The 115,343-nt window shown below is 51.8% G+C and carries 95 protein-coding genes and 2 tRNA genes (1 of these 97 running past the window's edge); 45 read left to right on the forward strand and 52 right to left on the reverse strand.

The window, feature by feature from the left end; translation table 11 throughout:
* Positions 1-148 precede the first annotated feature (148 nt).
* Entirely contained in the window at positions 149-1,222 is a 1,074-nt protein-coding gene (locus ACS5NO_RS30855) for a mannose-1-phosphate guanylyltransferase (protein WP_138995071.1), read from the reverse strand.
* 427 nt (positions 1,223-1,649) lie between these two features.
* Here ACS5NO_RS30855 and ACS5NO_RS30860 point away from each other — a divergent pair, with 427 nt between their 5' ends.
* The gene (locus ACS5NO_RS30860; RefSeq protein WP_439418687.1) at positions 1,650-4,670 is read left to right on the forward strand and encodes a TonB-dependent receptor; all 3,021 of its coding nucleotides are present in this window, start codon (positions 1,650-1,652) and stop codon (positions 4,668-4,670) included.
* Between the two features lie 37 nt (positions 4,671-4,707).
* Here the strand turns inward: ACS5NO_RS30860 and ACS5NO_RS30865 are convergent, their stop codons facing one another.
* The 9 genes from ACS5NO_RS30865 to ACS5NO_RS30905 form a co-directional block, all read right to left on the reverse strand.
* Positions 4,708-5,586, reverse strand: coding sequence for a MerR family transcriptional regulator (locus tag ACS5NO_RS30865; RefSeq protein ID WP_439418688.1), 879 nt, complete (start codon positions 5,584-5,586; stop codon positions 4,708-4,710).
* A gap of 222 nt (positions 5,587-5,808) precedes the next feature.
* Positions 5,809-6,456, reverse strand: coding sequence for a carotenoid biosynthesis protein (locus ACS5NO_RS30870; protein ID WP_439418689.1), 648 nt, complete (start codon positions 6,454-6,456; stop codon positions 5,809-5,811).
* 81 nt (positions 6,457-6,537) lie between these two features.
* Positions 6,538-6,613, reverse strand: a tRNA-His gene (locus tag ACS5NO_RS30875).
* A gap of 104 nt (positions 6,614-6,717) precedes the next feature.
* Positions 6,718-7,326: a superoxide dismutase gene (locus ACS5NO_RS30880; protein WP_138995067.1), complete on the reverse strand. Its 609-nt coding sequence runs from the start codon at positions 7,324-7,326 to the stop codon at positions 6,718-6,720.
* A 67-nt stretch (positions 7,327-7,393) separates the two neighbouring features.
* Complete coding sequence (locus tag ACS5NO_RS30885) at positions 7,394-7,831, reverse strand: nucleoside deaminase (RefSeq protein ID WP_150878510.1); 438 nt, start codon at positions 7,829-7,831, stop codon at positions 7,394-7,396.
* Positions 7,832-7,878: 47 nt separating this feature from the next.
* Complete coding sequence (locus ACS5NO_RS30890; RefSeq protein WP_439418690.1) at positions 7,879-12,273, reverse strand: Ig-like domain-containing protein; 4,395 nt, start codon at positions 12,271-12,273, stop codon at positions 7,879-7,881.
* Between the two features lie 72 nt (positions 12,274-12,345).
* The gene (locus ACS5NO_RS30895) at positions 12,346-15,426 is read right to left on the reverse strand and encodes a serine hydrolase domain-containing protein (RefSeq protein ID WP_439418691.1); all 3,081 of its coding nucleotides are present in this window, start codon (positions 15,424-15,426) and stop codon (positions 12,346-12,348) included.
* A gap of 379 nt (positions 15,427-15,805) precedes the next feature.
* A complete protein-coding gene (locus ACS5NO_RS30900) occupies positions 15,806-16,132 on the reverse strand; it encodes a hypothetical protein (RefSeq protein ID WP_439418692.1) in 327 nt (108 codons plus the stop codon).
* Positions 16,133-16,273: 141 nt separating this feature from the next.
* Positions 16,274-17,146: a T9SS type A sorting domain-containing protein gene (locus ACS5NO_RS30905; protein ID WP_439418693.1), complete on the reverse strand. Its 873-nt coding sequence runs from the start codon at positions 17,144-17,146 to the stop codon at positions 16,274-16,276.
* A 189-nt stretch (positions 17,147-17,335) separates the two neighbouring features.
* On the opposite strand from ACS5NO_RS30905, the gene ACS5NO_RS30910 reads away from it, so the two are divergent.
* The 4 genes from ACS5NO_RS30910 to ACS5NO_RS30925 all read left to right on the forward strand — a co-directional run bounded on the left by ACS5NO_RS30910 (position 17,336) and on the right by ACS5NO_RS30925 (position 22,399).
* Positions 17,336-19,252 carry a sensor histidine kinase gene (locus tag ACS5NO_RS30910; RefSeq protein ID WP_439418694.1) on the forward strand — a complete coding sequence of 639 codons (1,917 nt, stop codon included), beginning with the start codon at positions 17,336-17,338 and terminating at the stop codon, positions 19,250-19,252.
* 107 nt (positions 19,253-19,359) lie between these two features.
* The gene (locus tag ACS5NO_RS30915; RefSeq protein ID WP_138995060.1) at positions 19,360-20,040 is read left to right on the forward strand and encodes a response regulator transcription factor; all 681 of its coding nucleotides are present in this window, start codon (positions 19,360-19,362) and stop codon (positions 20,038-20,040) included.
* Positions 20,041-20,081: 41 nt separating this feature from the next.
* Positions 20,082-21,068, forward strand: a complete 987-nt coding sequence (gene hemB, locus ACS5NO_RS30920; protein ID WP_439418695.1) for a porphobilinogen synthase — start codon at positions 20,082-20,084, stop codon at positions 21,066-21,068.
* Entirely contained in the window at positions 21,065-22,399 is a 1,335-nt protein-coding gene (locus ACS5NO_RS30925; protein ID WP_439418696.1) for a dihydroorotase, read from the forward strand. Before hemB ends, ACS5NO_RS30925 begins: the two co-directional genes overlap by 4 nt.
* Positions 22,400-22,451: 52 nt before the next feature.
* Here the strand turns inward: ACS5NO_RS30925 and ACS5NO_RS30930 are convergent, their stop codons facing one another.
* The gene (locus tag ACS5NO_RS30930) at positions 22,452-22,655 is read right to left on the reverse strand and encodes a hypothetical protein (RefSeq protein WP_114404339.1); all 204 of its coding nucleotides are present in this window, start codon (positions 22,653-22,655) and stop codon (positions 22,452-22,454) included.
* 196 nt (positions 22,656-22,851) lie between these two features.
* Between ACS5NO_RS30930 and ACS5NO_RS30935 the strand changes: the two genes are divergently transcribed.
* From ACS5NO_RS30935 to ACS5NO_RS30945, 3 genes are all read left to right on the forward strand, one after another.
* The gene (locus ACS5NO_RS30935; protein ID WP_439418697.1) at positions 22,852-24,204 is read left to right on the forward strand and encodes a BatD family protein; all 1,353 of its coding nucleotides are present in this window, start codon (positions 22,852-22,854) and stop codon (positions 24,202-24,204) included.
* 96 nt (positions 24,205-24,300) lie between these two features.
* The gene (gene aroC, locus ACS5NO_RS30940; protein ID WP_439418698.1) at positions 24,301-25,389 is read left to right on the forward strand and encodes a chorismate synthase; all 1,089 of its coding nucleotides are present in this window, start codon (positions 24,301-24,303) and stop codon (positions 25,387-25,389) included.
* The gene (locus tag ACS5NO_RS30945) at positions 25,386-26,393 is read left to right on the forward strand and encodes an FAD:protein FMN transferase (RefSeq protein WP_439418699.1); all 1,008 of its coding nucleotides are present in this window, start codon (positions 25,386-25,388) and stop codon (positions 26,391-26,393) included. The genes aroC and ACS5NO_RS30945 overlap by 4 nt, the downstream gene beginning before the upstream one ends.
* Here ACS5NO_RS30945 and ACS5NO_RS30950 read toward each other — a convergent pair.
* From ACS5NO_RS30950 to ACS5NO_RS30960, 3 genes are all read right to left on the reverse strand, one after another.
* The gene (locus ACS5NO_RS30950) at positions 26,365-26,757 is read right to left on the reverse strand and encodes an ExbD/TolR family protein (RefSeq protein ID WP_114404336.1); all 393 of its coding nucleotides are present in this window, start codon (positions 26,755-26,757) and stop codon (positions 26,365-26,367) included. The genes ACS5NO_RS30945 and ACS5NO_RS30950 overlap by 29 nt on opposite strands.
* A gap of 100 nt (positions 26,758-26,857) precedes the next feature.
* Positions 26,858-27,559 (reverse strand): MotA/TolQ/ExbB proton channel family protein, encoded by a 702-nt coding sequence (locus tag ACS5NO_RS30955; RefSeq protein WP_114404335.1) that lies wholly within the window; start codon positions 27,557-27,559, stop codon positions 26,858-26,860.
* Between the two features lie 156 nt (positions 27,560-27,715).
* On the reverse strand, positions 27,716-28,687 hold the full coding sequence (locus ACS5NO_RS30960) for a zinc-dependent alcohol dehydrogenase family protein (protein WP_439418700.1): 972 nt from the start codon (positions 28,685-28,687) through the stop codon (positions 27,716-27,718).
* Positions 28,688-28,852: 165 nt separating this feature from the next.
* On the opposite strand from ACS5NO_RS30960, the gene ACS5NO_RS30965 reads away from it, so the two are divergent.
* From ACS5NO_RS30965 to ACS5NO_RS30975, 3 genes are all read left to right on the forward strand, one after another.
* Entirely contained in the window at positions 28,853-29,452 is a 600-nt protein-coding gene (locus tag ACS5NO_RS30965) for a HupE/UreJ family protein (RefSeq protein ID WP_439418701.1), read from the forward strand.
* 197 nt (positions 29,453-29,649) lie between these two features.
* Complete coding sequence (locus ACS5NO_RS30970) at positions 29,650-32,052, forward strand: M1 family metallopeptidase (protein ID WP_439418702.1); 2,403 nt, start codon at positions 29,650-29,652, stop codon at positions 32,050-32,052.
* Between the two features lie 110 nt (positions 32,053-32,162).
* A tRNA-Pro gene (locus ACS5NO_RS30975) sits at positions 32,163-32,236 on the forward strand.
* A gap of 79 nt (positions 32,237-32,315) precedes the next feature.
* On the opposite strand, the gene ACS5NO_RS30980 is transcribed toward ACS5NO_RS30975, so the two are convergent.
* The 10 genes from ACS5NO_RS30980 to ACS5NO_RS31025 form a co-directional block, all read right to left on the reverse strand.
* Positions 32,316-33,230, reverse strand: a complete 915-nt coding sequence (locus ACS5NO_RS30980) for a metallophosphoesterase (protein ID WP_439418703.1) — start codon at positions 33,228-33,230, stop codon at positions 32,316-32,318.
* A 163-nt stretch (positions 33,231-33,393) separates the two neighbouring features.
* Positions 33,394-33,930 (reverse strand): DUF4199 domain-containing protein, encoded by a 537-nt coding sequence (locus tag ACS5NO_RS30985; RefSeq protein ID WP_439418704.1) that lies wholly within the window; start codon positions 33,928-33,930, stop codon positions 33,394-33,396.
* Between the two features lie 118 nt (positions 33,931-34,048).
* A complete protein-coding gene (locus tag ACS5NO_RS30990) occupies positions 34,049-34,516 on the reverse strand; it encodes a response regulator transcription factor (RefSeq protein ID WP_439418705.1) in 468 nt (155 codons plus the stop codon).
* Positions 34,517-34,557: 41 nt separating this feature from the next.
* Positions 34,558-35,862, reverse strand: a complete 1,305-nt coding sequence (locus ACS5NO_RS30995) for an enolase C-terminal domain-like protein (RefSeq protein WP_439418758.1) — start codon at positions 35,860-35,862, stop codon at positions 34,558-34,560.
* 139 nt (positions 35,863-36,001) lie between these two features.
* The gene (locus tag ACS5NO_RS31000; protein WP_439418706.1) at positions 36,002-36,874 is read right to left on the reverse strand and encodes a sugar phosphate isomerase/epimerase family protein; all 873 of its coding nucleotides are present in this window, start codon (positions 36,872-36,874) and stop codon (positions 36,002-36,004) included.
* A gap of 87 nt (positions 36,875-36,961) precedes the next feature.
* A complete protein-coding gene (locus tag ACS5NO_RS31005; protein WP_439418707.1) occupies positions 36,962-37,744 on the reverse strand; it encodes an SDR family NAD(P)-dependent oxidoreductase in 783 nt (260 codons plus the stop codon).
* 24 nt (positions 37,745-37,768) lie between these two features.
* Positions 37,769-39,862: an alpha-glucuronidase family glycosyl hydrolase gene (locus ACS5NO_RS31010; RefSeq protein WP_439418708.1), complete on the reverse strand. Its 2,094-nt coding sequence runs from the start codon at positions 39,860-39,862 to the stop codon at positions 37,769-37,771.
* 85 nt (positions 39,863-39,947) lie between these two features.
* The gene (uxuA, locus tag ACS5NO_RS31015; RefSeq protein WP_439418709.1) at positions 39,948-41,171 is read right to left on the reverse strand and encodes a mannonate dehydratase; all 1,224 of its coding nucleotides are present in this window, start codon (positions 41,169-41,171) and stop codon (positions 39,948-39,950) included.
* A gap of 99 nt (positions 41,172-41,270) precedes the next feature.
* Entirely contained in the window at positions 41,271-42,539 is a 1,269-nt protein-coding gene (locus ACS5NO_RS31020) for a mandelate racemase/muconate lactonizing enzyme family protein (protein ID WP_421828595.1), read from the reverse strand.
* 115 nt (positions 42,540-42,654) lie between these two features.
* Positions 42,655-43,605, reverse strand: coding sequence for an RraA family protein (locus tag ACS5NO_RS31025; RefSeq protein WP_439418710.1), 951 nt, complete (start codon positions 43,603-43,605; stop codon positions 42,655-42,657).
* A gap of 306 nt (positions 43,606-43,911) precedes the next feature.
* Between ACS5NO_RS31025 and ACS5NO_RS31030 the strand changes: the two genes are divergently transcribed.
* The 26 genes from ACS5NO_RS31030 (at position 43,912) to ACS5NO_RS31155 (ending at position 70,915) form a co-directional block, all read left to right on the forward strand.
* Positions 43,912-44,289, forward strand: coding sequence for a hypothetical protein (locus tag ACS5NO_RS31030; protein WP_138994959.1), 378 nt, complete (start codon positions 43,912-43,914; stop codon positions 44,287-44,289).
* A gap of 111 nt (positions 44,290-44,400) precedes the next feature.
* On the forward strand, positions 44,401-45,576 hold the full coding sequence (locus ACS5NO_RS31035) for an MFS transporter (RefSeq protein ID WP_439418711.1): 1,176 nt from the start codon (positions 44,401-44,403) through the stop codon (positions 45,574-45,576).
* A gap of 547 nt (positions 45,577-46,123) precedes the next feature.
* The gene (locus ACS5NO_RS31040; RefSeq protein WP_439418712.1) at positions 46,124-46,957 is read left to right on the forward strand and encodes a MotA/TolQ/ExbB proton channel family protein; all 834 of its coding nucleotides are present in this window, start codon (positions 46,124-46,126) and stop codon (positions 46,955-46,957) included.
* Between the two features lie 43 nt (positions 46,958-47,000).
* Positions 47,001-47,627 carry an ExbD/TolR family protein gene (locus ACS5NO_RS31045; RefSeq protein WP_138994956.1) on the forward strand — a complete coding sequence of 209 codons (627 nt, stop codon included), beginning with the start codon at positions 47,001-47,003 and terminating at the stop codon, positions 47,625-47,627.
* 48 nt (positions 47,628-47,675) lie between these two features.
* On the forward strand, positions 47,676-48,206 hold the full coding sequence (locus ACS5NO_RS31050; RefSeq protein WP_114404320.1) for an ExbD/TolR family protein: 531 nt from the start codon (positions 47,676-47,678) through the stop codon (positions 48,204-48,206).
* Positions 48,207-48,247: 41 nt separating this feature from the next.
* On the forward strand, positions 48,248-49,075 hold the full coding sequence (locus ACS5NO_RS31055) for an energy transducer TonB (protein WP_138994955.1): 828 nt from the start codon (positions 48,248-48,250) through the stop codon (positions 49,073-49,075).
* A 217-nt stretch (positions 49,076-49,292) separates the two neighbouring features.
* The gene (locus ACS5NO_RS31060; protein WP_439418713.1) at positions 49,293-50,225 is read left to right on the forward strand and encodes a PstS family phosphate ABC transporter substrate-binding protein; all 933 of its coding nucleotides are present in this window, start codon (positions 49,293-49,295) and stop codon (positions 50,223-50,225) included.
* A 95-nt stretch (positions 50,226-50,320) separates the two neighbouring features.
* Entirely contained in the window at positions 50,321-52,084 is a 1,764-nt protein-coding gene (locus ACS5NO_RS31065) for a tetratricopeptide repeat protein (RefSeq protein ID WP_439418714.1), read from the forward strand.
* Between the two features lie 159 nt (positions 52,085-52,243).
* A complete protein-coding gene (locus ACS5NO_RS31070) occupies positions 52,244-52,834 on the forward strand; it encodes an adenylate kinase (RefSeq protein ID WP_114404316.1) in 591 nt (196 codons plus the stop codon).
* A gap of 29 nt (positions 52,835-52,863) precedes the next feature.
* Positions 52,864-53,865: a GTPase ObgE gene (gene obgE, locus ACS5NO_RS31075; protein WP_439418715.1), complete on the forward strand. Its 1,002-nt coding sequence runs from the start codon at positions 52,864-52,866 to the stop codon at positions 53,863-53,865.
* 102 nt (positions 53,866-53,967) lie between these two features.
* Positions 53,968-56,646 carry a sialate O-acetylesterase gene (locus tag ACS5NO_RS31080; RefSeq protein ID WP_439418716.1) on the forward strand — a complete coding sequence of 893 codons (2,679 nt, stop codon included), beginning with the start codon at positions 53,968-53,970 and terminating at the stop codon, positions 56,644-56,646.
* 195 nt (positions 56,647-56,841) lie between these two features.
* Positions 56,842-58,980, forward strand: coding sequence for a T9SS type A sorting domain-containing protein (locus ACS5NO_RS31085; protein ID WP_439418717.1), 2,139 nt, complete (start codon positions 56,842-56,844; stop codon positions 58,978-58,980).
* A gap of 142 nt (positions 58,981-59,122) precedes the next feature.
* Positions 59,123-59,494, forward strand: a complete 372-nt coding sequence (locus tag ACS5NO_RS31090) for an NADH-quinone oxidoreductase subunit A (protein ID WP_114404312.1) — start codon at positions 59,123-59,125, stop codon at positions 59,492-59,494.
* 56 nt (positions 59,495-59,550) lie between these two features.
* Positions 59,551-60,096: an NADH-quinone oxidoreductase subunit B gene (locus ACS5NO_RS31095; RefSeq protein ID WP_114404311.1), complete on the forward strand. Its 546-nt coding sequence runs from the start codon at positions 59,551-59,553 to the stop codon at positions 60,094-60,096.
* Between the two features lie 120 nt (positions 60,097-60,216).
* The gene (locus ACS5NO_RS31100) at positions 60,217-60,720 is read left to right on the forward strand and encodes an NADH-quinone oxidoreductase subunit C (protein ID WP_439418718.1); all 504 of its coding nucleotides are present in this window, start codon (positions 60,217-60,219) and stop codon (positions 60,718-60,720) included.
* Positions 60,721-60,830: 110 nt separating this feature from the next.
* Entirely contained in the window at positions 60,831-62,078 is a 1,248-nt protein-coding gene (gene nuoD / locus ACS5NO_RS31105) for an NADH dehydrogenase (quinone) subunit D (protein WP_439418719.1), read from the forward strand.
* 28 nt (positions 62,079-62,106) lie between these two features.
* On the forward strand, positions 62,107-62,547 hold the full coding sequence (locus tag ACS5NO_RS31110; protein WP_439418720.1) for a DUF29 domain-containing protein: 441 nt from the start codon (positions 62,107-62,109) through the stop codon (positions 62,545-62,547).
* Between the two features lie 6 nt (positions 62,548-62,553).
* Complete coding sequence (locus ACS5NO_RS31115) at positions 62,554-63,051, forward strand: NADH-quinone oxidoreductase subunit NuoE family protein (RefSeq protein WP_439418721.1); 498 nt, start codon at positions 62,554-62,556, stop codon at positions 63,049-63,051.
* A gap of 49 nt (positions 63,052-63,100) precedes the next feature.
* The gene (locus ACS5NO_RS31120; RefSeq protein WP_150878589.1) at positions 63,101-64,132 is read left to right on the forward strand and encodes a phytanoyl-CoA dioxygenase family protein; all 1,032 of its coding nucleotides are present in this window, start codon (positions 63,101-63,103) and stop codon (positions 64,130-64,132) included.
* Between the two features lie 49 nt (positions 64,133-64,181).
* Positions 64,182-65,522, forward strand: a complete 1,341-nt coding sequence (gene nuoF, locus ACS5NO_RS31125; RefSeq protein WP_439418722.1) for an NADH-quinone oxidoreductase subunit NuoF — start codon at positions 64,182-64,184, stop codon at positions 65,520-65,522.
* A gap of 29 nt (positions 65,523-65,551) precedes the next feature.
* Entirely contained in the window at positions 65,552-65,992 is a 441-nt protein-coding gene (locus ACS5NO_RS31130) for a DUF29 family protein (RefSeq protein ID WP_439418723.1), read from the forward strand.
* Positions 65,993-67,078 (forward strand): NADH-quinone oxidoreductase subunit G, encoded by a 1,086-nt coding sequence (locus tag ACS5NO_RS31135; RefSeq protein WP_439418724.1) that lies wholly within the window; start codon positions 65,993-65,995, stop codon positions 67,076-67,078.
* Positions 67,079-67,158: 80 nt separating this feature from the next.
* Positions 67,159-68,310 (forward strand): NADH-quinone oxidoreductase subunit NuoH, encoded by a 1,152-nt coding sequence (nuoH, locus tag ACS5NO_RS31140; protein WP_114404302.1) that lies wholly within the window; start codon positions 67,159-67,161, stop codon positions 68,308-68,310.
* 16 nt (positions 68,311-68,326) lie between these two features.
* On the forward strand, positions 68,327-68,890 hold the full coding sequence (locus tag ACS5NO_RS31145) for a NuoI/complex I 23 kDa subunit family protein (protein ID WP_439418725.1): 564 nt from the start codon (positions 68,327-68,329) through the stop codon (positions 68,888-68,890).
* 90 nt (positions 68,891-68,980) lie between these two features.
* Positions 68,981-69,499: an NADH-quinone oxidoreductase subunit J family protein gene (locus ACS5NO_RS31150; RefSeq protein ID WP_114404300.1), complete on the forward strand. Its 519-nt coding sequence runs from the start codon at positions 68,981-68,983 to the stop codon at positions 69,497-69,499.
* A gap of 120 nt (positions 69,500-69,619) precedes the next feature.
* Entirely contained in the window at positions 69,620-70,915 is a 1,296-nt protein-coding gene (locus tag ACS5NO_RS31155; protein WP_439418726.1) for an MFS transporter, read from the forward strand.
* Between the two features lie 16 nt (positions 70,916-70,931).
* On the opposite strand, the gene ACS5NO_RS31160 is transcribed toward ACS5NO_RS31155, so the two are convergent.
* From ACS5NO_RS31160 to ACS5NO_RS31195, 8 genes are all read right to left on the reverse strand, one after another.
* Positions 70,932-72,419: a capsule assembly Wzi family protein gene (locus ACS5NO_RS31160; protein ID WP_439418727.1), complete on the reverse strand. Its 1,488-nt coding sequence runs from the start codon at positions 72,417-72,419 to the stop codon at positions 70,932-70,934.
* A gap of 26 nt (positions 72,420-72,445) precedes the next feature.
* Positions 72,446-73,783 carry a sugar transferase gene (locus tag ACS5NO_RS31165; protein WP_439418728.1) on the reverse strand — a complete coding sequence of 446 codons (1,338 nt, stop codon included), beginning with the start codon at positions 73,781-73,783 and terminating at the stop codon, positions 72,446-72,448.
* A 289-nt stretch (positions 73,784-74,072) separates the two neighbouring features.
* On the reverse strand, positions 74,073-75,218 hold the full coding sequence (locus ACS5NO_RS31170) for a glycosyltransferase family 4 protein (protein WP_439418729.1): 1,146 nt from the start codon (positions 75,216-75,218) through the stop codon (positions 74,073-74,075).
* Between the two features lie 72 nt (positions 75,219-75,290).
* Positions 75,291-76,370: a glycosyltransferase family 4 protein gene (locus ACS5NO_RS31175; RefSeq protein ID WP_439418730.1), complete on the reverse strand. Its 1,080-nt coding sequence runs from the start codon at positions 76,368-76,370 to the stop codon at positions 75,291-75,293.
* Positions 76,371-76,397: 27 nt separating this feature from the next.
* Positions 76,398-77,693: an O-antigen ligase family protein gene (locus ACS5NO_RS31180; protein ID WP_439418731.1), complete on the reverse strand. Its 1,296-nt coding sequence runs from the start codon at positions 77,691-77,693 to the stop codon at positions 76,398-76,400.
* Complete coding sequence (locus ACS5NO_RS31185; protein WP_439418732.1) at positions 77,690-78,430, reverse strand: glycosyltransferase family 2 protein; 741 nt, start codon at positions 78,428-78,430, stop codon at positions 77,690-77,692. Before ACS5NO_RS31185 ends, ACS5NO_RS31180 begins: the two co-directional genes overlap by 4 nt.
* Positions 78,431-78,481: 51 nt before the next feature.
* Complete coding sequence (locus tag ACS5NO_RS31190; protein ID WP_439418733.1) at positions 78,482-79,384, reverse strand: hypothetical protein; 903 nt, start codon at positions 79,382-79,384, stop codon at positions 78,482-78,484.
* A gap of 158 nt (positions 79,385-79,542) precedes the next feature.
* Entirely contained in the window at positions 79,543-80,574 is a 1,032-nt protein-coding gene (locus tag ACS5NO_RS31195; RefSeq protein ID WP_439418759.1) for a glycosyltransferase family 4 protein, read from the reverse strand.
* On the opposite strand from ACS5NO_RS31195, the gene ACS5NO_RS31200 reads away from it, so the two are divergent.
* Positions 80,530-80,703 carry a hypothetical protein gene (locus tag ACS5NO_RS31200; RefSeq protein ID WP_439418761.1) on the forward strand — a complete coding sequence of 58 codons (174 nt, stop codon included), beginning with the start codon at positions 80,530-80,532 and terminating at the stop codon, positions 80,701-80,703. The two genes, ACS5NO_RS31195 and ACS5NO_RS31200, sit on opposite strands and share 45 nt — an antisense overlap.
* On the opposite strand, the gene ACS5NO_RS31205 is transcribed toward ACS5NO_RS31200, so the two are convergent.
* From ACS5NO_RS31205 to ACS5NO_RS31230, 6 genes are all read right to left on the reverse strand, one after another.
* Positions 80,659-81,645, reverse strand: a complete 987-nt coding sequence (locus tag ACS5NO_RS31205; RefSeq protein ID WP_439418734.1) for a nucleotide-diphospho-sugar transferase — start codon at positions 81,643-81,645, stop codon at positions 80,659-80,661. The genes ACS5NO_RS31200 and ACS5NO_RS31205 overlap by 45 nt on opposite strands.
* A gap of 168 nt (positions 81,646-81,813) precedes the next feature.
* Positions 81,814-82,731, reverse strand: a complete 918-nt coding sequence (locus tag ACS5NO_RS31210) for a nucleotide-diphospho-sugar transferase (protein WP_439418735.1) — start codon at positions 82,729-82,731, stop codon at positions 81,814-81,816.
* Positions 82,732-82,962: 231 nt separating this feature from the next.
* The gene (locus ACS5NO_RS31215) at positions 82,963-84,306 is read right to left on the reverse strand and encodes a flippase (RefSeq protein WP_439418736.1); all 1,344 of its coding nucleotides are present in this window, start codon (positions 84,304-84,306) and stop codon (positions 82,963-82,965) included.
* A 13-nt stretch (positions 84,307-84,319) separates the two neighbouring features.
* Positions 84,320-85,297, reverse strand: coding sequence for a GDP-mannose 4,6-dehydratase (locus ACS5NO_RS31220; protein ID WP_114404289.1), 978 nt, complete (start codon positions 85,295-85,297; stop codon positions 84,320-84,322).
* Between the two features lie 101 nt (positions 85,298-85,398).
* The gene (locus tag ACS5NO_RS31225) at positions 85,399-86,511 is read right to left on the reverse strand and encodes a lipopolysaccharide biosynthesis protein (RefSeq protein ID WP_439418737.1); all 1,113 of its coding nucleotides are present in this window, start codon (positions 86,509-86,511) and stop codon (positions 85,399-85,401) included.
* Between the two features lie 33 nt (positions 86,512-86,544).
* A complete protein-coding gene (locus ACS5NO_RS31230) occupies positions 86,545-88,890 on the reverse strand; it encodes an SLBB domain-containing protein (protein ID WP_439418738.1) in 2,346 nt (781 codons plus the stop codon).
* 231 nt (positions 88,891-89,121) lie between these two features.
* Here ACS5NO_RS31230 and ACS5NO_RS31235 point away from each other — a divergent pair, with 231 nt between their 5' ends.
* A complete protein-coding gene (locus ACS5NO_RS31235; protein WP_439418739.1) occupies positions 89,122-89,631 on the forward strand; it encodes a gamma carbonic anhydrase family protein in 510 nt (169 codons plus the stop codon).
* 247 nt (positions 89,632-89,878) lie between these two features.
* The gene (locus tag ACS5NO_RS31240; RefSeq protein ID WP_439418740.1) at positions 89,879-90,379 is read left to right on the forward strand and encodes a Fur family transcriptional regulator; all 501 of its coding nucleotides are present in this window, start codon (positions 89,879-89,881) and stop codon (positions 90,377-90,379) included.
* Between the two features lie 18 nt (positions 90,380-90,397).
* Here ACS5NO_RS31240 and ACS5NO_RS31245 read toward each other — a convergent pair whose 3' ends face one another.
* Together ACS5NO_RS31245 and ACS5NO_RS31250 are read right to left on the reverse strand one after the other, a co-directional pair.
* Entirely contained in the window at positions 90,398-91,051 is a 654-nt protein-coding gene (locus ACS5NO_RS31245; protein ID WP_439418760.1) for a DedA family protein, read from the reverse strand.
* Between the two features lie 115 nt (positions 91,052-91,166).
* Entirely contained in the window at positions 91,167-93,050 is a 1,884-nt protein-coding gene (locus ACS5NO_RS31250) for an ABC-F family ATP-binding cassette domain-containing protein (RefSeq protein WP_439418741.1), read from the reverse strand.
* A gap of 255 nt (positions 93,051-93,305) precedes the next feature.
* Between ACS5NO_RS31250 and ACS5NO_RS31255 the strand changes: the two genes are divergently transcribed.
* From ACS5NO_RS31255 to ACS5NO_RS31265, 3 genes are all read left to right on the forward strand, one after another.
* A complete protein-coding gene (locus tag ACS5NO_RS31255) occupies positions 93,306-94,301 on the forward strand; it encodes a formylglycine-generating enzyme family protein (RefSeq protein ID WP_150878634.1) in 996 nt (331 codons plus the stop codon).
* A 65-nt stretch (positions 94,302-94,366) separates the two neighbouring features.
* Positions 94,367-95,692: a Gfo/Idh/MocA family protein gene (locus tag ACS5NO_RS31260; RefSeq protein ID WP_439418742.1), complete on the forward strand. Its 1,326-nt coding sequence runs from the start codon at positions 94,367-94,369 to the stop codon at positions 95,690-95,692.
* Between the two features lie 100 nt (positions 95,693-95,792).
* Complete coding sequence (locus ACS5NO_RS31265; protein ID WP_439418743.1) at positions 95,793-96,779, forward strand: FAD:protein FMN transferase; 987 nt, start codon at positions 95,793-95,795, stop codon at positions 96,777-96,779.
* A gap of 9 nt (positions 96,780-96,788) precedes the next feature.
* Here the strand turns inward: ACS5NO_RS31265 and ACS5NO_RS31270 are convergent, their stop codons facing one another.
* The 12 genes from ACS5NO_RS31270 to ACS5NO_RS31325 form a co-directional block, all read right to left on the reverse strand.
* Positions 96,789-98,357 carry a S41 family peptidase gene (locus ACS5NO_RS31270; RefSeq protein WP_439418744.1) on the reverse strand — a complete coding sequence of 523 codons (1,569 nt, stop codon included), beginning with the start codon at positions 98,355-98,357 and terminating at the stop codon, positions 96,789-96,791.
* A gap of 123 nt (positions 98,358-98,480) precedes the next feature.
* Positions 98,481-100,643 (reverse strand): PepSY domain-containing protein, encoded by a 2,163-nt coding sequence (locus ACS5NO_RS31275; protein ID WP_439418745.1) that lies wholly within the window; start codon positions 100,641-100,643, stop codon positions 98,481-98,483.
* A 50-nt stretch (positions 100,644-100,693) separates the two neighbouring features.
* The gene (locus ACS5NO_RS31280; protein WP_439418746.1) at positions 100,694-101,194 is read right to left on the reverse strand and encodes a DUF2271 domain-containing protein; all 501 of its coding nucleotides are present in this window, start codon (positions 101,192-101,194) and stop codon (positions 100,694-100,696) included.
* A 4-nt stretch (positions 101,195-101,198) separates the two neighbouring features.
* Positions 101,199-102,668, reverse strand: coding sequence for an ankyrin repeat domain-containing protein (locus tag ACS5NO_RS31285; protein ID WP_439418747.1), 1,470 nt, complete (start codon positions 102,666-102,668; stop codon positions 101,199-101,201).
* Positions 102,669-102,858: 190 nt separating this feature from the next.
* On the reverse strand, positions 102,859-103,968 hold the full coding sequence (locus tag ACS5NO_RS31290) for a mechanosensitive ion channel family protein (protein WP_439418748.1): 1,110 nt from the start codon (positions 103,966-103,968) through the stop codon (positions 102,859-102,861).
* 89 nt (positions 103,969-104,057) lie between these two features.
* A complete protein-coding gene (locus tag ACS5NO_RS31295) occupies positions 104,058-104,651 on the reverse strand; it encodes a GNAT family N-acetyltransferase (protein ID WP_439418749.1) in 594 nt (197 codons plus the stop codon).
* 12 nt (positions 104,652-104,663) lie between these two features.
* Positions 104,664-105,065 carry a nuclear transport factor 2 family protein gene (locus ACS5NO_RS31300; protein WP_439418750.1) on the reverse strand — a complete coding sequence of 134 codons (402 nt, stop codon included), beginning with the start codon at positions 105,063-105,065 and terminating at the stop codon, positions 104,664-104,666.
* Positions 105,066-105,104: 39 nt separating this feature from the next.
* Positions 105,105-106,553, reverse strand: a complete 1,449-nt coding sequence (locus ACS5NO_RS31305) for a DUF1501 domain-containing protein (protein WP_439418751.1) — start codon at positions 106,551-106,553, stop codon at positions 105,105-105,107.
* Positions 106,554-106,662: 109 nt separating this feature from the next.
* Positions 106,663-110,124: a DUF1553 domain-containing protein gene (locus ACS5NO_RS31310; protein ID WP_439418752.1), complete on the reverse strand. Its 3,462-nt coding sequence runs from the start codon at positions 110,122-110,124 to the stop codon at positions 106,663-106,665.
* 134 nt (positions 110,125-110,258) lie between these two features.
* Complete coding sequence (locus ACS5NO_RS31315) at positions 110,259-111,785, reverse strand: c-type cytochrome domain-containing protein (protein WP_439418753.1); 1,527 nt, start codon at positions 111,783-111,785, stop codon at positions 110,259-110,261.
* Positions 111,786-111,960: 175 nt separating this feature from the next.
* Positions 111,961-113,028: an NHL repeat-containing protein gene (locus ACS5NO_RS31320; protein ID WP_150878665.1), complete on the reverse strand. Its 1,068-nt coding sequence runs from the start codon at positions 113,026-113,028 to the stop codon at positions 111,961-111,963.
* 40 nt (positions 113,029-113,068) lie between these two features.
* Positions 113,069-113,476, reverse strand: a complete 408-nt coding sequence (locus tag ACS5NO_RS31325; RefSeq protein WP_138994911.1) for a contact-dependent growth inhibition system immunity protein — start codon at positions 113,474-113,476, stop codon at positions 113,069-113,071.
* A 199-nt stretch (positions 113,477-113,675) separates the two neighbouring features.
* Here ACS5NO_RS31325 and ACS5NO_RS31330 point away from each other — a divergent pair, with 199 nt between their 5' ends.
* Both ACS5NO_RS31330 and ACS5NO_RS31335 read left to right on the forward strand, forming a co-directional pair.
* Entirely contained in the window at positions 113,676-114,347 is a 672-nt protein-coding gene (locus ACS5NO_RS31330) for a sigma-70 family RNA polymerase sigma factor (RefSeq protein ID WP_439418754.1), read from the forward strand.
* A 57-nt stretch (positions 114,348-114,404) separates the two neighbouring features.
* On the forward strand, positions 114,405-115,343 hold the 5' portion of the coding sequence (locus tag ACS5NO_RS31335; protein ID WP_439418755.1) for a FecR family protein. The gene runs 63 nt beyond the window's last position; 939 of the gene's 1,002 nt are visible here — the first part of the coding sequence; the start codon lies at positions 114,405-114,407; the stop codon falls past the right edge of the window.

The following is a 115,343-nucleotide window of genomic DNA, read 5'->3' on the forward strand; positions in this document are numbered from 1 at the left end:
AGAACTACAAGCCAACGTCATTCTGGAAGTGCTCGACTTACCCAACGGTGTTGAGCTACTCAGAAAATACTTAGCACACCAAGCCCGAAGGAGTTAAAACAATCCTTCGTACAGTACTGATTCAGTATTCGATATTTATTCATTTCAACTACACAAAGTGTATTCCATGATTCTTGGCATCGGCCACGAACTCTTTCACTTTTTGTTCTTCATCTTTGGGGCAGATCATCAGAACACCGTCGAATTCAGCGACGATGTAGCCTTCCAGGCCGCTGATCACGACCAGCTTGCCCTTCGGTGTTTTGATGATGCTGTTGTTGGTATTGTAGAGCATGTGGGTACCGTCCGTGACGTTTTCATTCTCGTCTTTTTCGGATACTTCATACAGCGACTTCCACGTTCCCAAATCCGACCAGCCAAAATCACTCAGCACGACATAAACGTTGCCGGCTTTTTCCATAATCCCGTTGTCGATGGAGATGTTTTTGCATAGCGAATAGGCTTTGTTGATAAACGAATGCTCCTTTTCGGTGAAATACCACTCGTCGCCCTCGGCAAAAATCTCCGCCGTTTCGGGCATGTAGCTCTCGAAGGCTTTGCGAACGGCCTGTACGTTCCAGACAAAAATACCGGCATTCCAGACAAATTCTCCACTTTCCACAAACTGTTTGGCCAGTTCCAGGTGCGGTTTTTCGGTGAACGTCTTCACCTTTTTACTGCCTTGATTGTCCGAGTCCGGGATATACTGGATGTAGCCATAACCGGTATCGGGGCGGCTGGGCTGGATGCCGAGCGTAACCAGAATATCCTGGGTGGCTGTGGCTGCCAGCGCAATCCGGATCGTGTCTCTGAACTCCTCTTCTTTCAAAATAATATGGTCGGCCGGCGCAACGACCATGTTGGCTTCGGGATCCTGCTGGGCAATTTTGTAGGCTGCGTAGGCAATGCAGGGAGCGGTATTCCGGCGGACGGGTTCACACAGAATCTGATCGTCGCTGAGATACGGGAGTTGTTCTTTCACTAGTTGCTGGTACTCGGCACTGGTCACAATATAAATATGCTCTTTCGGGCAGATTCCCTCGAAGCGGTCGGCGGTTTGCTGGAGGAGCGACTTTCCGGTTCCAAGAACGTCGTGAAATTGCTTGGGGTTGTTGGTACGACTAAACGGCCAGAAGCGGGTTCCGACTCCGCCAGCCATGATAACGACATAGGTATGGTTCATAGTGAAGAATTCTGTGTATGGGATTAACCCTCTAAATTGAAGAAGGGGTTCCTAAACTACAAGGAATGCGTTAAAAAGTTAGTTAAGAGGGGACTTTCTTATTGAAACACCAAATCGAATTATCGGACAAATATACGCAATCGCAAAATTAATGCGGTCGGAGGGAGGTCTTGATTTCGTTAAATGAACACTGCAGGGTGGGCAATGGATAAAAACCAGTGAAGAACGTATATGGATCAGCCTGGTATTCAGGGGCAATACGGCTTGTCTACATAAAAACTTAATTTGTTAATCTATTGATATTCAATTGCTTGAATAATAATTTAACAATTTAATCACGGGTTTGTGCTAATTTTTGGCATTTATTGTAATTTTCTCCCGTTCCCCTTTCCGGAACGTATGAACCGTTGTTTAACTGGCCGTGATTATGAAAAAAAGCAGTACTCAGCTTGCCTTTGCCGTTGTATTCAATTTCTTGGTTACCATAAGTTGTTTTGCACAAACAAAAGTTTCAGGAACGGTAACTGAAAGCAACACCAAAATTCCCCTGATCGGGGTGAGTATAACCATAAAGGGAACGGTGGCCGGTACAATTACCGATGCCAAAGGGCAATTTGCCTTAACGACCTCAGCTTCGGGGCCGTTGACCGTGGTGGTTTCATCGGTGGGTTTTCAAACCCGGGAGATCGCCGTTGGCAACCAGTCGGACTTGAAAATCGAACTCAGCGAGCAGGTGATGCTGGGGCAGGAAGTGATTGTGTCGGCGTCACGGGTGGAAGAAAGTGTGATGCAATCGCCGGTTTCGGTCGAGAAAATGGACATCCGGGCCATTCAGTCGGCACCAGCCGCCACCTTCTACGATGCCCTGCTTAACCTGAAAGGCGTCGACATGAGCACCCAGAGTTTGATGTTCCGTTCAGTGAACGTGCGGGGGTTTAGTGCCAACGGCAACACGCGGGTGGTGCAGTTGGTCGACGGCATGGACAACCAGGCGCCGGGGCTGAACTTTTCGGTTGGCAACATTGCTGGTATGTCAGAACTGGACGTCGAAAGCGTCGAACTGTTGCCCGGCGCGGCTTCGGCACTCTATGGTCCGAACGCGATCAACGGGTTGCTGCTGATGACGAGCAAAAATCCGTTTCAGTACCAGGGCTTGAGCGCGTATGCCAAAACCGGTATTATGTCGGCCAGCAACCGCAGTACGGCCACCACGCCTTTCTACGATGCGGGCATTCGCTACGCCAAAGCATTCAACAACCGGCTGGCTTTCAAGCTCAGTGCTTCCTACATCAGCGCAACCGACTGGCAGGCAACCGACACCCGCGACCAGAGTTTTGCGAACGGATTTTCGTTGGGGAATGGCAACCGCCAGAGCAATCCGGGGTACGATGGCATCAACATTTATGGTGATGCCAGTGCCAATCTGAACGCTTTTCAAAGCACAGTGGCGCAGCTTTTGCCGCTTCCCGTCGCTCAGATCGCCCTGATTTCGCCGGACCTGGCCCGCATCATCGGGGGCGTCAACCAACTTTCGGCGGCCACCAACATTCCGGCTACGCAGATCGTCAACGATGTGCTGTTGCCCAACGTAACGGTTTCCCGAACGGGCTACCACGAAGGCGATCTGATCAATTACAAAGTCAGTAGTCTGAAGCTAAACGGCGCGCTCCATTACCGCATCAACGACAATCTGGAGGCTATTTTGCAAGGCAACTGGGGAAGCGGGACAACTGCCTATACCGGTCAGGACCGCTATTATATTAAAGGTTTCAGCATTGGTCAGTATAAAGCCGAATTACGCGGGTCCAACTTTTTCATCCGGGGCTACACCACCCAGGAACGTTCCGGCGATTCGTTTGCCATCGGGATTTTGGGGCAGGGCATCAACGAAGCCTGGAAGCCCAGCCTGGACCAGAGCAATTTAGTGGGGTCGTGGTTCCCGCAGTATGCGTTTGCCTACGCCGGTGGCGCTTTGCAAACCTTCAGCACGGCGCTCCAGCAGGCGCTGGCCACCAATCCGGCCACAGCCTATCAAACCGCGCTCAACGCCGTGAATGCGGTTTCCGGCACCTTGCACACTACCGCCCGCACCACCGCCGATCAGGGGCGGTTTTTGCCGGGAACGGAACCATTCAACCAGGCTTTGACGACGGTGACGGGGCGGCCGCTGCCCGGTTCATTGCCCAACCTCGGGGCGAAATTTATGGACAAAACGAACCTCTACCACGGGGAGTTTATGTACAACTTCACCAGGCTGATCGATCCGAAAACGGTCGAAATTCTGGTGGGTGGAAATTACCGCCAGTACGCCCTGAATTCCAGCGGAACCATTTTTGCGCTCGACGAAAACAATAACGAGTATCGAATCAATGAGTTTGGCGGCTACGCGCAGGCTTCCAAAACCGTGGCCGAAATCCTGAAGCTGACGGGTTCGGTTCGGTACGATAAAAACAGCAATTTTAAGGGGCAGTTTAGTCCCCGGTTGTCGGCGGTTTTGACGCTGGCGAAGTCCCACAACATCCGGGCGTCGTTTCAGCGTGGTTTCCGGATTCCGACAACGCAGTCTCAGTACATCGACCTGAACACGCCCACGAGCCACTTGATTGGCGGGTTGAAGCAGTTCAGAGACAAGTACAATTTTGGAACCAATCCGGCCTATACGCTGGAGTCGGTTCGGGCCTTTGGCGATGCGCTGCAAAAAGGAACTGCGTTGCCACAGGCGTCTCAACTGCTGCAACGCTACCAGGACGCCCAGTGGGATCCGGAGCGGGTGGAAACCTACGAGATTGGTTATAAGGCGCTTGTCAAGAATAAGTTATTCATTGATGCCTATTATTATTACAACCGCTTCCTGAATTTTGAAGGGATTCAGGCTACCGTTCAGGGTACCCAACCGGCCACAGTCGACAACCCGGCTTCGCTGCTTCAGCTTCTGAGCAGCACCACGCGAACCACCTACGGTTTTTATGTCAATGCGCCGGTGCAGGTGAAAAACCACGGCTGGGCCGTCAGTGCCGATTATTTGCTGCCCGGTAATTTCGTTGTTGGAGGCAATGTGGCCTACAATGCGCTGGCGGATCGTGACAAACTGCCGACCGGTTTTGTAACCTTCTTTAATTCGCCCAAATACCGGTACAATCTATCGGTGAGTAACCGCAACATTCGCAACAGCGGTATTGGGTTTAACGTTGTTTTCCGGCACCAGGATTCGTTTTTGTGGGAATCGAGTTTTGCCAATCCTGAAGCGACACTGCTCCGGCAAACCGTTATTCCGGCCTTCGGTTCCCTCGACGCACAGGTGAGCAAACGCATTCCGGGGATCAAGTCGGTTTTGAAAGTGGGCGGTACGAATGTGCTGGGCAAATTGTATACCCAGGCGTGGGGTAATCCAGGCGTAGGCGGGATGTATTACGTTTCGCTGACGTTCGATGAGCTGATGAACCGGTAAAAGTCCGGCCGACGGCCCTGTTAGGGCTGTCGGCTTTTCAGGTGCTGGCGATCCGAATCAAATCTTCCGCGTTGTTGACGATCGTGGTGTTGGACGGGGTGCGAATATCCTGACCAACCACCTGATACCCCGTAAACAGCAGATGAGCGTCCGGGAAAGCGTTGGCTAATTTATCGACATACGGCTGCACCTCGTGGTTGCTGGGCGACGACGTAATGGACGCGAAGATACAGTCCGGTTTATGCAATTTGTAGGCAAATTCCAACTCCCTGAACGGCAGACTCTGGCCCAGGTAAATCACTTTGTTGTTCCGCGCCCGGATCACATAATTGGCAAACAGCAACCCGATTTCGTGCAACTCGCCTTCCGGTAAAAAAAGCAGGTATTTTTTAGACAAGGGGTGTTGTTTGTTCACCTGACCGTCGATGGCAACGATGATTTTCTGGCGAATCAGATTCGACATGAAATGCTCCTGCGCCGGGCCGATAGAACCCGTTACCCAGAGCGTACCGATCCGGCTGAGGAAAGGATAGATGATGTGGATCATCGTGTTTTCGAAGCCAAACTGTAGAATGTTGGTACTGATTATTTTCTCAAACCGATCTTCATCCAGATCGATCATCGAAATGGTCAGGGCATGAATCTGATCCGGGTAATTGAGCTTCCGATCCGAAATCGTCATCACCTCGCTGGTCATTTCGCTCAGCGACATTTTAGAAATCTCGGAGATTTTAAAACCGTGGTCTTTCAGGAGCGAAATATTGAGGACCAGTTTCAAATCCAGGTCATCGTAAGTGCGAATGTTGGTGTCAGTCCGCTTAGGCGAAATGATATTATAGCGTTGTTCCCAGATCCGAAGCGTGTGGGCTTTGATTCCGGATAGCTGCTCCAGATCCTTGATCGAGTAATTACTCATGGGAATTGTACAAATTATAGTTGACCTAAGCCATTTGATTTGAAAAACAAGCGACGTATAAGCGTCATTATGTGCAATTCAATCAAATTAGACCCTATAAAACCAGGGACAAGATACCAAAGATTGTTAATATATTACAATGTCAGGTGGTTAAAAATTGTAATAATCGGATATTGAATAAACGCCAATCAATCATATATAACCGTCTGGGACTAAAAATGTTTATGGTTTAGTCAGGAAGAATACCAGATTCATAGCGGCAAAAAACAGAAACTGGAGAATTAGCAAGGGTAACGCCAGGCGGTTTTGCTTGCGAAAAGGCAAACCGTACCAGATGCCGAGTATGATCAGTGACACGATCCACCAGCCCAGGTAATTTCGGATCGGGACATCGGCTTCGAACCAGTTCCAGAAATCGAGACGGATGGCAACCGGCTCAATCAGGAGATCGAGCAATACCATCAGTGAGGCCGCCACCATTGTTTTTAGATACACCCGGAGCGGCAAGGCATCGCAAATGACCCCACAGCAATAGGTCAGCATCAGCCAGTTAATGCCAATCACAACGGGAACGTCCCAGAGTTTCCAGCCGAGGGTTTCGCCGTAGACGTAATTACCAAACACAAAACCGGTATGCACGCCCAGGACTTCAATCAGAAAACCCCACAAAATGGCCAGAATGCAGTAAAACCGGAAAGACGGTTTCCAGTCGGTATGAAACGCCAGCAACAGCAGGAGAGAGCCCAACAGGTTATACGGCACGAGGCTGCGGAAGAGCGGAGCCAGCGAGGGCGTTTGCAACCCGATGACGCCTGCGGTATAGGCCAGGATGAGGAGCGTCAGCACGGGGCGGTAAAATCGATCGGGCATGACGGAGTGGTTGGGTGAAAGGATCAAAAAACGAAGCGAAAAGACGTAAAAAAGGCCCTGTCAAAAACAGGGCCATCAGGAGGGAGAAAGACGGGTCTCGAACCCGCGACCTCCAGAACCACAATCTGGCGCTCTAACCAACTGAGCTACATCCTCCGTATTATGACGCAAAAGTAATAAAAAATGATGAATGATGAATGATGGACGATGAAAATTTATTCGCTAGTTCCATTCATCATCCATCATTCATCGTTGGGTTTCTTAAACCGCTTTCGTATACCGGTCGTCGGCGCCTTTCCAGTCGACAAGGTTCCACCAGGCGGCAATGTAGTCGGGGCGTTTGTTCTGGTATTTCAGGTAATAGGCGTGTTCCCAAACGTCCAGACCGAGGATGGGCGTGCCTTTTACTTCGGCGATGTCCATCAGCGGGTTATCCTGATTCGGGGTTGAGGTCACGGCCAGTTCACCGTCGGCCGTAACGATCAGCCACGCCCAGCCTGAACCGAAACGCGTGGTTGCGGCTTTGGTAAATTCTTCTTTGAACGCATCGAATGAACCGAATTTCTGCGTAATGGCTTCGGCCAGTTTGCCGGTGGGCTCACCACCGCCGTCGGGCGACAGAATGCCCCAGAAAAACGTATGATTCCAATGGCCTCCACCATTATTCCGAACTGCCACCGGATATTTGCTGATGTCGGCGACCAGCTCTTCGATCGACTTGCCTTCCAATTCGGTGCCTTTCACCGCATTGTTGAGGTTGGTCACATACGCATTGTGGTGCTTGCCGTGGTGAATTTCCATCGTCTGTTGGTCGATGTTGGGTTCCAGCGCATTGCTCGGATAAGGCAGGGGAGCTAATTCAAAAGCCATATTATGATTTGTTATAAGGTTAGACATACATGAAAGTTGTCAAACGCGATAACAGCGACTTTTTCATTTATGTTCGTAAGCCTCGAAAAAAGTTACTCAGCAAGTGCATACTTTCGTCGGCCAAAATGCCCGTTGTGAGCCGGGTTTTGGGATGAAGCAGCGACGGTTTTACATTGGAATACCCCCTTTTAGGATCGGGAGCGCCAATAACGATGCGCCCGATTTGCGCCCAGAACAACGCACCCGCACACATTGGACACGGTTCCAGGGTTACATACAAGATGCAATCGGTCAGGTATTTAGAACCCAGAAATTGTTCGGCCGACGTCAGGGCGAGCAGTTCGGCGTGGGCCGTTACGTCGGTTAGCCGCTCGGTCTGGTTATACCCTTTGGCAATAACCCGGTTTCGGCATACGACGACGGCCCCGACCGGAATTTCGCCTTCTTCAAACGCATATTCCGCCTGTTGCAGGGCCATTCCCATGAAGTACTCGTCGTTGAACATCCGCCGGAACGTTTCTGGTCAGGCTACGGAGGTAGCCTGATCAAAAGTTACTGTTTCATGATTTTCCGAACCGTGGTCCGGTTGCCAATCTGGATTTGCAGGAAATAGGTGCCGGCCGCCTGCTGGCTCAAATCCAGTTTGGTTTGGCGTTGCCGGGTCGTCAGTTGTTTGGAAATGCGGCCGGTTTCATCGGACAACTGAAGTTTCGCAGGGTCTTTTTGCAGGGGAAGGTCGATGTCGATGGTCAGGATGGTTTCGGTCGGAACCGGGAACACCTTGACGGCGGTGATGAGCGGGTCCGGCTCCAGACCCAGCACGGGCAGTACCCGCACAATGGCCGTTCCCGTTGCCGTACCATTGCCACAACCGTTCGATACCGAAACCGCTTTGTAGGTCGTCGATTTAACCGGCGTTACCGTAATCAGATGCGGGTTGGTGCTGGTTGTGATTTGGGTCGTTTTCAGGCTGTCTGAATACGCAAACGTCCAGGGACCGTCGCCCGTCAGGGCAAAGGAAAGCGGAGTGCCTTCGTTGTCATAAATGTCTTTCGAACCCGTCAGCGTAACCGTCGGCAGCGCGCGGATATTCAGAATGGTTGGACTGCTGCTGCCCGGCACCGGCACCTGCGGGTTGGTGGCCGTAACCCGTATCCGGTACAGCCCCTGCGCCAGTGTGGTCGGAATGGGGGCCGTAATCGGGCTTTGCAGGGCACCGGTCAGAATCTCCGTTTTATTGATAAAAGCTGTGTCCGAAACGGGGGCCATCTCGACCCGGAATGTATTCCCATTGGTAAATTGCCCGACAGCGGTGAAAGGAACCTGAATTTGCGTACCGACACAAATGGTGGTGACCGACAACGGGCTGGTCGTAACGGTCGGGACAACGGCATTGACCGTAAACGTTCCGACGGGCGTTCCGGCCCCGCAGGAATTGGTGATGTTGGTCACCCGGTAGATGGTGGTTTTGCTCGTTGGCAATAGATTGATTACCTGTTGATTGGTCTCGGATTTTCCGCTGGTGCCGTCCGACAGCGTATAGCTAAACGGCGGAACGCTGGTGAATGAGATCGTCACCGGAACCGTATTGCCCAGGTTGACCGTCGTCGTGCCTTCAATTTTCGCCGTGGGCGGTGCGTTGACAATCAGTTTGATTTCGGACTTCCGGCTTTCGCAGCCATTGGCACCGGTTTGTGTCACAAAATAGGAGTCTCCTTCGGGTTTGGTCGAAATATTGGTGGTCGGTGGCGTCGGCGTTGCGGATGATGTAGTGCTATAGGGATTGGTCCACTTCAGATTCGTTCCCGTAGCCTCGAGCGGTTTGGCGGTGGCATTCTGGCAGTAAATAACCGGCGTAACGACCGTTGGCTTGGGGGTAACGTTGACAGTGTAGGTTACCGGTGCTTTCTGACTTTCACAACCGTTGCTGGTTTGTGTGACGCTATACGTAAAGACGCGTTGTTCTTCAACGTTGGTGGTGGGTCGCGGGGCTTCTCCCAATCCGTTTCCGTTGGCATCAAACCACTTGAGGGCTTCGCCGGTGGCTGCCAGGGTTTGTTCCGGCGCATCCTGGCAAACGGTTTTATTTTCTACACCCGGCAGGGCCGGCTGCGGTTTAACGACGACTTTAGCCGGGGTCCGGGGGCTTTCGCAGAGATCGACCGTCTGTGTGACGTAAAATGTAAACGTTCCGGGGGTATTGGTTGTTTGGACCGGAGCTGCGCCCGTGGCGGAACCGCCGGTTTGAGCCGTATACCACTTTAAATTCTGGCCGTTAGCCGCTAACGTGACGGATGCCGTGTTCTGGCAAACTTCAGGAAGCGTGGGGACGCCGGGAACGGCGGGAGTCGGGAAAATCTTGACTTTGATCGGACCCCGGTCGCTTTCACAACCGTTTGCCCCGTTTTGACTCACATAAAAGGTGAAATCCGCCGGAGATTGTGTGTTGGGAGTCGGAGCGGCTGTCAATGAAGATGGCCCCGACGCCGTTCCATACCATTTTAGCGAGCCACCGGCTTCAGGCACGGCTGTTAACGGAACCGAAGGTTCGCTTTGGCAATACCGGATGTCCTGCGTGGTTGGAACCGCCGGTTTTGCTTTGACGGTAACGACTACGTTAGCCCGCTCGCTTTCGCATCCGGCCAGGGTCTGGCTAAAGTAGTAGGTAAAAGATCCTTCCGTATTCGTCGATGGCGTAGGTGCATTCAACGAAGCCGTACCGCCCGTGGCACTGGTTCCGTACCAGTTTGCGATGCTGCCCGTGCTGAAAGAAGCCGACAGCGGAACCGACGGTGACCCCTGGCAATAGCTGAGACTCGCACCCGCCGTAGGAGCTGCCGGTTGTGGTTTTACCGTTACGGCCAATGCCGCCCGCGGCCCTTCGCACCCATTAATGGTCTGGCTGACGTAGTACGTGGTTGTTCCGGTTGCACTCGTGGGTGGTGTTGGTCCGGTGTCTGATGCGGTTCCGCCGGTAGCCGCAGTACCATACCATTTTAAGGCACCCACCCCGGTTACGGTTGCCGTCAGGGCCGTTGCCGGCTGATTTTGACAAACCGATAGGGGCGCTACACCGGGAGCGGTAGGGGTGGCATAAACCGTTATGGCAATGCTGGCCCGGTTACTTTCGCAGCCACCCACGGTTTGACTGACGTAATACATCGTTGTTCCGGGCGTCGTTGTGGCCGGAATCGGTGCCACCGCATTGGCAGTTCCTCCGGTCGCGTTCGTGCCATACCAGTTTATGGTTCCTCCGCTGCTGACCACCGCCGATAGCTGTGTGGCCACGATTCCCTGGCAATAGCTAAAGGAAGTCGCAACGGCTGGCGCAGCGGGTTTGGGGGTAACGGTTACGGCAATGGCGGCTCGCGGCCCTTCGCAGCCGTTGACGGTTTGACTGACGTAATAATTGGTGGTACCGGCCGTAGTGGTCGTCGGTACGCTGGCAACGCCCGAAGCCGTACCGCCGGTTTGATTGGTTCCGTACCAGTTTAAGGTGCCACCGGAACTGGGTGTCGCAACCAAACCAGCAGCCGTAATATCCTGGCAATAAGCGGGTGGCGTAGTGGTTCCGGGGGCGGCTGGGATGCTTTTTACCGTCACAACCAGGGCGGCTCGGGGGCCTTCACAGCCGCTGACGGTTTGGCTAACGTAATACGTTGTAGTGCCTGTGGCACTTGTGGGTGGGGTTGGTGCGGTGTCGGATGCGGTTCCGCCGGTTTGGCTGGTGCCATACCAATTGAGCGTTCCCCCGCTGGATGGGGTTGCCGTTAACGCCGATGAGGAAACGTTCTGGCAAAAGCTGAGGGCACTGACACCGGGAGCGGCTGGTGCGGCTTTAATCGTGACGGCAATTACCGCACGGTCGCTTTCGCAACCACCAGCGGTTTTCTGGCTAACATAATAATTGGTGGTACCGGCGGCTGTGGTTAAAGGCGTTGGAACCGTAGTTGAACCAACTCCTCCGGTTGCATTGGTTCCATACCAACTCAGCGTGTTACTGCCACTTGGGGTGGCGGATAGAGCAGGAACCGGCGTACCCAGGCAAACTGAAACCGGCGTGACGACGGTCGGAGGTGCCGGTTTGGCCGTAACGGTGACCACAATGCCGGTTCGGGGGCCTTCGCAGGTTCCGATGGACTGGCTGACGTAATATGTAACGGTGCCAACGGCATCCGTCGACGGTGTCGGAGCAATGGAAGAAGCGGTTCCGCCGGTTTGACTGGTGCCGTACCAATTCAGCGTGGCACCGCCGGTTGCCGTCGCACTTAGTGGAGACGCGGGGGAACTCTGACAATAAACCGGTGCGGCTCCGGTGGTCGGAGCGGCTGGAACACCACTAACCGTAACGGTAATATCTCCCCTCGGTCCCTCACAACCGTTGATCGTTTGGCTCACATAATAGGTGGTAGTTCCAGCGGCAGCCGCAGAAGGCGTGGGTGCCGTTGGTGCAGAACTTCCTCCGGAGGCACTGGTTCCCCACCATCTCAGGGTTGCGCCTGCGCTGGCCGTAGCAGTCAGGGAGGCCGGTGTTGCGCCCACGCAATAGGCCAGGTCGGCAGTTCCCGGTGCCGCTGGTATAGCCGTAATGGTTAAGGGGGTGGCACTGACGCTTCCATTGACCGCCGGGTTGGTCGATACCACCCGAACGCGGTAACCGGTCCCGTTAAGTCCGTTTGGAATAGTGCCGGTCAGCGGGCTGGTAGCGCCGGTTCCGATGTCGGTATAGGTGTTTCCTGTTGCCGGAGCAAGCTGGAGTTTAAATTGATTCCCGGCCGCAAATGTTCCCGAAGCGGTTGAGGTCGTAAACGGAACAGAAATGGTTCCTCCGGCGCAGACCGCAGACACCGACACGGCTCCTGTTGTAATCGTCTGGGCTGATGCCCTCCCAAAAATCCCTAAAACCACAACCAGCAAAAGCCAATACAAACGTAATGATTTATTCATACGGAACCAGATTAAGAAGAGGAGAAGCCTTTTAACTTCGTATTATTCAGAATATTTGCCCAAAAATACAAATTACATCGACTGATAAATAATCTCGTGAATTTGTCGGCGAATTTTTTGGGTATTGATCAGGGTATTGCCTGCGCTGGGATTGACGCGATTGGATAGAAAAATGAAGACAAGGTCATAGTCCGGATCTACCCAGACCACATTTCCGGTAAAGCCCGTATGGCCAAACGAGCGGGGTGACACCTGCGTGGCATGATATACACTGTTGCCGTCGACTTCGGGTTTATCCCACCCCAGCACGCGGTGGCTGCGGTCGCTTTGCGTTTTGACAAAAAGCGGTACGGTGCCGGGCATTAAAAACCGCTTTCCGCCGTAATTACCCCTTTGCAGGTTCATTTGCAGGATTTTGGCAATATCGTTGGCATCGCCAAAAAGCCCGGCATGGCCCGACAAACCGCCCTGCAAAGCCGCGAGCTGGTCGTGAACCGTGCCTTGCAGCAGGGAGTTGCGGAAATACGTATCCTGCTCGGTGGGCGCAATCCGGCAATTCGGGTGGCACTGGAGCGGATTGAAACAGAGCGTTGAAATGCCCAGGGGTTTGTACAGGTTTAAATCCAGAAAACCATCCAGCGGTTGTTGGGCCACCCGCTCGACGAGTTTTTGCAGGATCACAAAACTTAAATCGCTGTAAACGTAATTGTAACGCCCGCTTTCATCGACGCGGTTGGTCAATGGTGTCCGGACAATCCATTGCCAGATCGAATCGCGCAGGGCCGGGGGCGCAAACAGGTTCGGACCTACCTGTAGTGAATAAAGCGTGTCGCGGGTAGAGCGGAAACTCGACATGCCCGGCGCCTTCGACCGTTCGATGGCCCGCGACAAACCCGCCGGCAAACCGGTCTGGTGCAGCAACACGTCGCTGACGGTCATGTTGCGTTTGCTGTTGTTCTGAAATTCGGGCAGATAATACGCCACTTTCTGGTTTAGGTCGATGGCTCCGCGTTCATTCAGCAGCATCACCGCCTGGAGAGTCGCCAGCACTTTCGTGAGCGAAGCCAGATCATATAATGTTTCGTCGGTTACGCGCTCGGCATTGTTGTAGGCCAGCGTACCGAAGCTTTTGTCAAAAACCACTTTGCCTTTGCGTGCCACCAGCACCTGACAGCCGGGGAAGGCCCGGTCGCGGATGGCTTTCTGAACGACGGTTTCAATGTGCCGCAACTGCCCGGAGCGCATTCCGACGCTTTCGGGCAGGCTGTAGGCCAGCCGTTGACTGGGTGCGGTCAGCAACCCGTTGCCGATGCGCCATTCGCCGATGGTGACCGGCATCACGCCTTTGGCCGGAACCGCCCCAAAAATAATCTGGGGAACCACGCGCTGCATTTCTTCACCGTCTTCGTACGCACACAAAACCGCATCGGCTTCTGTACCGATGAACGGACGAAGGGCATAGGCCGGCCCAAAGGCACATACCACCACCCGAACGCCTTTCTGCTTCAACCGGCTGATCAGATTCAGGGATGCGTTGGTGACGCCGTAGTTCCACTTGGCCGACGGACTCATCCGGTGGAAACTGACTACCACCAGATTGGCATCGCCCACCTGGGTCAGCATTTCCTCGACGTTGTGATCGCCCGACGGTTTTTCGCCGTAGGTAACCTGCTTGAAGGGGGCATACCGTCCCAACATTTTCTGGAACGCGTTGCCATAATCGGTACCGATTGAAATCGACGCCATCCGCAGCGTATCGAGCGAATGAACCGGCAGGACGTTGTTCGTATTTTTAACCAGCGTAACGGCCTGTTCGCACAGCTCCTGTTTGAGCAACTGGGCTTCCGACGAATTCAGGTCGCGGCTGAGGTTTTCGAGCTGGATGGGCTGGTATTTGTTCAAACCCGTCCAGTATTTGGCGCGTAGAATTTTCTTAACTTTTTCGTCAATCAATTCCTGCGAAATCCGCCCTTTTTCAACGGCTTCGGCAATGCGGTGAACGGCGTCGGGAACATTTTCGGGGTAGAGTAACACGTCATTTCCCGCCATCAACGCCCGCAGATTGATTTCTTCGGCAGGTAGTTTACCAATACCGCCCATGTTGAGCGCGTCCGTGAAGACCAGACCCCGGAATCCTAACTCTTTCTTTAAGAGGTCGGTAACAATTTTTTCGGATAAGGTAGCCGCCAGCCGGGGGGTGTTATCGACTACCGGAACGTGCAGGTGGCCCGTCACAACGCCCATCAGACTATCCGCGATCAGTTTGCGGAACGGATACAGATCGATGTCATTTAATTGCGTAACGGAGCGGTTAATGGTCGGAAGTGTCAGGTGGGAGTCGCTGCTGGCGTCGCCGTGGCCGGGGAAATGCTTGGCGGTGGCAATCACGCGGGTATGTTGCAACCCTTTCATATACGCCGATGCTTTCAAAGCGACGTTTTCCCTCGATTCGCCGAACGAGCGGTTGCCAATAACCGGATTGGAGGGGTTGCTGTTGATGTCGGAAACGGGAGCAAAGTTGATGTGAATGCCCAGCCGCTTGCACTGGCGGCCAATTTCGGCGCCCATGCGGTAGATCACCGACGTGTCATAGATCGCCCCCAGCGTCATTTGCTTCGGGAAATCCATGGTGCTGTCGAGCCGCATGCCGAGGCCCCATTCGCCGTCGATACCGATGAGAAGCGGAATGTTGGCGGCTGACTGATAGCGGTTGGTCAAAACCGCCTGGCGGTGGGGACCGCCCTGAAAGAAAATCAGCCCGCCAATGTTATAATGACGGACCAGCGTTTCGATGTATTGATAATGGGCTTCGTCCCGGTTCGAGAACGTCGCCACCATGAAGAACTGCCCGATTTTCTGCTCCTGGGTCATGTTCCGGAACACACTGTCGACCCACCGCGACTGCTGCGGGGCGGAACCCCACACCTCCACCGGATGCGCATGAATTTTATGACGCCATACCTCGGCTTTCGCTGCGCGTACCGGGGCTTTCTTTGAAAAAGAAGCCAGCAGATCCGTGGATGAGAAGGCATACCGCCAGCCTGATCCGTGCCACACAGGCCGGGTCGATCCGGAACGGTCCCATCCAAAAGCTGTCAAAAAACCGGCCAACAACAAAGCCAACACTACCCGAGAGACAACTTTAGTACGCATTTTGGTTAAGAAATACAGTTACGTCAGGTTGTACAGTTTATTCCATTCAAACGATAAAGTTAAGTAATTAACGAAAAGATGCCTAATAAAAACGCGTAACCCCTCGCCTATTTATTCATAAAACGACGGTTTTTATGAAAATATTTTTGCCGGAAATGGTGCGATTCCCGGGCGACAGGAGCGATTTTGGCTGTTAACGACTGCTGTGTATCCGGCAATTCCTGTGCCACAAAAAAAGCGGTGCCACGACCCGAAGTCGTGGCACCGCTACCCTTGAGGAAGGTAAACTATGCTGGCCTAAAGAAATTTCTTGCGTATCGTAACCCACGTTTGTAGAACCGAAGGGGCAGCTACCTTGACGCAATTTGTGAAGGTACGCTTATCGGTAACCGTTGTCGTTTTGCAGACAACCGGCTTGTACTGCTTCGCCTTGCGGTGAGCAGAGAACAGGTTGTGCGGATGACCCATGGCTGAAGCATTCAGGCTGGCACCAATCAACAGGAAAAAAATTACCAAAGTTTTCATACTCTTCACGGGCTTGCCCCTTGTTAAGTTCTTTACAAAGATATGGGTTTTCTATTGTACCTTGCAATACATAGTACCTTGTTTTTCTAAAATAATTCGTAAACGGTACTATTTCTTGATGAACGGTATTGACTTGCCAAACCTCCTGCAACCAATTTACTTTGAGACGTGTGTTCTCCAAAAAGGTAACGCGAAGGTAGCTGGTCTTTTCCCATCTTTCCAGTAAAAATAGGTGAACTGCTCAAAACAACCGATCAACCACCTGAAAGAAAGGACGAAATTTCGTCAGCGTCCGACAAATCAACTGATCCGTACGACGAAATTAGGGAATGACAATCCGCTTCACCGCTCCGTCATCGTTTTGGGTGACATTGACAAAGAAAACGCCCTTGGCTTTTTTGTCAACATCGATCTGGCCGGAGTAGCTTCCCGAGAAGTCTTTCACGTCTTTCTTCGCCACTTCTTTGCCATCGGCCGTTGTCACCCGGATTCGGATGTCACCCTTTGACGGGGCCGTAAAACGAACGTTCAACTGGTTGGTTTCCGGATTGTTGGGAAACACCTGCAAATTGCGGATGGTGGGAGCTTTCACATCGTCGTCGAGCGACCAGCTCCAACTGCGGAACGAGTCTTCCATGCGTTCCGCGAAATTTTCCGGCCACCGGAATTCAAACCGCTTCAGCCGGTCGACCAGCGAGTCGGAATCGAAGCGGTACCGGTTTTGCAGTTTTCCATCTTTATAATACCGGAATTCACTCGGTCCGTGGGACGAATTCGGGCTGGTGACGCGATTGGGCCGACGGGCCGTAAGATCACGTTCGCGTTGCGCCCGGTTCGTAATCCGGTCGGAATTGCGGTTTTGACGATGCTGTGAATCGCTGTTAGTGTTGCTATTGCTGCTGTCGTCAATCACAATTGTGATCTGTCCTTTGTTGTTTCCCCGTTTGGTTCGGATCGAATCGACCAGCCGGTTGACCAGCGCATCCCGCTCATCGTCTTTCATACCGTCCAGGCGGTAGGTGCGTTCCAGTTCGCGGACTTCTCCGGCATTGGTACGCTCGATAATTTTTACGTTGACGCTGTTTTTATCAGCATCCGTTTTCGGGTCGGATTGGGCCAACACCGTGGCCGAACAGCCACAGATCAGCAAAGCAGCCAGGATGGAGCGGTAGCGGATAACAGATGGAATATACATAGTACGTTATTCGTTTTTACAGTCAGAAAACACGGCAAACCTAGGTCAAATCGAATTGTTTCGCTGTTAAAGTTTGTTAAAACAACAGGGCCGGTTTCGCCGGTGGCCCGTGGGTTTCGTAATTTTAGCTGGGTTAACCAATCAATAGATGCGAGGGTAACCGAAAATGTTGCACAGGAGGAATAAAAAATGACAAAACAACGCATCCGCTGGATTGCCGTGTTGATGACGGTAGGTTTGCTGGGCCTGATTTCGCTGCAACTCTACTGGATCGACAATGCGCTGTCGTTGCAGAAAGAACAATTTGATTATAAAGTGACCGACGGGTTGCAGGAAGTGGTGCGGACATTGGAACGGAAGGAAATTCTGTATCTGGCCCGCCAGCGCATGAACCAGCAGCAGCAGCAACGGCAGCTCATCGCCATCTCCCGGCCTACAGTTGCGGCACAATCCTTGAACAACCGCGACCAACTGGCCAAAGCTGCCAGCCGGTTTTCCAAAAGAAACCGCCCGGAATCGTATGCGGTCAACCAGCCAACCGAAACCAAACCGGTGGTTTCTGAACCGGAAAGCACAAATGGCACGGTTCCGGTTAAAGTCTGGCAGCAAACGCAGGTTTCGCCATCGGACGCCTTTCAATCGGATGTTCAGAAGTTATCGGAAGTTCAGCAACGGCATTTTGAGGACCTGGTTCGGCAGCAGGATGCCTTGGGCCCCGACGAACTCTGGGATTTGCAACTGCAACAGCAACGGCATTTCAATACGCTGGTCGATCAGGTATTTGAACGCCAGTTGCGGTTGATGTATGCCCAGCCCGACAGTGTGCTGGTGGTGCAAAAACCGCTAAAAAAAGAACAGATTGTCCGCAAATTACGTCCCAAACGGAAGGTTCCGGTGCCACCGGCTCCGACCGTGGCGGCTTCCGGTTCTACAGTGGGCTTGCAGAAAGTGGAACAACAATCGGAGATGGTTAAGGGTGTGGTGCGGGATTTGCTGTTTGCCAATCGTCCCATCGAGAGCCGCATCAACCGAACCTTGCTGGATTCGCTGTTGAAAGAGTCCATTGCCGAGCGGGGTATCACCATTCCGTTTGAATATGGCGTGCGTACGAACGTGGGCATGGGACTGGCCAAACCGCAACTGCTGTTTGCGTCGCATTCGGACAACCAGATGCAAGGGAAAAAGAAGATCTACAAAGCCGTGTTGTTCCCCAACAATTTTCTGGAAAAGGGGAATTATGTCTATGTGTACTTTCCTGATCAGCAGCAGTTTATTCTGCGAAAAATGAGCGCAATTCTGGCGGGTTCGGCGGTGCTGGTGCTGGTTATTATGGCTTGTTTTTACATTGCCATCAACACCATCATGCGTCAGAAAAAACTCGCCGACATCAAAAATGATTTTATCAATAACATGACTCACGAGTTCAAAACGCCGATTTCGACCATCTCGCTGGCGGTGGAAATGGCGCAGGAACAACTCAGCCACGGGATCGAGACGTCGGAAGAACCGGCCACGCGCCTGACCCGCTACATGGGCATCATCCGCGACGAAACCCGGCGGTTGGGGACACATGTGGAGAAAGTACTGCAAATGGCCCTGCTCGACCGGGCTACGGCCGGAAAAGGAGCGGTAAAATTGAAACTTTCGTCGGTCAATATTCACGATACCATCGGCAATGTTCTGAACACGATCGGGTTACAGATCGAGCAAAAAGAAGGGGAAGTTCACCTGGATTTTGAAGCCGCTGAGGAGATTGTGGAAGCCGATGAACTCCACCTGAGCAATATTCTGTATAACCTGCTCGACAATGCCATTAAATATTCGCCCGAAAAACCGGATATTACCATTCGGACGCGGAATGTGGAAAATGGCGTGAGCATTACCGTCGCCGATCACGGCATTGGCATGACGAAAGACCAGGTCAGCCGGATTTTCGAGAAGTTTTACCGCGTTCCGACGGGGAACCTGCACGATGTCAAAGGTTTCGGGCTGGGGCTGAGTTACGTCAAGAAAATGGTTGAAGAACACCACGGTTCCATTCGGGTCGACAGCCAGTTGGGAAAAGGAAGTTCTTTTGAGTTAGTTTTGCCATACCAACACACCTAAATTCTCTGATAACCTCTGATTTCCTCTGATCAACTCTGTGTAACAATTTAAAGCTATTACACAGAGTTGATCAGGGGAAATCAGAGGTTATCAGGGGGAAATATACAATGCCTAAGCTCTTACTGGTTGAAGATGACCCGAATCTGGGAATGTTGCTGCAGGAATACCTGAGCTCGAAAGGATACGATACCGATCTGGCTATCGATGGCAATCAGGGCTGGCAGCGGTTTGTAGACAACGCCTACGATCTGTGTCTCTTTGATGTGATGCTCCCGAAAAAAGACGGTTTTTCACTGGCGAAAGAAGTCCGGATGTCGGGCCGGGATGTGCCCATTATTTTCCTGACCGCCAAGTCGATGAAGGAAGATACCATCCAGGGATTCCGGATCGGGGCCGACGACTACATGACAAAACCGTTCAGCATGGAAGAGTTGCTGCTGCGGATTCAGGCCATTCTCCGGCGGTATCACAAAACCGACGAGATGCAGCAGCCGGCCACCTACCAGATTGGCTCTTTTTCGTTCGATTTTGCCCACCAGCTCCTGACCCGCAACGGAACCGACGTCAAACTGACCAGCAAAGAATCCGCCCTGCTCAAATTGTTCGCCCAGAATAAAAACCAGCCGCTCAGCCGGAGTTTTGCCCTCAAACTCATCTGGGGTGACGATTCGTATTTCAACGCCCGCAGCATGGACGTTTACATCACCAAGCTCCGAAAATACCTGAAGGAGGATGAGTCGGTGCAGATCGTCAACCTGCACGGCGAAGGATTTAAACTCATGGCGTAAGTTTCGGTGTGTTATCTTTGCAGTCAGAAACCAATTGCGTTATGCTACGAAGACCCCGCAGAAATAGAAAATCGCCCGTTATCCGGGAACTGGTCCAGGAAAACTTTCTTTCGTTGTCCGACCTGATTTATCCCATGTTTGTGATGGAAGGCCAGGGCGTCCGCTCCGAAATTACGTCGATGCCGGGGGTTGCCCGGTTTTCGCTCGACCTGTTGCTCGAAGAAATGCAGGAATGCGTCGATCTGGGTTTGCGAACTTTTGCCCTGTTTCCCAATTTGCCCGAAAGCAAAAAAGATAAATATGCGACGGAGAGTCACAATCCCGCAGGCTTGTATCTGCAAGCCGTAAAAGCCATCAAGACCCGGTTTCCAGATATTGCCCTGATGACCGATGTCGCGATGGACCCGTACAGTTCCGATGGCCACGACGGGATTGTAGAGGAAAGCGCGAACGGTTTTGAAGTGGTGAACGACGAAACGCTGGTGGTGCTGGCCAAAATGGCGGTGGCGCAGGCCCGCGCCGGTGCCGACATCATCGGGCCATCGGACATGATGGACGGACGTATCGGTTACATCCGCGAAGCGCTTGACAAAGAGGGATTTACCAACGTGTCCATCATGGCCTATACCGCCAAATATGCCGGCGCTTTCTATGGCCCGTTTCGCGATGCGCTCGACTCCGCCCCGCGTTTTGGCGACAAGAAAACGTACCAGATGAATCCCGCCAACAGCCGCGAAGCCCTCATCGAAGCCGAACTGGACTACGCCGAAGGGGCTGATTTCCTGATGGTAAAACCGGCGATGGTGTATCTGGATATCATCAAATTATTAAGCGATAACTTCGACCTGCCGATTGCTGCCTACAACGTCAGCGGGGAATACGCGATGGTGAAAGCCGCGGCCGCCAATGGCTGGCTCGACGGTGAACGCGCCATGCTCGAAATTCTGACGGCCATGAAACGGGCGGGAGCCAAAATTATTCTCACGTATTTCGCGAAGGAAGTCGCCCAACTCCGGAAAAAGGCATGAGCACGATTTTAATACGAAATGCCCGGCTGGTAAACGAAGGTGCCATTCGCGAAACCGATGTGTATTGCAAAGACGGTTTTATCGAGCAACTTGGTTCGGGTCTGAGCCAGTCGGCGGATACCGTCATCGATGCGGACGGTAATTACCTGTTGCCGGGTGTCATCGACGATCAGGTGCATTTTCGCGAACCTGGTTTGACCCACAAAGCCACCATCCATTCCGAAGCGCGGGCCGCAGTGGCCGGGGGGGTTACGAGTTTCATGGAAATGCCCAATACGGTTCCGAATGTGTTGACGCAGGAGTTGCTGGCGCAGAAATACGAGATTGCCGCGCGGACATCGCTCGCCAATTACTCGTTTTTTATGGGCGGCTCGAACGACAACCTGGCGGAAGTTCTGAAAACCGACCCGACCACCGTCTGCGGGATCAAGATTTTCATGGGTTCCTCGACTGGCAACATGCTGGTCGATAACGTGACGGTCTTGGAAGAGGTGTTCCGGCAAAGCCCGATGCTAATTGCGACGCACTGCGAAGACGAAGCCACCATCCGCGCCAACACCGCCCGGTACAAAGAGCAGTATGGCGATGCCGCCACGGCCGAAATTCATCCGCTGGTGCGAAACGAGGAAGCCTGTCTGAAATCGTCGTCACTGGCGGTGGAACTGGCCAAAAAACACAACACCCGACTACACATCCTGCACATTTCGACCGCCGACGAACTGGCCCTGTTTGACAACACGGTTCCGCTAAAAGAAAAGCGGATTACGGCCGAAGTCTGCGTCCACCACCTGTGGTTCGATGCCGACGATTACGCGCAACTGGGCAACCTGATCAAGTGCAACCCGGCCATCAAAGCCCCCCATCACAAACCGCAACTCTGGCAGGCGTTGCTCGATAACCGGCTGGACATCATTGCCACCGACCACGCCCCCCACACCTGGGACGAAAAACAGCAACCCTACTGGCAGGCACCCTCCGGTTTGCCGCTGGTGCAGCACCCCTTGCTGATCATGCTGGAAGCCGTTCAGCAGGGAAAACTGTCGCTGGAAAAAGTGGTGGAGAAAATGTGCCACGCACCCGCCGATTGTTTTCAGATCGACCGGCGCGGGTATGTTCGGGAAGGCTACTGGGCCGATCTGGTGCTGGTGGACCCGAAACTAAAAACGGAAGTGACCAAAGAGAACATCCAGTACCAGTGTGGTTGGTCGCCCTTGGAAGGAACGACGTTCGGGACGGCCGTCACCCATACGATTGTCTCGGGGCATCTGGCCTATGCTCATGGATTGTTTAACGATACGGTAATGGGGAAACGGTTGCATTTTGTCCGGTAATAAAAAAGGCCGACTTTCCGGCCGGCCTTTTTTTACTATGTATTTCGCCTGTTTACGCTAACCTTCGTCGGTAAAAACATCGGTTGAGAATAGACAGGTATAGATTACTAAACTTCTCGTAACACCACGATTTTAACTGTTTTACCTCCTCGGGGATGAGGAGACCGATCGCTTTTTTTAATTCCTTCTCAAACAATTTCTTGTCAAAGCTAACTTTTTGAAGGATAGTCTTAATGTACTCCAGCATTGTTGCCATACCACATACTACGGTTTTTTGGTTAGAGTTTTGAGGAGCTACTCCACATTCAAAAGATGGTCAACTGAATCGGAAATGATCCGTCGGCATCTCTAAAATTGTAACGCATTCTACGTATTTTTGTTGCTCAAATTTAGAGATGAAATTTTTAAAATTCCAATTTTTAGTTGCATTATTTTTTTACGGCCTGCTGAGCATGAAAGCGTTAGCCCAGGAGCCGTCGATTTCCATTGATTTAGGTGAAACGGACATTTCGATCGAACGGCCCTTTACCATTTCAGTTGTCATCAAAAACAGTGATTCCAGGCCTGTCGTTAACTTTCCTCCCATAAAAGGCTTCATTAAAAAAGGAACGGTTACCAGTGTTTCACCCGCCGAAATGAATGGGAAAACCGTTGTTTCACAAGTGATTACCCAATCATATGCCGCTATACGTCCCGGCCAGTTCCGCTTGCCTCCGTTTGAACTAATCGTGGGCGAAACGACGATCCAATCCGAAGAGGTCATTATTACCGTTAAACCGCAACCCACTCCCGGCGATACCGTCAGGGCGGTGGCTGCTCCTCCGGAGACCATCGCCAAAAATGACGTTTTTCTCTCGCTGAGTACCTCAAAAAGCTCAGTTTATACCGGTGAGGGATTTTCGCTAAAATTGTCTTTTTTTGTGGCCGAATCCTATCCATTCGAATTAACGTTTTATGAACTTGATCAGCAGTTACAACAACTTCTGAAAACAGTGCGCCCGGCCAATTGCTGGGAAGAAAATGAAGGAATTACCGACCTGTCGCGGCATACGGTTTTCTTCAACGGCAAACGTTACGCCGAATACCGCATCTATCAGGCTACCTTTTTTCCGCTCAACAAGCAATCCATTCAGATTCCGTCGGTTCGGTTAAATTTGTTGCAATACCGTCCGGCGGCTAAACCAGGGGTCGAGCGCAGGAAAGAGGTTGTCGCCTACACGACTCGCCCCCTTTCGGTGAGTGTTATGCCCCTGCCGCCCCACCCGCTCCGCGATCAGGTGGCTGTCGGACAATACCGGCTGATTGAAACGAGCCTGCGGAAAAACCCCGCCGTTGGGCAGAGCGTCCAGTATAATTTCCGAATTACAGGCGAAGGAAATATCGCATCCCTGCCCGCTCCGGTGGTGCCTGACTCTACGGCGTTCGATATTTTTCCACCCGGTGAAAAGACCGTCATCAACCGGAGTGGTGGTGTCGTTTCGGGCTACAAAACGTTTTCCTATGCCCTCATTCCCCGCCAGAACGGCAATTTCCCGCTGGCGTCGTTTTTTCAGTGGATTTATTTTGACTTAAAACGACAGCGGTATGACACCCTGCAATCGGCCATTACGTTACGGGTTGGCGGAACGGCCTTGCCCGAAGGGGATACCGTTCGGGTGAGTTTGCCGGGTTCGATTTATACCGGAATTGAGCAAACAGACAGCTCGCAACAGCCGGTTAATCTCCAGGAAATGCTTCGATTGCTGGTAAATATCCTGCTGGTCGGCATGATTGTGGGAATGATGTATTTATTTTGGAGAAAATAGGCGTAGACAAGAGAAATGAGACAAGAGAATAAAGAAAGGTCAGCAACGGTTTTTTAATCTCACGTCTCTTGTCTATCCTCTCACATCTAGAAAGAAATGAGCAGTACATACGGAACGATTTTTAAAATAGCCACATTTGGCGAATCGCACGGCGCAGCGATCGGGGTCATTATCGACGGTTGCCCAGCCGGGTTGGAAGTAGATACGGCTTTCATTCAGTCGGAGCTGGATCGCCGGAAACCGGGCCAGTCGCGCATTACGACGCAACGGCGCGAAAAGGACGAATTTCAGGTGCTTTCCGGCATCTTTGAAGGCAAGACCGAAGGAACGCCCATCAGTCTCGTCATCTGGAACGAAGACCAGCGCAGTAAAGATTATTCGCACATCTCCCAGCAGTTCCGTCCTTCGCACGCTGATTATACGTACCAAGAAAAGTACGGTGTGCGCGATTACCGGGGCGGTGGGCGCAGTTCCGCCCGCGAAACAGCCGCCCGCGTGGCTGCCGGGGCCCTGGCCAAATTGCTGTTGAAACAGCAGGGTGTCAGCATTCAGGCATATGTGTCGCAGGTCGGGAAACTGAAGCTCGAAACGCCGTATCAGCAACTCGAACTGGCAAAAGCCGAGGAGAATGCGGTGCGGTGCCCGGACCCGGAACTGGCGCAGCAAATGTTTGATTACATCGACGAAACCCGCAAGCAGGGCGATTCCATCGGAGGCATCGTGTCGTGCGTCATCACGGGCGCTCCGGTGGGCTGGGGTGAGCCGGTTTTTGATAAACTGCACGCCGAACTGGGCAAAGCGATGTTGAGCATCAATGCCGTAAAAGGCTTCGAATACGGCAGCGGTTTTGCCGGCGTCGAATTGCATGGCTCGGAACACAACGATGAATTCTACATCGAACCGGGCGACGAAACCGGTCGCGTTCGGACCAAAACGAACCATTCCGGCGGGATTCAGGGTGGGATTTCCAACGGCGAGGATATTTATTTTCGGGTCGCGTTCAAACCCGTAGCCACCATCATGCAGGACCAGGACAGCGTGGATGTCAACGGCGATCCGGTGGTGGTTTCGGGCAAAGGACGGCACGACCCGTGTGTGGTTCCGCGCGCCGTTCCGATTGTAGAAGCCATGGCCGCGCTGGTGCTGGCCGATTTTTATTTGCGGAACAAAGGCGCGAAAGTGTGAAGTTGTCTAATTTGGGTCGCTGTGCGGTATTCTTTATCCTTTTTACATTAACCAGTTGGGCAACCATCGCCCAATCTCTCCAGCGGTACACGTTCGACCGGGGGCTGTTCGGAACCGAATTTCGGCAGATTTTCTACGCGCCAAACGACAGCGTTGCGCAGCAGGTTCGCCGGGTGGTCGATGCCCGGATGGATTCGCTCAATGTGGTCATGAGTGATTACCTGGATGGCAGCGAAATCAACCGGCTGTCGGCCACGGCGGGTTCGGGTCAGTGGGTGGCGGTTTCCCCGGATTTGTTCGATATCCTCAGCCGGGCAGTTGCCATTGCCAAAGCCTCCGACGGATTGTTCGATCCCACCGTTGGGCCGCTGTCGCAGCTCTGGCGTCGGGCCGTTCGACGCAAAATCTTTCCCACAAAACCCGAACTCCGAAAGGCCCACCAACAGGTCGATTACCGGTTGATCGAATTGAAAAAACCGGGTTTTGTACGGTTGAAAAAACCGGGTATGCGGCTGGATGTGGGTGGGATTGGACAAGGTTATGCCAATGACGAAGGGCTGAAAGTGCTTCAGCAGTTGGGCATCAAATCGGCTTTGCTGGATATTGGGGGCGATATTCTGGTAAGTGAACCACCACCGGGCGAACGCGGCTGGCGGATTCTGATCGGGACTGCTGCCGACACGACGACCTTGCTTCTCCGCCATGTAGGCATCACGACTTCAGGTGCCACACACCGGTATCTCGAACACAACGGCAAGCGGTATTCGCATCTGCTGAATCCGCGGACGGGTATCGGCCTGCTTCACCACGCCCAGACGACGGTTTTAGCCCCCGACGGCACACAGGCCGATGCGCTCACCAAAGTCTTCAGTGTGGCAGGAATTCGGAAAAGTAAGCGGCTGATAAAGCGGTTTCCGGGCGTAACCGTCTGGATGACGGAAGAACGAAAAGGAAAGTTAAAAAAATGGAGTTCGGTTACTTCGAGGTCGCCATCACCATTTTGATGTTCAGCTTGGCACCGGTTTGCAGCACATCGACCAGATCCTGAACGGCCAGCGTTTTATCAACCCGCACCACAATCGTTGGTTCTGCAACATCCTTCAAGACCGATTTCAGCTCCATCTCCAGGTTTTCGGGAGCAATCGGCGTTTTATCGATGAAATACTGCTTCTGACCATCGACCGACAACGTCACCTGTTTTTTGCTCAATTGCTGCGAAGAGGCCGCTTTAGGAAGCAACAGCTTGATTACATTGGGGTTCGCTACCGTCGAAATGATCAAAAAGAACAACAGCAGGAAAAACATGATGTCGTTCAGGGAGGAGGTAGCCACCTCGGCGGCAAACTTATGTTTTCTTCGGAATTTCATGGAAGAAGATTCTAGAGAAAAGACAAGAGAAGAAAGACAGATAAATAGCGGTATGCGCAGTCTTTAATCTCTTGTCTGTCGTCTCTGGTCTAAATAAAATTTATCGTACCCGCGCGGCTTCAGTCGGTTTTTGCAACACTTCCATAAATTCGAACGAGTTGATTTCCAGCTTCAGCGTGAATTTTTCAATGAACATGTTCAGCAGGTGGTAGCCGGTGTAGGCTATGACCCCAACGATCAAACCGGCACCGGAGGTGATCATTTTTTCGTACAGACCACCGGCGATGATACCGACACTGATGTTGTCAGACAGCGAAATATCGTAGAAAATCCGGATGATCCCCGAAATGGTTCCGATGAAACCCAGCATCGGCGCAATACCGGCAATAATTCCCAAGTACCCCAGATTCTTTTCCAGCCGCGACAACTCGATTTGTCCGACGGTTTCCAGTGTTCCTTCAATTTCCCGGATCGGCGAACCGATGCGGCCAACGGCTTTTTCAAAAATCCGCCCGATGGAATTCCGCTGGTTTTTGCAGAATGATTCGGCCGATTTGATGTTGCCCTGCAAAACCATGTCTTTCACGTTGTCGATAAAATTATCGTCGACCTTCGTGTTGCTGCGAATGAACAGCCAGCGTTCGATAATCATGTACAAGGCGAAAAAAAACAGGAGAGAGATCGGAATCATGACCCAACCACCTTTGGCGACCAGATCGAACAACTGCATGCTTTGGGCCGGGGCTACTGCCGTGGAATCGACGGCCGGAGCACCAGCCGTTGGAACTTGTAATAGAATCATGTGCTATGAATCAGATAAATCGGTTTTACTGGTTGGAATGGAACCGGAGCCGGGCAAACGTCTTCGTTCTCAACGTCCTCCCCGCCGGATTTATTGTTAACGACGGTTGTTCAAATATAACGAAACAATAAGCAGAATAGTCAGAAAAGTTACTGACTAGACCTTAATCAAAATCTTGCCGTGTCGGCCAGCCTGTTCGCTGTGTTCAACGGCTTTTTTGATTTCCGAAAGCGGATACGTCGCTTCAACCGGCAACTGAATCTGACCACCAACGAGCAGCGTAATCACGTTGCGGGCCACGGTCTGCCGTGTCTGGCTGTCGACCCGGCGCATCCAGTCGGTGAGCCAGAAGCCTTTGATGGTCAGCTCCCGGAAAATCATCAAGCCCACATTGAAAGACGGATTTTGCATGCTCAGCACGCCGTAGAGGATCATGGTGCCCCCTTTCGCCAGACATTTCAGCGCGTCGGATGCCGTGTTGCCACCTACGGCTTCCAGCACGCAGGTCACGCCCTTGCCTTCCGTGAGGGCTTTCACCCGGCTGGTCAGTTTTTCTTTTTCCGTATTGACGATGGCCGTGATGCCCAGGGCTTTCAGCTCGTCGTCAAGTTCATTGTGCCGAACCGTACCGATGGTTTGAATGCCTTTGAGTTTACACAATTGAATCACGAGCTTGCTAAACGACGATCCGGCGGCTGTCAGGAGCACCCACTGCCCCGGTTGAAGACCCGACTCTTCGAGCATGGCGTAGGCCGAAAACGGATTGACAAACAACTGGGCGGCCACCTCATCCGAGAGCGCGTCCGGCACCGGAATCAAACTGCGCTGATTGGCCAGCACGTACGTTGACCAGGCCCCGATGGCCGTGAAACTCACCCGAATCCCGGTGCGCATCGAAACGCCCTCCCCCAGCGCATCGACAATGCCAACGCCTTCGAAACCCGCGCCCGAGGGCAATTCGGGCTGAATACCGTACAGATTCTGTACGAACATCAGATCCGAGGGGTTGATCGGGCTGGCGATGACTTTGATCCTGACTTCACCGGGACCGGGTTCGGGCAGGAAGGTATCGATAACCTGAAGCGTGTCGGCAGGTTTTCCGATGGTTGCGAAGTTGACCGTCTGCATGGATACGACAAAAGCAATGGCGTGCGAAATATCACTTATTCGACAAAAGTACAATGCATTCGGTAGTTACTGACTGGAGAATAGGTCAGAATGAACAAACTTTCTATTTTTGCGGCACAATACCACCCGGTTCCCACCGGCAACTAACCAACCGAAACCGATCTTATGAGTGAATTCTGGGCTTATCTCCAATTGGGCTTTGCGCACATTACCGATCCGGGTGGTTACGACCACATTTTGTTTGTCGTGGCTTTGTGTGCGATTTACAGCCTGAACCAGTGGAAACAAGCCCTGATTCTCGTGACGGCTTTTACCGTTGGCCATTCCCTCACGCTGGCACTGGCTACCCTGCAACTCATCAACTACAGCACGGAGTTGATCGAACTGCTGATTCCGGTGACAATCCTGATTACGGCCATCAGTAACTTTTTCTTCAAAGTCCCCAAAAGCCGGTTTAACGAACAGCCCAAACAACCCCGGGGGCGTTATGTGCTGGCGCTGCTGTTCGGGCTGATTCACGGCATGGGTTTTTCCAATTACCTCAGAAGTTTGCTGGGGCAGCAGTCCAGCATCGTAAAACCCTTGTTTGCGTTTAATCTCGGGCTGGAATTTGGCCAGATTTTTATTGTATTTGGCGTGTTGACCATTGCCTTTATCCTGATCGAAATCCTCAAAGTCCGCCGGCACGACTGGAATCTGATTGTTTCCGGCACCGTCGCCGGGATGGCACTCTCCCTGATCATCAACAACCCGTATTTTTCCTGACGGCACTGCGACCGTCAACTCAGCCAGATGTTGGTTTCCAAGCCTTTTTACACGAACAGGAACTAGGAAAATAACAGGGATAAATAGAAACTTTGTCAGCATTGCGGTTCCCGGCAACCGTTCAATAGATATTGTTTGGCGGTTTTTAGTAACTTCATAGCCATATTCATCTACAAATTATATTCTGATACCTAACTATGAAGTTGAGATTCTCCCTGTTGGTTGCGGGATTGACTGCAATAGTATTTGGTGCGGGGGCCCAGGCACCACCTTCGCCCACTTACAAGGCCAACGATCGTTTTGAACAAATGGGCTCGATGTTACCCACGCCCAATACCTTCCGCACGGCTTCAGGCTCACCGGGCCGTGATTTCTTCCAGAACCGTGCCGACTACGATATCAAAGTTGAACTCGATGATGCCAATCAGAAGATCATCGGATCGGAAGTGGTGACGTATTTCAACCACTCGCCCGACGAACTGAAATACATCTGGCTGCAACTGGAGCAGAATCTATTCGAAAAAGGCTCGATCGGCGGCATTTCCCGGACGGGCAGTGTGAACGAAACGGGTATGTCGGCCGCTTCGCTGGGTGCGCTGACCGCAACGGCGGGCCGGGGCCGCGGACCAACCGCCGACCGGGATTTTGGCTATAAAATTACCGCCGTGAAAGACAAAGCCGGTAAGCCCCTGAAATACACCATCAACCAGACGATGATGCGGATCGACTTGCCAGCTCCGCTGAAACCGGGTCAGAATTTCGTGTTTGCCGTCGACTGGAATTACCTCATTACCGAATATTACGGCCGGAGCGGGTACGAATATTTTCCGAAAGACGGCAATTATAATTACTTCATCGCCCACTGGTTTCCGCGCCTGGCAGCTTACGACGATGTCAACGGCTGGCAACACAAGCAGTTTCTGGGTCAGGGCGAGTTCACGCTGATTTTTGGCAATTACAAAGTGGCCATCACCGTTCCGAACGACCACGTTGTGGCAGCTTCGGGTGAGTGCCAGAACTACAAACAGGTGCTGACGCCCACGCAAAGCCAGCGGCTGCAAAAAGCATCGACCTCCAAAACACCCGTTGTGATTGTGACGCAGGCCGAAGCCGTAGCCGCTGAAAAGGCGAAACCGACCGGCAAGAAAACCTGGATTTACAAAGCCGACAACGTCCGGGATTTTGCCTTTGCCTCGTCACGCAAATTCATCTGGGATGCCATGCAAACCGACGTCTACGGCGATGGGAAAAAGATCTGGAGCATGTCGTTTTACCCCAAGGAAGGCAATCCGCTCTGGGAGCAGTATTCGACGCGGGCCGTGGAGCATACCTTGAAATCATACGGAAACCGCACCTTCAAATACCCGTATCCGGTCGCCATTTCGTGCCACGGAACTGCCGGAGGTGGCATGGAATACCCGATGATCAGCTTCAACGGCGGTCGGCCCGAACCCGATGGAACGTATTCCGAAGCAGTAAAAGCCGGGATGATCGGGGTGATTATTCATGAAGTGGGTCACAACTTTTTCCCGATGATCGTCAACTCCGACGAACGGCAGTGGGCGTGGATGGACGAAGGGTTAAACACGTTCTGTCAGTATCTGGCCGAAAAAGAATGGGATTACAAATTTCCGACCCGGCGCGGTGAACCCCAGCAGATTGTCGATTATATGAAATCCGACAAATCGGTGCTGTCGCCCATCATGACCTCGTCAGAAAACGTGATCAGTCTGGGGCCTAATGCCTACGCCAAACCGGCTACGGCCCTGAACATTCTGCGCGAAACCGTTATGGGCCGCGAACTGTTCGACTACGCCTTCAAGGAATATGCCAACCGCTGGGCCTTCAAAAACCCCACCCCGGCCGATTTCTTCCGCACCATGGAAGACGCTTCCGGCGTCGATCTGGACTGGTTCTGGAAAGGCTGGTTCTACGGCGTCGAACCCGTCGATCAGGATCTGGTCGAAGTCGACTGGTTTACGCTCAACACCCAGAATCCAGAGATCGAAAAAGCTCTGGCCCGCACCGAAGCCGAAGCGAAAGCCAAAACCATGAGCAAGATTCGCGACGCGGCTACGAAAGACCAGACCGTCGTAGCCAAAGACTCGACGATGCGCGATTTTTACAACAGCTACGACCCGTTTGCGGTGACGGATGCCGACAAAAAGAGATACCAGGATTACCTGGCGTCGCTCAACGATGAAGAACGCAAAACACTCGAATCGAAGAACAACTTTTATACGCTAACGCTGAAAAACAAGGGCGGTTTGCCGATGCCGGTGATCATTCGGATGCAGTTCGAGGACGGCACGGATTCGGTGGCACGGTTTCCGGCGGAGATCTGGCGGTTCAACGATGCGCAGATCAACAAGGTGATTGCAACCAGCAAGAAAGTGACGCAGTGGACGCTCGATCCGTTCCAGGAAATCGCCGACATCGATGGCGAGAATAACTCATTTCCGAGGGTTTCGAAGCCGACGCGTTTCCAGCTTTACAAGCAGCAACGGAGTCCATTCGCGCCACAGGGCCCGAATCCGATGCAGCAACAGCAGCAGACGACGCAACCACCAGCGCGGCAGGGAGGAGCGAATAAGAATTAAAAACAATCATGAACAATGAATTTGCTCCAAAGTAATTTGGGGATAAATCGAGATTCTTTCGGGGCGATTCATTGTTCATTATTCATTATTCATTAAGTTTGCACCCGATTCGGGATGTAGCACAGCCAGGTAGTGTACTTGCATGGGGTGCAAGGGGTCGTGGGTTCGAATCCCGCCATCCCGACTGTTGGGCCAAAAGGCAGTTAGAGCAATCTAACTGCCTTTTTTTTGGGTTGACAATACGGTTTTCGGCCTTTTCTTAGCTACACCCAGACGAGATGCTCATTTGTCAATTCCGTTTCACCCCGCCATTGATAGGCGGCCAACACGCCCCCTTTGGCGATGCTGAAATCGACACAGGCCGCCCTCGGCGAATCCAGACAGGGCAATCCCTGAAGCCAGTAGTGTCCGAAGAATAGTGGTTTACTCATCTCATCTAATGTCACTCCGGTCTGATAGAGCATGTAATCAACGGGCAGCGAAGCAATGGCAGCCGGAGCATCAAAAAAGTAATCGGCATACGTCGTCGTCTCGGAATGGTTCGTCCACCACCGGATGCGGCTGTCCTGACGAATGATGCCGTCTTTGTCCCGAAAAGTTTGATTATGTGGTAAACGGGCTTCTTTCCCTTTTAATGTTTCTTCAACCGCTTTCCAGAAAGGGGTATTTTTGATGGCTGCTTTTTGCACCAGGCTGGGGGTAAGTCTACCATTCGGCAGCAACTGGTCTAATAACGCTATATGGCTGTCATCCCAACTGGCATGAGCGACCCGGATTGCCGGTAAATTTAAATAAAGGGGAATGGTCAGAAACCAGGAAACATAGTCCTGCCATTCATCAGCAGCATCTTTAAACTGGTAAAGGGTTTGATAGTGCTGATGAATATTTTTAATAATATGTGGCCTTATATGCCCTCCCATTGGATTTTCAAGGTGGAAAGCAATGGCGTTATACTCGTGATTGCCCATAACCGCCAGCGCATGGCTCCCGTCAATCATAGCCCGAACCAGTGACAGGGTTTCCCGGACTTGAGGTCCACGATCAATCCAGTCGCCCACAAAAATTACTTTTCGCGAAGGATGTGAATAAACCCCCTGCTTTTGCTGATAGCCTATTTGCTCAAGCAGTTGGTGCAGCTTATCGGCGTAGCCGTGTACATCACCGACAATGTCATACATACTTTCTTCTAGTATATGGTTGCTTCTAAATGAATATACCGACCGACCGGGCAATAAGGTTCCGTCTCATTTGCTTTTCTACACCCGTCAGGTTTTCAAAACCTGACGGGTATGGTATGGAGAAGCTGAATCAAGTGGAAAATAAATCGTTAAACCTGCCGCATCAAGTGGTTTGAACCTGTTTGGACGTGTTTCGTTTCAGGAATAATGCACAGAGCAGAGAGACGACCAAACCAACCGGAATCACTTCTGAATAGGTCAGTAAAATAACCATAACCGGGTTTTTATACATATCCTTATAGGATTGCATTTCGTCAGCCTGCTTCGCTAATTCCGCCGATGTGGCACCTTCAATCCGGGCTTCTTTTAAAACATGAGCGGTGTAGCGATCCATGAAATCCGGCATGAAAACATAGTAGTCAATTAGCCACACCACAACATAGATTGTCGAGGCAATCAGAGTAATATATAAGCCAATTTTAAAGCCTTTTCCAAACGAAATAACACCACCATTATACTGATCCCGAAAGTTTTTAACACCAACAAAAATAAGGGAAAATGCCAGGAGCATAGAGGCATACCCCAATACCATGTTGCTTTCAAAAGCCTCTGTGTGGTAGCATACGGCTGTGGTCGTTACCATCATGGCGGTAATGATCAAACCGGCGATTAATCCGCAGACCAGAATGATTTTTTTCATAGCGATTACGTTCAGTGTTGTCCGGTGCAAAATTGGACAAGTCTACCCGTTCAAGGCTCATCCTTTCGGGTGATTTTCTGGAAAAAGCAACGAAATTCATACGAAAGGAGGAGGTCGGTCAGGGAATCAGGCTGAGTCGTTTCGCTTTTTCAATCGCCTGCGTCCGGCGTTTAACTTCCAGCTTTTCAAGTACTTTCGCAGAGTGGGTTTTAACGGTATTCAGGGAAACAAACAGGCGCGATGCAATTTCCTGGTTACTCAGTCCCTCGGCGATCAATTGCAGCACTTCCAGTTCGCGTTTACTCAAACCAACTTTCATCAGCTCAGCTTCATTTATACTAAACCCGGAAGTTTGAACATAAACGGCTTTTTCGATAACGACGGTTTCTATTTTAGGATTAATTAATTTCAACGCCAGCCAGATTCCCAGGCCTGTAAATAAAATAGCAATCGCACCAATATAAATTTCAAACGTATGGTTAATAATTAACAATCGCATTTCGAGCCATTTTAAGAAAAACAGCAGCAAAGCCAGCGAAATGCCATAGAACAGGATGAGTTTATTTTCCTTTATGAAATTCACCATGAACCAAAAGAAAGTAGATCGTCTCTTTTATTTGCAGGACTTTATTTATCGGCAAAAACCGCTTCATAATGTGCCGAAGGATCGAAAATGCCCGCGCTTTGTTCGTAAAACGAAGCATCGGTGAGGTAAATACCTTTTTGGGTCTGGGTCCAGGACGCTGCGGCTTTGGGGTGATACCCCATCATGGTGTTCCAGTTTTTGTAATACTGGTGGCCGTTGGTTTCCTGCAAACCGACCGTCATGCCGGGAAAAGGCGGTAGCCGGGCCGCCACGGATTTGTTCCAGTCGACCAGAATCGGATTAACAGTCAGGTCAGCACAAAAGCAGGGAATCTTCTTTTCATACGCCAACTGCGTGATTTTCATCGTCATACTGAGCGTTTTGGCAATGGCTTTCACGGCAATGGCCGAATAACCCTGCTCAATCCGGCGGGCGGCATCTTCTACCGTGTGCGCACTTTCGTCGGCGGCAACCCGTACGCCCAGATCGCCGACAAACACGTCATTATTCTCCTCAAACGGCTCTTCAATCACCGCAATCTGATCGAAAGCACCGATTTTTTTGGCGTGATCCAGAAACCGGAGCAGCGTTTCCTTCTTTTCGTAGCGTCCGTTGGCGTCGAAATAATACGGTATTTTACCGGTTTTGGTGTAGGGTGTTTCGTAATGCCCGATGGCTTTGTGAACCGCAGTCAGAAAGGCAATGTCCTTCTCGATCATTTCCGACTGCGTGCCGGCCGAACCAGTTTTCAGCTTCATAATAAAATAACCTTCGTCGGCGGCTGTTTTGATCCGTTCGGCGGTGGTGCCCACGCTGAACGACGGAATGCTGGCCACTTTCGTATGCCGGTGTGACAAACCCGGTTTGTAGGCCGCCGGAATCATGTCGTCGAAGCGGGCCATTTTGTTCTCCTGCGCATACAACAGCCAGGCGGCATTGTCGACACTGACCAGGGCGTTCAGGGCGAAGGTTTTGCGCAAATCAGGGTTGCGGGTGATCTGTTTGCCATAGGCCAGGACTTCGGGCAGAACGGTATCCAGCAAGTCGACTGGCGTGGTGAACGAAGTGCCTTTGATGAGTTGCAAAGCCCGTTCGGTCATCGCATACATCAGGGCGTTACCGGCACTTTCGGAGTGGGCCGCAAACACGCTGGAATCCGACCAGAGCACGCCCTGCGTTCCGAGACCGATTTTGCGAATACCGGAATCCGATTCCAGCAGCGAGATCGCCTGCCAGCTATCCGTAATGGCGCTTCCCTTGAACCGGTACGGATTCAGCGGTTCCCGCTCAAAATTAGAATTGACGTTCCGGATGCGAATCTTCGCCAGTGGTTTTTGGTCAGCCATCATGTCAGTAAGTTTCCTCGAAAAACCGGTCGTACCCACCGCCAGAAGCGATCCCGTATGACCCACAAATTCACGGCGATTCATATTTTCTGTGTATGATTTTTGATGGGCATCCGTTCAATCCGCGTTCCCTTCAAGATTAGGCTGTCATTTTCTCAAAAAGCTGCCGCTGCTCAATCAGCGACGCTACCTTATCCGCCGGATTGGTGTGGCATTCGAGCAGAATCCAGCCTTTGTAATTCATTTTGGCGAACCAATCCAGCAATTGCTGATACGGATACGTCGGATCGTTGAACTCGCGGACGTGGACCGTATCGCCGAATCGGTCTTTTACCAGATTGAAGTTGTATTCCAGGCCTTTCCCGTTGAAATCCTGCTTGTTACTGTTCCAGCAAACCGTGGCGTTGCGGTTGGGCGCGTGGTCCATGATGGTTTTGATGTTTGGTAGTTCCTGGGTTTCGTTGCCGTGGACTTCCAGCCGGAGTTGTTGCCCGAAGTCAGCCGCATACTTCGCCAGTTCGTTCAGCGACTGACCAATCTGAGCCAGTGTTTTTTCGGTCGGAACGTCTTTGTGCAGCGCGTTGGGTTTTACTTTGACACCCGAACCGCCCACATCGGCACTGAGTCGAATGAACTCCTTCGTCCGCTCGATGGATTGTTTCAACTGGTTCTGATCCGGATAGTCGTATTGCTGGTTTGTCCCTAAACCCACGATCTGAACCGGGCTGTCGGCAAACTTCTTTTTCACGTCCAGCCGCTCAGCCGCCGACAGGTTCGGCATCACGCCGTGGGCGTGTTCCACCCGCAATTCGGCCCCGGTAATGCCCGCCGTTGTGCAATTTTTGATCAGGGTCGGAACATCCCAGTCTTTCCCCCACAAATAGGTGACCATCCCGAGTTTCATCTTCGATTTTTTCCAGTCGGGCGAAGCGAAAGCGGTTCCCGGCAGCAGGGCGACGCCAGCAAACAGCGAAAGATCCTCTATAAAGGTTTTTCGGGTTATTTTTTTCATGGGAAAAGTAGTTTAGTATTTACCCCCAACCTCCTAAAGGGGACTTTCAACGCGGGATCAAAAAGCCCCCTTTAGGGGGTTGGGGCATTAAAACCCAATCGAATTGCCGCCATCGACGGGCAATGAGGCACCGGTAATGTACCGGGCGGCTTCGGATGACAGAAAGACGGCGGCATGACCGATGTCTTCCGGTTTGCCAAAATGCCCCATTGGCGTCCGGCGCATGGCGCGGTCGCGACGCTCGGGATCACCGCCCATCGCTTTTTTGCTCATTTCGGTTTCAATAAAACCCGGCGCAATGGCATTGACCCGAACGTTGTGCGGTGAAAATTCCGACGCCAGCACTTTCACCATGCCCTCGACCCCTGATTTGGAAGCCGCATAAGCCACCACGCGGTCGATGCCATAATAGGCCGCCATGGACGAAATCATCAGAATGGACCCGCTGCGTCGGGGCACCATTCGCCGGGCGCAGGCTCGGGTGAGCGCAAAAACCGCGTTCAGGTTGGTTTGAATGATGCGGTTAAAATCTTCATCCGTCACTTCCAACGCCGGTTTTTTTAGATTGATGCCCGCATTGTTCACCAGAATATCGATGGGCGCGAGCGTGGTTTCAATCTGTTCGACCAACGCATCCAACGCGGCCAATTCGGATACGTCATTGATGAAATAATGAGCGGTTTTGCCCAGTTTCTCAACGGCTTCCCGCAGCGGTTCTTCCCGCCGTCCGGTGATGACAACCGTGGCTCCGGCCTGCACCATGCAGCGGGCAATGTCAAAACCGATGCCGGTTCCTCCGCCCGTAATCAGGGCCAGTTTTCCTGCTAACGAAAATACACTTTGATTAGGTTGATTTTCTGTTGTTTGCACGTGATTATTCGTAGTTAAATGGCGTCACCGCAATTGATAAATCTCCACCAATTCTTTGACTTCTTTTAAAGATCGCTCCGGTTTTTTGAATGGAGCCGGAATGGGTTGTTTCGCAAATTCCTGGAGATACAACACCCAGGCATCGCGCCACCAGATGGCTTCTTTCTGCTGGGTCGCCAGCCGCCCCGAAACACTGGCAAACGTCTCGGGATCGATGTCTTTTTTGACCGATGCCCACTGTTTTTGCAGCCAGCCGACGGAATCTGCGCCGGTATAAAACCGGCTGCAAAGTTCATCCCAGAGCGTCCGGCCGGTGCTTAATTTTTTTGTCCACGAAATGTGGTGAAACCAGAGCAGATAGGGGAGTGGGCAGGTTTCCGGATTATTCCACTGGCGTTGCACTTCGGGGCGGTATTGGGCCAAAGCGTTGCTGCCGGTTGCTGTCCGGTCAAAGCCCAGCCCAACCGAATCGGCGCGGTGGTAATAAACCGCCGTCCAGTCGGGGCGCGAACTGCGGTTTTGCCAGGGTTCCGGCGCAAAGTGAACGCCCGTCCAGGGACGCGAAAGACCCAGTGGCGTGTTGTAATTGACGTAAATCTCCCGCGACTTAAGCAGCAGATCCGTGACGGTTTTTACGGATGTCGGTTCAGTCGTCAATGTCATGGTAACCCATTCATTCGCAAGAGCTTCTGCGGAAAGCGTGTGGTCCCAGGCCAGTCTTCCAAAGGCATACCAGTTGGCCTGCGCCAGCGGATGCCCCGTCCAGTTTCGGTCGGAGCCGGTATTAGCCACCCCGGCAATGGCGGTCATCTTATAATCGTGAAGACTGCCATCGATAACCTTCGCAACGGTTGAGCCTTTTCCGCTCACGTACGTATCCGAATCCAGACACTCCTTGAAAATCGGGGCTTCGTAGACCAGATGCGTCGCAAAACCGAGGTATTCCTGCGTAAGCTGAAATTCCATGCCTAGTGGTGTTTTGGGCATCATGCCAAAAATGGGAGAAAACGGCTCGCGGGGCTGGAAATCAATCGGGCCGTTTTTGACCTGAACAATCACGTTTTTCTCAAACTGGCCGTCCAGCGGTTTGAACTCGTCGTAAGCCGCTTTGAAACGGTCGGCCTTTCCGTCGGCTTTGTAGACAAATGCCCGCCAGATTACAATGCCCTTGTGCGGAGCCAGGGCCTTGGCGAGCATGTTGGCCCCATCGGCGTGGTTGCGACCGTAATCCTGCGGGCCGGGTTGCCCTTCTGAGTTTGCCTTAACCAGAAAACCGCCAAAATCCGGGATGGATTTATAAATTTCATTCGCTTTATCGGCCCACCATTGGTTCACTTCGGGATCGAGCGGGTCGGCAGTTTTTAAGCCCCCGATGGTTTTTGGGGCCGGGAAATAAACGGAGAGGTAAATCTTGATACCGTAGGGGCGAAAGACATTGGCCAGCGCGGCCACTTTCTGCAAATATTCGGCGGTCAGAAACCGGGAACTGGCATTGACGTTGTTGACGACGGTTCCATTGATGCCAATCGAAGCATTGGCGCGGGCATATTCCCTGTAGCGGGGGTCGATGCGTTCGGGCAGTTCATACCATTTCCAGAGCGACTCCCCGGCGTAGCCCCGTTCGATGGAAGCATCCGTATTGTCCCAGTGATTCAGCATCCGGTGCTGGATTTTCGGACTGCTGGTCAACGACAGTTGGGCGATGGACTGCCGGGTTTGCAAATGACGCAGCAAGGCAAAAACGCCGTACAAAACCCCGGAGTCGGTTTTTCCGGTAATGGTGATGGTATTCTGGCGGTTTAGAATCTGATACCCTTCTTCGTTAAGTTGCGGCTGCTTTGGGTTGACTGTCAGGACAATACTGCCGGTTTTGCCTCCGGCACTGGCGACAGTTGGTACGGTTTTTCCCAGTAATCCCTGCAAACCGGTTTGCAATTCTTCGGCGGCTGTTTTCAAAACCGGGCTGGTGCTGTTCAGAACGATCAACTGCGTGGAACGGGCATAAGCTGCTCGTTGCCCGGCGTCTTTAATCGGGTCGTATTTCAGCCACAACCGGTAACCATCGTCGGCTCTGCAAAGCGTGGAGAATAGAAACAGGAATACTATTTTGTAATTCATGCTTTTTAGAAAAAGTTGTTTCGCAGAGTTGAGCGGAGTTAAAAAGAGTTAAGCGGAGTCTCTGATAAACTCTTTTTAACTCCGCTCAACTCTGCGAAATAATTTGATCTTCCAACGACCGCACAATTCCCAACTCAAGACCCCGCAATTCAGCCAATCCGCGCAGTCGGCCAATGGCGGAATACCCCGGATAGGTTTTTTTATGCAGGTCGTCGAGCATCTGGTGGCCGTGGTCCGGACGCATCGGAATCTGGGTTACGCCCACTTCGGTTTTTGCCCGCCGTTGCTGCTCCAGCACAATTTCTTTCACGACGGCATACATATCCACGTCGCCCGCCAGATGGTCGGCTTCGTGAAAATTGCGTGGGTTGTCTTCGCGTTTGGTCGTTCGGAGGTGAATAAAATGAATCCGGTTGCCAAACCGCCGGATCATGCCCGGCAGGTCGTTGTCCGGGCGAATTCCCAGCGAACCGGTGCAGAACGTAATGCCGTTAGCGGTCACATCGGAAGCCGCCATCAATTCCGCCAGATCGGCTTCGGTGCTCACAACGCGCGGCAATCCCAGCAACGGTCTCGGCGGATCGTCGGGGTGAATGCACAGATTGATGCCGACCGATTCGGCGACCGGAGCCACTTCCCGGATAAAATAGTAGAGATTCTCCCGTAGTTCGCGGTCACCGATCGTAGTGTATTCGTCCAGCAAACCCTGAAATGTCGCCAGCGTAAACGCTTCTTCGGAACCGGGCAAACCGAGCAGAACGATATTACTCAATTCGGTGATTTGTTCCGGCGTCATCCCGGAAAATTTCTCCCGGGCGCTCTGGATCACGTCCGCTTCGTAATCCGCTTCGGCACCCGGTCGTTTCAGAATGCACAGGTCGAAAACCGCAAAATCTTCCCACACAAACCGCAAAGCCAAGGAACCATCGGGCATTTCGTAGTTCAAATTGGTGCGTGACCAATCCAGAACCGGCATGAAATTGTAGCAAACCGTATGGATACCGCAAGCAGCCAGATTGTGTAGCGATTGTTTATAGGTATCGATAAAATGGGCCCGGCTTGGCCGGCCTTTCTTGATGTCTTCGTGAACCGGTAAACTCTCTACCACCGACCAATGCAGGGATGAATACCGCCCGTTGTCGGCTTCGATAAGCTGTTTCCGTTTTTCGATTTCTTCCACCGGCCAGACATCGCCGACCGGAATCTGGTGCAAAGCCGTCACAATGCCGCTGCACCCTGCCTGACGAATGTCCATCAGCGAAACCGGGTCGTGCGGCCCGAACCACCGCATGGTTTGTAGCATTCCCATCCTTACACTATTGTTTGTTTTACGTTTAACGCCGTAAAAGAGGCTAAAAATGACGAATTTCAGCCTCTTTTACGGTGTTAAGGATGCGTTTTTCATGGATTACACAAAGAAAGGCACGTCTTTCGGAGCGTATTTTTTCATGCCCGCTTCGTTGATTTCGACGCCAATACCCGGTTTTTCGGACAGCGGAATAAAACCGTCTTTGACCATGGGCCCGTCGAAGGTGACAATTTCCTTGAACATCGGATCTTCATGGAAATAAATCTGCCATTCCAGAATCATGAAATTCGGCACCGATGCGCAAACGTGGCTGGACGCCATCGCGCCCAGATACGACGCCACCATGTGGGGCGCAAACGGCACATAATACAGGTTGGCCAGATTGGCAATCCGCTGACCTTCGCCCAATCCACCGGCTTTCTGCAAATCGGGCATGATAATGTCCACCGCGCCAATTTCCAGCATTCGCCGGAAACCGTGGGCCAGATAGTGGTTTTCACCCGCGCAAATGGGCGTGCTGGTCGATTCGGAAATGATCTTGTAGGCGTCGACGTTTTCGGCCGGAATCGGTTCTTCCAGGAACATCAGATTCAGTGGTTCCATCATCTTGGCCACCCGTTTGCCCGTTGTCATGTCATACCGCCCGTGCATATCGACGCAAATATCGATCTTGGGACCAACCGCTTTCCGAACGGCGGCAATCTGGTTATACATCCGCTCCAGTTCGCCCGGGCTGGCGGTCCAGTTGTAACGGTCATATTTATTGGGGTCACCGGCTTCGTCGATGTCATATTTCACGGCGTTAAAGCCCATTTTGACGGCTTCGACGGCACTTTGGGCGAAATTGTTTGTGCTTTTGTCGGTATCCCGGTACGTACCCGTGTCGCAATAAACCCGGATTCGGTCCCGGTATTTACCGCCTAATAATTGGTAAACGGGCAGTCCGAGGGCTTTTCCGGCCAAGTCCCACAGGGCGGTTTCGACGGCGGACAAAACCGCAATAAACATCCCGGCCTGAGCCCCTTCAAAAAAACCGGATCGGCGGATGTCTTCAAACAGTCGGTTAACATTCAGCGGGCTTTTGCCCTTGATGCGCTCGGCCATCAGCTTCACCAGATGATAGGTTCCGGGCGTGGCATCGACGCCTTCTCCGCAGCCCCAGATGCCCTGGTTGGTGTGAATTTTGACAAATAAGCTGTGTCCACCGCGAATGAAACCGCATTTGATGTCGGTGATTTTCAGATCCGACGGCGCGGAGGACATCGGGGTTCGCTCGATGGCGGTTTCCAGGCCGTTGCCGTAGCTGGCGGTGGCGGCAAACACACTGGCAATGGCACTTTTCGTCAGGAAAGATCTTCGTGAGGTCATGAGTTAAGGAGTTTGTGGGGTTGTTACACAGAGTTTATCAGAGGTCATCAGAGTTTACCAGAGATTTCTTTGATTAACTCTGATTTCCTTTGATAAACTCTGTGTAATAGCTCTTTCACCACGTACGGGTTTTTAGATATTCCTGAATCTGTTCTTTGGGAACCGGCAATTCGCTCAAGTGGGCGTTGAGCCATTGGGAAAAGTCTTTTTCGATCACATCCGACCAGCGGGTATCGATCTGGCCGGGCGTATATTTCTGTTCGCGAAGCCGCTGGTGGCCGAACATATCCCGCAAGCGGACGATTTCGGAGGTTTTGACCACTTTTTCGGCTAGGTGCGGAGGAATGAAACTTACGCCCCCATCGCGGCCCAGCACAATGTCGCCGGGCATCACCATCACTTTGCCAATCCGGGTCGGGCGGTTAATGCCCACCAAGGTCGTGTTCAACTCGCCGTCGGCGTTGTTGAGGTGGTGGGAAGGGTGATAGCTACGGAAGTAGGACGTAAAACCGCCGATTTCCTTCAGACCGGCGATGTCGCGCACGGCCCCTTCGTAAACGATACCGTTACCGGTTTTGGCGTAAATGGAATTGCCAAGGTTATCGCCGATGGTTGGACCGTCTTCGTGCATATCAAACTGATCGACCACATAAACGTCGCCTTTCACCAGCATATCGATGGGCCAGGAATTTTGGGATTTAACGCGGCCGTCTTTTTCGTGTCCTTTTTTATCAGTAACCCGCTGCACATCGGGTCGTCCGGGCATGAACGTGGCCGTGAGCGCACGACCCACCAGCACGCTGTCGGGGTTGATGGTTTGCCAGCCACCGGCATACTGATACTTGTAGTTTTCGCCTTTCATGGTGGCCCAGGCTTCTTCGTGGGTCACCAGTTTCATGCGCTTCAGAATGGCATCCGGCACTTTGGGCCGCCCGTCCGGAAAGCGTTCCCCTTTCCATTCCGGGGTGAGAAAGATCAGTTCTTCGCGGGAGATTTGTTGCGCGAACGACACCGTCGCCAGTCCGAACAGAACGAGCGATGCGATTAATAGAGATACCCGTTTCATCATGAAATTCAAGAACAGCTAATTGGTTTGGGAATTAAAGGAAAGAAGGCGAATGGCAAAAACATCTACCCTTTAGCCCGGATTGAATTTACCGGACACGGTATTCGGCGACGGTTGTGCCAAAACCGTGTCCACTTTGTCCGCAACCGAACAAATAGTGTCCGGCTTCGTACACCTTTCAATAATACTGAAAATTCGTATGCTGATTATCAGGATGTTAATTTGTTGGCATGGCAATTGGCATAGAGTAATCAGAACAGTAACAACAATAGAAACAGAAACAACAACAACAAATACGAACAAACCATGAAAGCATTATTTGGTACTTTGATCTGCACTGCGCTGTTGAGCGCCAACCTCGCAACGGCCACTCCGAACACGCCCAAAAACCGTTCGTTTGAAACGAGCACGTTTGTGACGAATCAAAACAAAATTTGGGTGGCCGTTGAAAAGTCCTCGTCGACACCGGTAACGGTGGTCTTGCGTAACAAGGACAATGACGTTTTCTTCAAACGGTTTATTGGCAAAAACGAAAGTAAGTTTGCCGCGAAGCTGGACGTCAGCGGTTTGGCGGACGGGCAGTATGAGCTGGAGTTTATCTCTTCGGAGGGAAGTGTTAAAAAGACGGTCAACATTGGAAAACCCGCGGTGGTTGAACCGACCCGGATGATTTCCATGAAATAAATGATTCTGTAGGATTAGTTTAGGTTAAGAAAGCGCAGGAAAGCTACTTCTGATTCGGAAGTAGCTTTTTTTTGGGTTTATCGAAAACCGTAAATCTGATTAATTTTGCGGATGCAACAGCCGCGTACCATTTATACTCCTGCTTTTTTTCTTCTCTGCCTGAGTTCATTTCTTTTCTTTGCCAGCTTCAACATGCTGATTCCCGAATTACCGGGTTATCTAACGGACCTGGGCGGGGCCGAATACAAGGGCTATATCATCAGCTTGTTCACCATAACTGCCGGGTTATCAAGGCCTTTCAGCGGCCGGTTGACCGACACCATCGGCCGGGTGCCGGTGATGGCTTTCGGGTCGCTGGTCTGTTTCGTATGCGGTTTTTTATATCCTTTGGTACCGCTGGTCTGGTTCAACGGGGTGGCGGCTTTGTTGCTGTTGCGGCTGGTACACGGTTTTTCGACCGGATTCAAACCGACCGGAACCTCGGCTTACGTGGCTGACATTGTTCCTGATGCACGGCGGGGCGAAGCGATGGGCGTTTTAGGCTTAAGTGGCAGCATCGGCATGGCGTTCGGCCCGGCTTTGGGGAGTTGGCTGACGTCACTTTTTGGCCTGAATGCCCTGTTTTATACGTCTTCGGTGCTGGCGTTACTTTCCATCATCATTTTAGTGAACATGAAGGAGACGCTGACCAACCGCGTGCCGTTTCGCTGGCGTTTATTGCGGATTTCCCGTCGGGATGTCTTCGAGCCTGCGGTTTTTGCCCCATCGCTGGTCACTTTTCTCAACTCCTTCAGCTTTGGTGCGGTCATTACGCTGGCTCCCGACTTCAGCCAGGCATTGAATGTGGGCAATAAAGGGTTATTTTTTACGGTTTTCACCATTTCTTCCCTGGCGATTCGCTTTCTGGCGGGTAAGATATCCGACGAGTACGGGCGTCGTCCGGTATTGTGCCTGGCTTCCCTGATCATCACGGCGGCTATGGTTTTATTGGCCCTTAGCACTTCTACCACGTCGTTTTTGCTCGCAGGCGTGGTGTTTGGCATTTCGATGGGGATGTATTCGCCAACGGCGCAGGCCTGGACCGTTGATCTTAGCCATTCGGAGAATCGGGGGCGGGCGCTGGCAACCATGTACATTGCACTGGAGGCCGGTATCGGGTTGGGCGCTTATCTTTCGGCTTTTCTTTACGACAATAAAACCGATCGGTTCCCGCTGGCTTTTTTCAGCATTGCCGTCTTTTCATCGGTTTCCTTTCTTTTTCTTCTAGGGAAACCGAAAAAAAAATAAACAATTTTTAAGGGCTTGCGACTATGATTTTTGCAAAAAAGGCAGAATCAGGGGCTAAAAAACGGATTTTAAGCTGCTGGTCACCCAAACGTAATTTTTCTGAACGATATTTTTAGTTGTATATTTGTAAGGGGTTTACGGGAATAACGTCCTGATTAGTAGGTAGAAATCCCAAAAGCATAGAGATCTTCACCACTCAGGCAGATTTACTCGCATAAATCTTTCATTCACATGGGTACAAACTGGCTTTTATATGCAAACAAATAATATTTCGTATAATGGCGTGAAAAAGAAATAGTTACTAATTTTTTTACAAATTTAATACAATGGTAAAAACTTGGAAAAATCTAAAAATCGTTGAATAAATTCCCGAATTAACAAAAAAATGACCTACCCATTTGTATAAATTCAGATAGAAAATTGATACTTTTGTAGTAGGCTTCGAGGAAAGTCTTCCGAAATTTTATTCTACCAAAACGTTTCAATTTGAAATTTTCGTTTTCTTTACACAAAAAACCAGTTTCAATTTAACCCTACAGTTAGTCTAATGAAAACACAATCTCCAACTCCAGCACCAGCTAAAGCAGCAGCTCCCAAGAAAAAGTCGAGCGGTCTGAACCCGGTGTTTGTCATTCCCATTTTGTTTGCCATCGCTTTGAGCACGTACATGTTTGTATTTGGCGATGGTAGTCACTTCCAAGGTGGAAATAACGAAAACTTACCGGTCGACGGCGATTATTTTGGGATCATCTACAAAGGTGGTTCAATTGTACCTATTCTGTTTACCTGTTTCTTAATTGTACTGGTTTTCTCAATTGAGCGTTTTATTACGATCGGTCGTGCCAATGGTTCCGGTTCAATCGACGAGTTTGTTCGGAAAGTGAAAGGTCAGCTTGACCGCAATGAAGTTGAAGCCGCTATCAAAGAGTGTGACCGTCAGAAAGGTTCGGTTGGAAACGTTGTCAAAACGGCACTGGTAAAATACCAGCAACTCAGAACCGACACGGAACTGACCAAAGAGCAAAAACTGATTGCGCTTCAGAAAGAAGTTGAAGAAGCAACAACGCTTGAATTGCCGATGCTGGAGAAAAACCTGACCATCATTGCTACGCTGGCTTCGGTATCGACGCTGGTTGCCCTGTTGGGTACGGTATTGGGTATGATCCGCGCCTTTAGCGAATTGGGATCGACGGGTCAGCCGGATACGGCCGCTTTGTCAACGGGTATTTCGGAAGCCCTTGTCAACACGGCGTTGGGTATCGGTACGGCCGCCATCGCGACGATCATGTACAGCTACTTTACGAGCCGCATTGATGAATTGACTTACAACATCGATGAAATCGGTTTGAGCATTCAGCAAAACTTTGCCGCACACAATTAATTGGGGTTCGGTACCGTTTTTACATCACAAAAAACAATAAACTATGCCTATCGTTAAGCCTAAACGGTCGAGACCTCACATGGACATGACGGCGATGTGTGATGTAGCATTCCTTCTTCTGACCTTCTTTATTTTGACGGCTCAGATTCGCGTACAGGAGGCTGCTGAAATCAATCCGCCGACCTCGATTTCCGGTATAAAAGTTCCCGATACGGATATCATGACGATTAGTCTGGACAAAGAGGGGAAAGTGTTCTTTGGTATCGATGGGCAACCCAATCGGATTGCCATGCTCGAAAACATTGGAGAAACCTACGGGATTTCGTTCTCCGATCGGGAAAAGAAAGCGTTCTCTCTGCTGCCAAACTTCGGGATTCCGGTCAACCAATTGAAGTCGTTTTTATCGCTGAAATCAGATCAGCAGGCGCAGGTGAAACAGCCGGGCGTTCCGGTCGATTCAACGGCCAGCCTGCAAACGAACCAGTTGTCGCAATGGGTATTCAATGCCCGGAAAGCGAATAACAAACTGCGTATCGCTGTGAAAGGTGATAACCTGGCGAAATTTCCGAACTTCAAGAACGTGTTAAGTTCCCTGCAATCGCAGAACATTAACAAGTTTAACCTGATTACCGGGACTGAAGCTCCGCCGGCCGGCTGGACAAATGATTAATTATTAACCACAAACTCACGCGATTCATCGCCTTAGATTCGTAACACAATGGCAGATATCGACGCTGGTGGGGGTGGTGGTGGTAAACATAAAGGTGGGAAAGTCCGCAGTAAAAAAGGGTCTACCCGGGTCGATATGACCCCGATGGTTGACTTGGGCTTTCTTCTCATTACGTTTTTCATTCTTGCCTCCACCTTAAGTAAACCGTCTTCGATGACACTAAACGTGCCAGACAAGACCGAGAAAGTTGAAACGGAGCCCATCAAGGCCTCCAAGGTAATGACGATTTTCCTGGGGAAAGAAAACCAGATCCATTACATTTTCGGAAAAGCGGCTAACGAAGACCCGGAATTGAAAACGGTTCAGTTTGGTCCCGAAATTCGCAATGCACTTCAGGAAAACAAGCAAAAAATCGGAGAGAAAGACTTCGTCGTGGTGATCAAGCCAACCGCAGAATCTACCTACAAAAATCTGGTGGATATGCTGGACGAGATGGCCATTACGAAGACGAAACGCTACGCATTGGTAGACCAGTTGACTCCGGATGAGAATAAGCTTATTGCCGATAAAATGAAGTAATGAACGGCTGATAAAGCCAACCCAATAATTATTTAATCGCCATGGCAGAAGTAACGACTAATCCTGCAACACTCGATGACATCGTGTTCGCAGATCGTAACAAGGCGTATGGTGCGTATGCATTACGGAAAGGCTATTCCACAACGGTCTATCGGGCCCTGATTATCGGGTCGGTACTGTTTCTGCTGGCAATGGCTACTCCTTCAATTATTTCTGTTCTGACTCCGAAAGAAGATGAGCAGGCGATGGTTGAAGTGGACCTGATGAAGTTACCACCTCCGCCGATTGACCCCAATGAGCCACCACCACCACCGCCACCACCGGTCGAATTGCCGAAGGTGAACACGGTGAAGTTTCTTCCTCCGGAAGTAAAACCGGATGAGGAAGTTCCTGAAGAAACTCCTCCGCCAACCGTGGAAGAGTTGAAAGAAGCCGTTGCGGCCGAAAAAACGCAGGAAGGTGACCCCAACGCCGAAGAGGTGATTGTGGCTCCGGAAGAAACCGCCGGTCCAACCAAGGTGGAAGCTGCCGTTGAAGCGGCTCCCAAAGAAGACCAAATCTTTACCGTTGTTGAACAAAATCCGGAATTTCCGGGAGGGATGGCTGCGCTTGGCCAGTTTCTGGGCAAGAACATTCGCTACCCACCCGCAGCCTCCCGGGCTAACATCTCAGGCCGGGTGTTCGTGAGCTTCGTCGTTAATACCGATGGAAGTATCCAGGATGTCACAGTTTTGAAAGGACTTGGGTTTGGTACGGATGAAGAAGCCATGCGCGTTGTAAAAGCCATGCCGAAATGGAGACCCGGTAAACAATCTGGTCGCCCGGTACGGGTAAAATACAACTTGCCGATCAACTTCCAGTTGGAGTAAGGTTGCGAATGAAAGAAAAACCATCTGCCGATCTTTTCAGCCTGTCTGTTACGGTGCTGATGGGGTTGTTATACCTGGGAGGGGGCATCTACCTGATTGCCTCCTCCCAGTCTTTTGGACTGTTGCCCACCGGAGTTTTTCGATATCTGTTGGCAGGTTTGCTAATCATATATGGGCTGTTTAGAGCATACCGGGGCATACAACGTTGGCTTTAGTCATGAAGAATCTGATTACGATTGGAACAGGGCTTGTATTGATCAGCCTGATCTCCTGCTCAAAACCTCCGCCGGATAACCCGAGCCACGGAACGATCAATGTCACGGCCGATGAATCGCTGGAGCCGATGGTCGAGTCGATCTATAAGGCCTATGAAGGCGTTTATCCGGGAGCAAAATTTAACGTAGCATTTAAACCCGAGCAGGAAGCCATCACGACGATGCTGCGGGACAGTGCCCGGCTGGTTTTTTCGACGCGGGAACTGAATGACAACGAGAAGTCCGTTTTTACGAAGGAGAAAATCAAATACAAATCGGAATTTATTGCCACAGACGGTATTGCGTTGATTGTTGGCCGTGAAAATCAGGATAGCCTGATTACTATGCCTGAGTTGAACGCTATTTTTCAGGGAAAGATTACCCGCTGGGAACAACTGAAGACCGGAAGCCAGAAAGGACCCATTGTACTGGTATTCGACAATAACAACTCAAGCAATCTGAACTTTGCCCTAAAGCAGTTTAACGTTTCTGATCTAAGCCGTATCAAAATTTTTACGGTAAAATCAAACAAACAGGTTATTGATTACGTTCGTAAGAATCCAACGGCATTGGGATTTATCGGCGTCAACTGGATTAGCGACGGCGATTCTCCTCTAGCGGCCGAGTTGTCAAAAAATCTGCGGGTAATGGGCGTATCGGAGAAGGCAAATCCGGGTTCAATCGACGATTTTTTCCAACCATTTCAAAAGAATTTAGGTTTAAAGTTATATCCCCTGCGTCGAAACGTATACGTGATCAGCCGCGAAGCCCATGCGGGTTTAGGAGGAGGACTGGTCAATTACATTGTTCGGGATGTGGGCAGCTTACTGATCGAAAAAAGTGGTCTTTGGCCTGCCAAACCGTATATTCGGGAGGTATATTTGGAAAAGAAATGAAAAATTTTCTGTTTCTGACGCAATTGTATAATTTTGCATTTTGTTTTTTACTATAGTAAACTATTTTTTCACCTATTTCTCAACCTGAAATTGGCATGAATTTCCAAAAGAAAGCTCTGTTGACAGTGGTAGCCGCCGGTTTGTTTGGCTCATTGCAAGCGGTTGCCCAAGACGCACAATCGGGAGTGAAGGATCTGGAAGCAGGCCGTTATACCAAGGCTCTCCAAACGTTTCAAAGTTTGGCAACCAGTGCTCCTTCTGCCGAAAACTTTTTCTATCTGGGATATGCTCAGTTGAAATCCGGTAATCCGGACGCGGCCAAACAAGCCTTTGAAAAAGGCGCGGCTGCCGATCCTAAAAACCAACTCAACAATGTGGGATTGGGTGCTGTTGCCCTGGCCAAGAAGGATCGCGCTACGGCGAAAACCTTGATTGACAATGCGCTGAAAGAAACCAAAAATAAGAATATCGATGTGTTGCTGCGCGCTGGTGAAGCCTACACGATGTTCAAAGATGCCGGTATGAACGATCCGGCCGAAGCACTCCGGATTCTGGCAATTGCGGACGAGCGGGATAAGAAGAACGAAAACGCTGACATTGAAATGGCGTTAGGCGATGCGTACTCACTCAAGAATGATGGCGGTAACGCGGTTACGAAGTACGAAAACGCCCTATCGATCCGGCCAAATGACGCGGAAGCCAAATACAAAATCGGGAACACCTTCCTGCGCGGTAAGAATTATGCGGAAGCGCAAAAATTCTACGCCCAGGCGATTGAAGCGGACCCCGAGTTTGCGCCTACTTACGAAGATCTAGCGGAAGCTTTTTTTGGCTCAAGAGCTTACAAAAATGCGTCCAAAAACATGGATCTGTACATTCAGAAGAGCCAGACTACGGATGTGGATAAACTGTTGCGTTCAGCTCAGTTCGACTTCCTGGCTGGCGATAACCTGAAAGCCATTCAAAAACTGGATCAGTTGAAAGGAAAAGTGAACAACCCGGTTATTCAACGGATTTACGGCTGGGCGTATTCAGGCTCGGGCAAGTACAATGAAGCCATCGAGTCGTTGAACACGTTTATCAAAACCGCCCCGGAAAAAGTCATTTATGATGACTATAAATACCTGGGTCGGGCATATGGGCAATTGGGAACACCGGAAGGCGATTCGCTGGCTCTGGTGAACTTGGAAAAAGCAGCACCGTTGGATACAACGGAAAACCTGTACCGGGAAATCGGAAAAACATTGCAAGGGGCTAAAAAGTATGATGCTGCAGCGCTTGCCTGGCAGAAAGCCATCGCCCTGGATACGGGAAAAGCAACGACCAATGATTACTTCCAATTGGGAATGTCTAATTATCTGCTCGGAAGCCGGGTTGGCCGGGACAGCACCATGATGATGAACGGTGACACCGCTGCCATTCGTGAAGCGAAGGAAAAATATTATGCGGCTGCTGATTCAGCGTTCCTGAAAGTAAATCAGATTACCCCTGATTGGTCGCCCGGTTATTATTTCCGCGCTTCTGCTAATTATTTCAGCGATACCAAAGGTGCAATGGCAACCGGTGAGCCCGTACCGCTGTATGAAAAATATCTGGAGGTTTCCGACAAGGAAATCGCGGCTGATGCGGCTAAGAAAGAAGCCAACAAACGGTATATGATGACCGCCTATAAATTTCTGTCGTCGTACTACGCTAACAAAAACGATGCCGTTAAATCGAAGGAATACTTGACGAAAGCGGCTGAGCTTGATCCGAACGATAAGGATGTGCAAAATGCACTGAATCCGCCGGCACCCCAGCCCGCTGCAAAACCAGCCGCCAAGCCAGCCGCTAAAAAGCCGGTGAAGGCTACGAAATAACCGGTAATAATGAATTATTGACAAAAAGAGGAACCCCTGAAACGGTTCCTCTTTTTGTTCGTAGACACCTATTGATAAATACTTCGGCCGGAAAATGCTGTTTTCCTGCCAACAATTGTAATTTTGTGCATAAACCTGCGTGTATCTTGCTATCACTCTATGCTTAACCTTGTACTATTTGGCCCGCCGGGTGCCGGAAAAGGCACACAAAGTGAAAAATTAATTGCCCAATATCAATTGGTGCATTTGTCGACCGGCGACCTGCTGCGCTCCGAAATACGGGGGGGCACAGAACTGGGCTTGCGAGCCAAGATGCTCATGGACCAGGGAATTCTGGTACCTGATGAGGTCGTGATCGGTATGATTGAGAATAAGCTAAAAGAAAATCAGTCAGCGGCTGGCTTCATTTTTGATGGATTTCCACGAACAGTTCCCCAGGCGGAAGCGCTCGATGAACTATTGGCCCAGCACAACACCCAGATCAAGGTCATGGTGGCACTGGTGGTGGATGAAGACGAACTGACCAAACGGCTGCTGATTCGGGGGCAGTCGTCGGGCCGTCCTGATGATCAGAACGAAGCATTGATCCATCGCAGGATTAAAGAGTACAATGATAAAACGGCACCTGTCGCCAGTTACTACGAGTCGCAAGGAAAGTTCAAAGCCATTGGTGGCATTGGGAATATTGAAGAAATATTTCAGGCCATCTGTGCCGAAATTGAAACGGTCACTGCGAATGTTCGCCAGTAAAATACAAGCGATAGGCCTAAAACAGTAGCATGGCTTCATCAAATTTTATAGATTACGTAAAAATAAACATTCGATCCGGTGCAGGTGGTGCGGGTTCTATGCACTTTCGGCGGGAAAAACACGTCGATAAAGGCGGACCCGATGGGGGCGATGGCGGTCGGGGTGGTCACATTATCCTGAAAGGAAGTTCGCAGCTCTGGACCCTGCTGCACCTGAAATATCAGAAACACATCAAGGCAAAACCCGGAAAAGGGGGCGAAGGAGGTCGGCGAACCGGAGCCGAAGGCGAAGACGTCATTATTGAGGTTCCGTTGGGAACCATAGCCCGTCACGCTGAAACCGGCGATCGAATGGCCGAAATTACGGAGGATGGCCAGCAAGTCATTCTCTTACCCGGTGGCCGGGGAGGCATGGGAAACACCCACTTTAAATCTGCAACCAAGCAGGCCCCCGACTATGCACAACCGGGCGAGCCAGGGCTTGAAGAATGGGTCATTTTAGAACTGAAACTGCTCGCTGACGTTGGGTTGGTTGGGTTTCCAAATGCGGGTAAATCAACGTTGCTGTCCGTCCTGTCGGCGGCTAAACCCGAAATTGCGGATTACCCCTTTACAACCCTTGTCCCCCAGTTAGGGGTCGTTGCTTACCGGGATTATAAATCGTTTGTCATGGCCGATGTGCCGGGAATTATTGAAGGTGCATCACAGGGAAAAGGCCTGGGACTGCGTTTTCTGCGGCACATTGAACGGAACTCTATTCTGCTATTTCTGGTACCAGCCACCAGTGAGGACTGCGGAGCTGAATACGAGACCTTATTGAACGAATTGCGGCAGTATAATCCCGAATTGCTTGATAAACAGCGCCTGTTGGCAATCTCAAAAATAGATTTAATCGAGGAGATAGATTATAATGCGATTTTGGATCGTTTACCGGCTGATATCCCGGCGGTTTTTATTTCGTCCGTCCGTCAGCAGGGATTGACTGAACTAAAGGATCTGATCTGGAAAGCATTGACGCAAACTGAAAACTAAGTGTAACCAACCCGACAAGCGACCATCGCGATTGACACAATCGGACGCTCAGCTATGAATAAAATCCGGATTTTTACAACGTTATTGAACTTCCTTTTCCTCTTGCTTCCTGCGTTGGCTCTGGCGCAGATTCAGATTACGTTTCCGAAATCCAGAATGGTTTTTCAGCGGAATGGCGGTAACGAAGCGAGTCTCTGGATTGGCGGTTATTATTCCCTGCCCTTTACCCGCATTCAGGTTCGGGTCGAACCGATGGATGGCGGTACCCTGGTCGACTGGACCACCATTCAGGAAAATCCGAAAGGGGGAGCTTTCTCCGGTTCAGTAACGGTAAAAGGTGGCTGGTATCGCCTGAAAGTTCGGGGTTTGCAGGGTGAGCAGTACATTGAAGGTGGTGGCGTTGAACGCATTGGCGTCGGGGAAGTATTTGTCGTTGCCGGTCAGTCCAACGCGCAGGGCATTGATAATTACGGCGGTCCGGGAGCGAGCAATGACCGGGTGAGTTGTGTCAATTTTGGCTCCGGTATCGATCAGGTTCCGTTTGATCCCAATTTTCCCGATTTTTCGCATTTGGATGCGGGCAACCGCATTTTTCCGCGCGGATATTCCGCCTGGTGCTGGGGACGACTGGGCGACCGCCTGGTGGCGCGTTTAGGCGTTCCGGTTTTATTCTTCAATGCGGGCTGGGGAGGGTCTTCTTCTAAAAACTGGCGTGAGAGCGCAGACGGTATTCAGACCACAGAAGAATATACCAACACCGAAAAATACCCCGTAGGACAACCGTACGGAAACCTCAGGACAGCCCTGAATTATTACGTTCAAACGCTGGGCGTCCGGGCCATCCTGTGGCACCAGGGTGAAGCAGATAATCAGTTCAATCGCTCGTCGGACGACTATGCCGCTAACCTGACGAAAGTTATTCAGCGCAGTCGGGAGCATAGTGGGAAGGATATTTCCTGGCTGGTTTGCCGGGCTTCCTATTCCGATGCCAATGGCAGCGACGGAAGCATTTTGGCCGGGCAGGATAAAACGATTCAGAGTGCCGGGAATGTGTTTGCAGGTCCCAATACCGATAATATTCAGATACCGCGCGGGGCGGGTGCGCGTCGTGACGGAGAAGGCGTCCACTTCTTCGACAACGGGTTGATTCAGTTCGCCGAAGCCTGGGACGCCAGCATGAATGATAATTTTTTCCAAAACTCCAAACCTCAGTCACCAGCCGCCGGAGTGAGCATTTCGGTAGCATGTGGAGCGGCTAATACGCTGGCACTGCGGGTGGAAGGGGGATTTAGCTCGATTAACTGGAGTTCAGGCGGAAGTGCCCAAAGTATAACCGTTGGCAGCGGCCAATATATGGCAACCGTTAAAGATGGACTGGGCAATACGCTTTTTTCGGCTCCCTACCAGGTTCCGAACCGTCCCACCATCACGACCAGCGGCCCAACGACGTTCTGCGAAGGGGGTAACCTGACCCTAACGTCAAGCTACGACAACACGGCCTGGAGTAACAACACCACCGGAAAAAATATTACGGTTTCGACGGCGGGCAACTACCGGGCTGTTTACCGGGATGTTGGCAATTGCGAATTTACATCGGATGAAGTAGCCGTTAAAGTGAATCCGCTGCCCGCTGCGCCAACGGCCACAAACCTGGGACAGGCCCGTTTTTGCGACCGGTTGTCCACTACCCTTCAATCGACGGATGCACTGGTATACAACTGGAGTACCGGTGAGAAAACGAAACAGATCGAAATCCGGAGAGGAGGCAACTATTCCCTGACTGTTACCGACCAAAACGGCTGCACCTCCCGGGAATCGAACCAGATTGCCATTATTGTCGATCCTCTTCCCAGCCGTCCCACGGTATCGGCCGGTGGCCCGACAACGTTTTGCGCAGATCAGAACGTAACCCTGACATCGACTGCCGAAGCAGGGTATGTCTGGGAAGGCGTGGCGAACCAGACCGCACGGAGTGTCACCATCAATCTGGCGGGTAATTACCTGGTCAGAACCCGTAACATTTATGGATGTCTCTCGGATCCGTCCAATACGGTTTCGATTCGGGTCAACCCATTGCCGGCACCGCCCACGCTGACCGCCGGCGGCTCCACCACTTTCTGTGATGGCGAGCGCGTGACCCTGACGGCCAGCGGAACGCTCAAAGCCTTCTGGAACGTCGGCGATTCGACCCAGAGCATCGTGGCGACCCAATCCAATACCTACACGGCCCGCGTTCGCGACGCGAATGGGTGCTTTTCTCCACCGTCGGCGGGGCTGATTGTCGATGTAAAACCCGTACCGACAGTCCCGATTCTGAAGCAAATCGGGACCTATACGCTGGAAGCCGCCGGCACCCGGCAGGGCGATTATTACCGGTGGGAGCGGGACAACGCGGTGGTTGAACCCCGGACCGCCATCATCAAGGCCAATCAGACCGGTTCCTACCGCGCCCGGGCTTTTCTGGCCTACGACAATGGGCTGGTATGCGCGTCCGATTTCTCCGCGCCCATCGCCTTTACGCTCATCATCGACAATGATGGATTGAGCATTTACCCAAACCCCAGTCCCAACAAGGAAATTACCATTGAAACGCTGGAAGATATTACCAATGCGACGGTTACCTTGGCGACCCTGAGTGGACAGGTAGTATGGCAGGGAACCGTAGCCAGCTTTAACGAACGCAAGACCTGGAATTTGTCAACTGTTCCTTCGGGGCATTATGTTCTGATGGTTCGTTCTTCCACTTTCAACGTGTCGAAACGCCTGTTGATTGGTTTATAGGTAGTTAATTCAAGAAACCGCCCCGTGAAATGCGTTTCGCGGGGCGGTTTTGTTTTCCCGGAAAAAAGCCGAATCTTTGTTAGCAGACAACGGAAAAATAACGCCGTTCTCTTTTGTTTTGCCAGGTTAACTACACAAGAATCCGATAACTGACGATTAAGCGCGACTGCATTGAGAACGATTACTTGTTGACGAATGAAATCCACCGTATTTACCCGAGTGCTCGGCATGGCGGGATTTTTGCTTTTTTGGTACCCCGCCGTTGCCCAACTGAAAATAACCTATCCTTCGAGCCGCGCGGTTTTTCAGCGCGATCAGAGTGATAACAGTACGATTTACGTGGCCGGCACCTACGCCCAGCCGATAACGAAAGTGGAAGCCCGGCTGGTAAAAATGAACGACGGGCAAGGCATCGACACCGAATGGCAAACCCTTCAGACCAATCCGAAGGGCGGTATTTTTCAGGGGCCGCTCAAAGGAAGGGGGGGCTGGTACCGACTGGAAGCCCGGGCCTGGCAGGGAAATACGCTGGTGGGTCAGGACAATGTCGTTCGGATCGGGATTGGTGAGGTTTTCATCATCACGGGACAATCGAATGCCCAGGGCTTTCAGCAGCGGGGAGCCGAAGGCGCCACCGACGACCGGGTCAACTGCATCACCTACGATAATTCGGTCGCCAGTTCCCTCGAAAATCCGCCCTCTCCCAGCTTCCGGCAATTGGGTGCCGATGCCCTCGTGGGGCCGCGGGGCCAGAGTGCCTGGTGCTGGGGCCAGCTAGGTGATTTGATTTCCCGAAAATACAACGTCCCGGTTTTGTTTATCAATACCGCCTGGGCCGGTACTGCCATCCAGAACTGGATTGAGAGCTTCGACGGCGGAACGACAAAAAACGTGTATGTCGACCAGAATTTTCCCGCCGGAATGCCCTACGGAAATTTATTGATTTCGTTGCGGTATTTCAGTTCGCTCCAGGGCCTTCGGGCGGTTTTGTGGCAGCAGGGCGAAACCGATAATCACCTGCGGCTCCAGCAGGAACAATACCGGCTTTGGATGCAGTTGCTGATCAATAAAACCCGGGCCGACACCCGGCGGTATCCCTCCTGGATGCTGGCCCGGTCTTCCTATAACCTGGGGCGCGTTGAGCCCGGAATCATTGCTGCTCAGAATCAGGTAATCGGGACGTTCAACAACAACGTTTTTGCCGGGCCTGAAACTGACCGCATTCAGATTCCGCGCTTTGATGCCGTCAACAACGACGGTGGGACGCACTTCGGTGGCGACGGCCTTCGTCAGTATGCCGAAGCCTGGTTTGCCAGCATGGACGAGCGGTTTTTTACCGGAGCCATCCCCTTGCTGCCGTTACCGACTCCGGAACTGACCGTGGCCTGTGCCTCGACCAATCAGGGCATTAACCTGAGTTTGCAGGCGGAGGTGCGGGACAAAGACAATACGCCATTCAAACTCACCAATGTAACCTGGAGCAACGGTCAGAAAGGAAGTACCCTGGCGGTTACAGCCCCCGGAACCTATTATGCCATTGCGCAGGATGATGGCGGGACCACCTTTATTTCTCCCTCGGTGACCATAGCCGCTCCCCTAGTGCCGGTCGCTCCGACCATCACCCAGTCGGGAACACAGCAGGCCTGCGCCGATTCGACGTTCACGTTTTCAACCGACAGTCCCGTTGCCAACAGCATCGTCTGGAGCACCAATGCCACGACCCGTCAACTGACCGTCGGAACGGCGGGTTCCTACACGGCCCGTGCCGTTAATCTCTATGGTTGCACTTCAGCGGCTTCTGCGCCCGCCAGCCTGATTATTCAGCCGAAACAAGCTCCGCCCACCGTTGCGCAGCGGGGACCATTCTCGTTGCAGGCTTTTCCGCCCGCGGGGGCTGCGGTAGCCCAGCGGCAGTATGACTGGAAAACCGGTGGGAACGTGGTTGGCGGTAATTCAGACATCATAAAAGTTACGCAAAACGGAGAATATTCGGCCCGTTCCAAAACCACCTTTACGGTTGGTAACAGTTCGCTGGTGTGTTATTCCCTCTATTCGAACAACGTCAGCTACATCGGTAACGATAATGCCAGTGCCGGGATCATCGCTTTTCCCAACCCGTCGACCGACGGGATTGTCCGGCTGGAAATCAAAGAAAATATCACCAATGCGAACGTAACGGTCTCAACCCTAAGTGGTCAGGTGATTTATACCACCCTGGTGCCGGTTTTTGACAACCAACTGGCCATCAATCTGTCAACGTATTCGCCGGGGAATTACATCATCCGGGTGAAAGCCGACGGCTACAAGGCCACCCGGCGGGTTTGGATCAAATAACCGCCGGAGCCGAAACAAAGCGGGTCTTTCATTCCGGTGGAAGACCCGCTTTGTGTTGATAAATCCGCGCTTATGTGGTAAATTTGAAAGATAATTTCGTGTTTGAAATATCGTTAACTTGCGGTGCTTTCTGCAACCTCGTATGGACACAACCTATTTGCCTTCAGATTACCTGCCGATTTTTATCCAATTGGGATTGGCGCTGGGATTTATTGTTACCACGATGTTTGTCACGCACAACATCGGACCCAAGCGCAACAGCCAGAAAAAAGACGCTGCATTTGAGTGCGGCATCCCCTCCGAAGGTGACGCCCGGACCCCAATCTCCATCAAGTACTTCCTGATCGCCATTCTTTTTGTACTTTTTGATGTGGAAGTCATCTTTATGTATCCCTGGGCTGTCAATTTCAAAAGCCTGGGTATGGCGGGATTCCTGGAAATGATTCTCTTTATGGGATTACTGCTATCCGGCTTCTATTACATCCTGAAAAAAGGCGTATTGAAGTGGGAGTAAACTGAAATGCAGTATAAAATGTTAATTTGTTGTTATCAACAAACAACCAACACAGCATGGCAAGTGACATCAAGATAGCCGAAGCCCCCGCCAGTTACGAAGGCCCCGGTTTTCAGGCAACTTCATTTGATAAAATAATTGGTCTGGCCCGTGCGAATTCGCTGTGGCCTTTGCCGTTTGCAACCTCCTGTTGTGGCATCGAATTTATGTCGACCATGGCATCACGGTATGACATTGCCCGGTTCGGAGCCGAACGCCCGAGTTTTTCGCCCCGTCAGGCTGATGTTCTGCTGGTGGCCGGAACGATTGCCAAGAAAATGGCACCGGTTCTGAAACAGGTGTATCTGCAAATGGCCGAACCCCGCTGGGTCATCGCCATTGGCGCTTGTGCGTCGAGTGGCGGTATTTTTGACACCTACAGTGTTTTGCAGGGCATCGACCGCATCATTCCGGTTGATGTGTACGTGCCGGGCTGTCCACCGCGCCCGGAACAAATTCTGGACGGGTTGATGCAAGTGCAGCAGTTATCGATCAACGAATCCCTGCGCCGGCGAAATTCACCGGAATATCAGCACCTGCTGGAATCGTATAATATTCAATGATTGAATGGTTAATAATGGCTGGATGGTTGAATGGGTAAAATGGTTTTTCGTTCTTCAGGCAAAAATTTAACCATCCAACCATTGTCAACCATTGAACCAACGACAACTTGATCTTTTTTCATGACTAACGAAGAAGTTGCTAAAGACCTGATCCGCCAGTTTGGAGAAGACGTTTATGATTTTGATGATCCGTACGGCATGCTCACGTTGTCGACCACGCGGGAGCAGATCATTCCCATGCTTCAGTATCTGAACACTCATCCGATTTATCAGATCAGTTTTCTGACGACCTTGTGCGGTATTCATTACCCGGACGATCCGAACCCGGAGCGCGAGTTTTGTGTCGTCTATCAACTTCACAGCCTGGTCAATAACTTCCGGATTCGCATCAAGGTCTTTCTGGCCGAAGCCGATCTGCACATTCCGACGGCCACGACGGTTTACCTGAGTGCCAACTGGATGGAACGCGAAACCTACGATTTCTTCGGCGTCATTTTCGATGGTCATCCGAAACTGACCCGGATTCTGAACATGGAAGATATGGATTACTTTCCGATGCGGAAGCAATACCCGCTCGAAGATCCGACGCGGGAAGACAAGATTGATGCACTTTTTGGAAGATAAGGGTTGAATGGCTAAATAGGGTTGAATGGTTAAATTGTTAAAAATGATTCCAATAGCCATTTAACAGTCTACCCATCCAACCATTTAGCATTCAATTAATTCAAAGTTACATGAGCACTGTACTTGATATATCGAATAAAAACATACCCGGCAGCGATTTGCCAGCCAAGCCGGAAGAATCGGTTCAGTACGTTAACGAGTTAACCACCCTTAACCTCGGTCCGACGCACCCGGCCACACACGGTATTTTCCAGAACATCCTGCAAATGGATGGCGAAAAGATCGTGTCGGGCGAGCAGACGATTGGCTATATTCACCGGGCGTTCGAAAAAATTGCCGAACGGCGGCCTTTCTACCAGATTACTACACTGACCGACCGGATGAACTACTGTTCGTCGCCGATCAACAACTTTGGCTGGCACATGACGGTCGAGAAGTTGTTGGACGTTACGGTGCCGAAGCGGGCGCAGTACATTCGCGTCATTATGATGGAACTGGCCCGGATTGCCGATCACCTGATCTGTAACGGGATTCTGGGCGTGGATACGGGCGCTTTTACCGGTTTTCTGTATCTGTTCGAAGAACGCGAAAACATCTACGAAATTTACGAAGAAGTCTGCGGAGCGCGTCTGACCACCAACATGGGTCGGATTGGCGGGATGGAACGCGATTTGTCGCCGGAAGCCATTCGTAAAATCCGGGCGTTCATCAAGCGGTTTCCGCCGATCATGCGCGAGTTCGAGAAACTGTTTAACCGCAACCGGATTTTCATGGACCGCATCATCGACGTGGGCGGGATTACGGCCGAACGCGCGCTGAACTACGGTTTTACCGGCCCCAATCTGCGGGCTGCCGGAGTCGATTACGACGTTCGGGTCATGAATCCGTATTCGTCGTACGAAGATTTTGAATTTGACATTCCGGTTGGCAAGAGTGGCGACACCTACGACCGGTTTATGGTGCGGAATGAGGAAATCTGGCAGAGCCTCCGGATTGTGGAGCAGGCCCTTGAAAACCTGCCCGAAGGTCCGTACTTCGCCGATGCGCCGGAGTACTACCTGCCGCCGAAGAAGGAAGTATACCGCAACATGGAAGCCCTTATCTATCACTTTAAGATTGTGATGGGCGAGATCGATGCGCCGGTGGGCGAAGTCTACCATTCGGTTGAAGGCGGTAATGGTGAACTCGGTTTTTACCTGATCAGCGACGGAGGCCGGGCGCCCTATCGTTTGCATTTCCGCCGGCCCTCGTTCATTTACTACCAGGCCTATCCGGAAATGTGTGTGGGAACGACCCTGTCGGATGCGATTGTCATTATGAGTAGCCTGAACGTGATTGCGGGCGAATTGGATTCGTAAAACCCGGTTAAAAGGGAAAGGAGGGAGTATGAAACCCGACTGGCAGGATTTAGTCATAACGTCGCACCTGGATACGGTTGAAACCATTCGGAAACTTATCGAAGATAAGGAGTATGAAGAAGCCATGGAGGGGTTGGATGAATTGTACGAAAATATGTCGAATGCGGACAAACGGGCCTTGGAAAGTCAGCTTGTACGGCTGATGGTTCATATCCTGAAATGGCGTTATCAACCACAAAAACGGTCAACCAGTTGGGTACGAACGATTGTCAATGCCCGGAGAGAAATTCAAAAGCTCCAAAAATACATGCCGTCGTTAAACGTGCAGTTTATTGAGACTAGTTGGCAGGAAAGTTTTGAGGACGCAACTGAAGAAGCCAAGGCCGAAATGAACCTGTCGCGTAAAGATAAATTTGAACCTGCTCCATTAACGTGGCAGGAAGTTTTTGAAGATGAATACCTGCTGTAAACCGATATGACGGAAACTTCAACTACCGTAGAATTTACCCCTGAGCGGCTGAAAATAGCGCAGGAAATGATTGACCGTTATCCGGCTGAACGCCAGAAGTCGGCCTTGCTGCCGCTTTTGCACCTGGCGCAGGAACAATGGGGCTGGCTGAGTCCGGAAGTGATGGATTACATTGGCCGGATGCTGGACATTCAGGCGATCGAAGTGTATGAAGTCGCTACGTTCTACACCATGTTCCACCTGGACCCGGTGGGGAAACACGTTATTGAATACTGCCGGACCGGGCCTTGCTGTCTGATGGGCGGGGAAGAAATCTACGATTATCTGAAACAGAAGCTCGGTATTCAGGCGGGCGAAACCACCGCCGATCAAAAGTTTACCCTGAAAGAAGTCGAATGTCTGGCAGCCTGTGGGATGGGACCGGTTTTTCAGATCCGGGAAAAATACTACATGAATCTGACGCGGGATAAAGTCGATGAAATCATTGCCGAATTGAGCCGGTAAAAAAACCAGTACACACATCAACCTCAAATTCAACGAAGAACGATTACGCATGGAAAGCAAATTGAAAGATAAGCTTCGTCGGTTGTACCGGATGGTTAAGTTCCGGATGAAAAATTCACCGCTTGATTTTGAGGAAGATACACTGCCCTGGATTGATCGCTCCGACGCCAATATCGACGCTTTTGTCAAGACGTTTAAAACGCCGAAAGACTTCCCTTACGATTTAGCCAAACTACTGCGCGACTGGCGCGATAACGGCTACGTCATTCTGGAAAAGGCCATACCACCCCAGTGGCTCGACAATCTGTGGCAGGAAGTGGAAGAAGTGGTTGAAAACAACGAAAAGTATTCCGTCAAATCGTTGGTGTACCAGTTCAACGACGGCAAGGAAACGCCCGTTAAAGAGGTTCCCAAAGAAAAACTGAGAGGCATCGGATCCCGCTTGCTAGAGTACCATAACAGTTCGATTGGGGCCAAAAAAGTGATGACGCATCCGCACCTGGCTACGTTTCTGGATGCGGTTTTCAATGAAAAGACGACGGTTTTTCAGAGCCTGATCTTTAAATACGGCAGTCAGCAGGGCACGCACCAGGATTATCCCTGGGTGCGCTCAAAGATTGCCAGCCACCTGGCAGCCGCCTGGATTCCGCTCGAAGACGTCAGCCCCGACTCGGGTCCGCTGGTGTATTATCCGGGTTCGCACCGCCTGCCGAAATTCGATTTTGGCACCGGAATCCTGTTTAGTGAACAGGACTCCTTTTACACGCCCGATGAATTTACGAATTACCTCAATAAGACGTGTGCGAAAAATGGCATTAAAGGCACCATCTTGCTCCTGAAAAAAGGGGATGTACTGCTCTGGCACGGTGCGTTGGCACATGGCGGGAGCCGGATTAATAATCCGGCATTGACGCGGAAATCGTTCGTTTGTCATTATTCGACTCTCCGTTCGTATCCGAAACACCGTTTTGAAGAAGGGGAAAAATCCATCGCTCAACTTCACAACGGCATTACGATTTATGCAAACCCAACCAATCTGGCCGAAGAAGATGTGATGACGGCCGGAAAAGAATGGAACTAAATATCTGGAGATTCACGGTTCGATTTTAACCTGTTTTTGAGATAAAGCTATGGGCAAAAAGATTCTGCTCGAACATATTAACGTTCCCGGCATCGAGACCTACGATGTATACCGGAAACAGGGCGGCTACACGGCGGTTGAGAAAGCCATCAAAACCATGAGCCCGGAGGGTGTCGTGGAAGAAGTGAAGAAAGCCGGCGTTCGTGGTCGGGGCGGTGCGGGTTTCCCGATGGGAATGAAGTGGAGCTTTCTGGCCAAGCCGGAAGGCGTACCCCGCTACCTGGTGTGCAACGCCGATGAGTCGGAGCCGGGTACATTCAAGGACCACTACCTGATGAAGAACATTCCTCACCTGCTCATCGAAGGCATGATCGTTTCCAGCTACGCACTGGGCGCGAACAAGTCGTTCATTTATGTGCGGGGCGAGTTGATGTACGTGATTCGTATTCTCGAAAAAGCCATCGCTGAAGCAAAAGCGGCCGGTTTTCTGGGCAAAAATATTCTGGGTTCGGGCTATGATCTGGAACTGGTCGTTCATCCGGGCGGAGGAGCGTATATTTGTGGCGAAGAAACCGCCCTGCTGGAGTCGCTGGAAGGCAAACGGGGTAATCCGCGTAATAAACCGCCTTTTCCGGCTGTCAAAGGACTGTATCAGTGTCCGACGGTGGTCAACAACGTCGAATCTATTGCGACGGCAGCCTGGATTATCAACAATGGCGGGGATGCTTACGCAGCCATCGGCATTGGCCGTAGCTCCGGAACCAAATTGATCTCAGCTTCCGGACACATCAAAAAACCGGGCGTTTACGAAATCGAACTGGGCGTTCCGGTCGAAGAGTTTTTGTATTCCGACGAGTGGTGTGGCGGCATTCGCGACGGCCACCATTTGAAAGCACTCGTGGCCGGTGGTTCGTCGGTACCGATTCTGCCCGCCAACCTGATTACCAAACTGGCCAATGGCGAACCGCGTCTGATGACCTACGAATCGCTGTCGGACGGCGGTTTTCAGACGGGTACGATGTTGGGATCGGGTGGTTTTATCGTGTTTGACGAAACGGCCTGTATCGTTCGCAACACGTGGAATTTCTCCCGGTTCTACCACCACGAGTCCTGCGGACAGTGTAGCCCGTGCCGCGAGGGAACCGGCTGGATGGAAAAAGTACTGCACCGGATCGAACACGGTCACGGCAGCATGCGCGACATCGATTTGCTGGTCGATGTGGCCAAAAAAATTGAAGGAAATACCATTTGTCCCTTGGGCGACGCAGCGGCCTGGCCGGTCGCGAGTGCCATTCGCCATTTCCGCGACGAGTTTGAGTGGCACATCACGCATCCTGCCGAGGCTACGCAACCGGGCGCGGTCTTCAAGGGTGAAATGGCACTGGTGTAATTATTGAACCAATCTAATCATTCGACGCTATGGATGAGATAATGTTATTGCGGAAAATGGTCGAAGAGCACGATTATCAGGGAGCTCTTGCGCTGATTGACGAAATGGATGAAATGGCGAAGGACGATAAAATTAATAAAGTTGAAGCTTATTTGATCGTTTTATTGATTCATTTGATTAAGCAAAAGGCTGAAAACCGGACTACAAAGTCATGGAACCGTTCTATCGATAATGCGCTTGACGGAATCGTCCGTAGTAACAAAAGGCGCAAAGCTGGCGGTAACTATTTAGAAACAAATGAGCTAGCCGAAGCCATCGATGAAAGTTTTTTACGGGCTTTGAAAGATGCTGCCAGTGAAGCTTTTGAAGGAACGTATTCGCCATACCAAATTTCCACTATGATTGAGCCTGAACAGATTAAAGCAGATGCTTTAGATCTGATCATAAATTACAAGCCTAGCTATAGCTAAATGGAAGATATAAAACCGCAGTTAGTCAAAGTTACCATCGACGGAATTGAAGTCGAGGTAGAACCGGGAACGACGATTTTGCAGGCGGCCCGGAAAATCGGGGGCAATGTGGCCCCGCCGGCCATGTGTTACTACCAGCCTCTCAAAGGCAGTGGCGGCAAGTGCCGGGCGTGTCTGGTACGGGTAGCGGCTGGTTCGGCGAAAGATCCGCGCCCGATGCCCAAACTCGTCGCGTCGTGCATCACACCCGTGCAGGATGGCATGATCGTTGAAAACTCGACCAACGATCAGGTGCTGACCACCCGGAAAGCCATCGTTGAGTTTCTGCTCATCAACCACCCGCTCGATTGCCCGGTTTGTGACCAGGCCGGCGAGTGCGATTTGCAGAACTTCGCTTTCAACCACGGCATGGCAACCACCCGCTACGAGGAAGAACGCCGGACGTTTGAAAAGAAGGACATTGGTCCCTACATCCAGTTGCACATGACGCGCTGCATTCTGTGCTACCGCTGTGTGTATACCGCCGACCAGATCACGCAGAAACGCGTTCACGGCGTGCTGGGCCGGGGTGATGCCTCCGAAATCAGTACGTACATCGAGAAAGCGATTGATAATGATTTCTCCGGAAACGTTATCGACGTTTGCCCGGTAGGCGCGTTGACGGATAAAACCTACCGGTTCAAAAACCGGGTCTGGTTCACCAAACCGGTCGATGCCCACCGCGATTGCCCGACCTGTTCGGGCAAAACCACGGTTTGGTATCGGGGCGACGAAGTGATCCGGGTAACGGCCCGCAAGAACGAGTGGAATGAGGTGACTGAGTTCATCTGCAACACCTGCCGTTTCGAGAAAAAGAAAACCAGCGACTGGGTCATTGAAGGGCCGACGAAAATCTCGCGCAGTTCGGTGATTTCGGCCAACAAATACCGGGGCGATCTGATCAAGCCGGATTTCCAGCGGAAACTGGCCGCAGCGACGTACACCCACGTCGACGACGAACGGGATACCTCGCAGTTGGGCATTCAGCAATTGACGCCGGAGCGGTTTGCCCCGGTTTTGCCCCACGCCAACGACCCTGAACCTTGAAATAGAGAAAAGACACCAGACAAGAGAGGATAGACTTTTAGCTCTCTTGTCTCTTGTCTCACTTCTCATGTCTTAAACATATGGAACTGACTGAACTCATTATCAAAGGCATTCTCATCGTGGTTCTCTTCGGAGTGACCTTGCTGATTGCCATGTATTCGACCTGGGCGGAACGCAAGGTAGCCGGTTTTATTCAGGATCGTTTTGGCCCCAACCGGGCGGGACCGGGCGGTATTTTTCAACCGTTGGCCGATGCCGGTAAGATGTTTTTTAAGGAAGATTTTATTCCGTCACAGGCTAACAAATGGCTTTTTATTCTCGGTCCCTGTCTGGCTATTCTGACGGCTTTGATGTCGAGCGCGGTTATTCCGTTTGGCGAAAGCATCCGCTATGAAGACTTGCTGATCCCGGTTCAGGGCGTCGAAATCAACATCGGAATCCTGTACGTGTTCGGCGTTGTGTCGCTGGGCGTCTACGGGTTGATGGTGGGTGGCTGGGCCTCGAACAACAAGTTTTCGTTATTGGGTGCCATTCGGGCCGCTTCGCAGAACATCAGCTACGAAATCGGGTTTGGTCTGTCCATCATTGCCATTCTGATGATGACGGGATCGCTGTCGATTCGGGCCATTGTGGAACAACAGCACGGTTTTGCCTGGAACCTCTTCAACCAGCCGCTGGGATTTATTATTTTCTTGACCTGCGCGTTTGCCGAGTGTAACCGGACACCCTTCGATTTGCCGGAGTGTGAAACGGAACTGGTGGGCGGTTATCACACCGAGTACAGTTCCATGAAACTGGGTTTCTACCTGTTCGCCGAATACATCAACATGTTCGTGTCGTCGGCCATCATTGCATCGCTGTATTTTGGCGGTTACAATTATCCCGGTATGGACTGGGTACGCGAAACCCTGACCGGTTCGCTGGGTGCGGCAACCGGCCACAACCTGGCAACGCTCGTCGGAACCATCGTGCTGTTCGGCAAGATTTTCTTCTTCATTTTCTTCTTCATGTGGGTGCGCTGGACGTTGCCGCGTTTCCGCTACGATCAGTTGATGAATCTGGGCTGGAAAACCTTCATCCCGCTTTCCATTCTGAATGTTGTCGTAACCGGTTTCGGCCTGTTATATGATGTTAAATACGCCAGTTGGGCCATTGTCATCGTGATGGTGATCATGGCGATGGTATCGTCGGCCCGCGCCCCGAAACCCGCCGTTCAACCGCAGCGAACCTGATAACGCACTGATAGTTATGCAACTAACCAATCGATCTAAAGAGGTCAGCAACAAGGAAATGACGATGGCGGAGAAGATGTATCTTCCGGCGATCGTTCAGGGACTGGCGATTACGATAAAACACTTCTTTGCCAAGAAAGTGACCATTCCGTATCCGGAAGTGAAACGGTACTTAGGGCCGGTTTTTCGCGGACACCACATTCTGAAACGCGACGAAGAGGGGCGGGAGCGTTGTACAGCCTGTGGGCTGTGCGCCGTGGCCTGTCCGGCCGAAGCCATCTCGATGGTGGCTGCCGAGCGTAAAAAAGGCGAAGAAAACCTGTACCGGGAAGAAAAGTACGCAGCGGTTTACGAAATTAATATGCTGCGCTGCATCTTTTGTGGGTTGTGTGAAGAAGCCTGTCCGAAACAGGCGGTTTATCTGCGCCACGACAAACTGGTTCCGATTTTCACCGAACGCGATCAGGTCGTTTATGGCAAGGAGGAACTGGTCGAGAAGATGAGCGACCGGTATATTCGTACCAACCCGGATGCGCAGGCAACCCCCACCGAACCGTCATTTTCGCGACTATCCTCATAGAGGAATTGTCGTTTAAGGTTTGAAGTTTAAGGTTTGACGTTTTACAGACACCTTAAACTTTAAACCTTAAACCTTAAACGATACTTAAAAATGAAGCCTACTGAAATTTTATTTTACGCCTTAACCGCCATCACCCTCCTGAGCGCATCGTTCGTGGTGACGGCCCGAAACCCCATTCACAGCGTCCTGGCACTGATTCTAACGTTCTTTTGTCTGTCAGGGCATTACATCCTGCTGAACGCGCAGTTTCTGGCGGCCGTCAACATCATCGTCTATGCCGGTGCCATCATGGTATTGTTTCTGTTCGTGATCATGTTTCTGAACATGAAAACGGAGGATGAAGAATCCAAGACCACCATCACCAAGCTGGCGGCCGTGGTCGTCGGTGGCGTATTACTCGTCGTCATGGTGGCAGTGTTTCGGGCGGCTTCGATGGCTACGTACAACCCATCGACCTACAGTGCAAAAGTGGGGCTGGTCGAGAACCTCGGCCTTGTGTTATACCGCGACTATCTGCTGCCGTTCGAACTGGCGTCGGTGCTGCTGCTGGTCGCGATGGTGGGGGCTGTAATGCTGGGAAAACGCGAACCGGGCGACCGGCACTTTTAGACCGGGATTCGTTAAAAGGATTGAACAGGTTGTACTGGAAGCAGTGCAACCTGTTTTTTTTGGGATTTACCGCACTTATTGACGTGTATTCTTGTCAATAAACCAAAGCATAGAAACCAGATGTCCACCATTCGATTAGGCCTTCGGGAAAACTGGCAGCAGTTTACGCTACTAGTGCTGGTCAATGCGTTCGTGGGCGGGATGGTCGGACTGGAAAGAACCGTCGTACCGCTGGTGGGTACTGAAGAATTTGGCCTTGGGTCGGAACTGGTCATTTTCTCCTTTATCATCGCCTTTGGCGTCGTCAAGGCGTTCACGAATCTGATTTCAGGGCTATTGGCGGATCGTTTTACGCGGAAAAATGTGCTGATTCTAGGGTGGATATTGGGCCTGCCGGTTCCTTTCCTGCTGGGCTGGGGACCCACCTGGAACTACATCATCGGGGCGAATGTGCTGCTTGGCATCAGCCAGGGTCTGGCGTGGTCTATGACGGTCAATATGAAAATTGATCTGGTAGGCCCCGGAAAACGCGGCCTGGCGATGGGATTAAATGAAGCTGCGGGCTACGGAGCAGTCGGTTTGACCGCTTTGCTGACAGGATACCTGGCATCGGTTTACGGCTTGCGTCCGCAACCGTTTTACATCGGCATTTTTTATACCGTGGCGGGGTTACTCATCTCCATGCTGATGATTCGGGACACCCGGGCGCATGCCCGGCTGGAATCATTGCAGAGTAGCCGAACGCCAGCCGGAGAGACGCCCCACAAACCGCGCCTGGGATGGGTTTTTGCCGAGACCTCCTACCGCAATAAAACTTTGTTTTCGGTTTCTCAGGCGGGTCTGATCAACAACCTGAACGATGGCATGTCGTGGGGCGTGTTTCCACTGCTTTTTGCGGCTGCCGGGGTCAGTCTGGAAGGTATTGGCTGGATCAAGGCGATTTATCCGGTCGTCTGGGGCGTCGGTCAGGTCGTTACGGGTCCGCTGGCCGACCGGGTCGGTCGCAAACCGCTCATTGTCTGGGGAATGATGATTCAGGCGGTTGGCCATGCCGTCATTGGAATCGGTTTTTCATCAGCCCTCATCACGGGACTTGTCGGCTCCGTTTTGCTCGGTGTCGGAACGGCCCTGGTTTACCCCGCTCTGCTGGCGGCAGTCAGTGATGCCGCGCATCCTTCCTGGCGGGCTTCGTCCGTTGGCGTTTACCGCTTCTGGCGCGATAGTGGCTACGCTGTGGGGGCGTTGATGGCGGGCGTGGTTTCAGCCTGGCTCGGCCTGACCTGGGCGGTTCATCTGGCGGGTTTCCTGACCCTGGTTTCCGGGATCATTGTCTGGATAACCATGAAAGAAACCCTGCTACAAAATCCTTCCGCACCGGCGAAAACGGGCAGCGAAACAACGCAGATTGCGCAATAAGACGGTAGGAAGCTGATTACCGCGATGAGATGATTTTCCGAATCCCGACATAACCGCCTGCCGAGTCGTAGAGCAGTCCGCCGTAATCGTTCGCAAAAGACGCATTGATCTGGAAGTCGCCCAAACCACCCAGACTGACCGGAGCCATCAGGCTGAACAGCGTTGACCACTGCCGGGGATTGTTATAATAGGGTTCATTGTAGGTCCCGATGTTGCTGCTATACGACAATTTGCCCAGCCACTCGACCCGGCCGATGGTGCCGGAGAGGCCAAAGTGCAACAAGCTCACCCGGTTATTGCCAATGGCTCCTTTGGGCAGACCCGCCCGAACATCGCGTCCAGGCGTCATGAACGGGGTTCCAATGGTGCGGTTTCCGTAAAGCCAGCCATCGACATACTGCGAGTGGTTGAAGTAATTATCGCGTCCCCGTTTGGCGGGGTTGCTGATCAGAAATGTGGCACCCCCCTGATGCTTGGTATACAAAAACTCGAACAAGGCTTCGTGGATCGAAACAAACGCTTTTTCGGGTCGGGTGTTCCTCAGCCGGATTCCGTTCAAACCGTCGCGGATGTTGGTCAGATAAAACAGGGAGCCGTCATCGTAGATGCTTTGGCGATACATAAAAAGATTCAACGAGCCCAGGTCAGCTTCCAGCGCCAGATCGACCGTCCCCAGGTGATTGCCTACCCGGTTTTCTTCGAAACTGGGCAGGGTCGTATCGATTTTGTTCGGATTGCGGTGGGAGGTAACCACAAACCAGTAGTTTTTCAAACTGCGGGGCAGATAGCCGTTGTTTGTGAAATCCGGTGAGATCTGATCCGAATAGCCCGCCCACTGCACCTGGTGGTTGATCCCGGCGTATAGTTTCAGTTTGGAACCCGGTTTTCCCATGCGCCCGTACAGCACCTTCTGATGCAGATACGTGTTGCGGACAATCCGGTTATTGTCGAACCAGCCGTGGTTGTAGAAGGCATGAATGGCGAGAAAATCTCTGGTCAGCGGAACGGAAACGAACCCCTGGGTTCCGATCTGAATCACCGGAATGGGCAGCGCATTGCCCGACCAGGCAAATGAGCCGGAGGTCAGCGTCGTATCCATCAGACCAACGACGTTCCGACGGCGACCGGCGTAGAACTCGATCCGTCCGTAACGCGCTTTAACGTAGGCTTCCGGGAGCAGGATCTTCGTGTTACCGGCTACATTGGCAACCAGATCGACGCCGTAGCCCCAGTCGAACTTTTTCTGGCGAATGGTGCCGCTGTCGATGACCGGTTTTCCGTAATCGGACGAAATGCCGAGCCGGAAGGTAGCCGCGGGTGTGGTCGTGGGAACGATACCGAATTGGTTGGCCCGCAACCAGAACGGTGTGCGGTCACCCGAAGAGAGATAAGCGCCTGCCTGCAGATCATACCGCGTCGTCTTTGGGAAATAAGCCCGCTGACCCAAAACCGGATATAAGCAGCAGCAGGACAGGAAAAACACCAGCCCGGCTTTTACGTTCATAGATATAATAAGTGACCTCTACACGTTTACTTTCCTCTGCCCTGCACCATGACGCGGACGGTTTGGACAATGAGCCACACGTCGGTCGAGAGAGAAACATTTTGCAGATATTCAAGGTCGTACCACAGCCGCTGCACCATCTGCTCAACATTTTCGGCATAGCCGAATTTGATTTGTCCGATGGAGGTAATACCGGGTTTGACCATCAGCAAATACTTGTATTCCGGCGATTTCTCGACGATTTGGTTAATGAAATACTGCCGCTCCGGCCGAGGCCCAACCACCGACATATCCCCTTTCAATACATTGTAAAATTGGGGGAATTCGTCGAGACGCGTTTTGCGCATAAACTGCCCCCAGGGGGTTATGCGGTCGTCGTTGTCGCCCGATGAAAGGGCGGGTCCGCCCCGTTCAGCATCGGGATACATGCTGCGAAATTTGTAAATCCGGAACGGTTTTCCCCACTTCCCAATCCGCTCCTGTGAATAAAAAGCGGGGCCTTTCGAACTGAGTTTGGTAATGAGTGCAATAATAAGAAAAAATGGCGCACCAGCCGCGAGCACGCTTGCCGAGAAAGCGATGTCGAACGCCCGTTTGAATACGTTCACCTGCAAATCATCCAGGTAGTGAGTCGACAGGCTAATCACCGGCTGAACGTCGTGGTATTCAACCGTGACGCCTTTGGTGAGAAACCCTTTGAAGTCGACAATCAGCTTCACCTGGTAGCTGGCTTCCTCCGAAAAGTTCATAATGTCACGCAACTGCTCGGTTTCGATGTAGGGTAAACAGCAATAAACGCAGTCGATTTCGTTGCGGGTAATAAATTCTTTCAGATAATTATAATCCCCCCGGAGGGCGGTGGCATTATCGGCGTTCATTTTATCGAAATACCCGTAAAATTTGAACCCAATTTCCGGATACATCTGGTAGAACGTCTGAATGCTCCGGGAAAGCGGCCCGTAGCCCACCACCACAAACCGCCGGGTGTTGTAGCCCATCGCGCGGTAGACTTTCAGCAGAATAAGCACCACCGACCGCCAGAGCGAACCGGCACACAGGAACAGGACATACGTTAGGGCAAGCTGCTCGCGGGAGTAATCGAAACCGCCCTTCGTAAATACCCAGAAAACCGATACCATGGCGATGTGAAGCCCGATCAGTTTGGCAAGACCTACCAGCAGATTCTGGATCGTAAACGTCAACCGGGAAAAGTTATAGGGCTTATTGAGCAATAAAATCAGAAACCAGGCTGCGTTGATAAACCAGAACAGAGTCACATAGGGGGCATCGAAGAGCGACGCTGTCGTACCAAATTTAAGCCGGTAGGCAAGGGCAAAACAGATATCCAGAGAGATGATATCCATCGTTGCACTAAAGGGTCGCAGTAAAAAAGAAAACCGGTGTTTCATAAGCAATTCGTTTGGAACAGCCGCTGCACATGCAGATTACTATACTGCCAGACCGCTCCCTCGCTTGAATTCGTGACAAATGAAAGACACTTAGTATAAACAGAGAGTATAGACACTAACTCTTCATTAACTCCAAGTTCATCTTATTTGTACGATTTTCGGCGAAAATTTATTGAAAAATGCGCTATTATTTATCCTAAGGACCCGTTGTTTTATTTATTCTTGCGATTATTCTATTTACGAATCAGATCGTTAAAGGCTGTTGATCCGCCGAAAACCATTCGGTCGTTTTGCGGGTCACAAAACGATCAAATTCCTGACGAAACGTTTCCCGGCTAAACCGTTGCGCGTGCTGGTGAATGGCAGCCGGGTCGAACTGGTCGGCGCTTCGTTCAAACCGCTGCACGCATTCGGTGAGTGAATCGACCTGTTGCCGGTCGAAAAACAGGCCGGTTTTCTGATCCACTACCGACTCCAGCACGCCCCCTTTTCCGTAGGCCAGCACCGGCGTTCCGCAGGCCTGGGCTTCCACGGGCGTAATCCCGAAATCTTCTTCGGCAGCAAATAGAAATGCTTTCGCTTTCTGCATATACGAAATCAGCACGGCGTCGGATTGGTAGCCGACCAACTCAATGTTGGGTGTTGCCAGCCGTTTAATTTTTTCAAAGTCCGGGCCGTCGCCCACCACCACCAGGCGTTTGTCGGGCATGGTTGAAAATGCTTCTACAATCAAATTTATCTTTTTGTAGGGAACCATCCGCGAAGCCGTCAGGTAATAGTTTTCTTTCCGCGCACAGAGCGCAAATTTCCCGGTATCGACGGGCGGATAGATTACATCGGCATCGCGACCGTACACTTTCCGGATTCGGCGGGCAATATAGCGGGAGTTGGCGACAAAATAATCAACCCGTTGGGCCGATTGATAATCCCACAGCCGAATGTAGTGCAAAATTAGTTTGGCGAGGGCCCCACTCACCCCGGTTTTAAGGCCGCTTTCGTTCAGGTATTGGTGGTACAAATCCCAGGCATACCGCATGGGCGAGTGGCAATAACAGATGTGAAGCTGGTTGGGGCCGGTCAATACGCCCTTCGCCACGGCATGGCTGCTCGACACCACCACGTCGTAGGCACTCAGATCGAACTGCTCGACGGCCAGCGGCATGAAGGGCAGGTAGGTGCGGTATTTTTTTTTCGCCCACGGCAGTTTCTGAATAAAACTCGTCGTGGCGGTTTTATTCAAAATCAGAGGCCGTTGCGAGTCGGGCAGAAAGTCGACCAGGGTGAACAGATCACTTTGCGGATAAAGTTGCAAGATTTGTTCGACCACGCTTTCGGAACCGGCAAACGTAACCAGCCATTCGTGAACCAGGGCGACTTTTTTGTTGATCATGATTTTATTTTGAGAGGTTAGAGAAGAGACAAGAGATGAAAGACTCTTGGAAATTAATCTCTTGTCTCTTCTCTAACCTCTCTTGTCTAATTCAATAATAATTCCGGCCAGTTTCTCCGCGGATTGTTGCCAACTGAACCGTTCGACCCGCCCGCGCCCTTTCTCCACCAGCATCCGGCGGAGCGGTTCATCGCGGTACAACTTCGTCAGCCCGGCGCGGATGCTGCCAATGTCGTAGGGATCGACGTACACGCTGGCGTCGCCACAGACTTCGGGCAGGCTCGTGGTGTCGGACACCAGTGTGGGACAGCCACAGGACATGGCTTCGAGTGGCGGAATGCCAAAGCCTTCAAAAAAAGACGGGTAGGCAAAAAACAAGGCGTGCTGATACAGATTGACCAGTTGCGCATCGCTGAGGTAACCCGTAAAAATAATGGACGGATCGTTCTGAATCATTTCTTTCAGCCCGTTGTCGGCAAATACTTTGTGGGCCGCTCCGACAATCACCAGCTTCGTGTCCGACAAATTCGCTTCCTGAAACGCCTGAATCAGCCCTTTGAAGTTTTTGCGCGGATCGAGCGACGAAACCGCCAGAATGTATTTTCCGTACGGATTTTCGCCTTTCACCGCAGGCGGATGCAGGAAAATATCCGAAATGCTGGGGTAAATAATGTCCAGTGACGAACGGGGAACCTGATAAAATTGATTGAGATCATTCAGAGAATATTCGCTGATTGTCAGAACTTTGTGCGCCGACTTGACAATGCGGGGAACGGTAAAATTATAGAGTAGCGAGAATTTTTTCGAAAACCATTCCGGGTGACGATGAAAGGATAAATCCAGAACTGTGACAATCTTGTTGTCGTAAACGATGGGAGCGGTATTGCAGAGGTTCAGCAGCAGCGGACTGCCCTGGCTTTTGAGGTAGAGCGGCATTTCGATCTGCTCCCACAGATATCCTTTGCTGCGGCCGTACACCGTAGCGCCTAAATCCTTTGCAATGTCTTCCTGGAGTATGTTATAAGGCGTTAAAAACGTAATGTCCGGCAGCAGATTCTTCAATCGCATTCCGAGTTCAATGCCAACCCGCTGCGTTCCCGTAACGGGCTGCGTGAGAAACCGGGCGTTGACAACAACTGATTTATGGTTCATAGAAGGCGTAAATGATCGGTCGTAAAATTAGATTGGGCTTTCCATACTACTAGTACTAACCACAGAGTTTCTCTTTTTAGTATCGAAATTTCGTTTCAACATGTATAAACACAACGCAATCACCAGCGGCAGCGCGTTGGAGGGCGAGGTAATGCGGTGTTCGGTAAAGCTCATGACCGACAGGTTGAAATACGAAACCAGCAGAAACTTTTGCACGATGCTGTCCGCGCCTTTTTTCAGATACCGGTAAAGCGCGTGCCAGAACAGCAGGAAGATCGCCAGCCCGATCAGGCCCTGTTCTCCCAGAATGTGCAGATACGAGTGGTGAGCGTGCGCATCGTTGAAGGCCTTTTTGGGTTGGTCGTTGAGACTGACCACATACGGAAGACCCTTGTACCGCAACGGGACGTCGTTGACGGAACCAAAACCGGTTCCGATCAGGGGCGAATGCAGAAAGCAGTCGACGGCGCGGGGCCAGGTTTCGACGGCGCGGATGGCGATGTTGGCCGATTTGGTGCTGACTTCGCCGAACAGGGGCGAAATGTAGGTGCTGGCACCCGCTTCGCTCAGGTCGGCGTCGCGGACATACCTCGTATAAAGCGGATAGGTATACGTCAAAACCGCACACTGGACGGCGACAATGGCGAAAAGCGCCAGTCGGATCAGGTAAGCCCGGTTGGTGCGGTCAAAAAAGTAAAAGGTAAAACCAGCTACCAGGCCCAGCAGCGAACCGCGTGACGTCGTGGCGATCAGAAAGACGAAGTTGATGAAGATCATCAGCAACCATTTTCGCTTGCGTTCCTGCAAAAACAGCACGATGTTGAGCGACAGCACGATGCTGATGAAACCGCCCGCGCCGTTGGTGCTTTTGAAAAAACCGTGGAAGTAGGTTTCCGGATTGCCCCAGTCGGTGATGGCCGCAAAATTGGTCAGCACCAGATTCAGCCCGAATGCCACGCCATTGACCAGGGTGGCAAAGATCAGAAACCGTTTAAAAAGGGAATCGACGGCGACATTGTACGAAAAAAAGGCGATCAGCAGCAGCGGCAGATACGATATGATGAAGTTTCCATCGTACCGGTAGAAACCGAAAGCGAGCAGCGACGGCGGATAGTAGATCAAAATGCCCGTCAGCGAAAACAAAAAGTAGATGTACAGGTAATAAATGAACCGGGGAATGACGAAAACCGAATGCCTGAAAAACAGATAGGGTAAAACCGCCAGCGCCAGAATCGACGGCAACGGGCTGATGAAAATCAGGTTGGTGACGGTTCCGAACAGGCCGATCAGCAGGGCGATATAGAACAGCGTCCTGATCTTCATGGGGTTCGGCTGGTGAGCCGTTTGGTGAATACTTTCAGTTTGTCTTTGTAGAGCCAGGTCAGGTATTGACGGCGGCTCAGCAGGCCTTTTTCGTGCCAGAGGTGCAGGTTTTCCCAAACCGCTTCGGGCCGGTGCGACGCCCCGCCCTGCCGAAAATTACTGAGAATGGCGTTGAGGGGAATAAACGGAAGTTGCTTCCCGGCCAGACGCAGCATCAGTTCATAGTCACTCACGTACCGGTATTGCTCGCTGAACAGCCCGTAGGTTTGGTAAAAGGCAGCCGGCACAAAGCAGGTGGGATGTTCGATGTTGCCTTTGGGAAGCTGGCTGGCGTGCGTCTGGATGAGAAAGGCTTCCTGCTCACCGAGAAACGTCCGCTGAATGCCGTGGTAAACGGCGGGGCCAAACTGTTGATAAGCCTGCACGACCCGTTCAACGGCGTCGGTTTCATACCAGTCGTCGCTGTTGATGATGCCGATCAATTCGCCGGTGGCCCACTGGATGCCCTTGTTCATGGCGTTGTAAATACCGCTGTCGGGTTCGGACACAAACTTGATTCGGTCCGGAAACTGCCGGGCATAAGGCTCGATGATCGCTACCGTCCGGTCGGTCGATTTTCCGTCGATCAAAATGTATTCAATGGGTGCATAGGTTTGATTGACAACCGATTGAATGGTTTGTTCGATGTGTTTTTGGCTGTTGTAACAAACCGTAATAACGGAAACCAATGGCGGCATAGACAACTCCGGTGAAGGACGTGAAGGAAAGAAACACGCCAGTAAAGTTATTTAAAACGGTTCTACCGACTGGGTTCGGGTGTTGAAAACCGGTAACCCGCGAATCACGGCGATGCGATCATCACCCGTCGCATAGGTCAGATTACCATCCGGGTCACGCCCTTCGCGAAACTTGGAATACACGTAACCCTCGGCGGCTGTGAGCGGTTTTAAAGACCCCAGTTGCGTACTTTTTACAAAATAGGCATTCACCCCGGTGCTGTTACACCCCACAAACGCATAGCCCTTCTCGGTGGCCAGATCGCAAAGGGCAGCCAGCGATGCTCCGAAATACAGGTAGCTAAAATGAGCCTTACTGCGTACAAAATCCGGTTGGTAAGGAACCGTAATGGGCCTTTCGGGACCGAAAAGGCTATTGTATTCCACCACAACTATGTCCGCATCCACCGCGTCGATGGCTTTCCAGACCCAGTAGTCATTGCCGTCGATGTCGATACTGAGCAGGCCCAAAGGTCCTTTAAAACCCGCGTCGGTTAGCAAAGTATTGATATTTTCGGCGGTGATAAAGGCCTGGTTGGCAATGAGGTGGTGTTGCCAGAAAAAGGGATCAGACCGAATATAGGCAATATTTTGGTCGCTACCGTCCAACACCAGCCCGCTCCAGTTGTTATTGATCAACAAAAAGCGGGTGTTCGATTCCACGTAGGTCTCCACGCCGAATTCTACGAAGCTGTGGGAACGGATGGAAGCTGCTTTGATCAGATACTGGATGATGCCATCATCTCCGTATTGGGAGAATACTTTAAATTCAGCATCCTGAATGGAATTGATTTCCCGCGTCTGCATCGAAAGGAGTTTTCCCATCAGGACGCGGTTTTCGTATACTTCGTGCCGCGTTTCCCGAAGCATCGCCGAAAAAAACTGAAATTTCTTTAGTATTTTCCCAAGAATCATAACAGAGCGTAAGATAGAAGCCGCTAAAAAGGGAAGGCTCCGCGACCGGGGCCCTTCTTTTCCGGTGTATAGTTCATTCCGTCGAAGCCGCAAAGATAGGGAATTGCGGTTTGACTACCGGGCGGATCGGTTTGGACTCCTCTCGAAAGGGAAAAATATTATTGTAGAGACTGGTATAAATCAAGCGTTTCCCGAACGGTTCGGTCCCACGAGAACTGTTGCAACTGAAGACGTCCCTGCCGGGCGAGGTCAAGCCTTAAAGCCGGATTATTCAGGAAAAGTCCGATGGCGTCATGGATGGAATCCCGGTTCTCGGGGTCGAAATAGAGCGCGGCTTCACCCGCCACTTCGGGGAGTGAGCTCCGGTTGCTGAGCAGGCAGGGGCATCCACAGGCAAACGCTTCCAACACCGGAATGCCGAATCCTTCGTAGAGTGAAGGAAACACAAAACCCAGGGCCTGGCGGTATAACCGGCGCAGCGAAGCATCATCAATGGGTTGTTGTTCAACCAGATCATGAACGTTCAATTGCCGGACGACGGCTTCTTCTTCGGGAGAAAAAGGGCCACCACCGGCGCAAATGACCCGAATTTGATGGGCGAGAAGCAAGGGCGCAACGGCCTGAATAAAGGGCAGGAAGTTCTTATACATACCCCGGTTTCCAACAAAGAGCAGATACGGCACTTCTGACACGGGTTCAAACTGGGTTTCATCCACAGGAACCGACGAACCGTGGTGAATGACCCGAACGCGTTCGGGTGGAATGTCATAATACGCCAGCAAGTCGCGTTTGGTATTTTCTGAAATGGCAATAATTGCCGTCGCATGGTAAATAATTTCCTTCTTCCAAGTCATAACCTGATGATCAGCGGCCAATTCAGGAAAAACTGTGTGATATTTTTCGTGAATCAGGTCATGGACAGTAATGACAACCGGCCGCTTGCGGATGAATTTTAAGAAGTAAGGTTCATAATAGGTGGCATGAAAAATGTCGTACGACCGGGTTCTCATTTCTACCTGATTGAATGCTTTGTTAATTTGGTAGAGGTAAGGCTGGGTTCTGGTAAAAGGCTGGCTAGGGAAAAAAGGCAGGGTGGGGAGACTTTTTTCTTTCAAATAAACATTGTTGGAAACCAATAATGACAAATGAGCCTGATGTTTGTTTCGGAATTGGTTGATGCCGGCAATCAATTCGCAGAAATACCGGGAGATTCCGCCGTAATTTTGCTGGGAAAAGGTTTGATGATCAAAGAAAATCTTCATGCAGGGATGCTTTCAGGGAAGCAGGTGCTTTTTGAAAGTGGTTTTCATGTTCGTTAACCCGGTTCGCTTTTTAATATCCTCCACGCGCTGTTTGATGCGGGTTAGTTTCCGAAAGTAATGATGCAGTGAGTATTCGGTGGCCTGACGGTTCTCGATGATAAACCGGGGATGAATGATTTCGTTTATCGGGTGGACCGGTTTATTCGCAAACGTCTCATTACTGTCTTTGGTATGCGTGGCCTCACCGCCAAAACCGATGTTGGAAATAAGATTCTGATTGGGGTTGATACACATTCCATTATGAGTCCAGATTGCATAGCACCACTGGAAATCCCAGGTGTTGATCAGGCCATTGTAGGTGCCATCGAAGGAATCGTTCCAAAATTCCTGAACCTGGGGATCGGTGAAAATATCAGAGATGAGCTTCTGGTTTCTAAATTCCGGATAACTCGACATCGTCACGTCGTACTTCTCCCAGGCCCGTCGCCAGCTTGCCCACCCCCAGACGTGGCAAATTTTGGAATAAAAATAGGAGCCATCCCCATGCCATTGGCCATTCTGGAGGTTGGTTCCCCCAATGTGCATAATAGCGGTATTATTCAGGTGGTACCAGAGATTTTCGCGGCAAAAGGTAAAAAAGGTCGGGTCGGGCAGACAATCATCCTCCAGAATAATGCCCATTTCCACCTGCCGGAAAAACCAGGTGATGGCCGTACTGACGGCGTGTTTGCAACCCAGATTCTGCTCCTGAATCAATTGCTGAACCTGACAGGGCCAGTCGATTTCGTCCAGCAGAGCCTGGCATTGGGCCACTTGTTCTGCATCGGTGGGGTGGTTGGGGCGTGGTCCATCGATCGATACAAACAATTCCCGGGGTTGGATTTCGCGAATACGTTCAAAAACCCGTCGGGCGTGATAAGGCCGGTTAAACAAAATAAAGAGAACTGGAATATCAAATTGAAGGGGCGCGTCGAACAGAGAGGCCTGAAGCGTTGTCACTGTATTTTGTTTATTTTGACGATATAAGGTACAAAATAAACGATAAACTGATCAAAAAGGTTATTGAGCAGCAATTTCTGAACAAGCCATACATTTTCCAAACCGTGATCAGCAGTGACCCGGGCAAAAAGTGTAGAATTTCGCGCAATACAGCAACGGTATTTGGGGCTACTGTTTCAGACCAAGCCGTCTTTTCAGACCTTCGGCTTTCAGGGTTACCCAGGTTGGTTTCTTAAAATATTGGTTATTTGAATATTCTGTTGCCGGAAGGTTTTCAATCAGGAAACTAGGATGGCGTATTTCGTTCAAAGGCTCCAGAGGCACGTTTGCCAGTGAGCCACCGTCGTCCAGTGTATGGGTGGCGGCAGTACCAAACCCGATGTTGGAAACCAGATTCTGGTTGGGTGAAATGCAGAGGCCGTTGTTAATCCAGATGGAATAACACCAGGGATAGGCCCAACTGTTGATCTGACCCGCATGGACTCCGTCGAACGCTTCCGTCCAGTACTCCTGAACCTTGGGGTCGGAAAAAAGGTCGGCGATGCGGTTTTGCTTTCGAAATCCCGGATAGGTCGACATGCTTCCGTCGTATTTTTCCCAGGCCCGTCGCCAACTCGCCCACCCCCAGACATGGCAAATTTTGGAATAAAAATAGGAGCCATCCCCATGCCATTGGCCATTCTGGAGGTTGGTTCCCCCAATGTGCAGGATCGTGGCATTGTTGCGGTGGTAATGCAGGTTTTCGCGGCAAAAGGTGAAAAAACTGGGGTCGGGCAGGCAGTCATCTTCCAGAATGATCCCCATTTCCACCTGCTGAAAAAACCAGGTGATGGCCGTACTCACGGCTTTTTTGCAACCTAAATTCTGATCCTGAATGAGCCGGTGTACCGAGCAGGGCCAGTCAATGTTGTCAACCAAAGCCAGGCATTCGGCAACCCGCTCTGCATCCGTAGGGTGGTTGGGGCGGGGGCCGTCGATGGAAATAAACAATTCCCGGGGTTGAACCTGACGAATGCGTTCGAGTACCTGACGGGCCAGGTCAGGTCGATTAAACAGGAGGAACAGGATGGGAACGTCTAACGGCATCTTTTCGCTACGTTTAGGGTGGTTACTGGAGGGGAGCGATGCTTTTCCCCGTTAAAAACAACGCCAAGGGTAAAGGATTCGGTATGGAATTGGGGTATTTTTGGCAAAATGAATTTAGGGTCATCCATCGAATCCATATTTCCGAAGACAGCATCTGGCGGAAAAACGTTGCCAGGGCTGACTTGAAAACCGCTTTTTGCGTACCGCATAGGCCCGGAAGAACGGGCAGGATTACCGGGAGCGCTGTAAAAGATCCTTCAGGAAAGTTAGCTTTACCACATCGACGACTGCCGCAGACTGAGCAAAAAAAACCGGGCGGGCTTCCTTGATGAAATAGTTCATGAAGTAGGCCGACATCATTTGGGCGAGCAGGGTGGCGATGGAGGTGCCGATGGCACCATACCGAGGAATCAGAATCAGATTTAACAGAATATTCACCGTCGCTCCGGCGATGGTCTTCAACAGCAGCAGGCGCTGTCGATCGTGCAGAATGAACCAATAGCTGCTGCCAACTCCAATAAAGACAAATACGGCCGACCAGATGTGAATAACCAGGATGTTGTCTACGCCGGTATACTGCTGCCCATAGAGCAGGTCAACGAGAAAGGAAGACGAAAAAGTAACGAAAACCGCAATCAGGATGCTGATGGACGCCAACAGGCTCAGAAGTTTTCGAAAAGCCCGCTGAAAGGCCTCCTCATTTTGGGTTTTCAGGGCAACAATGGTTGGGTAAAACGAGGAGGTGATGGCCGTAGCGATAAAATACCATACTTCCGACAAACGCAGGGCGGCACTAAACTTGCCTAATTCCAAGTCTGTAGCCAGTTCTTTCAGCATGAACTGGTCGGAACGCATGTAAATAAAAATGAAAAACTCCGAGATCATGAGCGGCCAGGATAACCGGAGCAACCGGATCGCCAGCGCCCGGTTAAACCGCCATTGCAAAATGTGCTGCCCTTCTTCCCGGTTATAAATGAAAATCAGAATCAGGGCCGAGAGGGTGGCTTCCACGAAAACAACCGAGGAGAACGCCAGTAAACTGAAGTGATTGGCCAGAAAATAAACCCGCAGCAGCGTCGATAAGGCAAAGGCAACGGATTTGGCAACGACCGACAGCCGGGATTTGACGCGCGACTGGAAATGCAGATCGATGACGTCCACGCTCTGGCAGATCAGCACCGAACTGGTGAACAGAACCATGGCCTGCAAAACCGGCTGACCGCTGTAGAGAAGGCGAATGGTAACCGCAATTACAAACAGGGAAACCGCCCCGGCAATGAGCCGGAGAATGAAAGCCGTGCCGAGCAGTTGATTTTCGGCGTATTCGCCTTTTCGGACAATTTCCGTAATCAGGATGTTTGCCAAACCCAGCCCCGCCAGCGACATCAGCACCGTTGGAAAAACATTGGCAAAGTTGAGCAGACCAAACTGGGAAGGCCCCAGATACCGCGCCGACCAAACGCCGACCAGTAAAGCGGTAGCCATCCGAAAAATGCGGTCGAAGAAAACCCAGCCGGCGTTGGCAAACGCTTTCCGGGCGGTTGCACTCAGCTTTCGGGGGCTTAGTTCAATCATACCGGTTTGACAATCAGGAGACAGTCGGATGAAGGACACCGGTGAGCTGGGCTTCGACCATCAACCGGGCCACGTCCTCCATCTTGTGTTGGGCCTTCCAGCCAAAATGCCAAAACGCTTTGGCGGGGTTCGCATTACCCTCGGCCAGGTCGGTGGGGCGGAAAAACGAGGAGTCGATCTGAACGTGCTCTTCCCAATCCAGATTCACCTGCTCGAAAACGATTCGGATAAAATCTTTCAGTTTCCGGGTGTGTCCGGTCGCAATCACGTAGTCGTCGGGCTGGGGTTGTTGCAGCATCATCCACATGGCTTCCACATAATCGGGCGCCCAGCCCCAGTCGCGGGCAATATCGATGTTTCCCAGCGTCAGTTTCTCGTTGCTGCCCTGCGCGATCCGGCAGGCGGCTGCCACGATTTTCCGGGTGACAAACCGTTCGGGGCGCAGGGGCGACTCGTGGTTGAACAGTATCCCGGTGCTGGCATAGAGCTGGTAGGCTTCGCGGTAATTGGCGACCTGCCAGAAAGCCGCAGCTTTGGCCACGCCGTAGGGGCTGCGCGGGCGGAAAGGTGTCTCTTCGTCGGCCGCCAGGCGGCCCGTATCGCCGAACGACTCGCTCGATCCGGCGTTGTATAACCGGATCGGGAGTTCACTAAACCGGATGGCTTCCAGCAAATTCAGCGTGCCGATGCTGATGCTTTCGAGGGTCTCGACGGGTTGTTCGAAGGATAGACCCACCGAACTTTGCCCGGCCAGGTTATAAACTTCGTCGGGCCGGACTTTCAGCAACGTCTGCAAAACGCTGCGGAAATCATTGATGTTGACCGACACCACCGACACCTGCGACCGGATGTTGAGCCGGGTCAGGTTGTTGAACGACGACATCTGGGCATCACGTGAACCGCCGTATACCTCATATCCTTTGGTCAGCAGCAAATGCGCCAGATAGGCCCCATCCTGCCCTGAAACCCCACAAATCAATGCCTTTTTCATAAGAATATTCAGTTTACGGTTTACGGTTTACGGTTTACGGTTGCTGACGCGTCCTATAGCTCGTATGCGTCAGCAACCGTAAACTGAAAACCGTAAACCGGTTATTCCAGGCGATTCATATTCCCCAGAACGGTTTTTCCCAACGTCCAGCCTAGCCCCATTACGGCACCAGCCGCTAAACCAGCTAGAATCAGTAGCGTGCGCCGGGGGCCGTTGGGCCGTAGTGGTATGCGTGGAGGCTCCAGCATTTTGAAAACCGGGGTTTCTTCCTGCACCCGAATTTTGGCCTGTTCCAACTGCCGGGACAAATCGTTGTACACGGTTTGCGCCAGCAGAAACTCGGCTTGCAGCCGTTGCTCGCTGATGCGGGCCAAGCCGCTGTAAAGGCTCCGGTTCCGGTCGCGGTAACTTTCCAGGTCATACTCCGCCGTCTGGTACCGGCGTCGGGATTGCTCGACCTGCTGGGTCAGAAATCGCTCCTGATTTTTGACTTTCTGCGTCCGGTAGCTGGTGATGTAGTGGGTCAGGTATTCCAGTGAAAACCGGGCGACAGTGGCCGCTACGACCGGGTCGGGCATGATTACTTCAATGGTTACGACGCCAGTCCGTCGTTCGTAGGTGGTTGTGATCCGGTTCGTCAGGAGGGCCGCCAGACCTTCCTGTTCGGGTGTAACCTGCAGGGCTTTGCTGTAGTTTTTAGGATCGGGCAACACCACCGGAACCGGTTTTGAGTCGTCGGCAGTGGTTTGTTCTGTGTTTCCGGTTAGCCGTTGAAAGGCCGTTTCCTGCTTCTGCCGTTTCAGGTAAGCCTGCAGCGGCAGCACGGTTTTGTAGGTTTTGGAATAAACCGGCTGCTTCAGAATCTGCAGGGCAAACGGAATGCTTTGGAGAACCTCCGGGTAGAGATCGGGCCGGATGCCATCACCGGCGGCATTGTCCATGCTGATGCCAGCCAGCCCGGCCAGCGATCCGAGGTTGCCCATGCTGCCGGGGCTGCCTGCCGACACTTCCGGCATGACGGTAACTTCAGCTTTGTAGTCGTCCGGTTTGGAAAAACCATAGTATAGCCCTGCCAGGGCGCCCAGCACGGCAAAAGCCAGCACGGCCAGGCGGCTGCGCTGTAGAAACTTCCAGAGATCACCGGGGCGGATCCGGATGAGGTCATCATCGTCCATTTCTGACCCTGCTGATGGTTTGTGCGTTGTTACTGACATGAAGCGACGTACTAAACGTGGCGCTAAAAATGCTTAAAATAACCGAACCAGATTTACAATAACGGTGGTAAGGGTCACAGTCATTGTGCCAATGACCGAAATAAGTCCAATTCGTTCCCCCGCCGTCAGCCGTCGATCGTCGGTCAGTGGCCCAAATGGCACGATAACGCGTGAGCCGGGTTCGATTTTGGGATATTTCCTGAAAAACAAAAACCGTTTGGTCCGGTCTTTCAGTCCGTTGGCGTAGATCACATACGCTCTTTTCTGCCGGGCATTATCGGTATAGCCCCCGGCCTGCGTCACGTAATCCTTAAAATGAAAGCCTTCCGTAAAACTAACCGTCGACGGATTCAGAACGGCGCCCTGAATGCTGACGGTTTCGGGGCGTTTCGGAATAATCAGTGAATCACCGACTTCCAGCAACAGGTTTCCCGATACGCCCGGATCTTCCAGAATGGCGCCCAGATCGGTCGCAATGGGAATGCCGCGCCGGGAAAACCGGGCTCCGGGCAGAAAAGCCCCCGCTTTCAGGCCACCCACGCGCCGAAGTACATCCGAAATTCGTTCGGAACGCGACTCGATGGCGTAATTCCCGGGGTGCATCACTTCGCCCAGTACCGCTACATTCTGCTGAAGTTCGTAGCGGGGCGACGTTCGGACGTATACCACGTCGAACGGCTTGAGCGGAAACCGCGCATCGGCGGGTTGAAGATTCAAGGAGCGATCGATCGAAAACTGAAAAACCTGAACGGTTTCGCCACCGGTCATTTTGGTGGTATCTTCCCGAATCCGCCGGGCCACTTCAATCCGGGTGGGTGTGGCACCTTCCTGAAAACCGCCGGATAACGCAATCAAATCGGTGACGGTCAGGTTGGTTACGTACGGAATGGTGTCCGGCCGGTTCACGGCGCCCTCAATGCTAACGTAGTACGGCTCGCGCAAATCGCGGACCGAATAAATATGCACACTGTCCTGCCGGGCCAGCGGAATGTCTTCCGTTTCGTTGCGCATCAGCCGCCCGACATCGAACGGAATGGCTTCCAGGTCGGTGTTTTCGCGTTCGCGGTACAAAACCGCCCGGTTCAGGAAAGCGTCTTTCCGCAATCCTTCGGCCCGGCTGATGAGCGAGCGAACGGACGTAATTTCGTCGCCCAGCGCATAATCGCCGGGGCGCATCACGGCACCGGATATCTGAATCCGGTTTTCATACCGGTTCAGGATTTCACCAGTCGTGTATTTGTCGCCGGACTGCGGAATGAATGTCGCAATCTGCTCCTGCGTGATGGTTGAGATTCGCAGTTCGCGGGGCGTATTCCGGCGCAGGGTGATCGAAAAGGTATACGCCCGATCCGTAAAACCGCCCGCAAAACTCAGGACACTTTTGAGCGTTTCACCGGGTTTTACTTCATAAATGGCCGGCCGTTTGACCTGCCCAACCATTTCAACGCGAACCCCGTAATCGTTGACCCGAATCACATCCTGATCCAGCAGCCGGATGTCATCTTTTTTATCGGCCCGCAAAAGGTAATCGTATAGGTCGATGGTGCGAATGACGCGGTTGTTGCGGATCACCTGAATATCGCGGAAGGAGCCGGTTTCGGGGTTCGGGCCGCCCGCCAGATACAAGGCGTTGAAAGCCGTCGACAATGACGAAAGCGTGTAGGTTCCCGGCATGACGACTTCGCCCACCATCGTGACGCGGATGCTGCGGATGTTGCCCAGGGTTACGGAGGCATAAGTGCCGCTGTTGGGGCGGTTCAGACCCTGAAAAGCCTGCCGCAGCCGCCCGACAATCCGCTGTTCGGCCTGTTCGATGGTGAGGCCGCTGACAAAAATAGGCGCCAGGTTTAGCATCCGCACCGATCCTTCGGGGCTGACGCGCAGCCGGAAACTTTCGGTGGAATTTCCATAAATTTCCACTACGAGTTCATCGTCGGGTCCCACCACGTAATTCCGGGGCGTGGCAATGCGGAGATTCGGCTCAAAGGTGAGGGATGTTCCCTGAAACAAAGCCGCGCCAAAAATATACGGTCGCCGGATGGTATCCCGTCGCAGCAGATTCAGGCTGTCGCCCAGCGCATACGGCCGTTGCGACAGTGTCCCCTGTTGGCTTCGGTTGATGAGCGTATCGCCGGAGATCTGCCCGGTGCGATTTGATTGCTGGCGGATTTTTGCCATACGTTGCCGCATTTTGGCAATATCAGTCAACGTATAGCCCTGTGACATAGCCGCTTGCTCGATTTGCATTTCGGTGAGTCCGCTGCTTTGCGCCCGCTGATAAAATTCAATAATCTGCTCATCGTTCAACTGATCGGCCCGCGAAGGTGACTGGGCAAAACCGGCAGTGACAGCTACCAACAGGAAAAAGAAAGACAGCACGGGCAGTTGTCGAAACAACAAAAACGGGGAGTCACGAAGTGTAAACCAGTATGATTGTGTTCTGCTACGGTTCATGCAGTGAGAAAAATCTGACCCACAAAGTTACGAATTGATTGATTCTCTGCCGCTTTTTATAGTCAATGGTCCAAAAGTGGCTTTTTAATGGAAAAAACCGCTATTTAGCCGAACTGTTTTCCGAAATAATAACTGAACAAATAGAATATATCCAAGATGGCTTTGATAAAATCTGTTCGCGGCATTCACCCAAAAGTGGGCGAAGAATGTTGGTTTGCCGATAACGCAACGATCGTTGGGGAAGTCGTGATGGGTCGAAATTGCACCGTCTGGTTCAATGCCGTGGTGCGGGGCGATGTGAACTCGATCACGATGGGGGATTATTGCAACGTTCAGGACGGGGCCGTTATTCACTGCACCTACCAGAAATTCAGGACCATCATCGGCAGTTACGTTTCCATTGCCCACAACGCCATTGTCCACGGCTGCACGATTGAAGACCAGGTTCTGATCGGCATGGGCGCCATTGTGATGGATGGGGCTATTATTGGAACCGGCTCCATCGTTGCTGCCGGGGCCATTGTGACCCAAAATACCGTCGTGCCTCCGGGCACAGTTTACGCCGGCAATCCGGCCCGGTTTCTGAAAGCTGTTACGCCCGAACTGGGTGAAGTTTTTATGCGGACAGCCAACAATTATGTGATGTATGCCAGGTGGTATGAGTAATGAAATTGCCCCTAAATCCCCTGAAGGGGACTTGGACGCGAAATTCCACCAGATGCTAAAATTCCACTTCAGGGGATTTAGGGGTAACCAATAAAAGTCCTTTACAACAAGTATTGCATCGCATTTATTGCGGTCGTATATTTGTTTGAAATTAGTCTAAATAATTTTAGGATTATTTTTTTGTTGGTCAGCGGCCGGTTTCCAAGCGCTCTGCCTGGGGATTTAGAAGCCGTCTTGGCCTTATTTTATGGCGAACCTAACTTCATTGATTACGACAGCCCGAACGAAACTGGAAGAATATTTACTCATGAAAGGGCTGCGCCGGTCGTCGGAACGGTTTGCCATTCTGGAAGAGGTGTATTCGCGCAATGACCATTTTGACGCTGAGGAATTGTATCAGGCGATGAAAGACCGGTCGTTTGCCGTTAGCCGGGCCACGGTGTACAACACGCTGGATGTGCTGGTCGATTGCGGTCTGGTGAGCCGACACCAGTTTGGCGATGAGGACAATACGAAAAGCCGGTTTGAAAAATCACTCGGACGGCAGCAGCATGCGCATCTGATTTGTGTCAATTGCCACCGCGTCATGGAGTTTTGTGATCCGCGTTTGCAACTGATCAAAACCACGGTCGGCAATACGCTGCAATTCCACGTCGAATCGCATTCCCTGGTTTTTTACGGCGAATGTGCGGACGAAGCCTGCGTGGCGCGGACGAAAGCCGCAGCGGCCAATGCCAACGTAAACTAGCGGAAACGCATTATTGGATTATTCGCTGACGGTTTCTTTTTCCTGCTTCATTTCTTTCCGGGCGTTGATGTAGCCCCGAATGACTGTGAAAGTGGTAACGGCCAGGAAGAAAATGATGATGTAGTGGACGTAATCGACGATCCAGGGGAATTTTTCGCCAAAATAATAACCGCCCCCCACCAGCGAGACCACCCAGATGGCTCCACCCAGAACGTTGTAAAGCATAAAATACCGCATATCCATCCGAATCAATCCGGAGAGAATGGGCGCAAACGTGCGGACAATGGGCAGAAACCGGGCCACAATCAGCGTTCGGCTGCCGTATTTCAGGAAATATTCGCGGGTGGTTTCAATGTATTTTTTCTTGAAAAACAGCGAATCCGGGCGGTTTTGCAGCCGATCACCGAAATACCGGCCCGTGAGATATCCCACTAGCGACCCCACCACCGCGGCCCCGAAAATACAGAGCAGCAACAGCCACAGGGGGACGGCCAGAATTTTGGTGCCGGCAAAAACGCCCGACAGAAACAGCAAGTAATCGCCCGGCAGGAAAAAACCGAAAAAGACACCGTTTTCGATGAAGATAATCAGGGTGATCAATACCAGCCCGCCCGTCCGAATGATTTCCTCGGAATTGAGTAAGTATTGGAAAAATTCGGCGATCTGGTTCATCATTGAAATGAGTGAATGAGTGAATGAGCGGATGAGTGAATAGATCGAAGATCACGCTTTGAACTAACGGCACTGCGTCAGCTATTCACTCAATCACTCACTCGCTCATTCACAATTAAATATAGTCCGCCAGCTCAAGCCAGCGGTCGGATTTTAGGGAAATTTCCTGTTCGATTTGCTCAATTTGCCGGGCCCAGGACGTCAGTTCTTCGTGACTCTCGGAACCGGTATTCAGTTGATCCAATAAACCGCTTTTTCGTTGTTCCAGTTCCTCAATTTCTTTTTCTAACGTTTCATATTCCCGCTGCTCCTTGAAAGATAGTTTTCGCTTGCTTTCCGTTACCGGGGCAACGGGTTTACTTTCTGGAACTGAGACGGTTGGTGCAGCCTTTGGCTTGTCGGCGGTTTTGCGATCGGCGGGCTGACTGGCTTTCCGTTCGCGGTAATCGGTGTAATTCCCCGGAAAGTCGCTGATTTTACCGTTGCCTTCAAAAATAAAGGCGTGATCGATCAGCCGATCCATGAAATAACGGTCGTGGGATACGAGCAGTATGCAGCCGGGAAAATTCAGCAGAAATTCTTCCAGCACATTGAGCGTCGTAATGTCCAGGTCGTTGGTCGGTTCATCCAGAATCAGGAAGTTGGGATTTTGCACCAGCACCAGCAACAACTGCAACCGCCGTTTTTCACCGCCCGACAGTTTGTGGACGTAATCGTACTGCTTGTTGCGGTCGAACAGGAAATGCTGCAAAAATTGCGAAGCCGTCACGGTTTCGCCCGTTCCCAGTTTCATCACTTCGGCCACATCCTGCACCACGTCGATCACCCGCTGGTTATCGGGCAGCACCAGATCGGATTGCGTGTAATAGCCAATTTTAACCGTTCCGCCGGTGCTGATGATGCCCGAATCGGGGCGCAGTTCGCCGGTAATCATGTTCAGGAGGGTGGTTTTCCCCATCCCGTTCTTCCCGATGATGCCAATGCGGTCGTTACGCCGGAAGGTGTACGTGAAATGGTCGAGCAGCACCTTTTCGCCAAAGCGTTTGCTGACGTTTTCCATTTCGATGATTTTGCTGCCCAGCCGCGCCGTACGAATGTTTAGCTCCAGTTGGTCGTTGCCCAGTTTCGTGTGCGCTTTGGCGTTCACCTCATCGAACGCATCGACCCGGTATTGTGCCTTGGTGCCGCGGGCTTTGGGTTGTCGGCGCATCCAGTCCAGTTCGCGCCGGAAAAGGTTTTTCGCCTTGTCGACCTCAGCCGCCAGAATGGCTTGCCGCTCCGCTTTCTTTTCCAGGTAATAGGCGTAATTGCCTTTGTAGCTGAACAGCGTTTGCTGGTCGAGTTCGACAATCTGGTTGCAAACCCGGTCCAGAAAATACCGGTCGTGCGACACCAGCAGGAGGGTGGAATTGTTGGTCGACAAAAAGTTTTCCAGCCACTCGATAGTTTCCAGATCGAGGTGGTTGGTCGGTTCATCCATGATCAGCAAATCCGGGGCTTCGATCAGCACCTGCGCCATCGCCACCCGTTTGCGTTGCCCACCCGAGAGTGTGGAGACCTGCTGCGTGACGTCGTGAATGCCCAATTGCCCCAGAATCTGCTTCAACTGCGTTTCATAATCCCAGGCCTGGAGCGTGTCCATTTGCTGCATGGCCCGGTCGAGCGCGTCGTGGTTCTCGGACAGCAGAGCTTTTTCATACTGCTCAATCGCGAGCAGGGCCGGATTGTCGCCGGTTAAAACGACTTCCATCACGGTCAGGTTGTTATCCAGTTGGGGCTGTTGTTCCAGAAAACCGACGGTGATGTCTTTTCGGATGCTGACCAGTCCTTCGTCGGAAGGCATTAATCCGGCCAGAATGGATAATAAGGTAGATTTGCCCGTACCGTTGGCACCAACGATTGCGACTTTATCACCCCGGCTCATTCCGAACGTTACGTTGCGGAATAACCATTTGTCGCCGAAGGATTTGGAGAGATTTTCTGCTGATAGATAATTCATTGTCCGCAAAGATACGCATCCTGAACCGGATCGCCGAAGTAAACTACGCGATGGGAACGCGGATTGAACGGATTGTAACGGATCAAAACGGATTTTGTCGGGGCCAATCCGTTCAATCCGTTGCATCCGTGTTCCTGTCGCATTTGATGATTGCATGAGACAAGCCGCTGTATGGTAGAATTTCCGGTCTAAAAGTGGTAAATTTCCGGTCTGGTTTTCTTTATAGATTTTAAAGCTTAATTCATTACCCCATTCATGCAAAAATTCATTGCTCTGTTCGGTGTAGCGTGTATCATCTCAGCGAGCAGTCTGGCCCAGGTAACCGACGATGTAACCAAATCCTATACCCAACCCATTCCGGGCAGCACCCAGGTCTATGATCTGGTGGCAATTCCGGGCGGGGAATTTATGATGGGAAGTCCGGCGGCTGAAAAAGGCCGCAAACCCGACGAAGGGCCGCAGCACAAAGTGACCATCGAGCCGTTCTGGATGGGAAAGATGGAAGTGACCTGGGATCTGTTCGATCTGTTTGCCTTCAAAAACATGGAAAAAGAAATGGCAAACCGGACGCCCGGTTTCGATTTAGCTAAAACCGATGCCGCCACGCGACCGAGTCCACCGTACGTGGATATGTCGTTCGGAATGGGTCGGGAGGGTTATCCGGCCATCAACATGACGCAATATTCGGCCATCCATTTCTGTGCATGGCTATACGCAAAAACCGGCGTTTTCTATCGTCTGCCCACCGAAGCCGAGTGGGAATATGCCTGCCGCGCGGGCACCAAGACACCGTATTCGTTCGGTGCCGATGCCAAACAATTGGGCGAATACGCCTGGTTTACCGGCAACAGCGACGGCTCGTATAAACAGGTTGGGAAGAAGAAACCGAATCCGTGGGGCCTTCACGACATGCACGGCAACGTGATGGAGTGGACGCTGGACCAGTATTACCCGGATTATTACGCCAAAAAAGCGAAAGGCGAAGTGAAAGAACCGTATGCCAAAGTGACGGAGCTGTATCCGAATGCCGTGCGGGGTGGCTCGTGGGACGATGATGCGCCGGTGTTGCGCTCAGCGGCCCGAACGCCGTCCAATGCCTCGTGGAAAATGCTCGACCCGCAGGCTCCCAAAAGCGAGTGGTGGCTGACGAGTGCGTCGTTTGTTGGTTTCCGGGTGGTTCGTCCGGCTAAAAAACCGTCAGAAGAAGAAATTAAGGCGTATTACAACCCGCCGTTGATTGAGGAGTATTGATTACCAGTTGCTTGTAGAATGCCTGTTAGTAGACGCTATTCATCTTATTTCTAAACCTTGTTCCTATGTCAAACGAATCAAACCGCCGGGAGTTTCTGAAACAATCCGGCCTGCTCACAGGCGGTGCCCTGTTGACTACATTGCCTTCTTTTGCATCTTCCTATGGCTTCCATAGCTCGGCCGATGATACCATCAAAGTGGCACTCATTGGCTGCGGTGGCCGGGGAACCGGTGCTGCGCTTCAGGCCCTGAAGTCCAAGCAGAATGTGAAGATCGTGGCAATGGCCGATGCGTTCCGTGATCGGTTGGACGGCGCGTATAAAAGCCTGACTCAAAATCCAGAGCTGACCAAGCGGGTCGATGTTCCGGAAGAACGCAAGTTTGTCGGGTTCGATGCGTATCAAAAAGCCATCCCCCTGGCGGATGTCGTGATTCTGGCAACTCCTCCGGGTTTCCGGCCAATGATGTTTGAAGAAGCCGTGAAGCAGAACAAACACATCTTCATGGAAAAACCGGTGGCCACCGATGCGCCAGGCGTTCGCCGGGTACTGGCGGCTGCGGAAGAAGCCAAGAAGAAAAAACTGAACGTGGTGGTGGGTTTGCAACGCCATTACCAGCCGAACTACCGCGAGATGATCAAACGTATCCACGATGGCGCGCTGGGCGACATCATCGGTGGTTCGGTGTATTGGGTGAGCGGGGGCGTTTGGGTAAAACCGCGTCAGCCGAACCAGACCGAAATGGAGCACCAGATGCGGAACTGGTATTATTTCAACTGGCTCTGCGGGGATCATATCAACGAACAGCACATCCACAACATCGACGTCGCCAACTGGGTGAAAAGGGGTTATCCGGTTTCGGCGCAGGGAACGGGCGGTCGTCAGGTGCGTACCGGCAAGGAGTACGGCGAAATTTTTGACCACCACATTGTCGATTACGTTTACGAAGACGGAACGCTGATCAACAGCCAGTGTCGCCACTACGAAGGCACGTTTAGCAAAGTGGACGAAGCCTTCCTGGGTACAAAAGGCCGCGTTGATTCCTTCGGGCGACAAAGCATCCTGAAAGACCACAAAGGCGGTTCGATTTATACCCACAACGGCAAAGGCGACGGCGATCCGTACCAGATCGAGCACGACGAATTGTTTGCGGCCATTGCCAAAAACGAATACAAATTCTGGGATGCCGAAAACGGAGCGAAAAGCACGCTGACGGCTCTTATGGGCCGGATGGCGACGTATTCGGGCAAAGTGGTGAAATGGGACGAGGCTTTGAACTCGAACATCAACCTGTTTCCCGAAAAACTGGCCTGGGATGCGAATCCGAAACTGTTACCCAATGCGGACGGTTTTTATCCGGTTGCCGTTCCGGGCAAAACCGTGGCGGTTTAGTTGCGCCAAGAATTCTATTTTCAATGCAAAAAGGGAGCCGACGGTTCCCTTTTTGCATTGAAAATAGTCAGGTCTGCGCAGGATTTTTGATTTTTGCGGTATGAAACAAGTCCTATTCCTCATCTTCATTTTATCAGGATTCTGCACCACGGCTCAGGTGTTGCGAAAACGGACCGTTAAGTTAATGGGCAGCCGGTTTGACATCACGATTGTTGCCCAGGATTCCCTGTCGGCGGAACACAACATTGATGCGGTAATTGCCGAGGTAACGCGAATCGAGAATCTGATTTCGGACTGGAAAGACGATTCTCAAATTTCGCTGGTCAATAAAAATGCCGGGATTGGCCCGGTTCGGGTAGACACTGAAGTGTTTGCGTTGACTGAGAGGGCGCTCCGGTTTTCGAAAATCACGAAAGGCGCTTTCGACATTAGTTTTGCTGCGATGGACCGAATCTGGAAGTTTGACGGTTCGATGACGGAAATGCCCAGTCCTAAAGCGGTTAAGAAATCAGTTGAGAAAGTTGGCTATGAAAACATCGTGTTGGATCGGGCGCGGTCTACTATTTTTTTAAAACGGAAAGGCATGAAAATTGGCTTCGGCGCGCTGGGCGAGGGCTATGCTGCCGACCGCTGCCGCGACCTGATGCTGGCCAAAGGGATCAAAGCCGGAATTGTCAACGGTTCCGGGGACATGAGTACGTGGGGAAAACAGCCGGACGGTAGCGACTGGGCCATCGGCATCACCAACCCGATCCGGAAAGACACGGTATTCGCCATCGTGCCGCTGCGGCAGAGTGCCGTGGTGACCTCCGGAAGTTACGAAAAATTCGTGGTGTTCAACGGCCAGCGGTATGCCCACATTATCAACCCCGTTACGGGTTATCCGGCTACGGGCGTTTGCAGCGTGACGGTTTTTGGCCCCAGTGCCGAAACCGCCAACGGGTTCAGTACGTCGCTGATGGTGCTGGGAAAAGACGCGGGCCTGAAACTGATCAATCAGTATCCCGACTACCGCTGCATCCTGATCACCGACGAAGGCCGGATTTTCTCTTCCAAAAATCTGGATATTAAGGCGTATCGTTTGTAGAAATATTGTCTATTGAACAGATGAATCGTAAAACTGGCTGCTTAAATAGTTGTAGGACAAGGCACAGTGTTCGACAATCCGACCTTCGTTATCGACCACGACCAAAACCGTCTCGCCTTTCCAACCGCCCCGGCTTAGGTGTAAACGGACATAATGCCGATTCTCAATGGTAATGTGATGAGCAACGGTTAACCTGCGGGCATTGCGTTTGACAAAGGGCCAGCGTCTTCTGGAACGGATCGGCGGTTGAAGATGCACATAAAAGCGACGTTGAACATTTTGGGTATAAAACGCGGAGTCGGCCACCTGTTCGGCCTTAATCCGTTTCTGCACACCCTCCGACTTGGTTGCCGATTGCAACGAATAGCATTTTTGAGCAAAGGGTGCTAACAAAGACGCATCTTCTTCCACCAGACCCGTCGAGTAAGCGGTAATATCGCCATACGTTTTATGGATCAATAAGCTATCGGCATAATAATTCAGGGCAATTTGTTCATAGCAAATGGTCTGCTGGTGCAGAGAGTTCTGGTTCTTTTGCAGGAAGTTGAACGCATTTTGTAGTACGGGGTCCGTTCCCCGCAGCATATCCTCCCGATGGTGGATGGCAACTATATCAACCGGAACGCCTTTTCCTTCGTAGCTGATGCGTTTGCTACTGACCGTCTGGCCGTTTGACAGGGAAATCTCCCAGCCATTGGGCAAGGTTTTTCCCAGCATACCCGAAAAAATGCCATTCGAGTTTTCACCCATCAGTTTGACATAAGGCAGTTCCTTCAGGTACAGGGCGCAGTGATCGCCCGCACTAATGGTCGACCCGCTCGTCAGGAGCACTGTCGGCTTAATGAGCTGTTTGGGTCCCTGTGGTGTTATGTGGTAGGCCGTCCAGGGCGAATAATCCCGGTTTCGTTTGCCAATCCGGGTACGCCCATACCCCACCAATTGCCTGACTTGCGTAAGCCGTCCAACCAGCGCATTCAAATAGTCCGGTGAGCCACCTCCGTTGATCCGGATGTCAATAATGAGGGCTTTGACGTCGGCAAAGTCGCGAACCATTTCATCCAACTGCTGGGCGAATACCGCTAAGGGCATGCCGCCAAATCCGTTTAGCTGAAGATAACCGTAGTCGCTGGACCGACAGTAACCGCCAATTTGATAAGGCTCACTCCTGAATTTTGTGAAGGGACCAAATCCCTTTTTCTGCAAGGCATCCAGGGTTACGCGATGGAATTGCGCTTGCAGTTCTTTCGTTGGAAACTCCTGATGAAACCGGGCGTATTTGGCACTCGCTGGCAAGTCGCCCGTTGGCGAGATAACAATGTGGCCATCTTTCAGGGGTGCCACCATGTCATTAAAAACCGTCAGGAGTTGATCGTCGGTTGTCTTTTCGGTAACCAGGGGTTTAAAACGCTGATAGTGCTGTTTCCAATCCACCCCTCTATTTTCGAAATGGGCATAATACCGGTTGAATAGGTGCCAAAACTCCTCAAAGTTTCGCTCCGGTTCAGTTTTGGGTGTTAATTGGGCCAGGCCAACCCGTTGCCCAAGACAGGACAGCAAAATCAATACGGCAAGTTTCATAGGATGCGGGAGAAAACGAGCGCAAACGTAGTTCGGATCATCAACCGTTCTAGCTAATGGCTGGCAATATATAACTATTAATTATATATGCAATAAGGCGTCCTATTTAGCGTTTCACTCCCTTCAATAACAGTCCATCAGAATCTGGCTGTGTGACTGGTAGAAGCTGACGCTTTTGCCCGTTTTCGTCTGGCAAATGGTTTCCAGCAACGCAATGACGTCCTTTTGCATTGCAAGGGAGCCGCAGATCATAATTACCCCATTGGTAACCAGTACATTACCAATAAAATCAGCATCGCGGGAGATTAGGTCGCTAACATATTGTTTGTCGCCTTCGCGCGAATATGCCAGGTGGAGATTCGTGAGATTTTGCGCCGACCGGTTTTCCTCCAAAAAATCCCGGTAAAGGTCGAACGAGGCACGTTGCCGAAAACCGCCGTACAAATAACAGGGCGTTTTCTGCTTATTCTGGCTGATCATCCCCAGAAACGGCGCAATACCGGTGCCGTTGGCGATCATGACCACAACCGGGGCTTTTTTGGGGAAATGGAAATGTTCGTTGTTGACGATCCGGGCGCGAATCGTGCTGCCGGGCGTTAGGGCGTGTAAAAAGCCGGAACCCAGTCCACCCGGTTGGAGCCGGACACTCAATTGCAGCTCATCGTCCAGTACACCAATCGAATACAGCCGTTCGCGGTGGTCGTTGGCGGGATAAATGGCCAGCAGATCGCCCGACGCAACACCCTGACTACGCTTGCTCTGGAAACGGATCAAAAACGTGCCGTCGGGCTGGGCGGTTTGGGTGTTGCTGGTGACAGTCAGCGTGTCAAGCGGAAGTGCCGGAGCTTTTAACAATTCACCCGAAACCGGCATCGGCAGATTGGTTTGCTGCGACCAGGCTTCGGCCCACAAGCTAAACTCGGCCGGCGACTTGTCATTAACCGTATGAATATCGACGAGCGGAACGGCCCACGATTGCCGGGCCAGCAACTGGTTCACTTCGAAGGCAAACTGACAGAAATCAGGGTAAGCGTGTGATCCAAAACCGAGGACGGAATAGCGGACGGGATGCGGTTGCGGGTATTTTTCAACCCGTTTCATAAAACGGGTGGCATTGGTCGGCGCATCGCCCAGCCCGTAGGTGGCTGTCAATGCGATCAGGTAGTCGGCTTTGGGAAAAACCGTGTAGTTATTGAACTCGGTCAAAAAGGATTTCTCTCCTTGCTTTAGTAACTGCTGGTGAATGGCCTGTGCAAACCGGAAGGTGCTGCCGTTTTCCGATCCGACCAGAATGATAAACCGGCTCTCGTCGGCTGAATAGTTGTTTTTTTTGACGCGGTTGGCCCGTCTTTTCCAGGTAATGGCAAAACCGGAATAGATGAAAAAGAGAATATTCCCCGACGCCACGGCCAGAATGATGGCCCAAATGGCGCTCGTCCGGCCGGTGTGCAAATCCAGACTCAGGTTGGTGAGCAGGACGGCGGTCGGATACCGGTTTTCGCTGAGGATGTCGCCGGTGATCTGATTGACCGTTAGCTCGCGGTCTTTGAGTTTCAGCGTGTAGTAATCCTCGACGTCTTCCGAAAACGGAAATTCGAGGGTCTGCACGTCCGCCAGCCGCGTGTTCTGAAAAACCGCAAAGTCGGCTAGTTTTCGTTCGGGTTTTGCCTGGATAGCGTCGAAATCAATGTTGGGAGAAACTTTCTCTTCTCCGACCAGACCGAACCGCGCCAGGGAAAGGTAGGTTCCCGAAAGCGCAATGAGGAAGATCGGGATTAGCGACAGCCGCCCCAGCACGACGTGGTAATACTGGGCAAAATTATCCCTTACGATCCGGGTAAAAAACCGCCTGACACCCCGTTGACGCTGAATGATGAGCATCGTGCCGGAAATTGTAATCAGCAGCAGCAGAAAAGCGGTCAGCCCGATGAAAAACCGCCCGGCTTCGTGCAGAAACAGCGAGCGGTGCAGGGCCGTAACCCACTGGAAAAACGCACTTTGCGGGCTGGGAATTCCCAGGACTTTGCCCGTCTGCGGATCAACGAAAGCGGTCAGGCTTTTGCCGTCGGTATCACTGCCTTTGATCTGCACAAACTGGTTGGCGTCGACGCTCAACTCACTGATTTCAGCATAACTTTTTTTGAGCACCGGTAGCGTCTGGGCCAGCGTCAGTTCGGCAACGGCATCGACACGATACGGCTGCATTTTCTGCGACACAGGTTCGAACGCCAGAATAATCCCCGTTATGGACGCCAGCGCCAGCAAAAGAAAAGAAGATACAGCCAACGCTAAGTGGCTGTATCTCCAAACGGAAATGGTCATAAATCCGGCCGCTGTTAATTGGGGCTGTTGGGGCTAAAGCGAACGTAGCGAATGTAGCCCGTTCCCTCACTTTTGGCGGAAAGTCCTTCCGTCGTGAGCGGAATTTCGAGATCCTTCGCGACATCCTGCTTGTCCTCCACGGAACTGGCAAACCGCAGTTTGTAATCCTTGTTGAGCTTCGAATTTTCGATTTCCAGCACGATAACGCTGCGATCACCACCGGCCACCGACGCCCCGGTGATGGCACTGAGGTTGGGCGTTTTTTTGCCCAGCGCCCGGTACCATTCCTTGACGTCCGGATACCATTTTTTATCGGAACCGAGCACATACAGGGTTTTTTCGTAAGCCCCTTTTCCGTTCATGAGCGAAACGGCGATGTACGCTTTTTCGCCCATGTAATTGGTCATCTGGATCATACACTTGTACTGGGTAGTCCCGGACTGAGCCACCGAAGCCGATGGCCGGGAAACGATAATCGGCAAAGCTACTAAACCGATTTTAAGCAAATTGGGCATAACCTTATTTCAGAAAAGTAACGGAAACATTGCTTTTGGAGAGCGATTCATTTTCGCTGGCCAGGTCAAAAGCGGTTTCTTTAAAATTGGTCGGGATGTCCTTTTTGGCACCGATGGACAGCAGGTATTTCAGCATGGCGTCATCTTTGGACACCATAGCGGCTTTGTGCAGGGCGGTGATGCCTTCCTTGTTTTTGCTGTTGACGTCGATTTGCAGCGCTTCCAGCCGTTTTACCAGCGAAAGATCGTTTTTGGTAACCGCCAGGTGATACAGCGTATTGCCATTCTGCTGCGGAGCTTTCACATCGAGTCCTTTGTCCTGAAGCAGTTTCAGCTTGGCTTCAAATTCATCGGTTTTGGGTCCATACGACTGCACGAGGTAAGCCGCGAGGTTATCGCCGTTTTTGTCTGTTACCTTAATATCGGCCCCTTTGCCCAACAGATAGCTGACGACTTCGGGCGAATTACCGCGAACGGCCATCGCCAGGGCCGTTACGCCTTTCTGGTTGCTCTGGTTGATGTTTTTCACCTTCGTCTGGAGCATTTCCAGCACGGCCAGATCCCGGTTGGCGACAGCCGCATTCATGAACACGGTATTGCCTTCGTCGTCGGCCTGGTTGACATCGACACCTTTGGCCAGAAAATACTGGATGATTTCGTTCTGCTTGGGCCGGCGAACCAGCGCGTGCAGAACATTTTCACCGGCTTTGTTGGTCGCGGTCGGTTTCAGGTTCAGGCTTTCCAGATACTGGAACACCTCAATGGGCGTGGCACCCCGGCGTCCGCCCTGGCTGGCCATGATCAAGGCGTTGTCGGTGGCCGGAACCCCGCGTTGCAGCAAGGCTTTCAGGATGTCGATATTGCCACCCCGGGCCGCATAACTAAAGGCGTTGTTGCCAGCCGCGTCCGTACTTTTTAGATCCAGTCCTTTCGAAACAAAATAATCCGTCAGCTTGAGATCCTTGTCATTGGCGACCGCAATCAGTAAAGCGTTGGCGCCGTCGTGATTCAGGTCTTTCTTTAAATCGGCACCATTCTGGAGGCACAGGTCATACACCCGTGTATTCGTCTGCCCGTTACCGGCCGCAAAATTCAACACCGTCATGCCGTGGCTGTCCTCCACATTGGTTTTGGACCCTTTCGCCAGCAAATATTCCATCAGTTCCACATTGCCCCGACTGGCCGCCCAGTGCAGATAAATCCGGCTATCGTGGGTGATTTTGCTGACCTCGTTGCCGGGTTGCGACAACAGGTATTTGATGGTTTCGTTGGGAGCCTGGGCATTGATCGCCATCACAACGGGATCAAAACTGTTGGAATTGAATTGCGACGGGCTGTTTCCTTTCTCAATTTCGGCTTTCACCTGACTCACGTCCGGCTTTCCCTGCCAGAACGAGGGTTCCAATAGCACATTCTTTTGAGCCTGGGCGGAGAGAGCCGTGCCGACCAGAAGAGCGATCAGTAATTTTTTCATACGGATATACTGAAATAGAAATGCTGATACAATGCGCTCAGTTTTCATGTAAAAAAACGAACGGAGTGCAAATTAATAAGATTCAGTCTAGATAAGCGCCGATTATGAGTATTAAATTTGAAAGAGACTAAATACAGACCCTTGGAAAAGTGAGGGGGGACAACCAGGGAAAGCCCTGCTAACAGGGTAATCAGACGGATGGGGCCGTTTCCGTAAACTGAAACCGGGTTTGGGGCAGGCTTTCGGGGTACGCATCCCGCAGAAAAGCGATGATGTTTTCCCGCAGAAAACACCGCAGATCGAAGCTTTCCGGAGCGTTGCGCGAGGAGGTCAGGATGCGGATGACGACGCAGGTCGGTTGGGTGTCGGTCACCTGAACCACGCAAACTTCCCGGTCCCATAAAGGATTGTTCTCAACTAGTTCTTTCGCCTTTTCGCGGATGCGGTCGACCGGCACGTTATAATCCAGATACAGCAGAACCGTTCCCAGAACCGACGCGTTCGACCGGGTCCAATTCTGAAACGGTTTTTCGATGAAATAGGTAATGGGCAGAATCAACCTTCGGCGGTCCCAAACCCGCACCACCACGTTCGTCAGGTTGATTTCTTCAATCCGGCCCCATTCATTTTCCACCACCACGGCGTCTTCCACCCGAATCTGTTGCGTGAAGGCAATCTGAATGCCGGCCAGCAGGTTGGCGATGGTGCGCTGGGCGGCAAAGCCGATGACCACCGATGCGATCCCGGCAGAAGTCAGGAAGCTCAACCCGATTTTTCGTCCGCCATTAAACGACAATAGCAACACGGAAAAACCAACGGCAATGATCAGAATGGAGACAAGTTGCCGGACAAAAACAATCTGAGTCACAAACTTCCGCAGGTGCAGATTCACATCGCTGGCCGTGTCATACCGGCGAATGATGAGTCGTTCCAGCACTTTCAGAAGCTGCACCACCAGCCAGGTGGTGGTGATAACAAAGGCAACTTCGGCGGCTTTGGAGGCATACGGAAACCGCTGAAACGAACGTTCCTGAATGTTGGTAATAATCAGAAAAAACAGGGAAGGCACGAAAAAATAAAAGGCATTCCGGACATACTGACGCAGAAAGCCCAACGCTTCGACATGGCGACGGCGGAGAATCATCCGGATGGTTTGCGCCACAATCATATTGACCAGCAATCCGGCCCCAACAGCCACAGCCAACAACAGCCAGCCGGAAATTTTCCGGTTGTGCCGCAGCCAGCGATCGATCTCCGTGCCGATCTGGCTGAAATTATCCCAAAATTCTGTCCAGTTCATGGTATACTAATCGAGGAGTTACCTATAAAAGAAGCCAGAGATAGAAATTGTTGCCTGGTTTTGGGAAAGATTTTTTCAGCAGCGTGCACTTACAACGCCCGCATCCAGTACACCATCGGTTTGGGTGTCGAGGTCACTTCGCCAAGATCAGGCCATTCGAGGCTGCTCCGCAAAGACGGTTCTTTCTGATACCCTCTTTTGAGCCAGAACGCATCATTGGGCCGGTAATCGAGCGGTTTGGCGGGGTGGTTTTCTTCGCGTTCAACCGAGCAGAAGCAGGTGAGTTTGAACGTGCCAAAACGGCGGGCGTGTGCCTCCCGTTCGTCGAAAAACCGGTGTCCTAAACCCCGCCCCCGATAGGCCGGGAGCAAAATGCTTTCACCGAAATAAAAGATCGTATCCAGTTCAAAACCAGCTTGTTCGAAAGGGAGCCGGATGTCGGCGGTCTCGTCCTGCAACGGAATGCAAGTGGTGGCTCCGACCATTTTTGATCCGTCGTACACGGCGAACAGAAAGGACCGTTCCGATTGTGCGTAAGTTTTCAGGTAGTCTTTTTCGTACTCAATCGTGCCTTCGTAGAGATACGGATAATCGCGAAAAACCGCAATCCGCAAAGCCGCCAAATCACCAAAAACCGATTCGATTTCAGGTCCCTTTTTTGTCAGAAAAGAAAGCGAAGACATGGGATGCGGTTTTTAGTTTGAAACCGCTTGAATCCACTGAGGCAGGTTGTAATAGGTCGTTACGCGGGTTATTTTTTCGTCAGACACTTCCAGAAAAGCCGCTGCCGGAACGACGTAGGTCTGGCCCTTGGCTGGTGGTAAACCGTCTTCGGCCTTTTTATAAACACCGTTCACCACGAATTCGACGGCGACTCGTTTATCCGATGGTTCACTCAGAAAAACCAGATCCGTCAATTTTTCATCGTACGATTCGTCCATGTGATGAACAAAGTCGGTGAATTTTTCCAGGCCAATGCGCGCTTCGCCCTGATTGGGTTCGTGCCGGATGTCGGGGTGGACCAGCGCCAGCATGCCGTTCCAGTCTTTTTGATTGAAGCAATCGTAATAAGTTTTGACAACGTCGAGAGCGGTCATTGATTCGAATGGGTTTGTTTGGCGCAAAGATAGGAAGGATTACGCCAAAACCGGCTTCACTACTTTTCCGTGCACATCCGTCAACCGATACCGCCGTCCCTGGTGTTTGAAAATCAGCTTCTCGTGATCGACGCCCATCAGGTGCAGAATCGTGGCCTGAAAGTCGTGAACGTGGACGGGATCTTTGACTACGTTATACCCAAACTCGTCGGTTTCGCCATACACCATGCCTTTTTGCACGCCCGCACCGGCCATCCAGACCGTGAAGCAACGCGGGTGGTGATCACGACCGTAATTTTCTTTCGACAGCTTGCCCTGCGAATAATTGGTTCGGCCAAACTCGCCACCCCAGATCACGAGCGTATCATCCAGCAAACCGCGTTGTTTCAAATCCATGATCAAAGCCGCCGATGGCTGGTCGACGCTTTTCGTCTGAATCTTGATGTCGTTTGGCAAATTTCCGTGTTGATCCCAGCCCTGGTGATACAACTGCACGAACTTGACGTCCTTTTCAATCAACTTCCGGGCCAGGAGGCAATTGGCGGCAAACGTTCCCGGTTTGCGGGAATCGGGGCCGTACAGGTCAAAGATGTAATCCGGTTCTTTCGAAATATCGAGGGTTTCGGGCACCGACGTCTGCATTCGGTACGCCATTTCATATTGCGCCATCCGGTTGTTGATCTCCGGGTCGAGCACTTGTTTGTATTGTTCCTGATGCAGTTTCCCTAAATAATCCAGCATCCGCCGACGACTGGTTTTGTCGATGCCCGGCGGGTTGTTGAGGTAATACACCGGATCGGGGCCGGAGCGGAAAACCACACCCTGATGTACGGAAGGCAGAAAACCGTTGCTCCACAGCTTGGCATACAAGGGCTGATCCCCATCACGTCCTTTCGAGAGCAACACGACAAAAGCCGGTAGATTCTGGTTATCGGAACCCAAACCATAACTGGCCCAGGACCCAAACGAAGGCCGACCCGCCTGCTGCGAACCGGTTTGGAAAAACGTCACCGCCGGATCGTGGTTGATGGCTTCGGTGTTCATCGAACGAATGAAACACAAATCATCCGTAATGCGCGACGTGTAAGGCAACAACTCGCTGACCCACATTTGGCTACGACCGTGTTTGGTAAACTTAAACTTGGAAGCCGCTAGGGGAAACCGGCTTTGTCCGGAAGTCATTCCCGTCAGGCGTTGGCCTTTGCGAATGGATTCGGGCAAATCCTGGCCCCACATCGTTTCCAGTTTGGGTTTGTAATCGAACAAATCCAACTGCGAGGGTGCCCCGCTCTGAAACAAATAGATGACCCGCTTCACCTTCGGTGAAAAGTGCGGTTTGCCCGGCGCACGGTTTTCTTCGCTTCCGGCCAACCCTTTCGTCGGATTGAGCAAGGATGCGAGGGCAATGGCTCCCAAACCGGCGCTGGTTTTGCCCAGAAAGGTCCGGCGGCTGAGTTGATCGTGCAGTTCGTCTTCCAGGTTGTTCATAGCCTTCTCATTTTTCTCTCCGCTCAACTCTGATTTTCTCTGCTTAACTCCGCGATACAAAAAAGCTATTTCGCGGAGTTAAGCAGAGAAAATCAGAGTTGAGCGGAGGTTATCGTTTGATAATCGCTTCGTCAACGTTCATAATTGTGCTGGTCACCACCGTCCAGGCCGCCAACTCGGCAGTCGGCAGGGTTTTATCGACCGGATATTCACCAACACTTAACAATTCGGCCGCCCGTTTGGGATTTTTCCTGAAATCAGCGAGTTCTTCGGTATACAACTGCTTCATCAGGGCCACTTCAGCGGGCCGAACCGGGCGGCTGGTCACGGCTTTAAACACGTAACTGATCAGCGGCTCATCCCGTAATCCCTTCTCCAAGGCTTTTTGTCCCAACACCCGCGCGGCTTCCACAAATTGCGGGTCGTTCAGCGTCACCAGGGCCTGCAAGGGTGTCGAGGTTTTCTGCCGTTTCACGATGCAGGTGTGCCGTTCGGCGGCATCGAAATTGAGCATCATCGGGGGCGGTGACGACCGCTTCCAGATCGTATACAGACTCCGGCGGTAGAGGCTGTCGCCGTGACTTTGTTCGTAACTGATGGCATTTCGGGTGGCTAAGGCTTCCCAGATACCGGAGGGTTGATACGGAAGTACGCTGGTGCCGCCAATTTTTTGGGATAACAAACCGCTGGCAGCCAGTGCATTGTCGCGAACCTGCTCCGCCGACATCCGGTAACTGGGGCCACGCGAAAGCAACGAATTATCCAGATCGGCTTCCAACTTTTTGGCATCCGCCACGGATGACTGGCGATACGTAGCCGACATCACAATCATCTTTTGCAGAGCTTTGGCGTTCCAGATGCCCGCCCGTCCGGCGCCATCCCGGAAGCGAACGGCCAGGAAATCCAGCAGTTCGAGGTGGGAGGGAAGGTTGCCCTGATTCCCGAAATCGTCGCTGCTCTTGACCAGGCCCTGACCAAAATACTGTTGCCAGAACCGGTTGACCATCACCCGGCTGAACAGCGAATTGTCCGGATTCAGGAGCCACATCGCCAACCCCAGGCGGTTTTTCGGATAGTCGGCCGGGAAAGGCATGAACTGTTCGGGTGTTGCGGGCGTCACTTCTTCGCCGGGCGCATCGTAGGCACCGCGTTTGAGTAGAAAGGTTTTGCGGGGAAATTTCCGCTCTTTCATCACCATCACCTGATCGGAATTGTTGTACAGCATCACTTCTTCCGCCCGGTTTTTCTGAAATTCCGCAAAGGCTTTTCGGTACGTCGAGTCGTGTGCGGTAACGTAATAGGTGTACAAACCGGCACGTTGTGCCGCCGTCCGTTTGGCGGCTGGCGTAAACAAAGCCGTCGTCAGGGCGTCCGGCTGACCCGCCAGTTTCGGAATTTCCAGCGGAGTCAGGGCGCGGTTGTAAATCCGTAACTCATCAATCGCGTAATCCTTGATGTAATGATCGTGGATGCGGCCAATCAGGAACGGCGAACCGGACCAGTTTTTGCCATTTTTTCCGCGGTCGATGCTGTGAACCAAGTGGTCGGTAATGACTTGAAGTTGAGTCGGTTGTCCGTTCAGGTAGAGTTTAATGCCGCCCGCCCGGCCCGAGCCTTCGTAGGTCATGGTCAGGTGAAACCATTGTTTGTAGCGGATTTTGGCGACGGTTTCCACATCGAGGCTGTTGTCGGGCCAGACGTGGTTGATCGTAAGTTTGAACCGGCCATCTTCCAGCAAACCAATCTCGTAGCCCCGGTTTCCGTCAAAGGGCCCGTTCGACTTGCCCATCAGCATGCCTTCCAGACCCGGCTTCGCCACGTTGAACCATGCACTCACCGAAAACGGCTCGTTTTGCTCAAAAAAGCCAACTTTCCGGGGCAATTCAATGTTACTGTCACCCTTCAGATACCGCGCCATGCCAACTTTCCCTTTGATTTGGTACGGGAAACTTTCCGGATCACCGGCCAAACGCGCGGGTAGCGTGTCGTTCACCTGATTCCAGAAGGCATTGCGGGGGTCCTTTTCCAGTTCTTCGCGGGTTTTCGGAACGACGGGTTTCTTCACTTCCGGCAATCCCAGTTTTTTCCGCCGTTCTTCCTCTTTCTTTTTGAGCTCGTCTTCTTTTTTCCGTTCGGCGTCTTTCAATTTCTTTTCCTCCGAACTTTCGTAGGCTTTAAAATCCCGCCGATCGGCCTCGTCGAAGGTATAATGCGCCACCAGACCGACGTTGGCCGACGAAGCTGGATTCCGTTCCGCCTGGCTCAGCCACTGCCCGAAAGCTTGCTGGTATTCGGGGCGATTGGGATTTAGTCGCTGTTGTAACGGTTTGATTTTCTGGTGAATGAACTTCAATTTGGCATCAACCTCCGACGAGGTGAGCGTGATCGTCGGGGCGGGTTCGCCGTTGTACGGAATCTGGCCGCGCTCGTTGTTGTTGTTGAAAAACGCAAACAGCGAATAATAATCTTTCTGGCTGATCGGGTCGTATTTGTGGTCGTGGCAACGGGCGCACTCGACGGTCATGCCCAGCATCGCTTTCCCGAACGTATTGACGCGGTCGGCGACGTATTCCACCCGGTATTCCTCATCCACAATCCCGCCTTCCTGGCTCTGCTGGTGGTTGCGGTTGAACGCCGTGGCCAGGAGCATGTTTTTCGTCGGATTGGGCAGCATATCGCCCGCCAGTTGCCAGGTGATGAAATTGTCGAAACGCAGGTTTTTGTTATAAGCCCGAATCACCCAGTCGCGGTAGGGCCACATCGTGCGCAAACCGTCGTCCTGGTAGCCGTGCGTGTCGGCATATCGGGCTGCATCCAGCCACTCAACAGCTTGGCGTTCACCATAATGCGGACTGCTGAATAACCGGTTGACCACTTTTTCGTAGGCATCCGGTGACTGATCGGCCAGAAACGCATCCACTTCGGCCACCGTCGGCGGCAAACCGGTCAGATCCAGCGAAACCCGGCGCAGCAAGGTTGCTTTGTCCGCTTCGGCATTCGGCGATAAGCCTTTCTCTTCGAGTTTTTTAAGGACAAAATAATCAATCTCGTTTTTGGCCCATTTCTCATTTTTGACCTTCGGCACCTCCGCCAGTTGGGGTGCAATCAGCGACCAGTGCGGTTTGTATTCGGCCCCCTGCTCAATCCAGCGAACGAGCAGCGCCTTTTCTTCGGTCGTCAGAATGAGATTAGACTCCGGCGTTGGCATCCGGTAGTCGGGGTCGTCGGAAATGATGCGGTGGTAGGCTTCACTTTTGGCCAGATTACCGGGAACAATGGCTTTTTTACCGCTTTCGGCCAAGGCTTCGTAGGCACTTTCGGCAATGTCCAACCGCAAACCGGCTTTTTGCTTGGCCTTATCCGGGCCGTGGCAGGCAAAGCAGCGGTCGGATAAAATGGGTTTGATATGGAGGTTGTAATCGACTTTTTCGGGCAATTTGCTTTCAATCGCCAGCAGTTCCGCCGGTTTTTCGACGCTCGTTTCACACGAGCTCCCAACGGCCATCGAAAATAGACCGATGGCTGCGCTAAGCAGGAAGGATTGAACTCGTATGTCGGTTAAATGACGCATACGAACAAAGGGGTTTAAGGGAAAAACACAATGAATTTACGAAAATCAACCGGGTTCGTAAAGAAATAAACCAATTTGGCTTCAAAAAAGTGCTATATCCTTGCCAAAACCGGTGTTTCGTCCGAAAGGAATCCTCACTTCGCTTTTTCTTTTTCCGCTTTGGCCGAATCCGATTTGGCAAAGGCCGCAATGGAATTCTCGCCCAGTCCCATGTTGATTTCCAGCCCCGGCAACGCTTTTTTCAATTCCGCCACGCCCGCATCCGTCACTTTGGTTTGCCAGAGGTAAACGGTTTTAAGATTTTTGATACCGGCCAGTTCGGCCAGTCCGGCGTCGGTCACGGCGGTCCCGTACAGATTCAGGTATTCGAGATACGGCAGGTTTTTCAGGTTTTTCAAACCGGCATCGGTCACTTTCGTTTGTTCCAGGTGCAGCTTTTGCAGGTTTTTCAATTGGGCCACCTGCGCCAGCGTTGCGTCCGAAATTTCCGTATCCCCCAATTTCAGCCAGACAATTTGCTGGCTCAGTTTCGGCAGCGAAACCGCCTGCGCATCGCTGAAGGCCCGGGCGTTGACCGCGCTAACTTCCAGTTGATTCTGTTCTTTCGACAACGGCAAAACCAGCAAACCGGCTTTTTTCAGCTCCTCAATAGCTTTCGGATCAGCGGCTGGCAGTTTCATCGTCAACACCGGCGACTCGGGAGCCGGACCGGTGGCGACCTGCTCACCGCCCACGTTTCCGCCACCGGTTCCGAGTGCGGCCAGGGCCGGTTTGATGGTGTCGGATACTTTCAGTTCTGCCACCTTTTTGTCGAATGGTGCGCCCTCATTGATCCACCAGGTGAGCAACGCAATCTGGTTTTCGGTGAGCTGGGTTTTGCCTTTGGGCGGCATGTGGAGGTCGTCTTCTTCCGGTAACAAACACACTTTAACCAGTTTGCTTTGGTCGGCTTTACCGGCAACCAGAACCGCGCCGTCTTCGCTTCCTTTTTTGATCATTTCGGGCGAATCCAGCCGCAGATCGGCCTTCGATTTTTCCGGATTGTGGCACTGAATGCAGCGGCTTTTCAGAATGGGATGCACAATTTGCTGATACACCATCGCCTGATTGACGTCTTCGATGGGTTTCGCGGCTTCTTCCGCTTCCTCCCGGGGCGGAATCCCCGCCAGCGACCGGAACGGTTCCGGGGTGTGTTGGGTCAGGAAGTCAGACCCATGGGTGAGCGACCCGCCTTCGTGACCAGCGGCCAGCAGCAGAATGATCCCAACACCCAACGCCGGGTAATAAAACAGCGGACCGAAGCGGATTTTGGGCCCGATTCGTTCGTGTTTGATGGCCCAGGCCACCCAGGCAAAAACCGCTACGCCGATGCCTTCCCACATGTGCAGGTTCAGCGTTTCTTCTTCGTAGCCCCCACCCAGCGAAAGCAGGTAACCGAAAATACAGGCCATGGTGGCACTGACGGCCGACCAGAACAGAATCAACGTAATCGTATGGGAACTAACGGTTTGGCGACGCGTCAGCCGGTCCAGTTCGAGCAGGCCCGCAATCAGCAGAAAACCAATCGGTAAGTGAACGATCAGCGGGTGAAAATGTCCGAAAAACAAAGCCCACTCGGAGGGTTGCGGTGCGGTAGCCTGTAAAAGAATAAAAGGAGTCATTGAATCAATCGGATGTTCAATTTTGGGAGGAACTTTGGCCTGAGCAGAGCCTGACTAGTACGCGTATGATTCCAAGCCGGGCCGAAATGAGTTCCGGCCCGGCAAAGGGTATGGTTGAGTTCAGGAAGCAGGCCTTCATTGTGAGCATTTGTGCTCGCAACGACGGCCGATTTTATCAGCTAACACGCTGTAGTTTCACCGGATAGGTTTTTTGAGAAGCCCATTGCGGTACATACACATTTTCGTCGCCATCGACCAAAACGTCGTGCGGATGCATGAAGGCGGTGAAGCTCGTGTCTTTCCGCTGTTCTTCCAGTTTGCCGTCTTTGTAAACCGGTGCCGAACCACCCGGCGTGGAAACCACCTTATCGTTTTTATCCAGAATCTGGATGTAGCCCGAGTTTGGATAGGCATCGGACGTACTGCGAAAAACCGCACCGTAAATCATGTCACCGTGTAAAACCGGTCGGCAGATGTATGATCCCGGTAAGGCAATGGTCGACAGGTACTTGCCATCGAGCGTAAACCGCTTCAGGCAGTTGTGACGGCGATCGGTAATGAGCAGGGTCGGATTGGCTTTGTTGCGGGTGTCGACCAGAATGCCGTGGCAGCAATCGAACTGACCGTTTTCGGAGCCTTTACCGCCCCAATGCCGGATGTATTTGCCCTTGGCGTCATACTGCGTGATGTAGTTCAGGCCGTAGCCGTCGGCGATGTAAATATCGCCGTTAGCGGGGTTAATGGCGGTTTCGGTCGGGGTAAACTGCGTCGGGTAATCGTATTTACCGGTTTCTTTCGGGTAATCGATTTTCAGCAGTTCTTTGCCTTTCAGGTCGGTTTTGATGACCTGATGCCGGTTGTTATCGCAAATAAACAAGAATTGCTCTCCCCCTTCGTTGGCCAGCGTCAGGCCGTGGGCACCGGGGTAGGTTGTCCCCCAGGTTTCGAGCAGTTTGCCTGATTTATCGTAGATGATAACGTTATTTTTCGTCTCATTGGTCAGCAGAATCAGGCGGCCTTTGGCATCTTCCACCATTTCGTGGCAGTCGTTGACCGGGTTTTTGCCCGCATCCAGAACGCCCCAGTTCGGCACGACCCGGTAACGGTGCGAGCCGTGTCCGACGGTTTTTTCATCGGCTTTGGGCTGGGCACCGAAATTAATATGGGGAATCGTTAATCCGACGGCGGTTGCGGCTGTGGCCTTCGTAAGAAACGTGCGTCGGTTTACAGGTTGTGAATTCATAAGAGCAATTACAAAAGGTTTAGGAAATTGGGTGTTTAAGCTACGACAATTCGAGAAACCGCTCCGGATTGATGCCCCGGTCTTCCAGTTCGAACGAATTGTTTATAATAAGTTGGTGAATATACTGCCAAAACGGGCGATTTGTCAACCAAAAATTCAAATCGACGTTCAGAACACTCTGAAAAAGGTCGCCGGGGTAAAATTCTCCTTCGGCAAACGGGTTTTTGGTGAGCCTTTCAAGGGCCAGCGGAATCAGGTACGGCAACGAAATTCCTTCGGCAATCAGCAACCGGATGTCTTCCGTGCTAAACTGGTTTAGGGGCGTCTGCCGCAGGGCGTAAATTTTCTGGCTCCGGTTGTCGCCAAAATCCGGTTCTTCTCCACTTGTTTTCTCCAGATTGTCAAGGGTTTGCTGTTGCCAGTTTTCCTCCATTTCCGTACGGTTCATGTCAGACAGGAGACGCTTCCAACCGCAAATTTACCGCGTCTGAAACTGCTTCTGTACGTGTAAAGGTATCTTTTTTATCGGCGGAAAATCGCGGGGAATGGTGAAAAAAACACTAAAAATTTATTTTTCATCCACCATGTGAGGTAATAAAGTGCAAACTTGTCTATGTTAAATACCACCTGGTTTAGCAACACGCTGCATGCAACAAGTACCCTTAGACGATACCGAAAACAGCGGAGATTCTTTGCCGCGTTTTTTGGGAAGCCACCAGCCGCTTCAGCCCGGCAAAGTGACAGACGACGAATTGATCTTTCGACAACTCTTCGCTCAGGACCCGAAGCGTGGTTGCGAGCTGCTGTTCCGGCGGTATTACACCAATCTGGTCAACCACGCGGTTCGGTTCGTCTACTCCAAAGAAGTGGCCGAGGATCTGGTGGCCGAAGTCTACACGGCGTTCTGGCAGGACCGCGTTTTTGAACGGATAACGACGTCTTACCGGGCGTATCTCTACCAGACGGTTCGCCACCGGTCCTACAACTACCTGCGGTGGGAACTGCATCCTTCCGATTCGCTGGACACGCTGCACACCCAGGGCATATCACCGGCATTGCAACCCGACGAGGTGCTGCATTACAGCGAACTGCACCAGAAAATTGAAGACGCCATCCAGAGCCTGACTCCGCAGTGCAAACGGGCGTTTCTGCTGAGCCGGATTGAAGGGAAAAAGTACCTGGAAATTGCGCAGGAGATGCAGATCAGCAACAGTGCCGTCGAGAAACTGATGATCAGGGCACTCAGCCAGTTACGTCAGGAATTGAAAGGAGAATGGTTTATCAGTCTGCTGCTGGGGCTGTTTACCTGCGCTTACTGATGGGCAGACAACACCCTTCTTTCTCCATTTGACTAACCGGCAAAATTTGAATCTGCTATGGAACCTTTACTGATAAAACGCATTTTATTCGACTTTTTCGATGGAAAAGCGACGGCGATCCAGCGAAAATACCTCGAAGAATGGCTGACGGACGAAGCCAACCACGAAGCCTATTACCGGTACCTGGATGAATGGGAAAGCCAGCGACCCCAGTTTTCGGTAGACGCCGAAAAAGCACTAACCGCCTACCAGCGGGTGCTGGAAGACGATCAGCCGACTGTAACCCCATCGAAAGTGCTGCCGGTTTCCCGGTCCGGCCTGTTTCAAAAATGGTTCCCCTGGGGCATAGCGGCTTCCATTACTTTGCTGAGCATGTTGAGTGCTTACGTTTTCCGGGCGCACTTGCTGTATGAAACCCACCGGACGGCCTTCGGACAAACCAGCGAATATAAACTGGCGGATGGAACGGAAGTTACGCTGAATGCCAATTCCAGCCTGCGCGTTCCCCGGTTTGGTTTCGGGAACAAAACGCGGGAGGTATATCTGGAAGGCGAAGGTGAATTCAAAGTGACCCATACCGTTAACAACCAGCGGTTTATCGTTCGGACGGCGGATCGTTTTCAAGTCGAGGTGCTGGGTACCGAGTTCGTGGTGTATGCCCGGGCCAAAGGCAAACGGGTTTTTCTCAGCAAAGGCAAGGTGAAACTGGATCTGCCTCAGGGTCAGCAGCTTTACATGCGCCCCGGCAACGTGGTGACGGTGGCCAATTCCGGCCGGTACCGGCTCACCCAGACCAAAACCGCCCGCCCCTATGTCGCCTGGAAAGACCACTGGTTTTACTTCGACAATACCTCCCTGACCGAAGTCGCCGATCAGATTCAGGAGCAGTTTGGAATCAAAGTTGTGGTGCCCGAACCCAAACTGGCCCAACGGCGGATTGCCGGTAATTTCCGGGCCGAGCAGGCCGACGACCTGTTCCAGATTTTAGCCGAATTA

This window comes from Larkinella fluvii (assembly GCF_051857545.1).
Classification (GTDB): domain Bacteria; phylum Bacteroidota; class Bacteroidia; order Cytophagales; family Spirosomataceae; genus Larkinella.

Bases quoted from the DNA above. Each gene is read 5' to 3' on its own strand.
- ACS5NO_RS30870 (WP_439418689.1), bottom strand. From the start codon at position 6,456: ATGCCCGATCGATTTTACCGCCCCGTGCTGACGCTCCTCATCCTGGCC.
- ACS5NO_RS30890 (WP_439418690.1), bottom strand. From the start codon at position 12,273: ATGAATAAATCATTACGTTTGTATTGGCTTTTGCTGGTTGTGGTTTTA.
- ACS5NO_RS31065 (WP_439418714.1), top strand. From the start codon at position 50,321: ATGAATTTCCAAAAGAAAGCTCTGTTGACAGTGGTAGCCGCCGGTTTG.
- obgE (WP_439418715.1), top strand. From the start codon at position 52,864: ATGGCTTCATCAAATTTTATAGATTACGTAAAAATAAACATTCGATCC.
- ACS5NO_RS31000 (WP_439418706.1), bottom strand. From the start codon at position 36,874: ATGAAAAAAATAACCCGAAAAACCTTTATAGAGGATCTTTCGCTGTTT.
- nuoD (WP_439418719.1), top strand. From the start codon at position 60,831: ATGAGCACTGTACTTGATATATCGAATAAAAACATACCCGGCAGCGAT.
- ACS5NO_RS30995 (WP_439418758.1), bottom strand. From the start codon at position 35,862: ATGGCTGACCAAAAACCACTGGCGAAGATTCGCATCCGGAACGTCAAT.
- nuoF (WP_439418722.1), top strand. From the start codon at position 64,182: ATGGGCAAAAAGATTCTGCTCGAACATATTAACGTTCCCGGCATCGAG.
- ACS5NO_RS31315 (WP_439418753.1), bottom strand. From the start codon at position 111,785: ATGACTCCTTTTATTCTTTTACAGGCTACCGCACCGCAACCCTCCGAG.
- nuoH (WP_114404302.1), top strand. From the start codon at position 67,159: ATGGAACTGACTGAACTCATTATCAAAGGCATTCTCATCGTGGTTCTC.
- ACS5NO_RS31100 (WP_439418718.1), top strand. From the start codon at position 60,217: ATGACTAACGAAGAAGTTGCTAAAGACCTGATCCGCCAGTTTGGAGAA.
- ACS5NO_RS31235 (WP_439418739.1), top strand. From the start codon at position 89,122: ATGGCTTTGATAAAATCTGTTCGCGGCATTCACCCAAAAGTGGGCGAA.
- ACS5NO_RS31175 (WP_439418730.1), bottom strand. From the start codon at position 76,370: ATGAACCATAAATCAGTTGTTGTCAACGCCCGGTTTCTCACGCAGCCC.
- ACS5NO_RS31150 (WP_114404300.1), top strand. From the start codon at position 68,981: ATGAAGCCTACTGAAATTTTATTTTACGCCTTAACCGCCATCACCCTC.
- ACS5NO_RS31170 (WP_439418729.1), bottom strand. From the start codon at position 75,218: ATGATCAACAAAAAAGTCGCCCTGGTTCACGAATGGCTGGTTACGTTT.
- ACS5NO_RS31060 (WP_439418713.1), top strand. From the start codon at position 49,293: ATGAAGAATCTGATTACGATTGGAACAGGGCTTGTATTGATCAGCCTG.
- ACS5NO_RS31320 (WP_150878665.1), bottom strand. From the start codon at position 113,028: ATGAATTCACAACCTGTAAACCGACGCACGTTTCTTACGAAGGCCACA.
- ACS5NO_RS31200 (WP_439418761.1), top strand. From the start codon at position 80,530: ATGAGCCTGATGTTTGTTTCGGAATTGGTTGATGCCGGCAATCAATTC.
- ACS5NO_RS31310 (WP_439418752.1), bottom strand. From the start codon at position 110,124: ATGCGTCATTTAACCGACATACGAGTTCAATCCTTCCTGCTTAGCGCA.
- ACS5NO_RS31145 (WP_439418725.1), top strand. From the start codon at position 68,327: ATGCAACTAACCAATCGATCTAAAGAGGTCAGCAACAAGGAAATGACG.
- ACS5NO_RS31010 (WP_439418708.1), bottom strand. From the start codon at position 39,862: ATGAATTACAAAATAGTATTCCTGTTTCTATTCTCCACGCTTTGCAGA.
- ACS5NO_RS30910 (WP_439418694.1), top strand. From the start codon at position 17,336: ATGACAAAACAACGCATCCGCTGGATTGCCGTGTTGATGACGGTAGGT.
- ACS5NO_RS30925 (WP_439418696.1), top strand. From the start codon at position 21,065: ATGAGCACGATTTTAATACGAAATGCCCGGCTGGTAAACGAAGGTGCC.
- ACS5NO_RS30930 (WP_114404339.1), bottom strand. From the start codon at position 22,655: ATGGCAACAATGCTGGAGTACATTAAGACTATCCTTCAAAAAGTTAGC.
- ACS5NO_RS31270 (WP_439418744.1), bottom strand. From the start codon at position 98,357: ATGAAACTTGCCGTATTGATTTTGCTGTCCTGTCTTGGGCAACGGGTT.
- ACS5NO_RS31220 (WP_114404289.1), bottom strand. From the start codon at position 85,297: ATGAAAAAGGCATTGATTTGTGGGGTTTCAGGGCAGGATGGGGCCTAT.
- ACS5NO_RS31210 (WP_439418735.1), bottom strand. From the start codon at position 82,731: ATGCCGTTAGACGTTCCCATCCTGTTCCTCCTGTTTAATCGACCTGAC.
- ACS5NO_RS31050 (WP_114404320.1), top strand. From the start codon at position 47,676: ATGGCAGATATCGACGCTGGTGGGGGTGGTGGTGGTAAACATAAAGGT.
- ACS5NO_RS31030 (WP_138994959.1), top strand. From the start codon at position 43,912: ATGAAAGCATTATTTGGTACTTTGATCTGCACTGCGCTGTTGAGCGCC.
- ACS5NO_RS30960 (WP_439418700.1), bottom strand. From the start codon at position 28,687: ATGCAGACGGTCAACTTCGCAACCATCGGAAAACCTGCCGACACGCTT.
- ACS5NO_RS31250 (WP_439418741.1), bottom strand. From the start codon at position 93,050: ATGAATTATCTATCAGCAGAAAATCTCTCCAAATCCTTCGGCGACAAA.
- ACS5NO_RS30980 (WP_439418703.1), bottom strand. From the start codon at position 33,230: ATGTATGACATTGTCGGTGATGTACACGGCTACGCCGATAAGCTGCAC.
- ACS5NO_RS31280 (WP_439418746.1), bottom strand. From the start codon at position 101,194: ATGCCCAATTTGCTTAAAATCGGTTTAGTAGCTTTGCCGATTATCGTT.
- hemB (WP_439418695.1), top strand. From the start codon at position 20,082: ATGCTACGAAGACCCCGCAGAAATAGAAAATCGCCCGTTATCCGGGAA.
- ACS5NO_RS31135 (WP_439418724.1), top strand. From the start codon at position 65,993: ATGGAAGATATAAAACCGCAGTTAGTCAAAGTTACCATCGACGGAATT.
- ACS5NO_RS31110 (WP_439418720.1), top strand. From the start codon at position 62,107: ATGAAACCCGACTGGCAGGATTTAGTCATAACGTCGCACCTGGATACG.
- ACS5NO_RS31130 (WP_439418723.1), top strand. From the start codon at position 65,552: ATGGATGAGATAATGTTATTGCGGAAAATGGTCGAAGAGCACGATTAT.
- ACS5NO_RS30950 (WP_114404336.1), bottom strand. From the start codon at position 26,757: ATGAAATTCCGAAGAAAACATAAGTTTGCCGCCGAGGTGGCTACCTCC.
- ACS5NO_RS30965 (WP_439418701.1), top strand. From the start codon at position 28,853: ATGAGTGAATTCTGGGCTTATCTCCAATTGGGCTTTGCGCACATTACC.
- ACS5NO_RS31095 (WP_114404311.1), top strand. From the start codon at position 59,551: ATGGCAAGTGACATCAAGATAGCCGAAGCCCCCGCCAGTTACGAAGGC.
- ACS5NO_RS31120 (WP_150878589.1), top strand. From the start codon at position 63,101: ATGGAAAGCAAATTGAAAGATAAGCTTCGTCGGTTGTACCGGATGGTT.
- ACS5NO_RS31185 (WP_439418732.1), bottom strand. From the start codon at position 78,430: ATGCCGCCATTGGTTTCCGTTATTACGGTTTGTTACAACAGCCAAAAA.
- ACS5NO_RS31085 (WP_439418717.1), top strand. From the start codon at position 56,842: ATGAAATCCACCGTATTTACCCGAGTGCTCGGCATGGCGGGATTTTTG.
- ACS5NO_RS30865 (WP_439418688.1), bottom strand. From the start codon at position 5,586: ATGAGTAATTACTCGATCAAGGATCTGGAGCAGCTATCCGGAATCAAA.
- uxuA (WP_439418709.1), bottom strand. From the start codon at position 41,171: ATGGGAATGCTACAAACCATGCGGTGGTTCGGGCCGCACGACCCGGTT.
- ACS5NO_RS31165 (WP_439418728.1), bottom strand. From the start codon at position 73,783: ATGGATATCATCTCTCTGGATATCTGTTTTGCCCTTGCCTACCGGCTT.
- ACS5NO_RS31070 (WP_114404316.1), top strand. From the start codon at position 52,244: ATGCTTAACCTTGTACTATTTGGCCCGCCGGGTGCCGGAAAAGGCACA.
- ACS5NO_RS30935 (WP_439418697.1), top strand. From the start codon at position 22,852: ATGAAAGCGTTAGCCCAGGAGCCGTCGATTTCCATTGATTTAGGTGAA.
- ACS5NO_RS31025 (WP_439418710.1), bottom strand. From the start codon at position 43,605: ATGAAACGGGTATCTCTATTAATCGCATCGCTCGTTCTGTTCGGACTG.
- ACS5NO_RS30860 (WP_439418687.1), top strand. From the start codon at position 1,650: ATGAAAAAAAGCAGTACTCAGCTTGCCTTTGCCGTTGTATTCAATTTC.
- ACS5NO_RS30880 (WP_138995067.1), bottom strand. From the start codon at position 7,326: ATGGCTTTTGAATTAGCTCCCCTGCCTTATCCGAGCAATGCGCTGGAA.
- ACS5NO_RS31305 (WP_439418751.1), bottom strand. From the start codon at position 106,553: ATGAACAACCTGGAAGACGAACTGCACGATCAACTCAGCCGCCGGACC.
- ACS5NO_RS31155 (WP_439418726.1), top strand. From the start codon at position 69,620: ATGTCCACCATTCGATTAGGCCTTCGGGAAAACTGGCAGCAGTTTACG.
- ACS5NO_RS30905 (WP_439418693.1), bottom strand. From the start codon at position 17,146: ATGTATATTCCATCTGTTATCCGCTACCGCTCCATCCTGGCTGCTTTG.
- ACS5NO_RS31115 (WP_439418721.1), top strand. From the start codon at position 62,554: ATGACGGAAACTTCAACTACCGTAGAATTTACCCCTGAGCGGCTGAAA.
- ACS5NO_RS31180 (WP_439418731.1), bottom strand. From the start codon at position 77,693: ATGAAGATCAGGACGCTGTTCTATATCGCCCTGCTGATCGGCCTGTTC.
- ACS5NO_RS30885 (WP_150878510.1), bottom strand. From the start codon at position 7,831: ATGTTCAACGACGAGTACTTCATGGGAATGGCCCTGCAACAGGCGGAA.
- ACS5NO_RS31215 (WP_439418736.1), bottom strand. From the start codon at position 84,306: ATGATTGAACTAAGCCCCCGAAAGCTGAGTGCAACCGCCCGGAAAGCG.
- aroC (WP_439418698.1), top strand. From the start codon at position 24,301: ATGAGCAGTACATACGGAACGATTTTTAAAATAGCCACATTTGGCGAA.
- ACS5NO_RS31020 (WP_421828595.1), bottom strand. From the start codon at position 42,539: ATGACCTCACGAAGATCTTTCCTGACGAAAAGTGCCATTGCCAGTGTG.
- ACS5NO_RS30855 (WP_138995071.1), bottom strand. From the start codon at position 1,222: ATGAACCATACCTATGTCGTTATCATGGCTGGCGGAGTCGGAACCCGC.
- ACS5NO_RS31290 (WP_439418748.1), bottom strand. From the start codon at position 103,968: ATGAACTGGACAGAATTTTGGGATAATTTCAGCCAGATCGGCACGGAG.
- ACS5NO_RS30955 (WP_114404335.1), bottom strand. From the start codon at position 27,559: ATGATTCTATTACAAGTTCCAACGGCTGGTGCTCCGGCCGTCGATTCC.
- ACS5NO_RS31325 (WP_138994911.1), bottom strand. From the start codon at position 113,476: ATGAACCGTACGGAAATGGAGGAAAACTGGCAACAGCAAACCCTTGAC.
- ACS5NO_RS31240 (WP_439418740.1), top strand. From the start codon at position 89,879: ATGGCGAACCTAACTTCATTGATTACGACAGCCCGAACGAAACTGGAA.
- ACS5NO_RS30985 (WP_439418704.1), bottom strand. From the start codon at position 33,930: ATGAAAAAAATCATTCTGGTCTGCGGATTAATCGCCGGTTTGATCATT.
- ACS5NO_RS31160 (WP_439418727.1), bottom strand. From the start codon at position 72,419: ATGAACGTAAAAGCCGGGCTGGTGTTTTTCCTGTCCTGCTGCTGCTTA.
- ACS5NO_RS31035 (WP_439418711.1), top strand. From the start codon at position 44,401: ATGCAACAGCCGCGTACCATTTATACTCCTGCTTTTTTTCTTCTCTGC.
- ACS5NO_RS30990 (WP_439418705.1), bottom strand. From the start codon at position 34,516: ATGGTGAATTTCATAAAGGAAAATAAACTCATCCTGTTCTATGGCATT.
- ACS5NO_RS31190 (WP_439418733.1), bottom strand. From the start codon at position 79,384: ATGATTCTTGGGAAAATACTAAAGAAATTTCAGTTTTTTTCGGCGATG.
- ACS5NO_RS31330 (WP_439418754.1), top strand. From the start codon at position 113,676: ATGCAACAAGTACCCTTAGACGATACCGAAAACAGCGGAGATTCTTTG.
- ACS5NO_RS31265 (WP_439418743.1), top strand. From the start codon at position 95,793: ATGAAACAAGTCCTATTCCTCATCTTCATTTTATCAGGATTCTGCACC.
- ACS5NO_RS31245 (WP_439418760.1), bottom strand. From the start codon at position 91,051: ATGAACCAGATCGCCGAATTTTTCCAATACTTACTCAATTCCGAGGAA.
- ACS5NO_RS31255 (WP_150878634.1), top strand. From the start codon at position 93,306: ATGCAAAAATTCATTGCTCTGTTCGGTGTAGCGTGTATCATCTCAGCG.
- ACS5NO_RS30895 (WP_439418691.1), bottom strand. From the start codon at position 15,426: ATGCGTACTAAAGTTGTCTCTCGGGTAGTGTTGGCTTTGTTGTTGGCC.
- ACS5NO_RS31055 (WP_138994955.1), top strand. From the start codon at position 48,248: ATGGCAGAAGTAACGACTAATCCTGCAACACTCGATGACATCGTGTTC.
- ACS5NO_RS31285 (WP_439418747.1), bottom strand. From the start codon at position 102,668: ATGAAAAAATTACTGATCGCTCTTCTGGTCGGCACGGCTCTCTCCGCC.
- ACS5NO_RS31300 (WP_439418750.1), bottom strand. From the start codon at position 105,065: ATGACCGCTCTCGACGTTGTCAAAACTTATTACGATTGCTTCAATCAA.
- ACS5NO_RS30970 (WP_439418702.1), top strand. From the start codon at position 29,650: ATGAAGTTGAGATTCTCCCTGTTGGTTGCGGGATTGACTGCAATAGTA.
- ACS5NO_RS31295 (WP_439418749.1), bottom strand. From the start codon at position 104,651: ATGTCTTCGCTTTCTTTTCTGACAAAAAAGGGACCTGAAATCGAATCG.
- ACS5NO_RS30915 (WP_138995060.1), top strand. From the start codon at position 19,360: ATGCCTAAGCTCTTACTGGTTGAAGATGACCCGAATCTGGGAATGTTG.
- ACS5NO_RS31040 (WP_439418712.1), top strand. From the start codon at position 46,124: ATGAAAACACAATCTCCAACTCCAGCACCAGCTAAAGCAGCAGCTCCC.
- ACS5NO_RS31090 (WP_114404312.1), top strand. From the start codon at position 59,123: ATGGACACAACCTATTTGCCTTCAGATTACCTGCCGATTTTTATCCAA.
- ACS5NO_RS31225 (WP_439418737.1), bottom strand. From the start codon at position 86,511: ATGTCAGTAACAACGCACAAACCATCAGCAGGGTCAGAAATGGACGAT.
- ACS5NO_RS31045 (WP_138994956.1), top strand. From the start codon at position 47,001: ATGCCTATCGTTAAGCCTAAACGGTCGAGACCTCACATGGACATGACG.
- ACS5NO_RS31260 (WP_439418742.1), top strand. From the start codon at position 94,367: ATGTCAAACGAATCAAACCGCCGGGAGTTTCTGAAACAATCCGGCCTG.